Origin of the sequence: Kangiella sediminilitoris (assembly GCF_001708405.1) — a bacterium.
GTDB lineage: Bacteria > Pseudomonadota > Gammaproteobacteria > Enterobacterales > Kangiellaceae > Kangiella > Kangiella sediminilitoris.
This window is the reverse complement of sequence record NZ_CP012418.1, coordinates 115,343-230,685: the sequence shown is the minus strand read 5'-3', so window position 1 is coordinate 230,685 and position 115,343 is coordinate 115,343. Positions and strand designations below refer to the sequence as shown.

Below are 115,343 nucleotides of genomic sequence, written 5' to 3'. Positions count from 1 at the left end.
CACAAAGTATTAACTCACAAAACCCCATTAAAACAATAGGTTGGTTATTTTTTATAGACTAAAAACACTAATATCTGCGGTCATATTTAGCTGTGGATTACAGTATTTTGAGAGATCTCGCACAAGCTTTATGGCGAATCTCTCAAACTCTGACCTCGATTCCTAATCAAAGCTCACAATCCAAGCACATCCTGCATATCGTAGAGACCAGGCTTTTGACTTTTTACCCAATGTGCAGCTGTCACAGCTCCACTGGCAAAGCATTGTCTGGACTGAGCCTCGTGGCGTATTGTGACCATTTCTCCATTGAGGGCGAATACCACATCATGAGTGCCGACAATATCACCTGCTCGCATTACGGAAAAGCCTATATCGCCTTTCTGTCTTGGAGCTTCGCCATACCTTGTCCACTCGGCAACATCTGACAAGTTAACACCCCTCTCTTTAGCAACCGCTTCACCCAAGGCTAAAGCAGTCCCTGATGGCGCATCCTTTTTATGCTTATGGTGCGCTTCAAAAATTTCTACGTCAGCCTTATCGCCGAGTAGCCTCGTCGCCTGCTTTACCAGACCGATTAAACTATTTACACCAACCGAGTAATTTGCTGCAAGAACAATTGGGATATATTTTGAAGCCTTCTCGATCTGGTCTAATTGCTCCTGACTATAACCTGTCGTTCCAATTACCATCGGACTCTTAGCTGGCACAGCCTGATTCAGGCACTCGATTGAATAGTCCGGAAGACTAAAATCAATCACGACACCTTTTTTCGATAAAGCTTTATGAAGATCGTCATCAACTACCACTCCTATCGGTTCGCTGCCAGTTAAAATAGCAATATCCGTTCCAACCAAAGGATGCCCGGCTCTTGCTATCGCCGATATCAACTCAGCTCCTCGATCGTCGATGGCTGCCTTCAGAAGCTCTTTCCCCATACGACCAGTAGCAGCATTAATAATTACTTTTGTTTTACTCATACTTTTTATCTTCTTAACTGCCTATAAAGCACCGTGCTCTTGCAACATTGACCTTATGTGCTCCGCAAGTTTTCTATAACCTATGTTATTTAAATGTATGCTATCAGACTTCATATCTCGAGATTTTAATAAATCTGACATAACCTCACCATCATAGACCAGGTTATACTCATTGGCTAACTCATCATAAAAGTCCGCTGAGTCCGAGAACAAATTTTTTTCAGGGACTCCCAACATCACTACCTGAGCTCCGCTCAATCGTATCATTTGAATCATTTCCGCCAGATTCTCCTTAGCCTGGACATGACTCATGTTTCTAAGGATATCATTCCCACCTTCCATCAAAATGACTAGTTTTGGGTTGTGGGTTTCAAGAACCAAGGGCAGTCTCTGTAAGCCCTCTGCAGTCGTTTCCCCAGAAACACCGGCATTCACCACATCGAGCTTAATCAGCCCTGATAATACTTCCGGGTATGCCTTCCCATCTGCTGCCCCAACCCCCTGAGTAAGACTGTCACCAAATGCGACTACCACGTCGGTGCTTACCAATGGTTCTAATTTTTGGCTATCACTACAGGCAACCAGTGTTACACAGACAAGGCTGATAATAATTCGATATAAGTATCCAGTCATAACTTTGAAGTTCATACAATTATTCGGCTTAGGCCAACCAAGGTACAAGCAGACTTTTACTGTGTCCAAGACTTTTTCCTTGAGATTATAATGATGCCTGACCTTAGTGCTACATACACTTCACTCCCTTTACCATACCCACCAAGTTTCCCCCGCAAAACCCAATCATTTTATTCTTAATGACAATATCCTTAATTGATGCACGTTAGCGTCAAAATCTGCTAAAATGCGCTCCTTTCAGCATCACTAGGTTTAACGTTCTCATTCAACTTTTTGATGGGAATTCCGTATACTACAGCCTAATAAACCAATTTTCCGCTTAGGAGCTTACTATGGCCCAGCCAGTTGTCAGCATTATTATGGGATCTCAGTCTGACTGGAACAGCATGAAAAATGCCACCCAGGTTCTTGATGACCTTTGCATCGAGTATGAAACCAAAATCGTCTCAGCACACCGTACTCCTAAAAGACTTTATGAGCATTGCGAACAGGCACACACACGCGGCGTAAAAGTCATTATCGCAGGTGCCGGTGGTGCAGCCCATCTTGCGGGTATGGCAGCAGCAATGACTCACCTCCCAGTAATTGCAGTTCCAATGGCGAGTAAACAGTTGAAAGGAATGGACAGCCTACTTTCTATGGTACAAATGCCAAAAGGCGTCGCCGTTGCCTGTCAGGCAATTGGCGATGCAGGTGCTTTCAATGCCGGTTTGATGGCGAGTCAGATCCTCGCTCTAAACGACCCTGAGTTAAGCCAGGCACTTCAGCAATGGCGTGAAAATCAGACTGCCTCTGTGACTGAGGAGATCGTAAAATGAAACCTGAGGGCAACTTCAGTAGCCTAACTATTGCCATTATCGGCAGTGGTCAACTAGCAAGAATGATGGCACTTGAGGGTATCTCTATGGGCTACCACTTCACCTTTTTACATGAAGAAGGTGAAGACAAGTCCGCAGTTTTAGATTTGGGTCACATCGTTACAGTAGACGTGAAACAACATAGTGCAGAACAAATATATACCTTACTGGGCAAGCCAGATGTTGTTACCGTTGAGAAAGAGCATGTAGACGCAGGAATGCTTGAAGGCCTTAATCAGTTTTGCCCTGTTTACCCAAGTATTAAAGCTATCCGCATCAGCCAGAACCGTAAATCTGAAAAAGAGTTTATTCAGAGTCAGGGAATTGAAGTCGCACCATGGCACCCTGTTAACGACATCGACTCGCTAACAGAAGCAGGAACCAGATTAGGCTGGCCTGTAATTTTGAAAACCTGCTCGGAAGGTTATGACGGTAAAGGCCAGTGGTTTTTGAATAGCTTGGAAGAAGGCAGCAAAGTACTTGAAGAAGTATCATCGGATATTGAATTTATTGCTGAACAGCCCATTTCTTTTTCAAAAGAAGTCTCTATCGTTTGTGCAAGGGATCAACATGGGAATATCGTCCACTATGACATCAGTGAGAATATTCATAGCAATGGCATCCTCCATTACAGCATAGTCCCAGCGCGTAACATTAAGACTGAAACGCAGAACAAAGCGAAGAAGATAGCAGAAGCTATGTTGACAGGACTTGAGTATATCGGGGTACTTTCCATAGAATTCTTTGTAGTGGGTGATGACCTTATGGTGAATGAGTTTGCGCCAAGGGTACATAATAGCGGACATTGGACTCAGCAAGGAGCTCGAACCTCCCAATTTCTCAACCACGTCAGAGCCATCAGTGGACAGGAAGTTGCCAGTACAGAACGCTTTGGACCGGCTGCCATGATAAACCTTCTTGGCCAGGCACCGCTAAAGAAGCACATGATAGATAGTGCGCTCCATGTTCATTGGTATAATAAAACGATTAAAGCTAACCGGAAGGTTGGCCATATCAATATGTCCCTATCGGACATTGAATCGCTTATGGTTAAATTAGAGCAAACTTTAAAGGACTATCAACAATAGTCTAAAATCCGGGAAGTTATCCTTCTTACAAAAAAGCCCGCACTAAGCGGGCTTTTTTATTTCTTACGGTTACTGCTAACTGGTCATTGCATCCCAGAATTTTTTAACGCCGTCAAACCAGTTTTTCTGCTTTGGGCTATTTTTTCCGCCGGATTCATCGACAGTTTCCTGAAACTCCTGAAGCAACTCTTTCTGTTTTTTGCTTAACTTAACCGGAGTTTCAACAATGACTCGACATAATAGATCTCCCACCATGCTACTGCGAACACCCTTAACACCTTTTCCTTTCATACGGAATAAACGGCCAGTTTGTGTTTCAGCAGGAATGGTCAGAGAAACCTTTCCATCTAGAGTCGGCACATCGAGCTTTCCGCCAAGTGCTGCAGTAACAAAACTTAATGGCATTTCACAGTAAAGATTGACGCCATCACGCTTAAAGATAGGGTGCTCTTTAACATAAACCTGTACATAAAGATCACCCGCCACTGCACCTGGACCGCCGGCTTCACCTTCTCCCGGTAAACGAACACGCATGCCGTCATCAATGCCCGCAGGAATAGTCACCTTCAGTTCTTTAGTCTTATGAACTCGACCCTGACCATTACAGTCACCACATGGGTCTTTTATCATTTGGCCTGTTCCCTGACAATCTGGGCAAGTTTGCTGCACAGAGAAGAAGCCTTGACTCATGCGTACTGCGCCCTGACCGCCACAGGTAGTACACGTAGTTGTACCAGAACCCGGTTTAGCACCGTCACCACCACAGGTATCGCAATCAACATAAGTTGGAACTTTAATGGTCTTTTCTATGCCACGAACCGCTTCTTCCAGGCTTATTTCCAAATTATATTGCAGGTCATTGCCGCGAGCCTGACGACGGCCACCGCCTCGACGGCCACCACCACCAAAGATGTCACCGAAAATATCACCAAAGATATCATTGAAGTCTTCGCCGCCACCAAAGCCACCAGCGCCACCACCCATATTAGGATCGACACCAGCATGACCGTATTGATCATACATTTGGCGCTTTTGCGGATCGCTGAGTACTTCGTAAGCTTCTTTCGCTTCTTTAAAGCGGTGTTCGGCTTCTTTATCATCGGGATTACGATCTGGGTGATTTTTCATTGCAAGACGACGATAAGCCTTTTTTAGTTCGGCTTTATCAGCACCTTTAGAAACACCCAGCACTTCGTAATAATCGCGTTTCGACATAACTTTGCTACTTTTCTTTAACCTTCTTTACGCAAACGCAGGAACTAAATCCTGCGCTTACCATTTCCAAGCTTAGACTGCAGGAGCTCCGTGACTCAGTCAACGAAGCTCGCTACCAAGGACAATCTTACTTTTTATCCTTATCGTCGACTTCTTCAAACTCTGCATCGACAACATCGTCGCCTGCATCGTTATTGTCTGAAGCCTGCTCGCCACCAGCTTGCTGGCCAGCTTCAGCTTGCTGCTGAGCTTGCGCATACATACGCTCAGCCATTTTCGAAGAGGCTTGGCTCAAGGCTTCTGTCTTAGCTTTGATATCTTCTAAGTCATCGCCTTTAATCGCTTCTTCAAGTTCTTTAGCAGCCGCTTCAATCGCTTCTTTCTCACCATCTTCAAACTGCATATTTTCATCGTCTAAAGATTTACGAGTTGCATGAACTAAGCCATCAGCTTGGTTGCGCGCTTCGACCAGCTCTTGGAACTTTTTATCTTCTTCAGCGTGAGCCTCTGCATCTTTAATCATTTGATCGATTTCTTCATCGCTCAAACCAGATGAGGCTTTAATCTGAATTGACTGCTCTTTGCCCGTCGCTTTGTCTTTCGCAGAAACGTGCATGATACCGTTCGCGTCAATGTCAAACGTCACTTCGATTTGTGGCGTACCGCGTGGTGCAGGTGGAATATCCGCCAAGTCGAAACGACCCAGTGACTTATTCTGTGCAGCCATTTTACGCTCACCCTGAAGGACGTGTACCGTTACCGCGGTCTGGTTATCTTCTGCTGTTGAGAAGGTTTGCGATGCCTTGGTTGGAATCGTTGTATTCTTATCAATCAGCGGAGTCATAACCTGACCCATTGTCTCAATACCTAGTGTCAGAGGCGTTACGTCCAATAGAAGTACGTCTTTCACGTCACCACCAAGTACCGCACCTTGAATCGCAGCACCAACTGCTACCGCTTCATCAGGGTTAACGTCTTTACGTGCATCTTTGCCGAAGAAGCCAGAAACTGCTTCCTGAACTTTAGGCATACGGGTTTGACCACCGACTAGAATCACGTCATCAATTTCTGAGTTAGACACGCCAGCATCTTTTAGAGCTTGCTTCACAGGCTCAAGCGTACGCTCAACCAAATCTTCAACCAGTGCTTCCAATTTAGCACGAGTTAGCTTGATATTTAGGTGCTTAGGACCTGTAGCATCAGCCGTGATGTATGGCAGGTTAACTTCTGTCTGGCTGCTTGAAGACAACTCAATCTTCGCTTTCTCACCAGCTTCTTTTAATCGTTGCATCGCTAATGCGTCGCCTTTCAAATCGATACCTGACTCTTTCTTGAACTCTTCAGCCAAGTACTCGATAACGCGCATATCGAAGTCTTCACCACCAAGGAATGTATCACCGTTAGTAGAAAGTACTTCGAAGGTGTGCTCACCATCAACTTCAGCGATTTCGATAATAGAGATATCGAAGGTACCACCACCAAGGTCATAAACCGCGATAGTGCGATCACCACGCTCTTTATCCATACCGTAAGCTAACGCTGCCGCAGTTGGCTCGTTGATGATTCGCTTAACATCTAAACCAGCGATACGGCCAGCATCTTTAGTCGCCTGACGCTGTGAATCGTTGAAGTATGCAGGAACCGTGATAACGGCTTCTTTCACTTCTTCACCCAAGAAATCTTCTGCCGTTTTCTTCATCTTTTTCAAGATTTCAGCAGAAACCTGTGGTGGTGCCATTTTCTTGTCGTTTACCTGCACCCAGGCATCACCATTGTCCGCTTCGATAATTTTGTAAGGCACCATGCCTTTATCTTTTTGAACAACCTTGTCTTTGAATTTACGACCTATTAAACGCTTGATCGCAAATAAGGTATTTTCTGGGTTAGTTACCGCCTGGCGTTTCGCAGACTGACCTACCAACGTCTCACCATCTGTGTAGGCGATGATCGATGGGGTCGTACGTGCGCCTTCCGCATTCTCAATAACGCGAGGCTTGTCACCGTCCATTACGGCAACACATGAGTTTGTCGTACCTAAATCAATTCCGATAATTTTGGCCATGTTTTCACTCCAAAAGGTCTTTAAATCTTGCTTGTAGCTTATGTGGGGGCTGGGTTTAGGAGATCAACCCCTAAAACCTACTTTTTTTGTGGATACTTAACTTTCTAGCAACCCCGTTCCGATGTTCAGCTATATTGGTACAAGCATTTAAATTTCAAGGCACCAACATTATTTTATTTATCCAAACTTTTCTCAGTAGCCTTCTCTAAAGCCAGACCTTGCAGAAGCCAGTCTTGCAGAAAGACCTATTTACCAGAAGCCCTATCCTTCTGTTAAATCCTTTGACAGTATTACCTGGCGCCATCCAATTCTCATGCTAGTTTTGATTTCTTTTGCATACCGGTTCCGATTTTCAGGATGATCTGATTGTGCACTTTTTAACCAAGTTATATACTGAATAATCGTTAAAGATCTTTCAAGGAGTAAGATATGTCTTTAACATCGCGATTTATTACAACTGTGGCATTTTCCATATATCTGCCCCTCATCCCCGTTACGGCTTTTTCCGATACACTAGATCAGCCAGATGGCCCTCTTAGCTGGGGCTCCTTGGTTAATCTCTCCGAACTTGAGTACAACAGAATACTGAAAAACTTCAAAGCCAAAGGTTATCGACCGATTGATATCGAGATAAATGATGACAATAAGCGACCATATTCCCTAATCATGAGACGAGACAAATTGAAGTCTGATTGGGCCATACATATTCGACTTACTCATGAAGGATTCCTTCAGAAAAACCGCTATTACACAAATAATGGTTTTCGCCCAATTGATTTTGAGTCATACCGACAAAAACGGATGCAGTTCTACGCCGGAATTTGGGTGAAGGATTCAGAGACATCCTCAAAAATTCATCTCAATCTTTCCAGTAAGGATCTTAATCGAGTCATGAAAGATAACAAGGATCAAGGGTTTATTCCTATTGATATCGATGGCTACCAACTCTATGGACAGTTAGTATATTCAGCTATTTTTGTATCGAATTCGAGTGACATAAGCTGGTCTGCTCGACACCGAATCAAACAGGAAGATTTCTCAAAACACTTCAATGAAATGACCCGAAAAGGTTATCGTCTGTATGATTCAAACCCTTACAGCGTTGACTCTGAAGTTTTCTTTGCTGCAATCTGGGTTAAAGAAAACCGTCCATTGAAATGGGTCGCATCTAGAGATATGAACAGCAAAACTTTTCATGATTTTTGGGCGAAGTTTCGGGACGCTGGTTACCGCCTGGAAGATGTGGAAGTTTACAGTAGTGAAGGTGGTACCCGTTACTCCGGGATCTGGATTGAGAATGATAAAAGTAAGGCAAGCTGGAAGCATTTACAAACAGCGAATAAGCTTTACGAGGGTTAGCCCGCGGGCCACAAAAAAGGAGGCTTGATGCCCCCTTTTTTGAGTTAGCGATGCTTCAATTATCAAAATTCGGCATTGTGGTAAACATTTTGTACATCATCCTGATCATCCGCCATCTCAAGAAACTTCTTGAATAACTCCAAATCCTCACCTTCAATCTGAGTCATCACTTTTGGTACAAACTGAATCTCATCCACCTCAAACTCTATTCCATCAAAGTGTTCCTGCAAAGATTGCTTTGCCTTAAAGTACTCGGTTTGCGGTGCGAAAACTGTAATTTTACCGTCCTCATGCTCTATATCAGTGACATCCACATCTGCCATCATCAGAGCTTCCAGCGCACCTTCTTCATCATCACTTTTGAAAACAAAAATAGCACTATGATCAAACATATGCATCACACTACCTTCTGTTCCAATTTTCGATTTTGTTTTGACAAAACACTGTCGAACCTCACCAAAAGTACGATTGGGATTATCCGTCAGGCAGTCTACGATAACCATAACATTTCCAGGTGCATAGCCCTCGTAACGAGCTACCGCAAAGTCCTCTCCAGCACCACCTTCTGCTTTATCTATGGCTTTTTGGATAACATGGGCCGGAACCTGATCGCGCTTGGCTCTATCCAACAAGCTTCTCAAAGCAAGGTTACTCTCCGGTTCTGAGCCTCCTTGCTTAGCACAAACATAGATTTCACGGCTGTATTTACTATATACCTTGGCGTTTTGATCTGATGTTTTCGCCATGGACTCTTTACGATTTTGAAAGGCACGACCCATTTTCTTCTCTCTACATGCTGTTTTTAAAGTTGGGATATTGTATTACGAAATGCTTAGAATGTGGTCATTAATAAGCTACGAAAATAAAAAAGCCGTCTGGATCGAACCCAACGGCTTTATTCAGTTGACGATGGCAGCATCTCACGAACTATTGAGCAACGACGACTCTTGCCGGACGAATGACACGACCATTCAACAAATACCCTTTCTGGAATACGTCGATAATCGTGTTTTTCTCATGATCTGGGCTAGGCACCATGGTCATTGCTTCGTGTAATTGAGGGTCAAAGATTTCTTCGATTGGATCCAGTTGCTCCACACCGAATTTGTTTAGGGTAGAAAGTGTCATTTTAAGGGTTAATTCCATACCCTCTTTCAATGCTTTTGACTCTTCGCTTTCCGCTTTTGCCTGTAAACCCTGCTCAATACTGTCAACGACAGCTAGAAGCTCTTCTGCAAACTTTTCAATGGCATACTTACGAGCGTTGGCAACATCATTTTCTGAACGTCGACGAATGTTCTCGGCTTCAGCTTTAGTACGTAATGCTAAATCCATATTTTCAGCGGCCTTCGCTTCTGCTTCTTCCAGCGATTTTTCCAGCTCAAGAATTTTCTTTTCTTCATCAGTTAAGTTCTCAGCAGCTTCAGCCGCGTCTTCCAATGCCTCATCAACAGCATTTTCCACTTCTTTTTCCACCGCTTTCTTCTGCGCTTCGCTTAACTCTTCTTGTTCATTACTGGTTTGATTTTGCTTGTCTTTATCAGACATACTTGCTCTCCAACATCATCAAATAAAACGCCCTGAGTGCTTTTAAGTACCCAGTTAACGTACTAGTTTCTATCTTTGCCTCTGAATATGAGGTTTACTCTTCATTATTCAAGGCCGCCGAAATTAATTTTGCCGTTATATCAACCATCGGTATGACTTTGTCATAGGCCATTCGTGTAGGTCCAACCACAGCCAGCACGCCCACAGCCTGACCGTCCACACTATAAGGTGCGCCGACCACGCTACACTGTGATAAGACGTCGTATCCAGACTCCTCTCCAATAAATAGCTGCACTCCATCGGCACTGAGACACTTGTCCAGCAGTGTTAGCATCTGAGTTTTTTCTGCAAAAGCCTCAAATACTGATTGTAAATCTGAAATATCGCCTGTATTAGCATAGTTGAGTAGTTGTGACTTTCCTGTAACTTGAATTTCATCATCATTAGCCGCAAACCCTTTCTCAGCGACTTTCATCATCGATGCCATCATCTGATCCATCGTTTCACGGTCATCTTTCAACTCCTGTAATAGTTCACGACGAACCGTATCCAGTTCTTTCCCAGCAAAGTGATGGTTTACATAATTAGTCGCCTGCTCTAATTCCGCTCTTGAAACATCACTATCCAGCTGTATAACGCGATTTTGTACTTCACCATCGCTAAGAACCAATACCACCAGCACCTTATTCTGTGTCAGTGGTACGAACTGTACCTGTTTCACGCAGGTCACGTCCCGGCGAGGCACCCGAATGAGCCCTGCCATCCGGGTTACCTGCGATAACATATTACTAACACCCGACAACATTTCTCCTGTTTCAGAAATACTGCCAAGGTGTTTCTGTAGCTGTTTCAGGTAAATATCTTCAACGTCTGAAACGGTAAGCAACTGATCAACAAATAGTCTTACCCCCTGCGAGGTCGGGATGCGACCTGCAGAGGTGTATGGTGCTGTTAAAAGACCCATACTCTCAAGATCCTGCATGACATTACGCACCGTTGCTGGACTAACACTCAGTTGCGAGTTTTCCAGCAAGGTTTTCGAACCCACTGGCTGTCCGCTAGAAATATAGGTTTCTACCAGTGTTTTCATTAATATCTGTGCGCGTTGGTCAAACTTACTCATGTCGTTGTGTTACTCCGATCGTTCATACAGGACCATAACTATTCAGTAAAACCCTTGCCTATTGGCTGTATATATTCTTAAATGTGGGTCAATAATGCAATTACAAGGGAATCAGGCGAGACGTGTCTCCAGCTTTACGATTTAAAACCATCGGAATAATGGGTAAACCGAAGCATCAAGAAGTCGGTGAAACCATTATGTCCCTTTACCACCATATACTCAATTCAGGATATCAAGTCCTGGTCGAAGAGTCTGTTGCTGTTGGTATTGATGTTGCTGATGATCACTCAGCGACCTGGGAAACTATTGGCGACAACGCTGATTTGGTTATTGTCGTCGGCGGTGATGGCTCTATGCTGTATTCAGCCCGCCTAATGGCCAGCTATAATATTCCTCTTTTGGGAGTGAATCGTGGCTATCTCGGTTTCCTGACAGACATACAGCCACAACAGGTTACAGAAAAAGTCAGCGAAGTATTGGCTGGAGAATATAAAGAAGAGCGCCGCTTTCTACTTGAAGCTAATATCGATGGTGAAACCGAAAAAGATCGGTACAGCGATGCATTAAATGATATCGTGCTTTACCCCGGTGAAGTATCTCGTATGATTGAATTTGAGGTCTACATTAATGACTCCTTCGTTTATAGCCTCCGCGGTGACGGCTTGATCATTTCGACGCCGACAGGTTCAACTGCGTATTCGCTTTCTGCTGGCGGACCGATAGTATCTCCATCGATCAACGCCATCTCGCTGGTTCCAATGTTCCCACATACCCTATCCAGCCGACCTATTATGATTGACGCTGACAGTAAAGTTGATATCGTATTCAGCCAGGACAATCAAAATGAGGCTCGCCTCAGCTGTGACGGGCAGGTAAGATTCCCGGTAGCACCGGGTGAAAAAATCTGTATCCGTAAACGCAAAGAAGATTTATGGTTGCTACATCCTGAGGATTATGACTATTTCCGAATATTGCGTACCAAGCTTGGCTGGGGCTCAAAACTATAATCACAAACGACAATCATCATGCTTGCTAGTATCCATATCAAAGATTTTGCCATCATTGACCAGCTAGACCTGGATCTTCAGTCGGGTATGACAGTGATCACTGGGGAAACCGGCGCTGGTAAATCCATTATGGTGGACGCCCTTTCATTTGCCCTTGGTGCACGCGCAGATAGCGGTGTCGTCCGTCATGAAGCTAAACGCGCTGAGATCAGTGCCTTTTTTGATATCACCAAATTACCAGCCGTGCAAGAGTGGCTGGAGGAACAGATGCTTGATGAGGAACAGGACTGCATACTTCGCCGGGTCATTAATCACGATGGTCGCTCCAGAGCATTTATTAATGGCCAACCGGTAAACTTGACCCAGTTAAGTGAACTTGGCGATCTCCTGGTGGATATTCATGGTCAACATGAACACCAGTCACTGTTCAAACCGCAAACACATTTACAGCTTTTGGATCGCTATGCTGAGCTTTCCGCAGAGACTCAGCAGCTCACACAAATTGCCAAGACTATTTCACAGATATCAACAAAATTAACGTCCTACCAGGAAGCACTGAAGGATAAGAATGACCGTAAAGATTTACTAACTTTCCAATTAGAAGAACTAGACAAAGCACCCATTGATCGTTCGGCAGACATTGAAAATGACCACAAACGCGCGGCTAATGCCAGCAAGCTTTTAGAGCAGGGTCAGCAAAGCCTTATGGCTCTGAATGACAATGAAGAAAACCTGGTCAGCCAACTCGGGCGTATTATCCATACTATCAGTGAGATGCAGAATATGGATGGAGACGTCAGCGGAACCCATGATCTGTTACAGTCCGCCTTAGTAGAAATTGAAGAAGCCAGTCATGAACTACGTGACTACCTGGAACGCCTGGATATTGATCCAGCAGAGTTTGAACAACTTGATCAGGAGCTAAGCCTCTTGCATGACTTAGCACGAAAACATCAAGTAACCATCGATGCTCTTCCTGAAACCAAACAAAGTATTGAGCAGGAGCTTGAACAATTATCCGGTGATGAGCAAACCTTCGATGATTTAGAGAAAGAGCTTGAGACACAGCAGGATAATTACCAGAAGCTGGCGGCAAAGATTTCCAAAGAACGTAAAAAGGCCTCCGGAAAACTTGAAAAGCAGGTCATTGAGTTGATGAAGAGCCTGGGGCTTGGCAACGGTGTTTTTGAAGTTGCGCTGACGGCGAGCCCGGAGTCCAGTTTTAAACCGAATGGGCTTGAAACTGTCGAGTTCATGGTTAGCACCAACCCGGGACAAAAAGCACAGCCCCTACGTAAGGTTGCTTCGGGCGGTGAACTATCTCGTATCAGTCTGGCTCTCCAGGTTATCAATGCGCAGACCATTCAGCTACCAACGCTCATATTTGATGAAGTTGACGTTGGCATTGGGGGGGTACCGCCGAAATTGTCGGCAAACTACTCGCTGACCTTGGTAAAAGTGCGCAAATCCTCTGTGTGACGCATCAGGCTCAAGTTGCTGCTCAAGGACACCAGCATCTGATGGTATCCAAAGCACAAGACAAGAAAAGTACACAGACTGAGCTACATCAACTTAACAACAACCAACGTGTCGAAGAACTCGCTCGCATGATTGGTGGTGTGGAAATCACAGAAACAATCCGCAGTCATGCCAGGGAATTATTAAATTAATCATTAAAAGGCGCTATGGCAGCCTTAGCTAATAACGCTACTGTCTTGAAATTTTATTAATAGTATTCCTAAACAACATCAAGGTCATCTATGAGCAAAATCATTATTAACAGAGAACCCATAGAGCTATTCAAGATTCTCAAGTTTGAGGGGATTGTGTCTAGCGGTGGTGAAGCAAAAATGGTGATTAGCCAGGGGATGGTGAAGGTCAACGGCTCTGTTGAGACCCAGAAACGCAAGAAGATCGTTTCGGGTGATATCATTGAGTTTATGGAACAAACGTATGAAGTTACTTTAAACTGACTTCAGAGGCACCTTAATAAACTTGAATGCCCGCGCGGCATTTTTGCCGCGCTTTTATAGGCATTATCCCAGCCTTACTGCTCACGAATCAGTGACAGACCAGGTCTGTATCGCATGATCCTGAAATGCCGACTTTCGACATTGGAGTCAAATCGATCAAATAGGTTTTTATACTTTTCTTCACCTATTTCTTTTATTGCAGCTTCTTCGAAATTAGGATTAGGCGATTCAAATCCAGCAAAGTCCGCACTTGGCATAGCTAAAGTTAGATAGGTACCATCCATATTATTTTCATAACTCCAGCCCCAGGCGCGCTTCCACCCAATTTTTTTAGCAAGGTCAGAAATTTCTTTCACCACAGGCCCCATATCTGAATCTACTTTGAGCTTATAGTGAGCTAACCTTAAAAAGTTACTTTTTGTATCCTTTGGCCAGTGATTGTTTTCACGATCAACCCAAGAGTAAAAGTGCTTTGTCTTTTTCACATATTTAGCAGGTCCGTCATACCAATCCTGAGATAGCTTATCCATCCCTTCCATGTCCACATACTTTTGGTGCTGTCCCCATTTAAAGCAACAGTGGCGTACATAATAGTCCCGTCCTAATACACCCGTGTGTGGCGTGTAAACCCACCAGTCACGTGTATCCCCATTATTTTTCCTGAACTCAACATGCTCTTTAAAAGCTTTTTCAAAAGCCTGACCATCAGCAGGGTCGATGACAAAATGCCACATCTCGGCCATAGCAGCTGGTTTCTCTTCCGCTGAAAATGCTTGTGAGGAGAATAAGAAAATAAGAGAACAGGTTGCCATTAACAGGCAATATTGTTTTATACGTTTGTACATAGTGCTAACTCCTTTTTGTTAACTTGGGACTTTGCCCCGAACAAACGCAAGCGCGCAGAAATCAAAAAAGGATTTCAAACTGCAAAAGAGTATACTCTCAGCTGTACAAAATATAAACAGTCAGTATTTTTTACAGACGGTAAACTGGGGAAGGAATGAGATTGATAACGTTCGCCAATCACTGGCGGACTGGAAACTCACGTACATTCCCAGTCCATTTAGGCAATCAGGGGAGATTATTTTTTCTTGCGAACGTACAGAACTAAGCTATGGTCTACAATCTCAAAGCCATGCTCTTCTGCAATGACGTGCTGCAGGCGCTCGATTTCATCATTCATGAACTCAATAACCGTGCCATCATCCACATCAACCATGTGATCGTGGTGGTCGCCATCATCCAGCTCAAAAACAGAATGTCCGCCTTCGAAGTTATGTCGCGTAATCAGACCAGCAGACTCGAATTGTGTCAGTACCCGATATACCGTCGCCAACCCTACATCATCACCGGCATCAAGCAGCATTTTATAGACATCTTCTGCACTTAGATGACGTTCCTCGGAACTTTCTAATATTTGTAAAATCTTAACTCTAGGCAGAGTTACTTTAAGGCCCGCTTTTTTAAGCTGCTGACTGTCCAAAAATACATCCTCCGATAGATTTGCGCGACAAAATGATTATACTAGTGCCCAGATTGTATATAAAGTGATTGGGAAAGTTAAATTTAGTCACCCTTACTCACAAAATTAATGAATATTAGGTCATACATGAAAAAACTGTTTTTATTAATATTATTAGCTGCATCAGTTTCTGCTTGCGTTTACACGCCTTCTGTTCAACAAGGAAACATCCTACAACAGGAAGAAATCAATAAAATAGAGCTCGGAATGAGCAAATCCCAGATTGCCTACATTTTAGGCAAACCAGCCCTTAACACTAATCTGGACAATAATACCTGGTACTATTTGTATTATCTTGAACCCTCGAGCGGTGAGTCTCGCTCAGACCGTCTGATTCTACATTTTGTTGACGACAAACTGGATAGCCTGGAAGGTACCGTTAAGCCTGAAAAAGAGTAAGAAAATATCCGATAGGCCCCCTCGCTCACGGGGGGAACCTCTTAAGATTGGGCCTTACTCATTTTTTTATACTCTTGCTTTAAATTCTCAAGCTGCTGTTCACCAGGATCATTATAGTGCCCCCTAGACAGCATTATGACAGTACGATGCAGTTGCTTTATATATCGGCGACAGTGAACACAGATAACCAGATGCAATCTCATCTCTAGCTTACGCCAGATACTTAGTTCATTATCTATGTAATCAGAACCCTGCTCTACTACGTGCTTACAACTTAACATTTTCCTGTCCTCTGAAATCTCGCTACCACCTGTTGCATTTTATCTCTAGCCCGGTGTAACAGTACCCGGCCATTAGATGCAGAGATCTCTAAGATGTTACAGATTGTGCCCATATCCATACCACCCACATCTCTTAAATTCAAAATTTGCTGCTGATTTTCGGGTAAGTTACTGATTTGCTTCTTAACACACTCTTGTAGTTCATCGGCTGCCAACAACTCGTCCGGGGATGATATGTCCCATTCAGGATTAGCCTGCGCCCAGTGACCATTTGGTGTAAACCGACTGTCTGTAGACCATTGCTCATCGATAGCCTCAAGCGACACAGACCTTGATTCTTTTCTTAGTCTCGTTTTTGCCTCATTGGCCACAATACGAATTAGCCACGACTTTAAGGCTGAGCGGCCTTCAAACTTTTGAATGCCATTAATGGCAGAAACCCATGCCTCTTGCAACACTTCATCAGCAATGGCCGGCCCTGCAATAGCATGAGCCACAGCGTACATCGAAGAATGGTAAGTTTTCACCACCTGTTCAAACAGAGCAACGTCATTATTCTTTAAACGTTTTACCAGCTCTGCTTCAGGCGGCAGATTTTGGTTTTTCATATTACTCCCTAGCATGGAGGTTTATTTTGACTTGCTAGTAAAACCTCGATTAATCTTAGCATAACGATAGCTTTAGTCTTATAAACTAGTTTAGCGCTATTTCTATCAACAAGTCTTTATAGAAGTGTAAATGAGGGGTTTCTCCATGGAGTCTGGTTTTATGGCATTGGTCAAAACAATACTGAACTGGGTAGGTCTTATTTTTGTGCTGGCCCTGTTGCTACTGTTACTGACCATACTTATCGTTTACGTCATTGACCGTACTCAGAAAAAGCATGCCATTCGCCGTAATTTTCCAGTCATAGGTCATTTGCGCTATTGGTTCGAGCATCTCGGAGAGTTTTTCAGACAGTATTTCTTCACTCTGGATCGTGAGGAAATGCCTTTCAATCGGGCGGAAAGAAGCTGGGTATATCGCGCGGCTAAGAATGTCAGTAGAACACTGGCTTTTGGCTCCACACGCAACCTCACCCCGACAGGGACAGTAATGTTCCTTAATGACCAGTTCCCTACACTTGAAAAAAATGCCGTAGAGTCACCACCGCTTCTGATTGGTCCATATTGCCGCACCCCCTATTTGGCAAAAAGTTTTTTTAATATTTCAGGTATGAGCTATGGCGCACTGTCAAAAGTTGCCGTTGAGGCATTATCTCGCGGTGCTGCAAAAGCCGGATGCTGGATCAATACAGGAGAGGGAGGTCTTTCGCCTTACCACCTTACTGGTGGAGGCGATATTGTTTTTCAAATTGGTACAGCAAAGTATGGCGTAAGAAACGATGATGGTAGCCTCAATGATGACAAACTCAAGGAAGTCAGCTCACACCAACAGGTAAAAATGATTGAGCTCAAGTTGGCCCAAGGTGCGAAACCCGGTAAAGGCGGTTTATTACCCGCCGAAAAGGTCACTGAAGAAATTGCCCAGATCAGAGGCATACCTGCTGGCGAACCGTCCATCAGTCCCAATGGTCATCCTGAAATCCGTAACGTCTGTGACTTGCTAGACATGATCAATCACATCCGAGATATCAGTGGCAAACCCGTTGGGTTTAAAACTGTTATCGGTAACGATACTTTCCTTTACCAGCTATGTGAAGAGATCCATAAACGGGGCATTGAGTCTGCACCCGATTTCATCACCATTGACAGTGCAGATGGCGGTTCAGGTGCGGCGCCTCAGCCACTATTTGATTATGTTGGACTGACTATCAAAGAGAGTTTACCCATGGTACTAAACGTTCTCGAGAACCAGGGCCTGCGTGATCGAATCAAGGTTATCTGTTCAGGTAAAATGATAAACCCATCGGGCGTTGCCTGGGCTTTGGCAATGGGTGCTGACTTCGCTCTTTCGGCCAGGGGCTTTATGTTTGCTTTAGGCTGTATTCAGGCCTTGCAGTGTAATAAAAACACCTGTCCAACGGGCGTCACTACTCACAACACTGACCTGCAAAAAGGGCTTGTCGTACCGAATAAAGCCGAGAGGGTTTACCATTATCACAAAAATATGCTCAAAGCTGTCGGTATGATTGCGCATTCCTGTGGCGTTCCCGAACCTCGAGAATTAAAAAGACATCACGTACGCATTGTAACAGAAACAGGTTTATCGACTCCTTTAGATAAGATACACCCTTATCAAGAGAACAGTATTCCAACCAAAAAACTTTGAGGAGCAAAGTAATGACTCGTTTTATAACCGACCACATCATACCCAGACTTAATTCTGCTGGTGCTTTTTTCGCCTACCTGGGATTAAGGTTAATACTTGCGTGGGAGTTCTGGGAAGCGGGGACAACAAAACTCAAGGGTAATAATTGGTTCAGTAATGTTCAGGACAACTTCCCCTTCCCCTTTAGCATGTTCTCCGCCGATACCAACTGGGTTCTTGCAGCTTATGGAGAAGTGATTTTTGCTCTACTGATATTATTCGGCCTTTTCACACGCTTTGCGGCTCTGTCTCTTATCATTATTACCGCAGTAGCGACCGCAGCGGTTCACTGGCCCGAAAGCTGGGGCTCATTGTCCGAGTTATGGCAGGGTTATGCGATTAGTAATGACGGTAACGGTAATTTCAAACTACCACTGATATTTATCGTCATGGCTTTGCCACTCGTCTTTAACGGTGCTGGCAAAATCAGCCTCGATCACCTTATCAGTAAATATTTAAAACAGCCTGAAAACAAAACAGTATGTGATATTGCTACCATTGGCGCAGCCTTCACCGTTTTCGGCTTGACGCTGGTGTTTGTCATGCCAACCACAGGACTTATTCTGATTGGGCTTGGTTTAGCAGCAATCATTTACCAGTTCTTTGCTTCAAATAAACCCTCGCAGGCAGATTAAACAGCGTTTAAAACACTACTTCATTCCGTTGCCGGCTTTCCTTCAAGGCAAGAAAAGGGGCAACGGAGCCTTGAATAGCTCGTTTAAATTCAATTAGTCCTCATTTTTTATCAAATAGCCCGGTTTTACGGTGCTAATCCGACCACAAATACCTTACAATAAGAGTATCATTAGGTCGCACAAATCCCCGAAATCAAAAATCATGAGTGAATTTTTCAAAAAATCCTTAGACATTCATAAATATCTTCGCGGCAAATGGGGAATTAAAAGCAAAGTTCCTCTTCAAAACCGCGATGATCTTTCTGTGGCATACACCCCTGGTGTAGCTGCTGTCTCTAACCACATCGCAAAAGATAAAAATTCAAGCTATCTCTATACTATGAAGGGCAACTCAGTGGCGATTGTTTCTGATGGCTCTGCCGTGCTTGGTCTTGGTGACATTGGCCCAGAAGCAGCCCTGCCTGTAATGGAAGGTAAGGCTATATTATTCAAAGAGTTTGCAGATATTGATGGTGTCCCTTTGGTCATTGACGCTGAGTCTGTTGAAGAGATTGTTACGACAGTCAAGGCTATTGCTCCAACTTTTGGTGGCATAAATCTAGAGGATATCGCAGCACCTAAATGCTTTGAGATTGAAGAAGCATTACAGGATATTGGTATCCCGGTTTTCCACGATGACCAGCATGGTACTGCAATTGTCCTTCTAGCCGCACTTATTAATGCCTGCAAAGTGACCGGCAAAAATATTCAGGAATTGAAAGTGGTTATTAATGGGGCAGGAGCTGCTGGTACAGCCATTGCGAAGTTACTACGCTGTGTTGGGCATGACGAAGCAGCCTGCATCCCTGTTGCAGACGTACTGGTTTGTGATTCTAAAGGAATCATATCTTCTGATCGCGATAACCTGAACCACGAAAAGAAAAAAGTGCTGGCTTACACCAATCGCCATAGTCGCAATGGAGACTTAAAGGATGCGCTGCGTGATGCCGATGTTTTCATTGGTGTTTCAAAGGGTAATTTACTTAACGGTGATGACATTAAGTTGATGAATAAGGACCCGATCATTCTGGCCATGGCTAACCCAATCCCTGAGATTATGCCAGATGAAGCCAAAGCAGCTGGAGCTTCAGTGGTGGGAACAGGTCGTAGCGATTTCCCGAACCAGGTTAATAACGTGTTGGCTTTCCCTGGTATCTTCCGCGGTGCTCTCGAAGCACGAGCTACCCGTATCACAGAGGCCATGAAGATTGCAGCTGCAAATGCTTTAGCAGAAGCAGTTAACCATATCTCTGCCGACCACGTTCTTCCGGATCCTCTGAACCGAAATGTTGCACAAAAGGTCGCCGAAGCTGTTCGAGAACAAGCAATAAAAGATAACGTTCAGCGGCCACTATAAATAGTATTTACATACAATGTGAACTAAATGGAGCAGGTCAGCAATTTTTCGATGGCCTGCTCTATCACTTCAGGATCTGAAAACATCAACAAGTGTTCCTCAGTCTCAACAGCCCAATAAGTTCCACAGTGGCTTTTTTCAGTCAAACTACGATACCAGGCACTACCCTCTTTTCTCCACTCAGCAACCGAGAGCTTCGCGGCTTCGTCCGTCAACTGCTTCAAATATACGGCCTCAAAGTCTGTATCGATGATGATTAGAGGTATGCTTTGTGGAATCGGCTGTGCCTGAGCGTTGTTTAAATCTTTTAAATAAGCTGTAGTCTCTAAAAATTTATGTATCTGGTATTCACGGGTACTACGAATAGTTTCGATGGCGTCATAATATCCCCAATCCATAAGCTGACGAAACTCCTCAGGAATAATCTCTTTTACATGCTTTAGCTCATCCCTCAGCTTGGCTTTGACTCTCGAGTCATATTTACCAGACTGGATGAAAGCCTCTAATGCATCCCACTCTAGTCTGTACTTTTCAGTTTCACTGGTATAATGCTTAATCGAGAATTCCGTTAAAACATCGGGGTCGATCAGCACTACGCCTCTAACCTTTTGCCTAACAGCTTCTTCCTGAAGCGCTTGCCGTACCGCAAGATTTGCACTGGCAAAAGCCACGATTACTACCTCTTCGCCTGATGAATTTAACGCGTCGGATTTTATTAGCATTGAAAGGTCCGATGCAAAATGGCTGTATGAGGGTAATTTAATCATTTCAGACCAACCTTGACCCGCGCGATCAATTAATACCGTATGATACTTCTGGGCTAAATAATTTTGCGCCAAAACCCACCATGCCGAATCGCTGTGCCAATTATCAGTTGGCCCTGACAATAATACTAAGGTCGGCCCTCGAGTTACTGCAGTCGTTTCTCGTATATGTAACTGATGGTCATGAACCATCTCGAGACGACTGCTATCAGGTAGAGCCGGGAGCTGCTGCTTTGCCAATCCAATGTTCACACTAACAACTAATGGTAATACCACCATTAAGCCCCTCAGAAACTTCTTCATCACTATTATCCCATCTACCATCAACTTATTACTTAATCACTTTTATACCTGAACATCGGGTCTTTTTCATGGAAATGATAATTTTGTTGTTATAGGCTGAATACACTAATTTATCAGGAGCCCACTATGTCCAAACTAGTTTTATCTGGTCTTAAGCTGATAGCCCTATCATTACTGATTCCACTGCAGGCTCATGCTCACAGCGGAGCCCATCCCGTGCGCTACGTAGCCGAGAATGGTGTTAATGAAGGGAATTGTGCTACTCCATCAAAACCCTGCGCCTCCATCAGCTATGCTGTTAACCAGTCCAGTAAAGGTGACAAGATATACGTTGCTTCTGGGACCTACTACGCACAGGAAATGGATATCTTCTACCTGTTAAACGATATGGTTTCGGTTCTGGGTGGCTTTTCCACAGATGATAACTACGCAAACCAGTCTCCTGATGAAAATGTCACCACCATTGTGGGGCTACCTGCAAAATACCGTGATACTCTCACAGATAAAGGCTTTAACCTGCTGCGTGACGAAAAAGGTAACAAGCAGTTTCGTCAGAAACCGGAGTATCTTGAGCTCCTTAATCGGTACCAAAAAGTAAACTCTACTAACAAATCCAGCATCTCATGTGTTAACGGCATGGCAGATGACTTCCCCTGTTATCAGGTTGATTTATTGTCACAACTTGCACTCAATCAACTCAGCAGTAACCCAACTAGCGCTAACGATATCTGGGGATATATCGATTTAAATAACAACAAAGAATACGCTGTTATGGGTGTTTATAATGGTACCTCTGTCATTGATGTGACTGATCCACAAACCCCCGTAGAAGTCGGAACTATTTCCGGTGCCATTAGTACCTGGCGTGATATAAAAGTTTACCAATATCTCGATAATGCCACTGGTCAATATAAGGCTTATGCCTATGTCACTACCGAGGGCCAGGGAGGACTGCAAGTTATCAACCTCAGCAATGCCCCGGACAGTATTGAGTTAGTCAATACCATCGATGTATTCCGTACCGCGCATAACGTTTATCTGGGCAATATTGACTACACTAACGGCACTGCTTTGTCTGGCCAGAAACCATACCTCTATATCGCCGGCTCGAATCTTGGGAATGGTTCATATCGAGTTTTTGATCTTACCGATCCTGAAAGCCCTAGCCTCGTCACAACTCCTGACTCAACAGGTTATGTTCATGATGCTACCAATATGCTGATTACAGATAATCGCACAGGACAGTGTGCTGATGGCCATAATCCCTGTGAACTGTTTATTGATTTTAATGAAAATACTGTAGATATCTGGGATACAACTGATAAATCTACTCCGGTTCGCATCAGCAGCACCCCTTATGACGGTGCCAGCTATACACATTCCGGTTGGTACTCCAAAGACAAAAATTATATTTTCATTCAGGATGAACTGGATGAACGTAATCTTGGTGTCAATACAACACTATACGTTATGGATATTAGCGACCTGACAGCTCCACGAGTTGTTGGTTCCTATGTTGGCCAAACTCCAGCGATTGATCATAACGGTTTTACCCTTGGTGATAAATACTACATGTCTAACTACAAGCGGGGATTGACTATACTGGATGTTTCTACTCCAAGCAGCCCAAAAGAAATTGCTTACTTCGATAGCTACCCGGTTCCAGAAGCAAATGACTCACAATTTGATGGCGCCTGGGGTACTTTTCCTTATTTACCCAGTGGCAATATTCTCGTCAGTGACATATCCAACGGCTTATTTGTTCTTAAAGATAACAGTAATATCGGTGACGAGGGCCCTCCTGCCATAGAGCCGCCTAGGTCAACAAGCTCAGGCGGAGGCTCAGTGCCGCTGATGACACTACTATTGCTGCTGGTATGTTCTATCAGACGCATAACCCCTTAAACATATAACTTTTGCCCGGAATTATCTATCCGGGCAAACAAATAACAGGCTTGCATATCTATGAAACAAATAAATACATGGCTCATCATCATCAGCCTGGCAATAGCCAGCCTGCTGGCAGGCAGCAAAGCTCTGGACTTTCATGGAGAACAATACACCGACCAGGTATTAAAAAGGAGTCTGGTAGCTTTTGCTGTGGCAAGAGGACTCAATGGTTTAATCTCTGTGGCACAAGAAGCTGAGATTGCCATGCAACCAGCAGGGGTTGGGCTTACTCTGTCCCCAGGCGAAATTCTTGATCCTATAAATGACCTGATAGAGCGTTTTTCTGTCGTCATGCTTATCACGGCAAGTGCTATCGGCGTACAAAAACTGATGCTGACTCTAAGCGCCTGGGCATTCTTTAACTATACGCTCATAGCTTTCTGGATCTTTACTATTGTTTATCTTCTTTATTGTCAGTATAAGCACCGCAAGTTCCCGAGTTTTACTCTTAAAGTTGCAGCATTTTTGGTGCTTGTCCGCTTTACCGTTCCAGTGATGGCCTTAACCTCTGAGGGATTATATCAGGCGTTTATGGTCACTGATTACCAACAGGCTAGCCAGGGTTTAGAGCAAACCGAAAATACTATCCGCCAAAATACTCCAGAGGATCAGGAGCTAGCAGAAGAAGACCTTTCTGCATTTGAAAAAACCCAGCGTTGGTTAAGCGATGCGGCAAGCCAGCTAGACGTTAAAAAGCAAATTGCGGCTTACCAACAAGCAGCTGAGCAAGCCAGTCAGAGTGTGATAAAACTTATCACCATCTTTATCGTCCAGACCATCCTCTTCCCGCTTATCTTCTTATGGCTAGCCATCAAAATAGGACGCGGTCTGATCAAAAAAAGGCACCCTGTATAGAGTGCCTTTTTAATCAGTCAGTAAACTACGATTATTAGAAATCTACAGTTACTGTCTCATTGGCGTTAACCGTTACGTTTTGAGTTGTAAAGTTAATCACGTCATCCGTTTCAGGATCGTCATTCGCTGCTTCACAAGTAAAGCCAAGGGTGTATTCGCCTGCAACTACAAAGCCAATTTCATAAACGTAGTCACCGTTGTTATTTACTTCGACTAATCCTGTAGTAATCGGCTCTGGTTCATTAGCATCAACATCATCTGTCTCAGCATCAGCACCATCAAACAGATATACCGCACTTGAGTCAGTACAGCCTTCTGCATCGATCAGGTTTGCATCAACCATACCCGTAATATGACCTACTTCCAGGTTATCAACGACACGTAAAGTTGGGCGTAAGTAGTAATCCTGTGCAGCATCCTGAGGCTCATGAACAGACTTACGCAAATCAAAATCTACGGTCAAGTCAGTGATACCACCAGCAGCGATCACAAACGGACGGTTTAACTTCAATCCAGTTTCGCTGCCGCTTGGGATGAATAGTGAGTAACGCGCGCTATTAATGTCGATATACGAATCTGTAACGCCTCGCTCAGCATTAACCTTCAGGCGCATCCATTGATATTGGCCAGCTGTCAACTCAGTCTCTGGCAAAAGCTCCAGTGACTCATCGCCTGTCAACTGTAATAAATCAATGGTTTTCGCTGTATCGAAATCAAAGCTTTGTTGTCCGCCAGGGCCTTGTATTTCAATGCCTGTAAACTGCACTACTACCGCTTCTGCATCATCTATCGGCGCATCCGTCACAGCTACTGATAATTTACCATTATCAGGGTCGTCATCCCTACAAGCAGTTAAAGCTAAAGCAACACCAGCTACAATCAGGCTTGTTTTCAATATAGTTTTCATTTTGCCTCCAGTTGGTTTTTAATCGTTATGGAAAATACCACATCTATATATTCGACGTTTCAAGTTATTGCTTTATTCCGACACAATTCCATTTTTTTCCTGAAAAATTCGATCTCCTTCACAAATTTCACTGATTTTTTTAATTTTTACATTCGATTTCAATTAATTACAGCGCACGAAAAAGCTTTCATAGGAATCAAGCTTCAGTTTACGTATAATTTGCCCAAAGATTTTACTATCAGCAGCAGCGGGAGTACTTATGCGACCTAGCGGACGAAGCAGTAACCAGTTACGACCTATCACTATTACACGCAATTACACCAAACATGCAGAAGGCTCGGTTCTTGTAGAATTTGGCGAAACCAAAGTACTATGTAACGCCAGTGTGGTCGATAACGTTCCTCGCTTCCTCAAAGGTAAGGGGCAGGGTTGGCTCACCGCTGAGTATGGGATGTTACCGCGCTCTACACACAGTCGCATGGATCGTGAGGCTTCCCGTGGTAAGCAGGGAGGTCGTACACTTGAAATTCAACGTTTAATTGGACGCTCTTTACGTGCTGCTGTGGATTTAAAGCAGCTCGGTGAACACACCATATATCTTGACTGTGATGTTATCCAGGCTGACGGCGGTACCCGAACAGCTTCTATTAGTGGTGCCAGCGTGGCATTGCACGATGCACTTTTTGCCATGCGTCAAAAAGGCGCTCTTAAAACCAATCCCCTAAAGCACATGATTGGCTCTGTATCCGTCGGCATCTACAAAGGAACACCCGTTCTTGATTTGGACTATGATGAAGACTCCAGCGCTGAGACTGACATGAACCTGGTAATGGATGAGAATGGAGGCTTTATTGAAATTCAGGGTACTGCTGAGGGCGAAACATTCAGCGGTGAAGAACTTATGCAAATGCTAGAGCTCGGAAAGCAGGGTATCCGCGAGATATTCGACATCCAGCACAAAGCAATCGGTGCTTAACAGCAGGAGCTGAGGGGCACCGCCCCTCTTCAATAACTATTATGAAGCAACCTAAACTGGTTATGATTCCCGGCCTCAATGGTAATGACCTTCTCTGTCGTGAGTTCCTGGATAGTCTGCCCATGGACGTTAAGTTTATTCCTCTTCCTGAAGACTGTCCCCAGGATCATGAATCTATTGCCGAGTCAGTCACACCGCTATTGCCACAAGAGCCCTTCATACTTTTGCTTGAGTCATTTGCCGGTTCCATTGGCCCCAACTTGCTGAAAAATAATGATATCCCCCTACAGGGTTTGATCTTCTTTGTAAGTTTACTAGCAACACCAAGCAAACCACTACTTGCCCTATCGCAACTAGTTTCTGCTAAAACTATTTTAAAGCTACCTTTTATTGATAGAACCCTGAGCAGAACCTTCCTTAATAACGATGCCAATCCAGAGCAGGTTCAGCATGTAAAACAGGTCATTCACGATATTCCGGATGATATTCTCAAACAGAGAACAAAAGCACTGGCAGAACTGAAATCATTTCCAAGGCAACCTGATATACCCGTTGCTTATGTTGAAGCCAGCAATGATCGGGTGCTAAATCAAAGAGCGTTAGACAGTATTGAAGAGGTTTTCCCACAGGCGGAAAAATATCCGATGCAAGGGAGTCACTTTTTGTTATACACCAAACCACAGGAATCTGCGCAAGTGGTAACAACCATCTATGAGCGAATGATTGAGCAGCTCAAGAAGTGAGCTGCTTTTAACTTAAGAACTACTAGTGCCTATGCTCGCAGGTACCACTCTTGTGGACATGACCATGAGAAATCTCTTCGGCAGTACCCGGGCGAACTGATAAAACCTTCACCTCAACTTTAACCGCCTGTCCAGCCAGAGGGTGATTCGCATCAATCACTACCACGTCATCTCTGACTTCACGCACCATGACCGCATGGACACCATCACTGCTTTCAGCAGCCAGGCGCATACCCTCAGTCAAATTTTCTACATCGGCAAATGCTTCTCTCGGCACTTCTGTTTTCAATTCTTCTTCATAAGGACCATAAGCTTCTTCTGGCCCGAATTCTACCTTGATTTTCTGTCCAATAGATTTTCCAATTAGCTTATCTTCGAGGCCCGGCATCACTTCACCATGACCATGCAGATAAACCCAGGGACCGCCCTCATCAGAACTCTCCCAGACATTCCCATCAAGATCCATTAATTTATAATCCAGTTCTACAACGCTATCTTTTTCAATCTTCATGCTAATACTTTCTTTCAAATCCAAACAATATCTACAATCAATACAACCCACATCGCCAATAGAACAAAGTAGCTGGAGATAAACGCTTTAAAGCGATGAAATACGTTGTTATAGGTGCAGTGGATATAGGCATGAGCAATTCTACATAAAACATAGAGCCATGACAGCCCTAACAACCAATCAGAGGTACTACTGGTAATCAGCGCGATGACTACAGCTAAATAGAACAGAACCGGCATTTCAAACAGATTCATAAAGTGGTCTGGAGCTCGGTTATCTTCCATCAGGCGGCTCATATCCTCTCTCGAGGCTGTTTTCTGAGGGTGCAACCTTTGTTGGCGATAAAACCTAAAACGACGCCGAGCCATGACCACCGCAACAGAAAAAGTTAACAGAACCATTACAAAAACTGGAATTAGAATTGGTTGAAAAGACATATTGACTCCTGTTGGCTAGCCTTGAACTTTATCGACGGCAAGTGCCGCCCATGCCTGTGACGTTGGCATTAGCTCTATACTGTTAATATTTACATGCTGCGGCTGATCTGCGGCCCAAACGACAGCCTCAGCTACGTCTTCTGCTGTCAGAGGGTTGGTTCCCTTATAGACATTCTCAGCCTTCTCCTGATCACCACCAAAACGGACCAAAGAGAATTCTGTCTCAGCAAGTCCTGGCTCAATATTTGTTACGCGTATCTGCGTTCCCAACAAGTCTGCTCGCAGATTACGGGTAAACTGCTTAACGAAAGCCTTGGTCGCGCCGTAGGCATTACCCCCCGGATAAGCGTAGTTTCCCGCTATTGAGCCAATATTTATGATATGGCCACTTTTACGCTCAACCATACCCGGCAGAATCTTTCGTGTCATCAAATACAAACCCTTAATATTGGTATCGACCATTCGGTGCCAGTCCTCAAGGTTTGCTTCCTGTGCCGGCTCCAGTCCCAGTGCAAGGCCGGCATTATTCACCAGAATATCTACCTGTGAAAACTCCTCCGGTAGCTCTCTGAATATTCTGTCAACTTGCTCTTCAGAAGTGACATCCAGCTCCAGCACATGGATTTTCCCTTCTCCGAATTCTTGCTCAAGACTTTGTTTCAACTCGTCCAAACGCTCTTTACGTCTTGCAGCAACGATAACTTTATAACCTTTACCAGCGAAACGCCTCGCAGTTTCCAAACCAAAACCTGAGCTCGCTCCGGTAACCATGACCGTTTTTACAGCTGATGATGTTGTTGATGACATGTAAATACACCAGGGTTCAATCGAAAGTAGCTAAATACTACCACAGGCTTGCGCCTGACACAGTTACATTAGACAATGATCGTTAATTCATAAGACCGACCTAAAGGTAAGCCTTTTATTTATATGTCTGAAGATTATCAGTTTCAAATTAGCGTTAAAACAGAATATATTGAAGAACAGTCAGAGCCTGAAAATGAGCGTTACGTTTTCGCCTATACAGTAACCATAGAAAATACCGGCGAACTAGGTGCCAAACTAGACTCAAGGCACTGGGTTATTACTGATGCTAACGGCGAAGTAACTGAGGTTCAGGGCCAGGGTGTCATTGGCGAGCAACCCTTTATCGAGCCCGGTAAAAGTTATCAATATTCCAGCGGAGCAGTCATCGCTACTCCTATTGGGACAATGGAAGGTGATTACAGCATGATTGGCCAGAACGGTGCTGAGTTCAAAGCACCAATCCCTGTTTTCAGTCTTACCACCCCCGGAGTACTGCACTAACCTATGGCAACATACGCGATTGGAGATATTCAAGGCTGTTACGACGAATTTCGTCTGTTACTCTCAAAAATCAACTTCAATCCTACTCATGACAGACTCTGGCTGGCCGGAGACCTGGTTAATCGAGGCCCCAAATCACTAGAAGTTCTGAATTATGCCTATGACCATCAGGACGTTATGGACATTGTATTGGGAAATCACGATCTCCACCTGTTAGCGGTGTACTATACCGAAGCAAAACTACCGAAAAAAGATGACCTCAACCGTATTCTCAAGGCAGATAATTGTAAAACATTAATGAAATGGCTCCGTCGCCAGAATCTTGCTGTTTATGATAAGTCTCACGACTTCCTGATGACTCATGCGGGCGTCCCCCCTGAGTGGGATCTGAATCTCACTCTTGCCTGTGCCTATGAGTTAGAGGAGGTACTGTCTGCCAAAGATACTGCCAAGGACTTTTTCCAGCATATGTATGGCAACAAGCCTAGCCACTGGGACAAAAAACTCAAAGGAATTGATAGACTTCGTTTTATTACTAACGCACTCACTCGAATGCGATTTTGCCATCAACATGGAGCTCTAGACTTTAAGAGTAAATCCACCCCTGGGAAACAGGATAAGGGGCTTAGTCCTTGGTACGAGTTAAGTAATATCGGACAGGAAACCAGAGTTGTGTTTGGTCATTGGGCTGCTCTTGAAGGTAAGGCCAATGCGAAAAATATCTATGCTATTGATACAGGCTGCGTATGGGGTAACAAACTCACTGCGCTCCGACTGGAAGATCAGAAACGCTTCCATGTTAAAGCATTACGTCGATGGGCATAGGTATAATCTAGAAATATTCCAAGCTTTAAACAAAACCACTTTCAGGCATGATACATTTGCTTTTTTTAGTGCCATGACTCAACTATCGCCAATACCTGCAAATATAGGTACAATCTAGGGCTTTCGGTGTCTATTTTCTTACCGCGAGAAAACCTGACAATATTTCTCGCTAAATCGAAGCAGTTTGGAGCACACTTTACGTATGTTAAAAAGCATGACCGCCTTTGCTCGACAGCAATTCGCTGCAGAATGGGGCAACGTTACCTGGGAAATAAAATCTGTAAACCAACGTTTTCTTGAACCGAACTTCAGAATGCCTGAATCATTCCGTCATCTTGAGTTCGAGCTAAGAAACCTTCTGCGGAAACGACTTAACCGCGGCAAGCTGGATTGCACATTACGTATCGAGATGAATCCAAAACATTCGGGCCGCATGAAGCTCGATCAGGAAATGGCTCAACAGCTACTTACAGCCCACGAGGAACTACAGGTACTTGCGCAGGATAATCAATCGCCCGATCTTGTTCAGATGATGCGATGGCCAGGTTTGTTACAACAGGAAGAAGCTGATACTGACACTATGGAGAAAGATGTTAAACAGGCTTTTTCTCAGGCAGTCGATCAGTTAATCGAGGTTAGACAACGTGAAGGAGAAGCATTAGCCGAAATCATTGAGCAGCGTTTGACAGGCATATCCTCAGAAGTCAGTAAAGTTGAAAAACAGATGCCTGAAGTAATGAAGTGGCAACGAGAACGTCTAATTAACCGTTTTGAAGATGCTCAAGTTGAGCTTGATCCAGATAGACTGGAGCAAGAAATGGTGTTCCTGGCACAAAAACTGGATGTTGCTGAAGAACTGGATCGTTTAAATACTCATGTCACTGAATGCTTACGTCTGCTAAAGGACAAAGGACCTGTCGGCCGTCGACTTGACTTCCTGATGCAAGAATTTAACCGCGAAGCCAATACCTTAGGATCCAAGTCAATAAATGCTGATATCACCAGTAGCTCTGTTGAAATTAAAGTCCTCATAGAGCAGATGCGCGAACAAGTTCAAAATATTGAATAACATCATCAGGACTATGAAGGCTCTGTCTCTACCAGGGCCTTCTGATTTCAACACCACTGCACTCTAAGCCTCTTCAGGATAATTCAATAATGATTTTATTATTGGCAGGTCAAAATGACGCTTTGCCGTAATAGCATAGAAGCTCTCAATGACTGATGAAAAGGTAGTGTATTTCTTCAGGACACCACTGATAATCTCATCTTGAACAACAACCTCCGGCACTACCGACACCCCTCCTGAGTCTCGGGCCAAAAGCCTCATCATCGCCATATCGTCCACTTCCGCATAAGGCGTAACGACAACACCATGCTCTTCACAATACAGATCAAACTGCGTTCGGATCTCGCTATCCGGTCCGGGAACTAATACTTTGACCTTATCCAAATCCTGCGGAAAGGACAGGCTTTCCAAAAATTTATCCTTAGGTCCTACTAAGCATACCCGTTGCTCAGCAATCAATTTACATCGCCAAGGAGTAGCTGAGTCGGAAACCACAGGCCGATTAGATAAAATCAGATCCAGTTTATGTACCTCGAGTTTACTGAGAAGGTCTTCAAGATTTGATGACTTCAGCACCAGCTTAATATCTGTATTTCCAAATACCGGCCGCAGAAAGTTTTCCTGGAAATTACGTGACAGCGTAGCAACAGCACCGACCTTGATACGCTGCACCTTTTGGTGCTCACCATTTTCCATGACTGACAGTAGTTCGCTGCCTAAATTAAAAATACTTTCTGCATACTGAAGGACGATATGCCCAACTTCTGTTAACACCAGACTTCTTCCCTGTCGCAGAAATAGATCATGATCAAGCTGATTCTCTAATTGGCGTATTTGCGAGGATAATGCCGACTGAGAGACATTAAGCTTTTCAGCAGCGCGTGTCAGATGTCCTTCTTTAGCGACTGTCCAGAAATAGTGCAGATGGTGGAAGTTGAGGTTACGCATATAATCGTTCTCTTTTATAGAACATTTAAATCACATCTATATATTTTACAAAACATTAAAACAGATGCAATATGGCGCCTGTCGAGTTAACTAATTAAATAAGAGAGTCTTTATGTATTTTGTGGGCAGCGGTCTGATACTCGCCACGGTGTATTTAGTAGGCTTTGTTCTCAACTTCATGTCAACCAGATACCATTGGCAAATCGCCAAGATTACCGCTCTGTTAGCACTTTTAATTAGTTTTCTTTTCCCTCTGGTGCAATGGATCACCACTGGCTCGATGGGCCCCTTGGCATCTGTCATCATGGGCGCGCTGGTCTCGGTGCTTGGCTGGGTCATCATCAACTATTCAGCCCGATACCTTGAAGGCGAACCGCGGGAGGCTCTTTTTATAAGATCGATGATCTTCACTATCGGTTCAGTTTTAACATTAATATCGACAACCAACGTTCTATTCCTCGCTCTGGCATGGAGCGGTAGCAGTATTAGTCTGCATTATTTATTGACCTACTATAATGAACGTAAAGAAGGACAAGTCGTTGCCCATAAAAAGTTTATAGTCAACCGCTTGGCGGAGCTGTGCTTACTGGTTGCTCTGATTTTACTTTATCGGGACATTGGCAGCCTCTCAATAACTGATATCAACAAAGCTCTTGCCGAAATGGGTAACCTGAATGCCCCGCTTCAATTCGCTGCAGCACTTTTTGCTCTTGCCGCTATTTTAAAGTCAGCGCTACTTCCGTTACATGGCTGGCTTATTCAGGTTATGGAAGCTCCAACCCCAGTCTCGGCTTTGCTCCATGCGGGTGTTGTCAACATGGGAGGGTATATTCTTATCTTCATGGCAACCCTCATCGAGATGTCAGCCCCAGCACAAACACTACTGGTAGTTTTCGGAGCGATAAGTGCCGTACTGGCAGGATGGGTCATGATGACCCGAGTCAGTATTAAAGTCCGACTAGCCTGGTCGACCTGTGCCCAGATGGGTTTTATGTTGATGGAAATTGGCCTTGGGCTTTACGAACTGGCCTTCTTGCATCTGGTCGCTCACTCCCTGTATAAAGCGCACGCCTTTCTGGCAGCCGGTGATGCTGTTAAGCAAGCTCAATCCAAGGACTATACCAATCGAGGGACAGTCCCTAAGGGCATAATCATGTCAGTGCTGGTATCTGCCGTAATCGTATTTGCATCTTTAATACTATGGCAGTTCTGGTTAGACAGTTTCTACCTGGCCAAAGAAGTTATTGTTATTTTAACTCTCGGCCTCGCTCCTTTGGTTTGGTACCAGGGATTTTTCTCTACACCACTCTTCACAGTTGGAGTTTTTAGAATTCTTGCACTTACCAACCTCTATTTCGTCTGGCACACATTGTTCAGCGCAGTAACACCTACTACGGTGACTGATAGTTACCTGCAACTTTTGTGGATCGTGATCTGCTTTGGGTTACTGTACGCAGTCCAGGTAGCCATTGTGAAATATCCAGATGGCCGTTTGCTCAAGCGTATCTACCCCTGGATTTATTATGGCTTTTATCTTGATGAAACCTTTACCCGGTTAACCTTCAAAATCTGGCCTCTTAAATTGAGTCCTGTGCAGGCGGAAACAAAGGTAAATCGTCGCTCTCATACATCAGGAGATACAGCATGAATGCGTTGCACCAACATGATGAAGCCTTACGTATAAAGGTAGATGAAGCGATCCAGAATGCTTCAAGTTGCATAGCACCATCATGGCCAATGGATAAACTGATTGCGGTTAATCCGTACTGGTCGCATATTTCGCAACCATTTACAGACGTTGCACATCATCTGGCTGCCCTCGCAGGCTCCCCTATGACAATGTCGCTATCCTATTATCAGAAACTTTGGGCGGATGGCGAAATAAGCATGGTTGACGTCAAACAATCACTTGATCTTATGGCATCGCAATTAACTCCCGAAGAGGTCGTAGATGCCCTGACTCAAACCGATAAAATTTTAACGCCTGCTCCTCTGTTGAGCGACTGCCTCGACAGCCGCCGCGATCTTCAGCATGAACCTGCATGGTGTGACACCATTACTCACCAGATTTCTCAATTTTGTGCCTCCTATTACGATAAGCATCAGTCTGACTGGAACCCACAACGAATTAACAGTCTTTACCAGAGCTGGCGCAAAACATTAACTAAAGACCATAGCGTGAGCTTATTAATGAATGCTCACGATATTCCTTCTTTAGCCTCTCAGCTTGAACCCACACCTCGACAGCAGATTCTCAAGGCTCTGCTTCACCTTGAAATACCCGAGCACGACTGGCCAGATTATTTGCAGGCCAATATTTACCGAGTTAGCGGCTGGGCTTCATGGTGCTCCTATCTCAAGTGGCAAGCGGATCTTAATAATGACGATGATGAGTCGCTGGTTCATTTGCTGGCAATCCGTCTGAGCTGGGAACTGTTGATTGATGATGCGGATAGAGATAATGGCTCGGCATGGCATGACTGGCGCTCCAGATGGAAAAACCATTTCGAGCAGTATGATAGCCAGCTGATTCAGATAAAGCATATCTGGCAACGAGCGCACGAGCACAGTTATCAAAGACAATTAGCTCAAACTTTAAGTAAGGCCGGTACTTCTACCAAGCCAGGTACCAGTAACGCACGGGTCCAGGCCGCCTTTTGTATTGACGTTCGTTCTGAAGTGTTCCGTCGCCATCTAGAAAACCAATCAGAACAGATTACAACCCTGGGCTTTGCTGGTTTTTTCGGCCTCCCTATTAGCTACACTCCGCTAGGCACTTCGGCTACTCGACCACAACTTCCTGGTTTGCTCGCCCCTATCATGACGGTAACGGATACAACTGGTAAGCCAGCATTAGATCAGGCTGTCATAGAAAAACGTCAGTCAGAACTCAGTAAAGATGCAGACTGGTTTAACTTTAAGTCACTTCCCGGCTCTACCTTTAGCATGGTTGAAACCATGGGGCTAAGTTACCTCGGTAAATTGATTAAACGCTCACTTACCCGCAACACTGGCCGTGATAAAGAAACAAAAGGATTATCCCGACAACAGACTCATGCCTTACGCCCAATATTACAGGCTGGTGTCTCTCAACGTATTGAGCTGGCATTCAGCGTACTTGAAGGAATGAACTTGACTAGCGATATCGCGCCGCTGGTGTTATTGGTCGGCCATGGCAGTCAGACCGAAAATAACCCACAGAAAGCCGGTTTAGATTGTGGTGCCTGTTGCGGTCAAACAGGTGAAGTTAACGCCCGAGCGCTTGCTGATATTCTAAATGATCCCCTGGTAAGAGAAGGACTAGCCGAACGTGGAGTTGTGCTCCCCGAAGCCACCCGATTTGTCGCTGCTCTGCATAATACGACGACTGATCAGGTGACGCTATTTGATATTGATGATTTACAAGGCAAAGCGGCTGAGTTACTTCCTATTATTAACAATGCGTTGAAACAAGCGGGAGAAGCAGCGCGAGCTGAGCGAGCTCCTGCGCTGGGTCTTGAAAAATTAAAGCAACGTCCTGAATCTTTGAAAAAAGCAATTTTTAAAAGAGCTAGTGACTGGGCTCAGACTCGACCAGAGTGGGGCTTGGCAAATAATGCCGCGTTTATCATTGGTTCGCGCTCACTAACAAGAGGTCTCGATTTCGAAGGGCGTGCCTTTTTACATGAGTACGATCACAGCCAGGATCCAGAGGCGACCCAGCTCAGCCAGATTATGACGGCGCCAATGGTGGTCACGAACTGGATTAATATGCAGTACTTCGCTTCAACCGTTGACACTCTGCGCTATGGAAGCGGTAACAAAACACTTCACAATGTAGTTGGGGGTAGAATTGGCGTATTCGAAGGTAATGGTGGTGACTTAAGGATTGGCTTGGCAAAACAGTCTGTCCACGATGGTAAAGAGTGGCAGCACACCCCTTTACGCATAACCGTAGTAATCGATGCACCTGAAGACACCATTGAAAAAGTACTCCAGGAACAGCCGGTCGTATCCTCATTGGTCAATAATCAATGGCTTCACCTTGCTCGCATTGAAAACGGCCAGGTAACTTTCTATCAGCAAGGTGACTGGGTAACCTGCGCGACTTCTTGAGGGTAACACTGGCTTCTACGCCAAATATAAAGCCAGAAACCGAGAGAAATCACGATTTAATGCTTACTTTGTATACCGCGTAAGGTTTTTAATGTGTTATCATTTAAGCTTTACGCTTCTCGGTTGACTCTCCAGGTCCTATTATATTTCAAAGCCTTTGCTATCAAGGCTAGGCTTGGTTGAATTTTGGTTTCTTGATTTAGATATAGCAATATTTGAGACACTATGACGCAGTCTAAAAACACGGCAAAAGGTACTTTATACGTGGTTTCAGCACCTTCGGGAGCTGGCAAGACAAGTTTATTAAAGGCAGTTCTGGAGCGCATGCCAGATTTGAAGCTGTCAATTTCTCATACCACGCGCCAACAACGCCCTGGTGAAGTGGATGGAAGCGACTATCATTTTGTAACAGTTGAAGCTTTTAAACAGATGCTGGATGAGGGTAGTTTTCTCGAGCATGCAGAAGTATTTGGCAACTACTATGGGACCAGTAAGATCTGGCTCGAGCAGCAGTTACAACAGGGTCACGATGTCATTCTTGAAATCGACTGGCAAGGTGCTCGCCAGGTTCGTAAGTTAATGCCCGAATGTCGTAGTATTTTCATCCTGCCGCCATCACAGCAGGAACTACTCAATCGCCTAACTGGACGCGGTCAAGACAGCGAAGAGGTCATTCAATCGAGAATGGCCGCAGCGAATCAAGAAATCACCCATTATGATGAATACGATTATTTAGTCATAAATGATGAATTTGAAGAGGCCAGCCACCAATTGGCATCAATTTTTACAGCGCGTCGCTTACGTTTGCAAAGCCAAAAAATAAGACAGGCAGCGCTGATTAATGATTTATTAGGTTAGTTTTTTTGGATACACTGTTTTTAATGGTGTTATAGAAGATTGTTAAAGCGGATTCTCCGCAAGGTAGTATAGAGGTAAGTTATGGCACGAGTAACAGTTCAAGACGCAGTAGAAGTGGTTGGTAACCGCTTTGATTTAATCATGTTGGCAGCGAAGCGCGCGCGTCAAATCGCTGACGGTACGCACGACCCTAAAGTTGAATGGGATAATGACAAGCCAACGGTAGTTGCTTTACGTGAAATTGAAGAAGGCCTTACCACGGCTGAAACAGTAGCAGCTGATGAACGTGCAGCCGAGCAAGAGCAGGAATCTCGTCCGGTTTTATTCTAAGAAATTTTAGATAGTTAATCGCATGCCTTATTTTGCAGATCTAAAAAATGTTCTTGAGAGCTATCTAGAACCTAAACAGGTCGCGGATGCAGAGCGTGCTTATCAAGTCGCTGAGTGTGCACATGACGGACAAATGCGCTCCAGCGGCGACCCCTACATCACTCATCCCGTTGCAGCAGCAAATATTCTGGCCGAGCTGAAGCTTGATCACCAGACCATTATGGCTGCTCTAATGCATGATGTGATTGAAGACTGCGATGTTACCAAGCAAGACTTGACTGAGCAGTTTGGCGATACGGTTGCAGATCTTGTGGAAGGAGTCAGTAAGCTGACGCAGATTGATTTCCAATCAAAAGAGGAAGCCCAGGCCGAAAACTTTCGCAAGATGATGATGGCCATGACGCAGGATATCCGCGTTATTCTCATTAAGCTTGCTGACAGGCTGCATAACATGCAGACTTTAGGAGCTTTACGTCCCGATAAGCGCCGACGTATAGCCCGTGAAACTCTGGAGATCTATGCCCCGATTGCTAACCGACTGGGTATACACCGCATAAAAGAGCAACTCGAGTTACTGGGGTTTGCTAACCTGTATCCTCTGCGTTACAAAATCTTAAAAAATTCAGTCAAAAAGGTTCGTGGACACCGTAAAGAAGTTGTCGAGCGGATCACTAAACAGTTAAGAGAACGGCTGAATGAAAGTGGCCTGAAGTGTCAGGTCATTGGTCGAGAAAAAAGTCTTTACAGTATCTATAAAAAGATGCGTGATAAAGTCGGTAACTTCCATGAGGTCATGGATATTTACGCCTTTCGAGTCATCACAGATACTGAAGATTCCTGTTACCGGGTCTTAGGCCAAATCCATAATTTATTCAAACCCATTCCTGGACGATTCAAAGATTATATTGCGATCCCAAAAGCTAACGGCTATCAATCTCTGCATACCGTTTTGCGTAGTAAATCCGGAATGCACATTGAGGTCCAAATTCGTACTGAGTTAATGGATCAAATGGCCGAGCATGGTGTGGCCGCTCACTGGTTGTATAAAACTGGAACATCGCACCATCCGGCCGAAACCAAAGCACGAGAATGGCTACAGAGCCTTGTGGAGTTACAGCAGAATGTTGGAGACTCCATCGAATTTATTGAGAACGTAAAAATCGATCTCTACCCGGACGAAGTGTATGTATTTACACCCAAGGGTAAAATTATTGAGCTGCCCAAAGGGGCAACACCGGTTGATTTTGCCTATGCTATACATACGGATATCGGAAATACCTGTATTGCCTGTAAAATTGACAAACAGTTCTCTCCCTTGAGCACACCGCTGGTCAATGGCCGTACTGTAGAGATTATTACAGCTCCCGGTTCCCGACCTAATCCAGCGTGGCTGAGTTATGCAGTTACCGGTAAGGCTCGTACAAATATAAGAAACTTCGTTAAAAACATGCGTCACGACGAAGCAGTGCATCTTGGTAGAAGACTGCTTGAGCAGTCACTTAAAAAGTCTTTAGATGAGTTCCGTGAAGACCAACTGGAACAAATTACCGAAGTCACCCGCTACAGTAGCCTGGATGATCTTCTTGCCGGAATTGGTCTTGGTAAAATTGCCAGTGCACTGGTGGCTCACCGCCTGACTAGTGATGAAGCAGAGATAAAAGAAGTTAAAGACAAGTCCCAACCCTCGGAAGAACGCTCCCCCCTTGCAATCAAAGGTACCGAAGGTCTGGTTATCAAGTATGCAAAATGCTGCCGACCAATTCCCGGGGATCCAATTATGGCTTATGTCAGTCCCGGTCGAGGCTTTAACGTTCACCGAGAGAACTGCCCTAATATTCAGCGTGCTCACAAACAGAACGATCACTATGTTCCGGTACAGTGGGCAGATGAACTGGAAAGTGAATTCGCCACAGAGCTTAGATTGCATGTATTCAACCAGCGGGGAGTGTTGGCCCAGGTAACTAATATTATCGCTAACCAAGACGGTAATATTGTTAACGTTGATATCAACGAGCTGGATGGTGATGTTAATATTATTACGTTCCTGATGGGCGTTAAAAATCGTGTGCATCTTGCCAACATCATAAAAAAATTGCGTGTGATACCTTTCGTTAATAAAGTGTATCGCTACCCTGATATTCAACCGAAAGGACATAAACGTGACGAAGAAAGTCATTAATACCGATAAAGCCCCAGCTGCTATCGGTACTTATTCTCAGGCTGTTAAAGCAGGTAACGTGGTTTACCTTTCAGGACAGATTCCTTTAATCCCTGCAACAATGGAACTTGTTGAGTCTTTTGAAGAGCAGGTTCATCAGGTATTTAAAAATCTTAGCGCTGTTTGTGAAGCCTCTGGCGGCTCTCTGGATGAAATATCCAAATTGAATATTTTTATGCTCGACCTTGGACACTTCGCTACGGTGAATGAAATCATGTCACAATATTTCACCGAGCCCTACCCCGCTCGTGCTGCCATCGGTGTAAAGGAGCTTCCAAAAGGCGCTGACATCGAAATGGATGCTATCATGACTTTAAATGAGGGCTAATCATTGCTAGACCGTAGCCCTACTCGATACCAAAAAATTATCGAGCTTCTTTCTAACCGTCAGCCCGACCTGACTGTTTTTATGGATGAAGTCCATAAGCCACACAATCTCGCTGCCATTGTACGGACCGCCGATGCGGTTGGTATCGGTCATGTTCATGCTGTTTTTCCACCCGAAGTAAGTTATTCAGGTCACCACACTTCCAGCGGTAGTAAGCGTTGGGTAACAACCCATAAGCATCCCGACTTACAGACAGGAATCAAGGAAGTTAAATCACAGGGAATGCAAGTTCTCGCCGCACACTTCTCTGATAAAGCCGTTGATTTTCGAAGCATAGACTACACCAAACCAACTTGTATCCTGGTTGGTTCTGAGCTGGTTGGGGTGTCCGACGAAGCCGCCGAGCTGGCTGATAAGCATGTCATTATTCCAATGGTAGGAATGGTGCAATCACTCAATGTTTCCGTTGCGACTGCTTTAATCCTCTACGAAGCACAGAGCCAACGCGATGAGGCTGGCATGTACGGTGAGATGAAGGTACCACAGGAAGAAGTTGACTATATTTTATTTAATGCGCTTCATCCCACTATTAAAAAGTACTGCGATAAACACCAGATGCGCTACCCTAAGCTTGACGATCAAGGTGAAATCGACGATCCAGAGTGGGATCAACTAAGGCGCAAAATTTAATTGTACTAATGTTCATGACCCATAGAGCAGCCCAAAGAGTTAATAGATCTTAGTCCGGCCTCCTGGCATAAACTGATAAATCTAGCTGGGCATCACTCGTTTACCCTATTTCCTGTTAACTCATGTTGTGTCATTAAGTCCAAACTGGCTATACTGCGAAAAATAATTGCTCAAGGACGTCAATGATCATTACAACAACTCAGTTATCACCCACCACAGGAAATGAACGGTTCCATTCTCTCGACTTGATTAGAGGAATTGCGGTAGCAGGCATTCTAATCATGAATATCTACGCCTTTGCTAATATTTTTGCTTACTACTTGAATCCCTATGCTATTGAAGAGCCTACCACATTGGACTTAGGAACCTGGGCCTTTACTCATATCTTTGCTGACCAAAAATTCTATACATTATTTTCAATGCTATTCGGTGCTGGAATTTTACTGATGGCCGAACGCGCTAGAGACAGCCAGATATCGCCTGCGAAGCTACATTACAAAAGAATGTTCTGGCTACTGGTGTTCGGTGTTATTCATGCTATTTTTATCTGGTATGGTGACATCCTTGTGACTTATGCGATCGCAGGTCTTTGGGTATTTCTGTTTGCCCTGCGCACGGAGGCTAGAACTAAGCTAATAGTCGGCAGTATCTTCATTACAATTATCTTAATACTCATGGCAGGCTTTGCTCTATCCGCCGAGCAGATTCCTGAAAAAGACAAAATCGATATGATCGATATGCTAATTCCTTCACCGGAGTTGATTCAGCGGGAAACCGAGCCCTATATTTCAACCTACGGGGCCCAACTAGAGCATCGTATCCAATTCTTTTTAGCCAACCTGCCGATGGCAGCATTCTTCTTTGGTTTTTTCCGGATCGGTGGTTCCATGCTTATCGGTATGGGTCTTTACCAACTTGGCGTTTTAACCGCTCAACGTTCGCGTTCTTTTTATATAAAACTGACAGCTTTTGGTCTGATTTCTGGGCTATCACTTACCCTGTATGACACCTATGCGCTGCTCACTTCTCAGTTCGACTTTGCTACGGCTATGTTCTCATTTATGGCCCTTAACAGTCTTGCCGCCCTATTCATGGCACTAGGTTATATTGGTCTTTTTTGTTTATGGGTTCAATCAAATGTGTGGCAAGGATTCAGAGCTCGCCTCGAAGCAGTTGGGAAAATGGCTTTTTCGAATTACATTGCGCAGAGCCTGATTTGTACTACACTCTTCTACAGCCACGGTTTCGGTCTATTCGCCCAACTCTCGCGGTTCGAATTATTGATGATTGTATTTATTATTTTTACAGCGCAATTACTGTGGTCTCCCTGGTGGCTTAAACACTTCAAATTCGGTCCACTTGAGTGGCTTTGGAGAAGCTTAAGCTATTTTAAAATCCAACCCTTTAAGCGCTAAGCATGACTCTTATAAAACAATCGCCAATCATCGACCTTCGGTCTCCATCTGACTATATTGCTGGTCACATTATGGGAGCGGTACACCTACCACTCGACCAGCTGGATGGTTTGTGGCATGAACTACCCTCCAAAGGCTCAAAAGTTCAACTCTGCCTTTACGAGGATGACAGGGAGACGGTGATGGCAATGATGGCTGATCGTCAATTTGATGTAGAGACCGTTATTTTGCACTCTCAATTAGGTCAGTTTTCACTGGAAATCGGTAGCACCAATAATCGAGTATGGAAAGGGAATCCTTTGCTGGAGAAATATACTCATCTGCTCTCTCCAGAACTGGGTACAAGTCCTGTAGCCATTGATATTGGTTGTGGCTCAGGTCGAGACGTTATTCTGATGGGATTACTTGGCTATAAGGTTATCGCCCTGGATGTTTTTGATGAAGCGTTGGCTAGAGTAGAACGTTCAGCTCGACGGTGGGCGCTTGATGTCATTACTCTTCAGCTTGATTGTCGACAGCAGCCCGAAGCAATGATTGAATTGTTTGAGGAGCACTCGCCTCAATTGATAATGCAAAGCCGCTTTCTTCACCGCCCCTTGTTTGACCTTTATGAAAACTATTTACCGTCAGGTTGCAAACTAGCCATACATACTTTCCTTGAGGGTGCGGCCAAGTATGGAAAACCTAAAAAAGCAGACTTTTTACTCAAAAACGAAGAACTTCCTGAACGCTTTTCAGACTGGAAGGTCTTACTCAATCAAGAGCACAGGCTGGGGGATGGACGCCCGCTGTCTATGTTCATAGCCCAAAACACTCAGGACGAGTAATCCGACATGACAAAAAGCAGTGATTAAGGATTGACTTATCCCTCTCAGCACTAGATCATAGATAGAGAGAGGCTATCAATTATGACATTAACAGAGTTTAGATATATTGTAGCTGTTGCCCGTGAAAGACATTTTGGGCGAGCAGCTGAGGCATGCTTCGTCAGCCAACCGACACTCAGCGTTGGTGTAAAAAAACTGGAAGAACAACTGGGGATTACCCTCTTTGAGCGGAGTAAGTCCGACGTGAGAACCACACCTCAGGGTGAGGCTGTAGTCGAGCAAGCGCAACGAATTCTAGAGCAGGTCAGTCTACTGAAACAGCTGGCCAAGCAAAATTCTGATCAGCTGGATGGTCCTTTAAAGATAGGGGCTATTTTTACTATCGGTCCCTATTTGCTGCCATCGCTTATCCCCCAGCTTCGTGAGCTGGCACCAAAAATGCCGCTTCATATTGATGAAGACTACACACACAATCTGCGCACTAAGCTCCGTCACGGCGAACTGGATGCAATTATTGTGGCTCTCCCTTTCGATGAGCCAGAAGTTGAGGTCGTTCCTTTATATCAGGAAGACTTTATTGCACTGCTACCAGAAAAACATCCGTGGGTTAAACGCGACAGTTTGCGTATTGTGGACATTGCCGATGAAGTCATGATCATGCTTGGCGCGGGTCACTGTTTCCGCGACCAGGTATTAGAAGCGTGTCCGCAATGCAAAGACAGTAGCCTCAACCCACAAAAAGACTGGATTACGGGAAGCTCAATTGAAACCATTCGTCAGATGGTAGCCAGCGGACTCGGCATCAGTGTGATTCCAAAATCTGCTGCCGATTTCCACAACGAGAAACTCGGCTTGGTCACCCGTGAGTTCGATGAACCTAAACCCAGTCGTCAAGTAGCACTGGCCTATCGCCGCAGCTTCCCGCGTAAGCAGGCTTTGGATCTGATCAAACAGGCTCTCAATACCATCGAGGTTCCCGGTACACCAATTAACAGCTAATGGCTATTTCCAAACTCGCTTCAAACGTCAACCTGGCTAACCTTGACTGTACCAGTCTTAAAGGGGTTGGCCCTAAGCTCGCTGAAAAGCTACAACGCATCCATGTACGGAATGTGCTCGACTTATTGTTACATTTACCGCTGCGTTATGAAGACCGTACCCAGATAAAGCCGATTGCCAGCCTACAGGATGGTGATCGGGCTCTGATAAAGGTTCAGGTTGAACTGGCGCAGGTTCAGTACGGAAAAAGACGTTCGCTTGTATGTCGAGCCAGTGATCAGAGTGCCAGTATTGATTTCAGATTTTTTTACTTTAATAAAAGCCAGCAGCAACGTTTACAAAAAGGTGCCGAATTTTACGCATTCGGTGAAGTTCGTCGATTTGGTTATCAGTGCACCATGGTTCATCCCGAGTTAACGGCGGTGGACTCCAACAATGCGGCACCTCTCCTTGATAGTTTAACGCCTGTCTACCCCACCACCGAAGGACTGCATCAAAATAGTTTGCGCCAGCTGACACGACAGGCAGTAGCTTTACTGGCAAAGCATCCAATTGATAACCTTCTACCCGAACCCATTCAGAAACAGTTCAACTTGCCCGATATCAACCAGGCTCTGACCTGGATTCATACTCCGCCGAAAGATGCCAAACCAGAAGCCTTACAGGAATTCAGTTCACCTTCGGCGAAACGACTGATCTGTGAAGAGTTATTAGCACATCAATTAAGCATGATGCTTCAACGCTATAAACAAAAAGAACAAAATGCTCCTGCCTTCAAGGCGAACGGAGCGCTTCAGCAACAACTTATTTCGCTACTGCCCTTTACTCTGACCCAGGCTCAAACCCGCGTTACCAGTGAGATCATTCACGACCTTCAAACAAGCGAACCCATGCTGCGTTTATTGCAAGGGGATGTTGGTGCCGGTAAGACATTAGTCGCAGCTCTGGCCGCTCTCCAGGCAATAGAATCCGGTTATCAGGTTGCGATTATGGCACCGACTGAAATCCTGGCAGAACAACACTTTATTTCTTTCTCACAATGGATGGATAACCTTGGAATCGAAACTACATTTCTTGTCAGTAAACTACCGGCCAAGGACAAAAAGCTGGCAATGGAAAAAATTGCCAATGGTGAAGCCAAACTAATCGTTGGAACCCACGCGCTTTTTCAAAAAGAAGTGTCCTACCACAAGCTGGGTTTTGCCATCATTGATGAACAGCATCGCTTTGGTGTGAATCAGCGGCTCGCTTTAAAGCAGAAAGCGGCCGAAGGTTTTCAGCTGCATCAATTGATGATGACCGCAACACCGATTCCAAGAACCCTCGCGATGACTGTCTATGCTGATATGAATGTTTCTGTCATTGACGAGCTCCCTCCCGGCCGAACACCAGTACAGACCGTAGCTCTTTCCGATCAGCGGCGCGATCAAGTCATAAGGCGAATTGCCACTGCATGTCAGGATGAAAACCGCCAGGTTTACTGGGTATGTACCCTGATCGATGAATCAGAAGAAGTGCAATGTCAGGCAGCAGAAACGACCGCTAGTCAATTGGCCGAGCAGCTTCCAAATCTTAAAATTGGCCTGGTTCATGGCCGCCTAAAGAGTGAGCAGAAGCAGCTGGTGATGGATCGCTTCAAACAGGGTGAGCTTGATATTCTGGTCGCCACCACGGTAATAGAAGTAGGCGTTGATGTCCCAAATGCCAGCCTGATGGTCATCGAAAATCCAGAACGCCTGGGTTTATCCCAACTGCATCAGCTACGCGGCCGTGTTGGTCGTGGCTCCATAGAAAGTCACTGTGTCCTGCTTTACCAGCAGCCTCTGTCTAATAACGCTAAAGCCAGAATTCAGGTTATGCGTGATACCAACGACGGCTTCGTTATTGCCGAAGAAGACCTTAAACTTAGAGGGCCAGGTGAACTATTGGGCACTCGCCAAACCGGGGATATTGGCCTTCGCTTTGCCGATCTGGTCCGCGATTCCGAGTTAGTTGAGGAATTACAACAGGTTGCCCAAGACTTGGCCGCAGATTCTCCGCAGCTTGCCAAAAGAATCACCAGGCGCTGGCTTGGTTCACGACAGGATTTTGCCGAGGTATAATAATTTAAATGTGCCAAAAAGCCTTTAAAACCCACGCCATGTGGGATTTAAAGCGACTTTATGTTAAAGTTGGCGACCTAAAATTTTAGACACTTCATTAACGATGAGGATTCAGGAATGAAAGAGCCTGTTCGCGTTACGGTAACCGGAGCAGCCGGTCAAATTTGTTATTCTTTACTATTCCGCATTGCCAGCGGCGAAATGCTAGGTAAAGACCAGCCAGTAATTTTAAACCTTCTAGAAATCACACCAGCACTAAAAGTTTGTGAAGCGGTAGCTATGGAGCTAAACGACTGCGCATTCCCATTAGTGAAAGATGTTGTGGTTACAGACGATCCAGCAGTTGCATTTAAAGACTCTAAGATCGGCCTGATGGTTGGTGCTAAACCGCGTGGACCAGGCATGGAACGTAAAGATCTTATCGCTGATAACGGTAAAATCTTCAGCTCGCTGGGCAAAGTGATCGACGAAGTCGCTGATAAAGATATCCGCATCTGTGTGGTTGGTAATCCAGCTAACACTAACGCTTATATCTTAGCTGCAAACGCACCAAGTATTAACCAGCGCAATATCACAGCGCTAACCCGTCTTGACCACAACCGTGCGATTTACCAGTTAGCAGAAAAATCTGGTTCAGATATCGCTAGCGTTAAGAAAATGACTATCTGGGGTAACCACTCTGTTACACAGGTTCCGGATATTACTTTCACTCAAATCGACGGAGCTAACGCTGCAGACAAAGTTGACGCAGCCTGGGCTAAAGAAGAGTTCATTCCTACCGTTGCTAAGCGTGGTGCGGCAGTGATTGCAGCGCGTGGCGCTTCTTCCGCAGCTTCAGCAGCAAATGCTATCCTTGATCACATGCGTGACTGGTGCCTTGGCTCTGAATCCGGTGACTGGGTCTCTATGGCGGTTCCGTCAGATGGCAGCTATGGCATCGAAAAAGGTCTTATCTACTCATACCCAGTAGTATGTAAAGACGGCGATTACGAAATCGTTCAAGACCTGGACGTAACTGATTTCATCAAAGGTAAAATGGTTGAGTCAGAAACAGAACTTAAAGAAGAGCGCGACACAGTATCTGACTTACTGTAAGCGTAACGCTTTAAAAAGAACCAGCGTTCCTTGACAGGCTCGCTGGTTTTTTTATGTCCGCTTGATTTCGATCTATTGTGCCCGGCGGCCATAACGCTTATAACAATAATTAAATCTTCTGAGAGAGCGAACATGATCATCAAAAGCACTCAGCGTCTCCTTTTACGGCATATCAATGCCAACGACGCTAAGTTTCTGTTAAAGCTCTATAACCAACCTGCTTTTTTGCAGCAGATCGGTGATCGTGGAGTAAATACTATCAACAATGCTAAAAATTTTATTCTTCGTACCCAGCAAAACTATAAGCGCTATGGTTTCTGGCTTTACCTTGTTGAGGATAAGGTCTCAGGTGAACCCATCGGGGTTAATGGCCTCATTCAGCGAGATTATCTTGAGGCACCCGACATAGGTTTTGCCATAGATGAAAAGCATTGGCGACAGGGCTTTGCTTTTGAATCATCCCAGGCTGTGGTTGAGCACGCCCGGGAGATTGGACAGAAAGAACTGCTTGCTATCACCAGTCCTGATAACGAAAACTCGATTAAGCTACTTACTAAACTTGGTTTCGATTTTTCAAAATGTGACGACCTTGAAGGTAACGGTGAGGAGATAAATCTATATCACTTCAACCTGTTAGCGTAATTCTCCCCAAATTTCATTGTCACATCTGCTAACAGTTGCGCACCTTTTGTTGCGACTTGTTACTGTCCTTTCATATTTTTCTATTATTAAATAGTAGATAAGCTCCTAATGAAGGAATAACTGAATGTCACTACTCTTGAATATCATATGGCTTATTTTTGGAGGCTTTTTTGTCTCGATGGGCTATATTGCTGGCGGAATTGCGCTTTGCTTTACCATCATTGGCATCCCCTGGGGTTTCCAGTGCTTTAAACTAGCTATCTTTGCTTTGTTCCCATTTGGCCAGGATACCCGCATGAGAGACAGACCGGCTCCACAGGATTTGATTAATATTATTCTGAATATTATCTGGTTAATCTTTGGCGGAATCTGGGTCATGATCAACCATATTTTCTGGGGTGTTGTACTGTGTATTACCATCATCGGTATTCCCTTCGGTATTCAGCACTTCAAAATGGTGAAGCTAGCGCTTTGGCCCTTTGGACGCCAAATATACAGCACTAACGGCGACTCACTATTTTAATTCCATCCCGGTGGCAGTTAATGACTGCCACCGTCTCCGCCCTTTTTTCGTCATAATTTGGCATAGCACACCCCTTTTCAATTAATTTTTTGCCAACTCTCTGCGCTTTAATATCACTATCTAATAAAGCAGTCAGGGAGATACCATGAAAAACCTATTCGCAGTTTTGATGTCTGTGTGTTTGTTAGCGCTAGTCAATGTCGCATCAGCTACAGATTCTTCAATGATCCGTTACCAGTCTATGGAAAGCGATCAAACCTTCGAGCAATTACCACTGTCAACCGATATAGAGATGCACGTTAACAGCGTAGTCTCTCGTGTCAGCGTAAAGCAGACTTTTCAAAATAATTCTTCCGAATGGCTGGAAGGTGTTTACCAGTTTCCCCTGCCAGAAGATGCTGCTGTTGATACCTTAAAAATGTACATTGGCCAGCGCATTATCGAAGGTGAGATTCAGGAAAAGGAACGGGCCGAACGCACTTACCAGCAAGCGAAAAACAAAGGCCAGCGTGCCAGCATCGTTCATCAATCGAGAGCCAACCTGTTCACAACAAAGCTGGCGAATATCGCGCCGGGTGAAAGCATCACGATAGAGATAGAGTTTCAGAGTATGGTTTCCATGGACTCCACCATGTTTTCTCTACGCATGCCGCTTGGTATTACACCACGCTATCAGCCCAGTAGAGACGCCCTACGGAATGACGAAGCACATCATGTCGCCAGCTATAAGAATGCTACTGAAGCAAAGTCAAAAGCCAGTATCAATAATACGGTATTATCTTCAGAAGTAACTGGATTTAATACTGGTAGCCAGCCTAATCGTCCAGTTACCGTTAAAGTATTCCTTAATCCTGGGTTTGATCTGTCGCTCCTCGAAAGCCCTTATCATGAGGTTTATACTCAGCAGCATGGTGATAGCTATGAAATAGAGCTTGAAAATCCCACTCAGGCCAACCGTGACTTTATTCTCAACTGGCAACCACAGTTAGGCCAGGATCCCAAAATAGCTTTGTTCAGTGAATCAAAAGAGGACTACAACTACCACGTACTGATGATGCTTCCACCAACCCACACCCTGGTCGGAGAGCAGGCTCAGCCCCGTGAAATGATTTTCGTGATTGATTCGTCCGGTTCTATGTCCGGCGAATCCATGCAGCAGGCTAAAGCTGGTTTATTATTTGCGCTGGAACAACTTGGATCTGACGATACGTTCAATATTATCGACTTTGATCACGAAGCAACAAAGCTCTTCCCCAATGCCGTTGCTAATACTAGTGAAACCATTCAACTTGCCGAGTATTTTGTGAAGCAGCTGGATGCAGACGGTGGAACCGAAATAGCCAAAGCCGTTGATATGGCGCTAGATAAACCAGAGGCCGAACGCCTCCGCCAAATCGTATTTCTAACCGATGGCAGCATCGGCAACGAAGCTCAGGTGTTCGAGCTCATAGAAAACAAACTGGGTAATAATCGTCTGTTCACCGTTGGCATCGGTTCTGCGCCCAACAGCTATTTTATGAATCGCGCTGCCAACTTCGGACGAGGTACCTATACTTACATTGGTAACATTAACGAAGTACAGGGTCAGTTAGAAACGCTTTTCAAAAAGCTTCGTTACCCAGCATTGACTAATCTTCGGCTAGCGGGCGGTGAACAGCAAACTATTGATATGCAACCCTCCGTCCTAAGGGATCTTTACCTTGGTGAACCCCTCTTTGCTGCATATCGCACATCGAAAAATAGCGCCATCAGTATGAAGGTTACAGGCCAGTCTGATGTTTATCAGTGGTCTAAAAATATTCCGGTCGTAGTTAATGGTAAGGATAAAGGCATCGCCAAACTCTGGGCACGACAGAAAATTGCAGCCATCAACGCTGACTTTGGCTTGGGTTATGATGAAAAACGTCAACAGATCCTTGATACTGCCTTGGAATTTCATCTGATGAGTGATTACACCAGCCTGGTGGCGGTCGATAAAACTCCAGCCAGAATCCGTGAGGCACTCAAGCAGAAGCGCCTTAAAAACCCATTACCCAAGGGTTGGAAAAATCCTCATGGGTATCCTAGAGGTGGCACCGTAGCCAACCTTGCCATGGTCATAGGGTTTATATCCCTGCTACTGGCAATGACCTATCAGTTGACGGTCAATCGTCGCCGTAAAGTTCGTGCCTCTACTAAGCATTAAACGAATGGAGAGACCATCAATGAAAAGTTTCTTACGTAAATACGGTATCTTCTGCGCCCTGCTGACCATTAGCCTCGTTGCTTTTGGTCAGGCAGGTTACATCAAAGCTAAAGCGCTTTTAGCACAGCATCTACTTGATAGCGCCTGGGAACAGACGCTGGAAGATGGACGACCTCATAAGCCGTGGTCATGGGCTGACACCTACCCGGTAGCCAAACTTGAAGCACCGACCCAGGATATTGAGCAGGTTGTCCTCGCGGGAGCTTCAGGGCGTAATCTCGCTTTCGGTCCCGGTCATGTCCTTTCCAGTTCCAAATTAACTGAAAGTGGCCATGTGATACTGGGTGGTCACCGTGATACACATTTTGAATTTCTACAGTACTTAAAAGTTGGCGACCCCATAATACTAACCAATAAGTATGGCGAGAGTGTTACCTATAAAGTCACTGAATTTGAAGTCCACCATATCGAAAAAGATACGCTTTATGATCGCGGACAAAATCAAATCACCCTGATTACCTGCTACCCATTTAACACACTCGAAACCGGTGGGCCGCTTCGATATCTGGTGCATGGAGAGAGAGCTTGAGGTTATAGCTGTCTTCTCTCCTAACCCGGCTTGCCGACGATATATGCCCAGCCAGTCATATAGAAATCCAACATACTGTTGATAAAGAAAGCGCTCATGGCGATAAAGAAAGCAGTGGTCGCCGAAACCCATTCAAACCATCCAGCTATAAACATCAGCCAACCAAACAAACCGAAAACTATATTATTCAACATCCACTTCGATTCTGAGGAGCGTTTCTGACCAGCCGCTTTTAACGTATTAAGCCAGATAGAGTTAATTAGCAGTAAACTCGCATAGACGCGGATAAATTTATACATGTAATCATCTTTTGTTTCGAGTATTGTCTGCTGATCAACTTCCACCAGGATTTGAGCAAGGAAGAAAAATAAAAATGAGTGACACAATAAAATCGGTACATCAAAAGCCATTATCCGCATCCACTGAAAACGCGTAATGCCAACATGCTCCAGGTGACCTCTCAGGTTACCATTATCATCGACCTTTTTATCAAGATTTCGCGGTATCAGCTCCAACACAAAACGGCGGATGTTACCGACACCCCACAAAAAACGGATCGCGAGAAAAAGAAGAATCACCGCGCCAACGATAAACTCTATTGAAACAGATACACCGGGCCGGAAATGTATGAGTAGTTCTCGATAGCCTATGACAAATGATACGGCATAAATAAACCTGAGAACCTTGAAGTTCTCCAGCAAGTTCTTATGAAGCTCCGCTTCAAGTTTCGCAACAACCTTCTGCTTCTTTGCCATGGCTCCCTCAAACATTCCTGTTTATTGATTAAAGGGAAAGACCTATCTCTATTGATATTAGCAAAAGCCTTTGGTTATGGGAATTAATGGTTTTCTACACTATTTATTTTTATCACCGGCCGCAAAGTGAGCAATCTGGTCGTTATGAGCTTTCCTGAACGCAGGTCTATCAGTAGCTCTTTTAACGTAACTGGCGCAGCCGGGATACTCTTTTAATCCTTCGAAACGATCAACAAGCCTTAATACATCTGCCATAGCAATGTCGGCTACAGAGAACTGTTCAGTTAACCACTCCCGTTCCGATAAAATCAATTCCATATGCTTCAACCGATTCTGCAGAAACTGATCGATACTTTTTCGCCCCGGAGTAACCTCAGTATCATCGGTAAAGATGTATAGAGACCAAGGCAGGCTGGCCATTTCAACCGAGTTCAGGGCTGCGAATAACCATTGAATAACGTCACTCCTTCCATGAGCTTCTTTGGGCATCAGCTTTTTACTTCGTTCGGCTAAATGAAGTAATATCGCGCCACTTTCAAAGATCGATAGCTCACCATCGGTTAACCATGGCACCTGACCGAACGGCTGGTTGGTGAAATGCTTAGTACTTCTCTCACGAAATGGAACGCTCTTCACTTCATAATCGAAGCCCGCTTCCTCCAAAGCCCAGCGCACTCGTAGATCACGAACGTATCCCCGAGGCATATCTGGAACCCAGTCAAATGTATTTAAAATTAACTTGCTCACCTTTCTCCCCCGTATCCCTATGCTTATAGCTTCTTTTCTACTCGCCATGGAGGATTCAGTCGATTCTCTCCAGCCCAATACAACTTTATTTTGTTCCCTGAAGGATCCTTTAGGATCGCTTCTTTCCATAGATAGCGTTGCTCAGTTGGCAACTGTTCAAACTCAACTCCTTTTGACTGAAGGCTCGTCACCCACTCATCTAATGCTTCATGCTCGAAGTAAATTGTGGCTCCATTGTTACAATCTCCATCCTCCAATAATAGAGAGAATGTTGAGTTTCCTTCTGGACATTCGAAGCGCGCATAATGAGGTGAATCAACGATCTGAGTGAAGCCGAGCTTTAAATAAAAAGCAACGGCTTGCTCCATGTTCTTTACGGGTAATGTGACTTGATTGAGATTCATCAACTTTCCCTGAATATATGTTATCCCGTTTCAGGTTATCAGAAATCATCATTGATAGTAATAGTGAAGCTTTAGCTGTAAATTACTGCTCAACGTTTTTTAACAACTGCTAACGTTAGTCTTGAGATACAGCTAAGCTTGTTCTTGTCATCATACAGTTTAATTTCCCAGACCTGAGATGTACTGCCGCCATGAATTCGTTGTGCTCTGCCTCGAACCACGCCTGAACGCACTCCTCTGAGATGGTTCCCATTCACTTCCTGGCCAACGCAAATATATTTATCCGGATCAATGGTGAGCATCCCGCCTATCGAACCCAATGTTTCCGCAAGTACGATATTAGCACCACCATGTACTAAACCATAAGGCTGAAAGGTCCGTTGATCTGCGGGCATAGTTCCCTCTAGATAGTCATCGCCGATATCCGTAATTTCGATACCAATGTGTTCCAGCATGGTCCCCTTACTCCAGCTGTTGACCTCGTCCAGGTTAGGTTGCTCAAACCAGATACTCATTATTTCACCTCAAATAATTGTTCAAAATTTCTACATCAACGTTGATGCTTTGACGTCATATTATACGTACTCAATCAACCTCATCATACAAGGAAGAGGGTAAGTGTATTATTTTTGGAATAAAAGCCCAGAGTTAACGTTAAACTATCAGGACAACTACATAGAGATTATTATGAGACGTTTACTACAATTTATTTTATTAATTCTGATGCTAGTGGGGATTGTTATTCTACTACTCAGGTAACGTAACATAACTGTGCCCCAAGTCAGACCGCCATGGGGCATTTAAAGGTTAGAATTTTAAATGCGATGTAACTCAACGAACTGATAGTGATATGGATTTTTTTCATCCGGCTGGTGTGTCTCACGCGATACCTCTTCCCAAAGGTGATGAGTCCAGTCCGGGAATCGTGCGTCGCCATCCGTGTCCAAGTCGATAAAGGTAAGATACAACTTATCCGCCTTATCGAGAAGCTGACCGTATATATTGGCACCACCAATAATCATCACTTCGTCTTCATTCCGCGTCATCTCCAGAGCGGCTTCAATGCTGGTTACCACTTCGCACTGATCGTTATGAAAATCCGAACGGTAATTTGGGTTACGGCTGATGATGATATTCTTTCTCCCGGGAAGAACCATGCCGATCGATTCGTGGGTTTTACGTCCCATCACAACCGGCTTGCCCAGAGTTACCGCTTTGAAATGCTTCAGATCCGCTGGTAAATGCCACGGCATCTGGTTACCTTTCCCAATCACTCGATCATTCGCCATGGCGACGACAAAACTAATAATCGGCTTTTTCTGTGTGGGCATCTTACACCGCCACCGGCGCTTTAATATGAGGGTGGCACTCATAGCCAACAATCTCAAAGTCTTCGAATGTGTAATCAAACAAAGAGTCGGGCTTACGTTTAATCTTTAGCTTTGGTAGCGGCAGAGGATCTCGCGACAGCTGTTCTTTGGCCTGCTCGAAGTGATTGCTGTAGAGATGAGTATCGCCACCCGACCAGATGAATTCTCCCACATCTAGCCCCGCCTGCTCAGCGATCATGTGCGTTAATAATGCGTAAGAAGCAATATTAAAAGGCACGCCCAGAAAAATATCAGCGCTGCGTTGGTACAGCTGACAGGATAGTTTGCCGTTAGCCACATAGAACTGGAATAATGAATGGCACGGTGGTAAAGCCATCTCATCGGCAACTCCCGGATTATAGGCGACTACCATCAGTCGACGACTATTTGGATTGGTTTTAATCTGCTCTAGCACATTGCTGATCTGATCAACCGTCGTGCCATCAGGTCTCTTCCAAGAGCGCCACTGTTCACCGTAGACAGGCCCCAGATTACCATGCTCGTCAGCCCACTCATCCCAGATGGATACCCCATTTTCTTTCAAGTATTTGATATTCGTATCGCCATTCAAAAACCATAGCAATTCATAGATAATCGATCTCAGGTGCAATTTTTTTGTTGTGACAAGCGGAAAACCTTCCTGCAGGTCAAATCGCATCTGATAACCGAAAACACTTCGAGTTCCGGTACCGGTTCTATCACCTTTATCTTCACCATTTTCTAGAACATGGCGCATCATATCTAAATACTGTTTCATAGAATTACTTCGTTGTCTTTTTAGATTACTTGTTCGATTGCTGTTCAGGCTGCTCGTATGCCTTGACCACTAAATATATACCAATCGCGATCATTGGTACACACAAGACCTGGCCCATTGTGAGCCAGGAAATGACCTTACCCAGATGCGCGTCTGGCTCTCTGAAGAACTCAACGCCAAATCGGAATACACCATAACCCACGAGGAAGACCCCAGATACGGCCTTACTGGGTCGAGGTTTTTGCGAGTAAAACCAGACTATTAGGAATAACAGTAAACCTTCGAAGGCGGCCTGATATAGCTGTGACGGATGCCGTAAAAGACCCTCAGGGTCACCCGGGAATCGCATCGCCAACGGGAAATCTGCCGATGCCTGCCGGCCCCACAGTTCACCATTAATAAAATTACCGATACGGCCGAACATCAAACCTAGTGGCACCAGTGGCGCAACAAAGTCCCCCACATCGAAGAATGATTTTTTCGTCTTGCGGGCAAAATACCAGCCAGCCACAATCACGCCTAATAGGCCACCATGGAACGACATACCGCCTTCCCATATTTTAAAGGGGTATAACGGGTCGTCGGCCCAGAACTCAAGTCCGTAGAACAGGACATAGCCAATTCTGCCGCCAAGGATAACCCCGATAAAACCATAAAATAAGAAATCGGATACTTGCTCGACCGTCCAATCCGAGTGTGGCTTTTTCGCACGATAGGTTCCCAGTCCCCACGCCGCCAGAAAACCAAGTAGATACATAAATCCATACCAATGTAGGGCTATGGGGCCAATTTCAAAAATGACCGGGTCTATTTCAGGAAATTCCATAATTGTCTCTTTCGTCGCTCTTTATTGTCTCGTTTTCTTTCTTATGGTTATTGCTTAAAGGTGTTCTGCGATAATTTTCACTGCCACAATGATCAACAGAACAGCAAAAATGCGCTTAATCACTTTTGTCGGCAACTTATGCGCCAGAAATGCTCCAAACGGTGCTGTAATCACCGAACCGATGGCTATTGCGATCATAGCAGGCCAATAGACGTATCCAAAGTGATAGGCAGGCAAACTCGTTACATCCCAACCCATCACAATATACCCAATGGTTGCCATAATCGCTAATGGTAAGCCACAAGCTGCCGCCGTACCAATGGCTGTGACTAATTTTTCCTTGTGGTACAGTAAATACGGAACAACCACACTGCCACCGCCGATACCTACTAATGAGGAAACTGCGCCCATCACAATGCCAGCAGGCAACCGCTGATGACTCATTGCTCTATCGCCCCTGGCCTCTGGCGTCAGACCTGTCAGCATTTTTATTCCCACCAGCATCGCAAAGATACTGAAAATCCACGCCAGCCATTCTGTATTCATAACTTTGGCAATGACCGCTCCGAGTAAACCTCCGATGGCAATCCCCGGAATCAGAATTTTCAGCAAAGGGACACTGACTGAGCCCCTACGGTAATGGGATCGGGCTGAGGAAATCGCTATAAAACAGATAGTTGCCATTGAAGTCCCAAGCGCCACATGCATGACATACTGCTCGGGTACGCCAAGCTGAGGAGCCAGCCAGATCATGGCAGGTACTATGACCATACCACCACCGATTCCAAGTAAACCTGCCAGTACCCCATTGAACAGTCCCAAGGCCACAAACGCCAGTAGCCATAGCAATAGATTATCCACAGTACGATATCGTTGTTGTTCGTTAGGGCGATTATGGCATAAATCGCATTCACTTTTCGCCTTAATTTGATTGCCCCTATTTGCTAGACACGCCCTTTATCGTCATATTCTGCTACGCTATGATGAATCTTATTCATAAATATAATTTCTAATCACTATGAGACGATATAGCGAAGCCTGCGAGCGCAATCAGGGACCAATTCTGGACATCATCAAACCTTACCTCACTCATAGTAAGGAGGTATTGGAGATAGGCTCGGGTACCGGCCAACACGCCGTCTGGTTTGCAGGTGCCATGCCACACCTTACCTGGCATACCACTGATCTTCCTGAAAACCATGGTTCCATCACTGCCTGGATAGAAGCCAGCGAACTGCCTAATATCAGAAAACCTCGCACGCTCAACGTTGGCCAAAAACTCTGGCCTGTGAATCAAGTTGATGCTGTCTTTACTGCTAACACCTGCCATATTATGTCGTGGGATAGAGTCAAAGATATGTTTCATGGGGTTGGTCGTATTTTGAAGCCGGGCGGCTACTTCCTTATTTATGGTCCCTTCAATGTCAATGGCAGCTATACTTCTGAGTCCAATGAAGAGTTCGATAAGTTTCTAAAAGAAAAAAATCCTGAAAGTGGGATTCGCGATTATACCGATATGAATCGAGCCGCCAGGCACAATGGTTTGCAGTTAGTAGAACGGCACCAGATGCCGGCTAATAATATGCTGCTGGCTTATCAGAAAAACTCTTCGTTCTAGCCTAAATATAACAAAAAAAAGAGCAGCTGATTAGCTGCTCTCTGACTCTTTATGCGCGCGGTAAGGATGCCGTGGGCGTCGCCTGCGACCATTATTATTTTGCCGCGGCTGATTGTCGTCGTTTGTCTGCACTCCCTTATCGGTATGCTTAGCCTTATTCTGACGGTGATTATTTTTCTTTTTATGTTTCTTTTCCGGCTTATGGCTTGATTTGCCATGCATTTGGAAACGAAACATAGAACCCATCAGCTCAGAAAGAGCGGCTCGATAGACATCTCGTTTGAAGTTCACTACATTCCTGACAGGGTACCAATAGTTAACCCAGATAAAACCATCAAACTCAGGATGATTCGTTGCTTCAAAATCTATCCTACTCTCATCGCTAACCAGTTGTAACAAAAACCACTTCTGCTTCTGGCCAACGCACAGTGGCTGGGAGTTCTGGCGGATTAGCCGTTGTGGCAACCGGTATTTATACCAGTGCTGCGTACTCCCTAGAATACGGACATCATCTTTTTCCAGGCCGACTTCTTCGTATAGTTCTCGGTACATGGTTTGCTCGGGACTTTCGCCGGGATGTACCCCGCCTTGAGGGAATTGCCATGATGTTTGTCCATAACGGCGCGTCCAGAGTAACTGGCCTTGGTTGTTACAAATGATGATGCCGACGTTGGCTCTAAAGCCTTCTGCGTCGATCATCTATCCATCCAAATAATAACTTTGGTATCATTGTTCCACATACCACTGCGTTCGACAATAATAATTTATGCAATACGACAGCCCACAGGCCCTTTTACAGCACGCGCAAAGCTTTGCCGGTTTCACCCTTGGTGAATTGGCGGAACGATATAAAGAAGAGATCCCGCAGCGATTACTGCATAAAAAGGGCTGGATCGGACAATTCCTTGAACTCATCCTTGGTGCGGAATCAGGTTCATTGGCACAGCCTGATTTTCCTGAACTAGGGGTCGAGCTTAAAACATTGCCGATTGATGAGCTTGGAAACCCTCTTGAGTCGACCTATGTTAGCGTTGTCCCTTTAATTAACATACAAGGGCTCTATTGGGAGAACTCTGTGGTTCGTCATAAGCTGATGCATGTCCTATGGGTTCCAATTGTGTCCAGTAAGCACCTGGCCGTAGAAGATAGGCAAATCGCTATGCCTTTTCTATGGAAGCCTACAGCGGAGGAAGCGAATACTCTTAAACAGGACTTTGAAGATGTGCTCGATCAAGTTTCAATGGGAAATATAGATAATCTTGATGCTCGCTACGGCGATATACTACAAGTTAGGCCTAAAGCCGCTAACTCAAAGGCACTAACTGATGCCATTGGCCCTGAAGGAAGTACCATCCGTACCCTACCAAGAGGTTTTTACTTACGCCCACAGTTCACTAAATCCTGTTTAAAGCGCCAGTTTAATTAATGCCCTTCGTATTCAGCTTCCTGTTCTTTTAAAACTTTTGCGGCAGCTCTTGAATAACTAAGCTTTCGTTGTTTTAAAGAAGTATTATACTCCTGCTCTAACTGAATATATTTTTTATAATACTTTATTGCTTCATCTTCATTGCCAAGCTCAGTCTCGATATTTGCTAAAATTCTCGATGCTTGTTTTTTTCGCTTTAAATCATTGACCTGGTCCGCTCTTTCAAACCCACGCATTGCCATGATTCTTGCCTTCTGATATTGCTCTAATTGGTAATATGTTTCTGCTAGAGATACCTCTACTATGCAAGTAAAAATGCCCCAACCAAATTTCTCAGTAATTGGATAATATTTTTCTAATAATCTTTTGGCCTTGTCTCTTTCATCGCTTAATAACGCTATTCTAGCCTCTATAATTTGAATAGTTAATTGTATTAAATTGGTAGTTCCTTCACTACAAATATCCTTAGTTTCCTCAAGCCTCTCTCTAGCTATGGCAATATCATTCAATTGGATCTCTATTAAAGTTAACTCTACCTTAGCTAGACATACTGCAAATTTATTATCAGTTTTTTCCCCAAATCTTAATAATCTAACAGCGTAGTCCATTGAATAACTTGTCATTTCGAGATCATTATAACTATTCAATGCATTCGATAAGATGGTTACTTTGTAGCGTTCTTTATCCACTTGGTCTAACAATCTAATCGACCAATCTAAGTGGTAGTATGTTTCATCATACTCACCGGTAGCACTATATATCGATGCCATTAGAGAGTGCGCACGAGCTTTATAATTCGCTCCCGCTTTGCTATTTAGGAGATCCTCCAATAGCAACTCTGCTTGTTTAAAGTTACTATTCAATAATTCGATATGGGCTCTTGTTACTTGATAAAGGCTTTTTTCTTCATTCGTAAAGTCTGGCTCTCTACTTTCATACTTTTGGATTTCTTTTGTAGCGAGAGCTATGTCGTTAGGGATACTAGCTTCTAGCCTTTCTAATTCATCAATAAAGTCTGCTCTTAATATAGGCGGTATAAAAACCAATATACATAAAATAACTTTTATAACTATTACCAAAACATTCATTTTATAATAAGCTCTTTCACACGCTCTTCTGCTATCTCAAGGGCCATCTCACATCGCCTTCTCTATCTACCTCCATGTATTTCTTGCAATATCATTTGATGAAAAAATGATCTTCAATTCCTAACTTTAACCTCTATTTTAACCAACACCTGATAGTCTGACACAGACCGTGTAATATTTTTGTTAGACTAGTATAACTCGGTGGCAGCCTTATTCGCTCGTGACTCAAATCAATTAGCTTCCTCGAACTTGGCAACTCGGTCTGCTCTCAAACGTTGTCTTGCTTTATCGAAAGCTAATTTTCGTTGACGATTCGATGAACTGAGCTTTTGCTCCAGTTGCATAAATTTCTGATAGAACTTCAGTGCTTCTTCTTTCTGATCTAAATTAGAGTATATTTTTGCTAAAACCTTGGTGGCATCTTTTGTACGTTTTATATCGCTAATTTCTTCAGCTGATTTAAGTGCTTTAAGCGCTATTTCCTCTGCATTTTTATATTCTTGCTTCAGAAAATGAAGCTCGGCTATCGTATTCTCTGTACTAACTGTTAATATTTTCCAGCCATAATTCTTTACTTTCTGGTAATTAGTTTCTAATAGTTTTTCTGCCCTTTGAATATTTCCTTTATTCATGGCTATTTGTGCCTGCATGTTTGTCAGGTGAAGTAAAATTATTACTTCTTTTGCCTTACTACAAATGTCCTGCGTTTTACCTATTCTACTTTCTGCTAATTCTATTCTGTTAGCCGAGTGTTCTATAACTACCATTTCATAATATGCCTGACATTGATCGGCTAAGCTTCCACCCTCGACACCAAGTCTGAGTAGACGGCGAGCATGCTCCATTGCAAAGTTAAGCATATCGGAATCATTATAGAAGCTGACGGCATTTTGCAGAATATTTGTTTTGTACTTATTATTATGCATCTTTGACAAGTAACTCAAAGACTTATCCATATTGTAAAAGGAGTTGATGTAATCTGCCTGAAGTTGCTGGACCGAGGCTAAAATTGAATAGGCCCTTCCCTTATAATCTGGGCTTGCATTGCTATTTATTATTTTCAGTAACGTCTTTTCCGCGCTAATAAAATCACTATGCATTGCCTGGGAGTGGGCTCTTATTAGGAGGTATAAATTTTTTTCTTCTTCTCTAAACTTATGCTGTTCCTTCGATATGCTATCGAGCTTTAGCTTAGTTAAAGTCAGGTCAGCTAGTCTTTGTTCCTCTATATCTTTTAATTGCTGGTAATAATCAGCTTTGACTAACCAAGCTGTAAGTAGGAATGGAATAAGAACCACACACGAAAGGTTCCTTACATAGACTTTCAATTCAACACCCTGTCTATCAATTCAGGTTGCCTCGTCTTGCAATATCAAACGCTAATTTCCTTTGCCTAACCCTTGTTTTGTTTTCGACATTTAATTCCATATACTCCTTATAAAACTTTATTGCCTCTTTATCATTATCTAATTCGGAGTAGACTTGCGCTAATAGGGCTGATGCCGCTTCAGTTCTTTTCTTATCGCCTATTTTTTTAGCTAGTTCATACGCTTTCAGTCCATGCTTTTCTGCCAAATTTAACTTATTCTTTTCAAGATGGAGTTTCCCATATAACGTATTTGTGGCTGACCTCAATACATCCCATCCGTACTCTTCTACCTTAGGATATAGGTCTTTAGCGATTTCCTCAGCTTTTTTTAAATTTGAAGTTTCTAGGTTTAACTCCATCAGACCATAGTTAACAGCATAAGAAACTATTAAGTTATTACTTTTTTCACAATATGATTTGGCCATCAACAGACGGTTTTCTGCCATTTTAAAGTTTTGCGTTAAGAGCTCAATTGCTCCCAACTCATAAGTTGCTCGGCACATTGCTCGTGAATCTTTAATTTTATTAGCAACTCTTATTGCTCTCCGGCCGTACTCCAATGCAAACTCTAAAAGATCTGCATCTTTATACATACCTACTGCATTTATTAATATTTTCGCCTCAGAGCTGGCATCGCTTAAGGAATCTATTAGTTTTAGGGACTTATCTAATGTTATAAATGCATCAACACTTTCACCTTTATGGTGGTAGATAGACGATAATACTATAAGTCGTTTTGCTTCTTGCTCTGGATCCAACTGACTACTTTCTAATTCTTCTAAATCAGCTTTTGCTTTAGCAATATTATTCGTCATGTAAAGTACATGCGCTTTGAGTAGTTTATGATGTTCCTTTTCTTTATTTGATAATTTTTCTCGTTCATTCCCGATAGCTTCTAATCGTGCAAGGGAAGTAGGCAGATCTACTAAAAGTTCCGCTTCTATTTCTTTCAGTTCCTCAGAATAATTTTTATTGTCCACTGCCTGCACCGTATTTAAATACACCCATGCAACGAGCATTATTATTAATTTAAACATCAATAATCCCTTGTGCTGTGACATTATTTAATTATCCTTTTAAAACTCTTTTTTTTCAAACTTGCTGTTGCTTATCATTCATAAGGAGTTCATCCAAACCTAATTTTTCAACCAACTCCTTGTTTATACTCATTTTTTTAGCTGGCGGCACAACCATCGTTGTATGAAGATTAAGCTTAGCCATTGGCAGGTCTTCCAGATTTAATTCATCCTTTCTGACCTTGTCTAGTGGTAAAAAAGCCGCTTCATAGAGAATGATTTTGTGCTCTTTTGGGTACCACTGTAGCAAATACTCAACAAAAATTTCTAAATTTCTTCTACTTGTCTTAAACGTTCTAGCTGTAGTCTCACCAGCTAAAGCAACTTGCCATAATAAAAGGTAACTGGTGACATTAGGTTGGTGGCCATAGAATAAGAATTGTGACGCTTCATAACTATGAATACCAAAACTACCCGGATCGATTCCCAGGTCAGAATAGAGGCAGGCCTCCGCTGAAATTCCCGGCTCCATATAAGCAGAATATCCTTCTCCCCTAGCCAGCCTAACTGACTCATGAGGTACCCACGCAAATACCCCCGCGTGACCATAAAATACGCCACATACATTTTTTCCCTGCTTCACTTCATCCAGAATACGCTGAATCATTTCGTCATACGATTGTTTTCTGTGCTTCCCTTCCCCGTAATACGATTGCAGGCTAATATGCTTATTACTTATACTCGCCAGCCAGTTCTCCGCAATTGGATGAGGCATCAGTGACAAAACAATATCTGCCTCTTCCACTATTTTTTTCGCCCTAACTGAGATATGCCCCGCCAACAGCATGCCAGCACTAACAGCTACATAAGAACCGTTCTGTTTATTTGTCATCTTTCATTAGTGTGACAATGTGAATACAGACGGCTTTGGTTCCAATCAATTTTTCTACTTCTTTTGTCTCACCTTTCAACACGGCCCTAATTTCATTATCTTCCAATCCAAAGTCTTTCATCACAGCCTCTGGGTTTTCTACATATGATTTATTTAATTGTGAGTCTTCAGATAGCTTAATGACAAACTCTTCAAATTTTTTCTTAGACATAGTAGTTCCTTAACTTTCCCCAAATACAATAAAATATAAGTCAAAAACGCTTTATTTATACATTACAAATACTTAAAAAGCCAGCATAGGCCGGCTTTTTAAGTCAAGTATCAAGTTCTCAAAATAAGCTATTCTGAATAACTTTCCGTGGGGGGACAGCTACACATTAGATTACGATCACCAAAAACATCATCAATACGATTAGTCGTTGGCCAAAACTTGCTTAAAATAGTTGCTTCAGAAGGATAAATAGCTTCCGCAATAGAGTAAGGTTTATCCCAATCACGCAGATCCGCCTGAGTATGCGGTGCGTTGGTTAGAGGATTATTGTCTTTTTCCCATTCGCCACTTGCTACCTTCTCAATCTCTTTTTTGATTCGAATCATCGCATCAATAAAACGATCCAGCTCATACTTAGACTCACTTTCCGTAGGCTCGATCATGAAAGTACCTGCCACAGGGAAACTCATTGTTGGCGCATGGAATCCGTAATCCATCAGTCTTTTAGCCAGATCAACCTCGCTGATATCGGTGTCTGCCTTAATTTGACGCAAGTCAATTATGCATTCGTGAGCCACTTTGTCGTTACGACCGGTATACAAAACAGGGTAATGCTCAGACAGCTTATTTTTCAGGTAGTTGGCATTTAACAAAGCCACTTCCGTGGATCTTCGTAGTCCCACCTGCCCAAGCATTTTGATGTATGCCCAGGAAATCGGCAGAATCATTCCACTACCGTAAGGAGCTGCCGAAACCGCATTATCTCGAGCTTCCACACTGTGTACCTTACGTACTGAGTGGCCAGAGACAAATGGTGCCAAGTGAGATTTCACTCCGATTGGGCCCATGCCGGGACCGCCACCACCATGTGGAATTGCGAACGTCTTATGTAGATTCAGATGTGATACATCGGATCCGATGTCACCTGGACGGGAGATTCCGACCTGCGCGTTCATGTTTGCGCCATCCATGTAAACCTGACCGCCGTTGTCGTGGATAATATCGCAAATATGTTTAATTTCTTCTTCGTAAACCCCATGTGTGGACGGGTATGTCACCATTAATGCTGCCAGGTTATCTTTCATTTCGACAGCTTTTGCTTCTAGGTCGGCTACATCAACGTTACCTTTGTCATCACACTTAACAATAACCACTTTCATTCCAGCCATCTGGGCTGATGCAGGATTAGTGCCGTGCGCGGAACTTGGGATCAAGCAAATGTTACGGTGACCGTCGTTATTGCTCTCATGGTATTTCTTAATCGCAATCAGGCCTGCATATTCACCCTGTGCACCAGAGTTAGGCTGCATAGAGACAAAGTCATAACCGGTAATTTCCACCAAATCAGCTTCCAGCTCTTTGATCATTTTCATGTAACCATAAGTCTGATCTTCTGGCGCAAACGGGTGTATAGTCGCAAACTTCGGCCAGGTAACTGGCAGCATTTCACTGGTTGCGTTCAATTTCATGGTGCACGAACCCAGAGGAATCATACCGTGAACCAATGAAAAATCCTTGCTTTCCAAGCGTTTGATATAACGCAGCATATCCGTCTCAGAATAGTAATCTTTGAATGTAGGATGGGTCAGGAAGTCTGACTGACGAACTAGGCTAGCAGGGATCGAATCTTCTGCTTCATTATCTAGAGCAAATATATCCGCTTCCGTTCCGGTGATGACTTCAATGAGCTGTTCTATATCATCCTGGTTTTTAGCTTCATCGATCGAGAAGCTAACAAGTTCACCATCGTAGCGAAGGTTGACCAAAGCTTCTTTAGCACGGTCCCGAATGGAATCAACGTCTGATGCACGGAAAGTCACTGTATCAAACCAATGGTCATTAACCACTTCCAGGCCGGCATTCACCACCGCCGAAGCAACAATTGATGCATAGCGATTAATCCGCTGAGCAATCGCTGTTAAACCCTTCTTACCATGATACACGGCATAGAAACTTGCGATATTGGCCAGTAACACCTGCGCGGTACAAATGTTAGAAGTCGCTTTCTCTCGGCGAATGTGCTGCTCACGAGTCTGCATCGCCATACGCAGTGCGTTATTACCCCGAGTATCTTTGGATACACCGATAATACGGCCCGGTAAAGAACGTTTATAGGATTCACGCGTACCAAAAAACGCTGCATGAGGACCACCAAAGCCCATTGGAACACCAAAACGCTGTGCCGAGCCAAACACCACATCAGCACCCATCTCGCCTGGTGACTTCAGTAGCACCAGACTCATAATATCCGACGCTACACAGGCAATAGCCTTTTTCTCGTGAAGCTTTTCGATAATAGGCTCAATATCAACGATGTCACCATGCATGTTGGTATAAGACAACAAGGCACCAAATACATCATGCTCAACCGCTTCTTCTACAGGACCAATAATTAAGTCCCAGCCATAATGGTCAGCGCGAGTTTTAATCACATCGATAGTTTGCGGGAAAGTTTTCTCGTCAACAAAGAAGCTATTACATTTTTTGTTTTTCGAAGAACGCTTGGCTAAAGCCATGGCTTCAGCTGCTGCAGTTGCCTCATCTAACAAAGATGCGCTTCCCAGCTCCATTCCAGTCAAATCCATGGTCATTTGCTGGAAGTTCAAAATCGCTTCTAAACGACCCTGAGCAATTTCAGGCTGGTAAGGTGTATAGGCGGTATACCATGCTGGGTTTTCTAATACATTACGCAGAATCACATTGGGCGTAACTGTATCGTAATAACCCATACCTATATATGACTTGGCTACGATATTTTCGTCGGCTAGTGACTGTAGATAACGAAGTGTCTCTTGTTCCGAGCGCGAAGCTTCAATAGCGATGGGCTCTTTGACCTGAATCTTGTGTGGAACCGCTTTCTCCACCAAATCATCCAATGAGGTCAAGCCTAATTCACCGAGCATTTCCTGAATTTCATTCTCGCGCGGACCTAAGTGACGACGGATAAAATCATCCGACTGTTGTAAATCTTTCAAATTCGTTTTTTCAGTCATACCTGTCACGACCTATAACATTTTAGTAATACCAGAACGGTACCAACACAAACCATCTAAACCGAAAAAGCCTCGAATCATATCGAGGCCAATCCTACTTTCCACTAAGTGCTTTTTACCGAAAGCTTTTCGCCTAATCACAAAGACTTAGTCTTTATTGTTCTCAGAGCAAGGCAAATGCGTTTGTAACGAGGCGACGTTTACTTGAGGTTAAACGAGCTGAGTTACTGATGCATTTAACGATGCTATGGGGCAATAAATTATTCGTCAGCTATCTCTTCAGCATAATCTTCCGCCGACAGTAATTTTTCCAGATCACCAGCGTCAGCTAACTTCATTTTGAACATCCAGCCATCGCCATACGGGTCGCTGTTAATGAGTTCAGGAGAATCTTCCAGCTCTTCGTTCACTTCAGTAATAGTACCGGCTAGTGGTGCATAAATATCCGAAGCTGCTTTAACCGACTCGACTACTGCGATTTCGTCTTCCGCATCAACATCTTCATCAACTTCTGGTGCTTCAACGAAAACAACGTCACCAAGCAATTCTTGTGCGTGCTCAGTAATGCCCACTGTTACCATGCCGTCACCTTCATCACGGATCCACTCATGGCTCGATACATATTTTAATTCTGCTGGAATTTGGCTCATTCTCTCTTCCTCTATAGCAGTCTGAAAAATTCAGATAACTACCCGTTCAAAAATTAATCGTATTGTATATCAAACATTTCCTCTGCCCAAGCCTTTAACGCAGGACAGAATGCTGGTTCTAACCTCTAATGGAAGACTAAAACACTAAATCAATGACTTACCTTTGCGTACAAAGCTCGGTTTCACTACTTTCGCCGGAATTTGTTTTTTGCGAACCTGCACCAGAACTTCTTCTGCATCAACCGAACGTTGAACACGAGCCATGGCAATACTCTTACCTGTCGTCGGCGACATAGTGCCCGAGGTCACAACACCCACAACCTCATCGTTTAACACAACGTCCTGACCTTCACGCATGATGCCTTTACCCTCTAGCACCAGACCTATCAGCTTACGTGGGATACCATTAGCTTTTTGCTCAGTCAGAGCTTTACGTCCAACAAAGTCACGACCTTCCGGCTCCCAGGCAATGGTCCAACCCATGTTAGCTTCTAATGGCGAAACAGTCTCGTCCATGTCATGCCCGTACAAATTCATACCTGCTTCAAGACGTAAAGTGTCACGTGCAGCCAAGCCGCATGGCTTCACTCCGGCTTCTTCTAACTGTGCCCACAAATCTGCAGCTTTATTGTCCGGGACCAGGATCTCATAACCATCTTCGCCAGTGTAACCAGTACGCGCGACGAACAGGTCACCGGCATAAGCAGCCATAAATGGAGTTAGCTCTGCTATCGCCTGTTTTTGCTCATCACTGAATACCGACTGCGCCTTTTCAATTGCCTGAGGTCCCTGAACTGCAATAATTGCCAAGTCCGAACGCTCCTCAACGGAAACATCGAACTGCTGGGCAACATTTTCCAGCCAGGCCAGATCTTTTTCGCGGGTTGCAGCGTTAACGACTACACGGTAGTGAGCGTCATTCAGATAATAGACGATAAGATCGTCGATAACGCCGCCACTTTCATTCAACATGCCTGTATATAACGCTTTCCCTTTTACCGCTAATTTTGCAACATCGTTTGCAAGAAGATACTGAAGATAAGGTTTGGCGTCGCTTCCTTTAATTTCAACAATGGTCATATGCGACACATCAAACATACCGGCGGTTTCACGCACCGCTTTGTGCTCATCAATTTGAGAACCATAGTTCAACGGCATATCCCAACCGCCGAAATCAACAATACGTGCTTCTGCATCCACGTGAGCCTGATATAAAGGTGTTTTATTACCCATAACGACACCGTACCTTAATCAAATAAGAGTAGAAATAGTGGCGCCAGATTATACAGGGGATTGACCGACAAAAGAACCCAAAAGACAACTGTCTGACCAGACAATCAACGATATTATATAGTTTTAGTCTATCACAACTCTCTATCGTCTATAGCTCACTCTTCTTGATTAGCAGGATAACCGGAATGATCCCTACGGCTACCAGCATGATAGCGGGTAACGCGGTTAACTCCCATTCACCTTCCGAACTGAGTTCATAAATACGGATTGCCAGCGTATCCCAGCCATAGGTCCTTAGAATCAGGGTTGCTGGCATTTCTTTCATGACTTCCACAAATACCAGTAGCAGTGCAGTCAATACACCGGGGCGAAGTAACGGGATATACACCCTGAACAGTCTTTCCCTCTTACCAGCTCCCAGGATGCCAGCAGTTTCGATGATGCTCGGCTTAATCTGTCCCATTGAACTCGACAACGGCCCAAAGCCAATTCTGAGGAAGCGAATCACATAAGCCAGCAATAGGGCAAACAGTCCCGTGGCTAACCACTGACCTTTCTCATTGACAATATCGGCTATCCATCCGTCGATAATATTCAGTGCCATCATAAGTCCCACTGCCAGTACGGTTCCCGGCATGGCGTAACCAAGCTGTGAAAACTCACCCATGACTGCTCTGGGTTTTGAGTTTTTCTGCCGCTGTGCCCAAACCACGATAGCAGCAATCATCAAGGTTAACAGGGCCGCAAGAACCGCCAGAGTGACTGTATTTACCAATAAATTTAAGGTACCTTCAGTATGTCGCTCAAAACTTGAAACTGACCAGACGATCAACTGAATCACGGGAAGAATAAATCCGAGAGAAAATACTGACCAGGCCAGCACTTGCGCAAAAACACCCCATCCGCCCGTTAGTTTCTGCCGGTATTGCTTAAGGGCAGCTCCCGATTGCTCGTAACGGCCCTGCCCACGTCCCCACTTCTCAGCTAGCACCGCCAGAGTGACAAATAAAAGAAGCAGGCACGCCAGCTGAGCCGCCGTATTTTGGCTATAAAAGCCATACCAGGATTTATACACAGCGGTAGTGAAGGTGTTGAAATTAAAAATACTGACTGCGCCGAAATCTGCCAACGTTTCCATTAGCACCAATGCCAGACCCGCCACCCAGGCTGGTCTAGTCAGCGGCAATACCAACTTCCAGAAGGCAGCTATCTTGCCATATCCCAAAGTCCTGGCGCTCTCATAACTGGAACGTCCTTTGCGCTGTAACGCACTGCGCATTAATAAATAGACATAGGGATATAAAGAAAGGGTAAACACCAATGATACGCCAAATGGGCTGCGCATATCTGGCAGCCATTCGATGCCTAGGCCAATAGTATTCAATGCATGCTGCATTGGACCGCCAAAGTCAGTAAAACCCAGCACCACAAATGCCAGAATATAAGGCGGTATAGCCAGAGGCAACATTAACCCCCACTGCAAAATTCCTCGTCCCGGAAAGTCATACATCACAACCAGCCAGGCAAGCCCGACACCCAATAAAAAGCTAGCCGATCCAACCAGTACGATTAGTAATATTGTATTAGTAAAAAGTTGCGGTAGTTCGGTCTGCCAAAGGTGTTGCCATAGGCCCGCTTCTATATCATTCCAGGATCCTATCAGCGGAAATAATGGCAATATACAAAGAGTAAAAACAAAGAACAGCAAAATGGCCGGTAACCAGCCATTGAAACGCTGACGCCAGCGAGAACCGCTGGCGCCATTTTTATTGGTCGAACTTGATAAATATGTTTGCTGCAATGTATTAATCTTTTATTTGTAACCTGCTCGATCCATCACTTTGACCGCTTGTGGTTGCAGCTCACCTGCTTTTGACAGATTCATATCGTCAGCGGTAAAACTGCCCCAGGCTTCAACTTCTTCTACAGGCTCAACATTAGGGTTCGCCGGATACTCCATGTTCAAACCAGCGTACATTTTTTGCGCTTCCGCGCTGGACAGCCATTCTATCAGCTTTGTTGCGTTTTCGACATTGGAAGAATGCTTTGTGATACCCGCGCCGGAAATGTTGACGTGTACGCCAGAAGTCTCTTGATTTGGCCAGAACAGCGACAAAGGTATTTGAGGATCTTCTTTTTCCAAGCGACCAAAATAGTAAGTGTTTACTATTCCAACATCACAAGCACCAGCCTCAATAGCTTTCATCACTTTAGTGTCATTGGAGAAAGGATCCGTTGCCAGATTGGCTACCCAGCCTTCAACAATTTTTTGAGCTTTCTCTTCGCCATGACGCGCAATCAGCATGGCAACCAGTGACTGGTTATAAACCTTTTTAGAAGTCCTTAGACAGACACGGCCTTTCCATTGCTCATCCCCAAGTGCTTCATAAGTACTAAGCTCATCAGGATTAACACGCTCTTTGCTGTATACGATAGTTCTTGCTCGAACTGTTAAGCCAAACCATTCATTATCTGGATCCTGTAGGCTTTCTGGGATATTCGCTTCCAGGATTTCAGAATCAATAGGCTGTAGAATCTGTTCCTGAGTGGCCTGCCACAGATTACCAGCATCCACTGTCATCAATATATCTGCGGGTGAGCGCTCACCTTCCGACTTCAATCGACTGATCAAAGGCGCGGCTGCGTCGGTGATGTAGATGACAGGAATACCTGTTTCTTCGGTGAACTGCTCAAAAAAAGGTTTGATCAAATGCTCTTTTCTCGAGGAATAGACAACAATCTCTTTAGGAGTAGGTTCTTTTGTTGCTGGCTTGTTATCGCCGACGGCAGTTTCCTGTGCTTCTCCATTTGAGTCAGTTTGAGGCTTTTGCTGTTCTGAGTCATCACAAGCCGTTAAACCTAAAACAGTTCCAAGGCTTAGAGCAAGCAGCCATTTATTGGTAGAAATCATTGACGATACCCGTGGTCTGTAATGTATTAATGCTGACTTAAATGATAATTATTATCATTTATAATTTCAAGCTAAGATTGTTGATCAGAATCAATTAAACCCTAAATTCCCATCGCCTGACGGATCAACTTCTGCTTTAACAATGGATGCTTATTAGTTTGAGCCAAACCGTAACTGCGGGCCATCTGAATAATTGGAATTTCCTGTTCAAACAAACGCTTAAATCCCATCATAGCCAATTGCATATTTTTGGTTTCCGCTTTTCTGGCTCTTTCAAAAGGCCGTAAGCGATATCGTTTTCCTATATCAGCCTTGCGCATAATTGAAGTATGGATGCACTGAGCCAGCTCTTCAGCATCGGCGAAGCCAAGATTTACGCCCTGACCAGCCAGCGGATGAATGGTATGCGCGGCATCACCTATCAGCGCAAGTCGTTCAGCAACCATTTGCTCTGTCGCTCGTTCAAATAAAGGGAATGCAACCAGATCGCTTTCGACACTAATATTACCTAACCGATTTTCAAACCGTTGCTGCAGCAGCTGGTTAAAATTTTCTGCCTGTAGCAGCTGATTAGCACGCTCTTCCTTTACTGACCAGACAATAGAGCAGGTATGTTCATCAGCCAATGGCAAGAATGCTAAGGGGCCATCATGATCGAACCGCTGCCAAGCTGTTGCCTGATGCGACCTTTCGGTCTTAACTGTGCATACAATTGCTTTGTGTCCATACGGCTGTTGCTTTTGTCCTATGCCGCTGGCTTTTCTTAGCCACGAAAAAGCTCCGTCAGCGGCGACTAAGAGACTGCTTTTTAAACGCTCTCCGGAATTAAGTGTCAGCTCTGCGAAATCATCATGATATGCAACCTCCTGACATTTATAAGGGCACATCCAGTTAATGTTTCTGTTCTTCTCTGCAACTTTGAACAGGGATCTCCGTAATACCCGGTTTTCAATAATGTGTCCTAAATTCGGCTCTGCGATTAAGCTGGCATCAAACTCAATTTCCCCTTGAGTCGACTCGCCATCCCACACTATCATTCGTCGATAAGGCGCTTTTTCACTAGCCGATATCTGCTCCCAGGCACCAATAGATTCAAACAACCTTTGGCTGGCCCGGGTGATTGCACTGACGCGCTGATCAACATCTCCTTCAGGCCACTGCATTTCAACAGGCTTTGGTTCTATCACGGCAATGGTCAAATCTTCGGATGCCAGTCGGCAGGCCAGCGCCAGACCAACCATACCACCACCAACAATGGTAATGTCGTAATCAACCTTATTTCGTCTATCACTCGAAGCAGACATTTAATGCATCCTCTGAATCTACTTTATTTTCTAATACATGCTCTAATAACTTTGGCATTGGAGGGTGTTTCATTGGCCCCAAGCCCAGCTCTGCTCTTCGCGACCTAATCCCACCTATTAACTGCTGTGTTCTCTGCTTGATGTTTTTGTCAGTAAACTCGTATTCCAAATCGGCCAGTAAACTGGTAGAAAGTGTTTCTCCGAGTTTATCGTCCAGTTCCGTAGCCACGCCGCGCCATGCTAAAAAATCTAATTCCAGCTCCTTTAATAACTCTTGATTTCGGAGCTGCTCTTCTTTCCGCTGCTCATCATAGATCTGTCGAGCCAGGTTGGATGATTTACAAATTAACAAAGCAGTGTAGCCGTCAACTATTGCTTTGTCGCAATATGGTTGCGCACGCTCCATGCTTTTTCTGTCACCTTTAAGATAGAGCTTATAGGCTAAACGTACATTAGCCATTGAATCCCCAGCCTTAGCCATGTCCTCCAGAGCATCTATCTCATAATAGTCATAATCGGATTTCTTTTTAATTTCGAGTCCGCCCTTTGAATACTCAGTTTCAAAATAGCCCCGGGAGAAAGCCCAGCTTTTCACGTCCCGCATAAAATTGTCTGACTCGTAAATATCACCCTGCTGATACCAGTCATCGTATTCATAAGCTAACTCGCAAAGCACTTTGTTTTTATTTTCTTTTTTTTCTACAGCCTCAGTCAGAGTCTCTTCCGTAGCACTATCAGAGCTCTCAGCAACCTGCTGTTGAGGTTCAGAGGTATCCTTATCTGCAGTTGATTCTAAAGCGTGAGAGTCAACATTACCTTTAACCTTAACCATCGGCTTAGCGTCGCTCTCAACAGGCTCTTCCTGCCACAAGTTATAAGCCACAATGGATAAAGCCACGACCATAGCAGCCAGAGCACCAATGATTTTATTTGTCATTTGCCGCCAGCTCGCTGTTATTAAAATTAAAACCCATCGCCTGCTCCGCAAATACTGATTTTGCCACAGGTGATGTATCGAGGAATTTTAGTAAAAGATTGCGAGTCAAGGATAAGGGAGCCCAGCTATTGGCAAAGAGTCTAGCCAGGGACTCAGTCACGAATAATGTCTGCTCCCTATCTTTCTGACGCATTTCCTGGTATTCGCTCAATACCTCATAAGCCCCATAGTCCGACTTATTTTTCAAAAAGTGTGATAGCACTGAAACATCGCGTAAGCCCAGATTAAACCCCTGACCAGCTATCGGATGTAACGACTGTGCAGCATTACCAATAATCACACACCGACCTCGAAATAGGGTTTCTGCTTTTTGCTGAACCAGTGGAAATGATTTTCGCTCGCCCACCTTGGTAATTCGACCTAGGCGAGCACCAAATGTATCTTCAAGTGATTTAGCAAACTGCTTTTCCGACATGCTCAGGTAGTTGTCTATCTGATCCCGAGGTTTAGACCAGACCAGAGCCATCCGCTTTTGCGTCAAGGGTAATAATGCTAGTGGACCATCTGTAGTGAAGCGCTCAAAGGCAACATTGTCATGTGGCAGCTGCGTCGATAAGTTACATACTATCGCTGATGTATTAAAGTCTTTTACTTCGCTCTCTATATGCAACATCTGTCGTAACGGCGACCGGGCACCATCCGCCAGTACCACCAGCTGTGCTCCAACCTCGGCGGTATCCCCCTCCATCTCTATTGTCAACGTGGCCTGCGATACATCCTGTTGTAATTTCGTGACAGTGGCAGGCGTAATGTAATCGATCGCCTGTTCCAACTCAATTTTCTGATGTAAAGTATTCCCCAGTTGCCAGTTTTCAACAACGGCTCCTAATTGCTCAACCTGAGCTTCTTCCGCACTGAGCCTAGCAAATCCAAAATGCCCCTTATCAGAAACGTGTATGGTTTTTATTGGTTCTGATACCTGTTGGACAGGAACCCCCAGATGATCAAGGATATTCAGCGAAGCCGCTGACAGGGCTACGGTGCGATCATCAAAACTGGGCTGGGACTGATTGTTCGGTTCAAAAGCTTCAAACACAGCACTTTCAATTCCTTGCTGCGCCAACGCCAAAGCCAGACTTGCACCTGCCATACCGCCGCCGACTATCACCACCGGGTAGAATTGTTTTACCGCTACCGTCATCTAACTATGCACCTGCCATTATCTTTTCAATAGCCTCACGTTCTTTTGGAACATCTTTGGATAAAACATCATAGCCATTCGCCGTTACCAACACATCATCTTCAATTCTGATGCCAATCCCTCGCCATTTTTTGGCAATATTATGTCCTTCGACACGAGTCATATCTCGCGGGATATAGACAGCAGGTTCAACCGTTAGCACCATACCCGGCTCCAATACCCGTGGCTCACCATGTAAATGGTAGTCACCCACGTCATGTACATCGAGTCCTAACCAATGGCCTGTCTTGTGCATATAAAATTGGCGATAAACACCTCTTTTTACCAAGTCGCTGACCTGGCCCTTCAGGATGCCAAGCTCAACCAAACCTTTGGTTAGTACCCTCACCGCTTCGTCATGAATATGATCCCAATGATTACCGGGTTTTACTTTTTCAATTGCTGCCAGCTGCGCCTTCAACACCACATCGTAAAGTTCTGCCTGGGTATCACTATAACGCCCATTAACTGGAATGGTGCGACTAATATCCGATGCGTACTGCTCATACTCACCACCGGCGTCAACCAATAACAGCTCACCATCCTTCATGCTGTCTGAATTTTCTATGTAATGTAGGATATTAGCATTATCGCCGGAGGCTATTATCGATGGGTATGCTGGATGGCGACATCCTCCCTTGGCAAAATGGTAATGGAGCTCGGTTTCCATTTCACGTTCAGTTTTTCCTGGCGCACACGCCTTCATCAGAGCTTTGTGGGCTTTCGCAGAAATTTTTGCAGCATGCCTAATTCGCTGTACCTCGGCAGTGGACTTTATCAGCCTCATATCATGCAGGTGATGACCGATATCAATTAACTCTCCCGGCGAATCTGTTCTTTTTCTGGGTGACGTCATCAGTTCACTGCGCCACTCCATAACCTTTTGGTCGAATTCCGAGTTGGCTCCAAGTGCAAAGTAGATCCGCTCACGACCTTCCATTAATCCTGGGAGAATGTCATCTATATCGTCGATGGGGAATGCATCATCAGCACCCAGCTGCTCTATTGCGCCATCCTGCCCCAGCCGTTTGCCATGCCAACGCTCCTGTGAAGGATCTTTTTCACGATTAAATAAAATGAATTCAGCCTGTTTGCGGCCCGGTATTAATACCATAACGGCATCTGGTTCATTGAATCCTGTCAGATACCAGAAATTATTGTCTTGGCGGAATGGGAAGTTGACGTCATGACTTCTTACCTTTTCTTCCGCCGCAGGAAGGATAGCAATCGAATTTGCACCCATCCACTGCATTAATTTTTTTCGCCTGGCGGCAAAATTAATTGCTCTCATAATTTAATTTTTTTAACTAGTGAATGTTCTGCTTGTCTGCCTCAACGTTCGCCTCAGGCTGGTTAGCTTGACATAATAATAAAGCAGACATTTTTATATGCTCACAAACCGTCATAAAGGCCTTTTCCATCTCTTCATCTGGTTCATCCATTTCAAAGTCTATCTGGGCAATTTCACTGATATCTTGTAAGGCCTCTTTTGCTTCGCCCTCTAGCTTCTGCCCGTTTTTTTCAGGTACCAGGCCATATCCCACCAAGTAACCCTGACACCATTCACCAATGGCCTTTGCTCGCTGGGCCAATGGATAATCGTCTTCAGGTCTAATTAAGTCAATCGAAAACGAATCTGGCTGATAATCCTTCTGTGTAAAAGCCATTAATTGTTCCAACCCCTGCAGTGCTGGCTCGGGCAACATATCTCCGGATGCCAGAAACTCACTCATTTGTTGTTGCCAACGACCACTCTCAACCACAAATCCGTGACCAAAGAGTCCGTGAATCATACCCGCTAACTCAGATGGACTGAGATCAGGGAAAAAATTTTCGCACAACTCACTCACTTGCGTGTAGTTCATAATCTAACTTACTAATCATTTACTCATTTTGGCGTTAGTGTACCCCTTGTGAGCCACAAAACCCAGTTTAAGGCGGCTATCTTCTGACAAAAGAAGCTAAACTGTGAGCTTTGGAGCTGATTACTCATTGACCAGCCCTGCTCATAACTTTATAGTATACTTTAATAAAATTAGGTAACTAGCTATAACGGCTCATTATGTTATGACCAACAGTCAATTTGAACAATTAGAAGAAAAAATTGACGCCTTATTGGCGCGCTTTAATGTGATCGATAACGAGAACCAACAACTGCGCCAACAGGTTAATGAGTTACGAGTAGAGCGCGATCGTCTGCAGAGCCGTAATGAATCGGCTCGTAAACAGATAGATCTAATGATTTCTCGTTTAAAATCATTATAACCTTTAAATAAAAAGATTTATTACCAGGGATATTGGTAATTTAATTGGGTATTAACTAAAGAAATTAGAGAACGCTGACATATGGCTAAATCAAATGTCGCTCCAGTGAACATTACGATACTGGGGAAAGAGTTTCAGGTCGCGAGTCCAGAGGACGAGCACCAGACATTACTCCAGGCAGCGAGCTTTCTGGACGAGCGTATGCGTGAAATACGCTCCTCGGGAAAAGTTCTTGGCTTGGAACGCATAGCTGTTATGGCAGCCCTAAATCTGAGTTATGAATTGTTAAATACTCCAAAATTTGACTCGGCCGACGCGTCCGAGATCAAACAACGCATCGAACTCATTGAAACAAAAATTGACGATGCTTTACAACAAAGCGAGCAAATAGGGCTGACGGACAATCCCTGACTTTGTTATACTGGCTCTTGCCTGGACTGTTCGTCAGTAGCGACCGTCCTCGAGCCGATAATTGATACTTAGGGATTCCTCAATGTGGGTGTTGCGCAAGTCCGCTTAGACCGGAAAGCCTGATCCCGCACATGGACTCCCCCCTTGAAACTCCGGGTTTCAGGGCTATTACCTACAACGGCAGTCTGGGTTTTTATGAACGAATTTGTTGCGCAAAAAAACTATATTCGTGCAAGAATAAAACATGAGCGGCAGGCTCTTACCTCGCCGTTTATGCAACGATCAGCTATTGCTCTACTGGGCCACGTATCGCAATCCCAATTGATCGAAGAGCATGACAATATCGCCTTCTACCTACCTACTGGCGGTGAAATCAGCTGCCTTCCCATTATCGAGTACGCCCTGTCACAAGGTAAAAAATGTTTTGTACCAAAGATCGTTTCTACTAAGAAGCGTGAGATGCTGTTTTTGCCTTACAGTGGTAGTGATTCCGTTGAAAAGGGACAATTCGGTATCCCCGAGCCAATTGCTGATCATAGCGAGGCTGTCAAACCAACCGATTTATCTCTGGTCTTTATGCCATTGGTAGCTTTTGATAAAGACGGTAACAGACTGGGTATGGGGGGAGGTTATTACGATACCACCTTTGCCGACGTTAGCCAGAACCAGACAGGTAATCCTCTGCTGGTCGGTTTGGCATATAACCTGCAAAAAGTACCTCAAGTCCCTACAGATAAATGGGATTTACAGATGGACGCCGTGATTACTCCCAATAATTATCACCGATTCCCAAAAGAATAAGCTACACTTCAAAGGCCCCTAACAATTTTAGCCACCTTGTTTTATACTTGGCTCATCAATAACCCAACAGAAATAGTATTATGGCCTATTGGTTAATGAAGTCTGAGCCGGATGTTTTTGGTATAGAACATCTCAAAGCACTACCTAATCAAACCGATCACTGGGATGGTGTTCGCAATTATCAAGCTCGCAATATGATGCGTGATGATATGAAAGTAGGCGACCAGGTATTTTTCTACCATTCAAACTGTAAGCCACCCGCAATAGTGGGAATTATGGAAGTAACTAAAGAAGGCTACCCGGATCATACCGCTTTTGACCCGGACGAAAAGTATTACGATCCTAAAAGCAATCCTGACAATCCACGATGGTATATGGTTGACGTCAAACATGTTCGAGACTTGAAGCGTGAAATTCCATTGGATGAGCTCAAGTCATATCCTGAACTTTCCAATATGCGCCTAGTACAAAAAGGAAACCGTCTATCTATAATGCCCATTGAAAAAAATGAGTGGGATTTTATTTTAAGTATTGAGGATCAGTAATGACTCAGGATGAATTAAAAGCTCTAGTTGGTAAAGCTGCTATCGAGTATGTCGAAGATGGCAGTATCGTAGGTGTAGGAACTGGTTCAACCGTCAACTATTTCATAGATGAACTCGCCAAGATTAAACAAACCATTAAGGGCGCAGTGTCCAGCTCTGAAGCTTCAACCGAACGCCTGAAAAGTCATGGCATCGAGGTTTTTGAACTAAACGAAGTGGACCGTATCCCGGTATATGTCGACGGCGCTGATGAGTCAAATCATTTACTTGAGCTAATTAAGGGCGGAGGGGGAGCTTTAACCCGTGAAAAAATCATTGCCGCAGTAGCCGAACGATTTATTTGTATTGCCGACGAGTCTAAGCTGGTTCGCCGTCTAGGTGAATTCCCTCTTCCGGTAGAAGTTATACCAATGGCGCGCAGTTATGTTGCCCGCGAGATCGTTAAATTAGGTGGTGACCCAGTTTATCGCACTGGATTTGTCACGGATAACGGTAACGTTATTCTTGATGTTCACAGTCTTGAGATAAATGAGCCGATCAAACTAGAACGTATTCTGAATAATATAGTAGGCGTTGTAACAAACGGCCTATTCGCAGAACGTGCTGCCGATGTACTCTTGCTTGGTAAGCAGGATACTGTAGAGACCATTACTCGCTAGCCTCAACCCCAACCCTCTGACTTCCTCCTGATTATGAGGAGGAAGTCCCAACATCTCTATCTTCACAGGCTTTGCCTGGAAACATGATTCCCTTGGCAGTTATCATGGCTTAAAAAGGTTATTATCTGTCTCTTCATATCGCCACTAATGAGACTTTATACAGTATACCCATGTCCCAATCTTTTCAGTTACCGCCAACGCCAATGGGCAAGGGAAAGTTTGCGTTATACCATTTAATTCTTATTTATTTAATCACCATTGGACTATACTGGTGGTTCTTTGTCCCAAAACCCTTTTCATGGGATATGCTTCTGCAACCACATTATTTAAGCTACATCGGAGCAATGCATTTGATTTTTGGCTGCAGTTTGCTGGCATGGCAGGCTTATCGTTTGAAAAATGGTTACGCTAAATTACATGAGTGCTCAGAATACGAGAGCTATCTCAACGGGTTATTCGACAGCCGTGAACGCAACCGGCCAGCTCAAAATGCCAATCGCCTTGAAGTCGTCAGAAAGATGCGCCAACAGAACACTAAAGCACGAAGCACTACTGAACATTATCAGCAGGCAAACTACAGAATGTTAATGTTTAGTATATTCGTAGTCTGCCTCGGCAGTTTATTCCAGCTGACCAGTCAGTTGCTCAGTTAGGAGTGGATGCTGTACTTGTCCATCAAGCTATACAGCGTAGGACGTGTTAACCCTAGCAACTTAGCTGCTTGTGAAATATTCCCATCCGATAAAACGATTGCTCGCTGAATTGCACGAGTTTCCGCTGCTTCTCTTACCTGCCTCAAGTTCAGAGGCATTTCACGCAGTTGTGATTCGTCTATCTGTAATTCTTCTGCACCAATTTGACTGCTCTCAGACATCACCACAGCGCTTTTAATTTTATTTTCCAGCTCTCTGACATTGCCAGGCCACGAATAAGCCTCCATTGCCTGCACCGCCTCTTTAGTGAAGCCTCGAATATTTCGTCCAAACTGTTGGTTAAATTTATTTAGTAGGGTTCGCGCAATTAATACAACATCCCCATCACGTTCTGCCAAAACCGGAACTTTAATATTAATCTCGTCCAGTTTATAAAATAAATCCTCTCGGAACTTCCCTTCCTGCACTTTTTGATTTAAGTCTTCATGTGTTGAACAAATTACTCGGATATCGACTTTTTTCTCTTCACGACTACCTACACGAGCGACAACACCATCATTCAATACTCGCATTAATTTTGCCTGTACTGACATTGGCATTTTCCCGACTTCATCGAGGAATAACACGCCTGTATTAGCTTCTTCAATCTTACCCTTGCTGGTAGATTTATTCTCGCTAAAGCCAGTAGCATCATAACCAAACAATTCCGTTTCTAACAGATTTTCAGGGATAGCCGCACAGTTAAGGTGAACGAATGGTTTTTCTTGTCGTGGACTAATGCTATGGATTGCTCGTGCTAAGACTTCTTTGCCCGTACCACTGTCACCTTCAAGCAAAACATTCAGATCGGTTGGGGCTACTTTTTCTATTTTTTGACAAACACTCAGCATTAATGGACTGGTAGCCACCACCCCATGGAAACGCATATTTTCATTGCGCCTGTATACTCGGCTTTCTTCTTCTAAACTGGCAAGCTCAAATGCTCGTTTTATGATCAGCTTTAATTCTTCTGGCTGAATTGGTTTTTGATAATAATCATACGCTCCCATTTCTACCGACTTCATTGCCACTTCTCGCTGATCATTACCAGTGACAACAATAATTTTACTGGAAGGAGATAACTTTAAAATTTCATCCAATAACTCAAGACCGACCGAGGCATTAGCCGGATCGGGTGGAAGTCCCAAATCTAGCGTAATAACTTTCGGTTGAAAGCGGCGTAGCTCTACCAAAGAGGTATCCTTATCTTCAGCCAATACTACGTGATATTCATCCAGCGACCATTTAAGTTGCTTCTGTAACCCTTTGTCGTCTTCAATGACTAATAGTTCAGGCTTGTTCTGTGTCATATTCCCTACTCCTCTAATCTCCTTCAGGAGACCTTAAAATCGCAATACAGTGTGTCCCTTGATTGACTTCACTATGGATAATTAAATCACCGCCAAAGCTTTGTAGCAAATAGCGGCATTGATAAACACCAATTCCAATACCAGCATTCCCTTTGGTGGTCGCAAACGGCTTAAATAATTGTTTTCTCATGAAATCACTATCCATGCCAGTCCCTTTATCATGGATATGCCAATGAACCTGTCCTTCTTTCAGCTCAATTCGGTGCGTCACCTCAGCATCCGCTTCACTGGCCTCCAAACCATTTTGATGCAAATGTTGAATAATGTTTAGCAATGCATCTTTGTCCCCAACAACATCAACATCCGGAATATCACCAGTTAGCCTGGCCCGTTCTGCTGTCTCCATGAATGCCTCAACAATTAATTTCAGATTGCAGAATTTCTTTAATTCTGAGCCTGCACGCCCTCTTTTCAGTTGAGATAACATCTTATTAAGTCTGTTTGTCGCACTTGCCACTGTTTCAAATGCATCGTCAATGAATTCCTGATTATCCCGGTAACGCTCAGCGTTATGTGTAATCAACTCAAGCTGGGCCGTTACATTCTTTATGTCATGCACCACAAAAGCAGAAATACGGTTGAAAGCATCAAAATGTCTCTGCTCATAAATTTGCGTTGTCGCTTCAAACATCGCTAGATAGCTAGCCATCTGAAGACCTGCAGCTTTTAGTAAATCATGATCCTCCCAGTTCAGAATCGGTTTACTATGACTTGCTGCCAGTCCAACAATCCCTATCAGCTCATCGTTCCGCCTCAGTGGTATGAAAATTCGATGATAGCGGAATACCGCTTCGCTCATATCGATATCCAAACCCTGATAAATCGTTTTATCCTTTTGGTACTCCTGAGTATCGATTACCCAGTTTGTGTTCTCTATAAATTGCGTTAGGGATGTCGGCAGCTGGTAGCTCATATCGTCTGATAGTGGTGACTCCCAGTGATCCACAAACGCAAATTTATCATTTCGTAAGCTCCATAACTTCCCAGCCGGACTGTCAATGATGTTACCGATTGCTTTAATCGACAGCTGGTAATAATTGCCAGTGACATTAGCTTCATCGAGTGCCCGGTTAAAGCGGATCCAGCTTTCACGATAATCATATTTATAGGATGAGAAGATTTTTCTGTAAAGGATTTTCAGCTGCCCAAAGAAGCGCTTCTTATAGGCCAATATTACGAAGCCAACGCCCCCAGTCAGTAAAAACGCAAGAGCCAGCTCTGAATTTCGAGTGGTTATTTCAATCAAAATATAGCCAACTACGGCTATCCAGCAATAAATAGCGAAGATGTTTAGACCGCTCTCAGGACGATACCTAGGCAAGCTTTCATTTAGCTGGAAACGGCTATGCTCAATCCCTTGTAAATGAATAATACTGAAGGTCACTGCCAATGCTGTGACAATCGAGCGAGAAATATCCAGAACTTCAGGCGTGCGGGTTGTATCCAGCATGAAGATCAGCATGCATAACAGGTCCCAGACCAGAATAAAGCCTATCGCACCCGCCAGACTAGCTATCTCCTTACGATAGGTTTCGGCAAACTGATTTCCAGCAATCTCGACAATATGCAGAAGTAACAAAAGCACCAGACCGGCAAATCCTGGATTAATCAGGTCGGATAGCTCTCCTAATTCAACCCATTGCAAGCCCAGCCATGCCATTAAAACACCGGAGGCCGCGACATTGACCCATATGTTTGGTCTGGCAAACTTCCACACGAATAGAGCCAGAGTAACAAAGAAACCAAATAGCCGTACCCATTCGACCATCCAGAATGATAACTGATGAGAATCTTCCAGTAGCTTTGCGCCACTCCAGATAGCTAAGGTTACAGCAATTATCATCAATGGCCAGAACAGCCCAATACGACGCCACCGCATCAGGGTCAAGATGAATAAGTATGCTGCCAGGACAATACTGGCGATGAAACCTGCCATGGTATATTCTTTTTTTGAGTGAATCTTTGTTATAAAAGAATTAGCGCTAAAGATCCACTATTAACGCCTTACAAATCAATAGTATAGTTGCTATCAAATAGCAATGGGGAAAGGATTAGATGGCAGTTGCTGCCTGTTGTATTTCGACAAACTCTGTTAAAGACTGTACGGTCTCAAATACTTCGCCTGACAGCTCATCATCAGGTATCTCAATACCAAAAGTTTCTTCAATCTGCATTAGTATCGAAACAATAGCCATGGAATCAAATTCAGGCAAATTACCAATAAGCTGAGTCTCAGCTGTTAGCTCGTCCTCTGACAGCGATAGAGTATCACTCAGTAACTCAATCATTTTATTGATATTTACGTCATATGCCATATGGCAATCTCCTCAACAAACCCCCGGACTCGGGTCTTAAGAACAACAAACCCAGCTTTTCAGAGCTGGGGGCGGCAAATTGTAGCAAAAACTCTCGATACAAACACCTTTTTTGTCATACCGGTAGAATAATTCGTATCAACCCTTCCACTCCCTTTTTGGTTTTGCTTAAATAGAATTCTTTACTGGTATAACCACAAGACCCAAGGTGCAACGACGGACGGCCATGCAAACCAATAACTCTTTTGATAAAGACAACTTAAAAGTGCTGCTACTGGAAGGTGTTCACCCAATAGCTGAAACCATATTTCAGAAAGATGGCTATAGGAATGTTACCTACCACAAAACTGCCCTATCACAGGATGAGTTGATATCTACAATTGGTGATTACCACTTTATTGGGATTCGCTCGCGTAGTCAGCTTAATGCCAACGTGTTAGAACATGCTAAAAAGCTAGTTGCCATTGGCTGCTTCTGTATCGGTACTAACCAGGTGGACCTAGAAGCGGCACAAAACAAAGGAATACCCGTTTTCAATGCTCCTTATTCTAATACTCGCAGTGTTGCTGAGCTGGTTCTGGGTGAAATGATTATGCTGCTACGCGGTATTCCTGCAAAAAATGCTGCGGCTCATCGGGGCGAATGGTTAAAAACAGCAACTCAGTCCAATGAGGCTCGTGGAAAAACCCTCGGTATAATAGGTTATGGCCATATCGGAACCCAGCTCAGTGTCCTAGCTGAAGGCATTGGCATGAAAGTCCGTTTTTTCGATATCGAAAATAAGCTGGTATTAGGTAATGCCGAGCCGGTTGCAGAGCTTAATGAATTGCTATCTACTTCTGATGTCATCAGTTTGCATGTTCCAGAAACTCCGGAAACAAAGGGCATGATAGGTGCTGAGCAAATTGCCCAAATGAAGCAGGACAGCATTTTGATTAACGCTTCACGCGGCACCGTGGTTGATATTGATGCACTGGCTAAGGCCTTGGAAGATAAGCATCTGGCAGGCGCTGCTATTGATGTTTTCCCGACCGAACCAAAGTCTAATACCGAAGAGTTTGTCTCACCACTACGACAGTTCGATAACGTCATCCTAACACCGCATATTGGTGGCAGCACACAGGAAGCTCAGGAAAATATCGCCATCGAAGTCGCCGACAAGTTGGTCAAGTACAGTAATAATGGCTCTACTATGTCCGCTGTTAACTTCCCGCAGGTGTCTTTGCCGGAGCATGACAATCGCCATCGCATACTTCATATCCACCAGAACCGTCCGGGTGTCCTTACTCAGATAAACCAAATCCTCTCTGAAAATAACGTTAATATTTCCGGCCAATATTTACAGACCCAAGGTGAACTGGGTTATGTGGTGACAGATATCGAGGAAGGCTCGAGTCAGACAGCGTTGGATAAAATGCGTCAGATTGAAGGCACCATTCGAGCTAGGATTTTGTATTAATTACTCATAAAAAAAGCCAGCTGAAATGCTGGCTTTTTTTGATCCAGGATAAAGATTATTTAACGCGAGGATCTAACTTTCCCGCTTTATAATCTAATGCCATCTGTTCCATGTTGATTGGTTTGATCTTGCTAGCATTACCAGCCGTACCAAACGCTTCATAACGAGATTTACAGATCGCCTGCATCGCATCTTGCGCTGCACGGTTGTATTTACGTGGGTCAAACTCTTTTGGGTTGTGCTTCAAGAATTTTCGCACCGCACCCGTCGCCGCTAAACGCAGATCAGTATCGATGTTTACCTTACGAACACCGTGCTTGATACCTTCCTGAATTTCTTCAACTGGCACACCATACGTCTCACCCAGGTCACCGCCGTACTCATTAATCACTGATAACCAGTCCTGTGGTACTGACGAAGAACCATGCATCACAAGATGAGTATCAGGAATACGCTCATGGATCTCTTTGATGCGCTTAATTGATAACACATCACCTGTTGGTGGACGTGTAAATTTATAAGCACCATGCGACGTACCGATAGCAATAGCCAAGGCATCGACACCCGTATCCTTTACGAACTGTGCTGCTTCTTCCGGATCTGTCAGCAACTGATCCATACTTAATTTACCTTCTGCGCCAGAGCCGTCTTCTTCGCCAGCCATACCTGTTTCCAGCGAACCTAGGCAGCCAAGCTCACCCTCTACTGAAACACCGCAGGCGTGGGCCATATCCACTGCTAGTTTAGTTACTCGAGCATTATACTCGTAGCTTGCTGGAGTTTTCATGTCTTCTTCAAGCGAGCCGTCCATCATCACTGATGAAAAGCCTAGTTGAATTGATTGCTGACAAACTGCCGGAGACGCACCGTGATCCTGGTGCATACATACTGGAATATGCGGGAATTCTTCAGTTGCAGCCAAGATCAAGTGACGTAAGAAATTTGAACCTGCATATTTACGAGCACCAGCTGATGCTTGAACGATAACAGGACTATCAGTTTCATCTGCAGCCTGCATGACCGCACGCATCTGCTCCAGGTTATTCACGTTAAATGCCGGAATACCGTAATCGTGCTCTGCCGCATGATCCAGTAACTGGCGTAATGTAATTAATGCCATGTTGTTATCCTCTTAAACTGTTGACCTGTTTAATCTATTAATTATTTGCTCTTTCAACGAGTATCGCAACTGCTGGTAATTCTTTCCCTTCAAGAAACTCAAGGAAAGCACCACCACCCGTTGAAATATAAGATACCTTGTCTTTAATACCGTATTTATCTACAGCTGCCAGCGTATCGCCACCACCAGCGATGGAGAACGCATCACTTTCAGCAATTGCTTTAGAAATCGCTTCTGTACCAGCTCCAAATTGATCGAACTCAAAAACACCCACTGGACCATTCCAGACGATAGTTTTTGCTTCTTTTAAAATTTCCGCTAAGTGCTCTGCTGACTTAGGGCCAATATCAAAGATCATATCATCTTCTGTGACCTCATCGACCGACTTAGTCTCAGCTGTCGCGCTTTCAGAAAACTCTTTACCCGTTACCACATCTACCGGTACAGGAATCTCGCCACCTTTAGCCTGCGCCTGCTCAATCAAACGCTTTGCTTCAGGAATCAAGTCTTCCTCGCACAGCGACTTACCTACTGGTTTACCAGTCGCCGCTATGAAGGTATTAGCAATACCGCCACCAACGATTAGCTGATCAACGACTGTTGAAAGCGAGTCCAGGACCGTTAACTTAGTAGACACTTTCGAACCACCGACAATGGCCACCATTGGGCGCGCCGGATTATCCAATGCTTTGCCTAATGCTTCCAGCTCACCAGCCAATAAAGGTCCGGCACACGCGACTGGTGCAAACTTAGCGACGCCATGAGTCGAAGCCTGTGCACGGTGCGCTGTACCAAATGCATCATTTACGAACACATCACAAAGGCTGGCATACATTTTAGATAAACGTTCATCGTTTGCTTTCTCACCAACGTTACAACGAACGTTTTCAAAGATGACGACCTCGCCCTGCTCAACGTCAACACCTTTCAGGTATTCGCTAACCAATCGCACAGGTACGTCTAGCAAATTATCCAGATAATCGGCGATGATTTTCATTGAGTCTTTTTCGGTCAAGACACCTTCTGTCGGACGACCTCGGTGTGACATCACCATCACTTTAGCGCCTTTCTCCAACGCTAATTTAATGGTCGGAAGCGATGCCTGGATTCGAACATCACTGGTAATTTTGCCATCTTTCACTGGCACATTCAGATCCTCACGAATAAGAACTCGCTTACCCTCAAGATCCAAATCAGACATTCTTAAAACGTTCATGTTTTCAGAACCTTTATCAGTAAATTATTAAATCTTTAAATAACAAAAAAGACTTTCCGAAAAAAGCCTTTTTATTTTAATTATTCAGGTGCGTAAAACACACCCGACTAGTAACAATCTAACAAGCTATTTTGGTATTTAGGCGCGGCGCAAGTATTTTGAACAAGCGGAGTGTGCTAATTGACACATGAGCATTGGGCAAAATACTTGCAACAAAGCATAAATTCAAAATAGGACGTTAGACGCTCATCATCTTGATGGCAACATCTAACATACGGTTGCTGAAACCCCACTCATTATCATACCAGGTCACAACTTTTATCAGGTTGCCACCCATGACACGAGTTTGGCCTTCATCAAACGTTGACGATGCTGGGCTGTGGTTGAAGTCTATAGAAACTAATGGTTCATCGTTGTAGCAAAGGACGTGACCGTCTGCTGCTTTCTTAACGATTTCGTTAATTTCTTCAACGCTTGTGTCACGGCCAGCTTTGAATGTCAGGTCAACGCACGATACGTTGATAGTCGGTACACGCATAGCGAAACCGTCCATTTTGCCGTTCAGTTCTGGTAGAACTAATCCTACAGCTTTGGCAGCACCCGTCTTTGTTGGGATGATGCTTTGCGCTGCTGCTCGAGCACGACGCAAATCTTTGTGCTGATTATCGATCAATTTCTGGTCGTTAGTGTAAGCGTGGATCGTGTTTACCAGACCCGACTCAATCCCTACACTATCGTTTAAAACTTTCGCTAGTGGTGCAAGGCAGTTAGTAGTACAAGATGCATTTGAAACCACACGGTGCTCTGGTTTTAAGATGTCATCGTTAACACCGAATACCACGGTTGCATCAACGTCTTCTGCGCCTGGTGCTGATATAAGAACTTTCTTTGCACCGCCTTTGAAGTGTTTCGAAGCACCTGCCTGATCTTTAAATACGCCTGTACATTCAAATACAACGTCTACGTCCTGATCGCCCCAAGGGATCAATTCCGGGTTACGCTCAGCGTACAACTTAATTTTGTCACCATTAACGATCAGGTATTCACCGTCCGTAGAAACGTCCGCGTTAAAACGACCGTGAGTTGTATCGTATTTGGTTAAGTGCTTAGTTGTTTCAGCTGGATGTGAAGAGTTTATTGCAACTACTTCAATGCGATCACGATAACCGTGTTCATAAATTGCACGTAACGCTGTACGACCGATACGACCATAACCATTAATTGCTACTTTAACTGTCATTTGCTTCTCCAAAATTTGCAGTCTGGGCTTAGTATTAAAATCACTCTAAGCAGGTCAGCTCCATGATTCAGTATTCTTTCATGGGTGCTTCCCGACTCGTTGTAATTAATCCAGTAAGCCACCTTCTTCTAACATGTCTTCAGCTACAGAAAGAATGTTCTCAACTGTAAAACCGAAATGCTCAAATAAATCTCCTGCTGGTGCTGACTCGCCAAAGCTTGTCATACCAACAATTTGCCCTTCCAGGCCAACATACTTGTACCAGTAGTCTGCGATTCCCGCTTCAATAGCGATTCGAGCAGGCACATCTGCTGGCAATACGCTTTCTTTATAGGCCGCATCCTGAGCATCGAACTTATCCGTTGATGGCATAGACACAACGCGAACCTGCTTACCTTTTTTCTTAAGCTCCGCTGCGACGTCTACTGCCAGCCCAACCTCTGAGCCCGTTGCTATCAAAATCAACTCTGGCTCATCGTCACTGTCGATAAGCACATAGGCACCTTTTGCGATATTCGCCAGTTGTTCATCAGTACGCGTCTGATGCGGTAATCCCTGGCGACTTAAACTTAATGCCGTTGGTCCATCGCGACGTTCGATCGCTGATTTCCAGGCCACTGCAGTTTCCACTGCGTCACAAGGACGCCATACCGAACAGTTAGGCGTAGTACGCAGGTTAGCTAGCTGCTCAACTGGCTGGTGAGTTGGACCATCTTCCCCCAGACCAATAGAGTCATGAGTGAACACGTAAATTGACTGTTGCTTCATTAATGCAGCCATTCGGACCGCGTTACGCGCATACTCCATGAAAATCAGGAAAGTGCCGCCGTACGGCATTAGCCCGCCGTGCAGTGCCATACCATTCATTATGGCGCACATACCAAACTCACGAACCCCGTAATACAGGTAGTTACCGCTGGCGTCTTTTGCTGTGATGGCTTTTGATTGCTCATTGATGGTCAGGTTTGAACCTGCAAGATCCGCTGAGCCACCCAACATCTCTGGTAACAATGGCGCGTAAGCATTCAGCGCCATCTGTGATGCTTTACGGCTAGCAACGACAGGACCTTCCTCCTGCAATTGCTTAATATATTTTTCCGCTTCTTGGTCGAAGTTATTTGGTAGACGCTTATCCATGCGACGCTTCAACTCATCAGCCAGCTCAGGATGAGCTTCGCGGTAAGCAATAAACTTCTGATCCCAGTCACTTTCAAGTTTTTGGCCAACATCACGCTTATCCCATGCCTTAGCTACATCGGCAGGGACTTCAAATGGACCATGTGTCCAGTTTAATTCTTTACGAGCCAGCTCAATTTCATCATCGCCCAGCGGCGCACCATGACAGGATTCTTTACCCTGTTTATTCGGCGAACCAAAACCAATCACTGTTCTACAACAGATCAAGGTTGGACGCTCACTATCAGCACGGGCTTCTTCAATCGCCTGTTTGATCGCATCAGGATCATGGCCATCAACATCTGCAATAACATGCCAGCCATAAGACTCGAAACGCTTAGGTGTATCGTCAGAGAACCAACCGTCCACTTCTCCGTCTATCGAAATACCATTGTCATCCCAGAAAGCGATGAGCTTACCCAGTCCCAAGGTTCCGGCTAATGAACATACTTCATGCGAAATACCTTCCATCATGCAGCCATCACCCATAAACGCATACGTATAGTGATCGATGATATTGTGGCCGGGTCGATTAAATTGCGCAGCTAAAGTTTTTTCAGCAATTGCAAAACCCACGGCATTCGCAATGCCCTGACCCAGTGGTCCAGTGGTCGTTTCAACACCAGGCGTATAACCATATTCAGGATGGCCCGGTGTTTTTGAATGAAGTTGTCTAAAATTTTTAAGATCTTCAATACCGATATTGTAACCTGTGAGGTGTAATAGCGAATAAACCAGCATTGAGCCATGGCCGTTAGACATCACGAAACGATCACGATTCATCCAATGAGGATTAGTTGGATTATGCTTTAGGTAGTCGCCCCATAGAACCTGAGCGATATCTGCCATCCCCATGGGAGCGCCAGGGTGACCTGACTTGGCTTTTTGGACAGCGTCCATGCTCAGTGCACGGATAACATTAGCTAATTGAAAACGACTTGGCGTGTCATTACCAGAAGTGGGCATCGAATCTCCTAATGATGTGATAGGGCCGCAATTTTTAGGGCGCTTATTGTCTCAAACCGTGCACAGCCAATCAAATAAATTGGCTGTTTTTTATTCAAAATCCTGTTTTTTTACTGGCCTTGGCAGCAAAAGCTGAAGCTTAACCCTATTCTTCCTCTTCCATCTCGTATAAAACGGTCTCTAAATTGGTATTTTCATCGCTCAACATAGCTTCCATTTCCCAAGGTGGGACCGGCTTACTGAAAATGTACCCCTGAATTTCTTCACAGCCCATTTTACGAAGGACATCTACCTGTAAAACGGTTTCAACACCTTCTGCTACAACTTTAATACCCAGGTTATGTGCCAACGTGACAATAGAAGCAACCAATTTCTGATCCCGTTCCGAATCTTCCAGATCCCAGACGAAGGAGCGGTCAATTTTCAGGGTATCAATTGGGAAGTCCTTTAAATTTCCTAATGACGAATAGCCTACACCAAAGTCATCTAAAGCAAGGCTAATGCCCATTTCCTTGAGATTCCGCATCTGTTGTATAGAGTGGGCTAAATCTTGCATCACCATGCCTTCGGTAATTTCAAACTCCAGGGCCGAGGCGTCCATTTTTGCAATGTGCAGCGCGTTTTTGACTGTCTCCCAAAGGTTCTCGCTGTAGAACTGAACAGCTGACAGGTTAACGGCAATTTTACCGTCATAAATCCCACGATTCTTCCAGTCTTTCAGCTGTAAGCAGGTTTTTTCAATGACCTTCTGGCTGATAGGAATAATAAATCCCGCCTCCTCAGCCAGAGGGATAAACTCTCCAGGCATCACCAGTCCCCGATTGGGGTTACGCCATCGAACCAAGGCTTCCATACTGGTTATCTTACCCGTTTCCAAGCTAACCTTGGGCTGGTAGAAAACGACAAACTCATCTTTCTCAATCGCTTGACGTAGCTCACTTTCCAAATTTATTCTAAGCTGCGCCTGCTCGTTCATCTGTCGGGTATAGAATTGGTAGGTATTTTTGCCTTTCTTTTTGGCGTAATACATCGCCATATCGGCATTTTTAAGCAGCTCTTCGGCACTTTCTCCGTTTTCAGGATACATCACAATACCGATACTAGGCGATACCACGACCTCGGCGTTCGTGAGCTTCAGTGGTTTTGAGAAGAACTCCAGAATAGCCTGGGCGTATTTCGCAGGCTGACTCCAGGTGTCTACATCGGTTAGAACCACAGTGAATTCATCGCCTCCCAGACGGGCCACGACACCATTATTATCAGATGTGATTTCAAGCAGTGCTCTTGCAACCAAGGTTAATAACTCGTCACCTACACCATGCCCCAACGAATCGTTAATTCTCTTGAAGTTATCCAGATCAATAAATAGCAGTGCATGCTGATCGGTTTCAGAGGATAAGGCTAAAATTTCTTCAAAACGTTGTTTAAAGCTACTCCGATTACGCAAACCTGTCAGCTGATCAACGGTTGCAAGTCTTCGCAACTCCTTTTCTGCCTTTTTACGGAAGGTAATATCCGAAAAAACACCTACATAGTTAATGATATTACCGTCGCTGTCTCGAACCACATCAATATTTATCTCAATTGGGTAAACCTGCCCATTCTTACGAAACGCTTCTAACTCTCCACTCCAGCTTCCTTCCTGTTCAAGGACTTCTCTCAGATCCTCAACGAATTGTTCCGGAGCATCCACAATTGAAGTATCTTTAATCGGTAGACCGATAACCTCTTCTGCTTCGTAGCCAGTAATCTTGGTATAGGCTTTATTTACAGCTATGTATACGTAATCTTCGTCCAGAATCCAGACAGCATCCGAAATGTTATCGAATGATTTAACAACCATGCTCAACTGTTGCTCAGTGTCTTTTAAATCACTGATATTTTTCAATGTCCCGGCCATCCGTAGCGGTTTATTTTCACTATCGCGGGATACCACTTTTCCCCGATCGAGTACCCAAATCCATCCACCTTGTTCATTACTGATGCGGTACGTACTCTCGAAGTGTAATGATTTGCCAGCCAGGTGGGCGTTTAACGCCTGTTTAACATAAGGCAGATCATTCGGGTGGATATTGGAGTTAGCCATCGAATAACCGCTTCGAATACCATCTCTTGGAAAATCATATGGCCACTCATTCGACAGGTGCAAAGCTCCGGTATTCACCTGCCAATCCCATAATTCATCACCGCTACCCCAAAGCGACAGCTTTAATCGTTCCTCACTTTCAGCAAGTTGCTGGGCTGCAAACTGACGCTCTCTCATGCGCGCCCAGATCAGGTATGAAAACGCCAGAATGATCAGACCTAGCATAAAACCATAGATGGTGTAGGCAAATGGTGACAGCCAGGCAAGGTTTTTGACTTCAACATCTATCTCGGCTGGCTGCTCACTCCAAAGCCCATCTTTATTAGCCGCATTGACCATGAAGCGATACTGGCCAGGCTTCAGGTTTGTGTAGGTAACACGTCGGCTTTTAGCATCGGTTTCTGTCCAGTTATCGTCATAGCCTTCCAATTTATATCTGAAGCGATTATTCCAGGGATCGGTGAAATTGAAACCTGAGAAATCGAAGCTGACAGCCGTATCCTCTGGATAAATTACAACTTGGTCAGCAATATTTGCAGGCTTCGAGAGTCGCTTCCTATACTGCTCGCCAACAACAATGGAATTGTTGTTCACTAATATGTCAGTTATAACGGGGGTTGGAGCTTTGTCATCACGACTATATGCCTGCGGGTTAAAGTAAACCACTCCATTCATGCCACCAAAATATAAATTTCCCTGCCGATCTTTAGCAGTTGCTCCGGTATTAAACTCAATGATCGGCTGATCTTCCGTCACCGAAAAATGGGAAAGGCTAAAGTCATTGGGATCGATTCTGAATAAGCCGCCACCCGTTCCAGCCCAGATGCTTCCACCTTCATCTTTGACCAGCGAATAGATCGTCTCATGGATATTACTGACAGCATTATTCAAAACGGTGTACTTCTGACTGATCAGATCCACAACGATCAGACCACCTCCGAAAGTACCAATCCACAAGCGGGATGCATCGTCCATCGCCAAGCTGAACACTATGTCTTCAGCCTGTGTCGGCAGGTCCGCAAAAAGATTATTTAAAGATATATATATTTCATTACTTTTACTGAATCGATAAACGCCGCTATCCGATCCAATCCACAAATAATCGTCATTGTTTTTATCAGGAAGAAGTACATTAATACGATTATCTCTGTGAAAATCGATATCTACTAAACGAAACTTCTTTAAGGAGTTGTCTTTATTGAGCCGCCATAGTCCCCTTTTTGTACCTAACCATAGAAAACGACCATCGTAGTGTCCCGTTATGAAGTAATCCTGGGCATCTGCAGCTTGGAAAACCAGTTCAAACTCAAGCTGCAATTCATCAAAAATCCAAATAGAACGTTCGGCTATTAACCAATGCCGCCCCGCACCGATAGGAAGCAGTCGATTAATATTTTTTCCCTTCAGCTGCTGTGGAAGTTCAAAGTCAAGAGGCTGAGATTCGCTTCCTTGCCTTGGTAGAACCGTTAAACCACCAGTATCACTACCAACCAATAAATGGTCATAATCTGTAGCTAAAATTGAATAGGTAACCTCTCCTTTAAGCCTTCCCTGTTCACTCTCGCGGTGATCAATATGCGTAAAATTAATAGCATTGGGATTGATCTTATTAAGATAAGTCGAAGACCCTATCCATAATATGTCACTGCTGTCCTGATAAAGAACGTTGATATTGTTGCTGCCAACCGAACCAGGTTTACCATAAATATGATGGTCGACGACCTTTCCTTCTTTTATTGTATATAGCCCATTAGACTCCGTACCTACCCATAGCCGTTGCTTACGATCGAAGTAGAGACGATTCAAAGTCATGTCATTATGTGTGAGCCCTAAGTCTGTCAGATTCTTCGGCTGATATGTCTGCTCTACAGGGTCAAACTCAATCAAGCCTAGATTTGATGAAAGAAGCCATAACTTTCCATCAGGGGTCTCAACCACAGAATCTACAGTCCCCATACCTGCGACAAAGTTATTCTCTATGATGTCAAAATGCTCCAAACTTCGATTATAACGAGCCAGATGACCAGCTGTAGTTACCAGCCATACTCGTTGCTGACTATCGACCATCATGTCACTGACTTCAATCAGGGGAGCAGGAACCCGACGACTTTTCATGATTGGAAGGGTCTTAAAACCTTTTATCTTTGGATCATAGTATGAGGGACCGCTGTAGGTTCCGACCCACATGCCACCGGTTTCATCCATCGCCAGACTGGTTACGAAATTGTCAGCGATAGAAAAAGGCTCTTGGGCATTGTGATAAAAATTAATGATTTTACCAGTGTTTTGCTCAAACAAAGCCACGCCATTTTGTGTTGCAATCCATAGGTCTCCGTTCTGATCAATTTCCAGATCACGAATACTTGTATTGGGTAGTTGGCTATTTTGCTTATTAAAAATCTTAACAGCGTAACCATCAAAACGGTTGAGCCCGTCGGCTGTTCCTATCCATAGAAAACCATAGCGGTCTTCGACAATAGAGGTAACCGTGCTTTGTGAGAGATCTCCTTCAAGCAAAGCATTGGGCGCATAGTCTGCACGTACTGAAGCAGTGCCAGCTAACGAGAGTGACACACAGATAATAACCCAATATAACAACTGACCTAACTTTGCTGTTGGCATTTACGTTCCTTGAGGGTAGAAAATCTACCTCTAAATTCTGGCCATTAGTTTCAACTAAATAGCATTAAAAATCAAAACCCTCAGCCTTAAATTATTATGATATCTATATTATCATCTATAGTAACACTCATGATAAGGAGTTCTCCCATGAAAAAATTTGCTGTAGTGCTATCTGGATGCGGTGTCTTCGACGGCGCAGAAATCTACGAAAGTGTTCTTACGCTGCAAGCTCTCGAGCGCAATAATATAGAATATCAGTGTTTCGCTCCGAATATCGAGCAAATGCACGTTATTAATCACCTTACGGGAGAAGTGGCCGAAGGTGAAAGCCGTAACGTTTTAGTTGAAGCTGCTCGGATTGCCCGTGGCGAAATCAAAGACCTGGCCGAGGCAAAAGCGGATGAGTTCGATGCAGTAATCTTACCCGGAGGTTTTGGAGCGGCCAAAAACCTATCTGACTTTGCTGTGAAAGGGAGTGACTGTGCAGTTAACCCAGAGCTAGTTCGTTTCATTCAGGGCTTTGCTGATGCCAAGAAACCTGTTGGCTTTGTCTGTATCGCACCTGCAATGCTGCCCTTAATTTTTGGCAAGGGCACCAAACTTACTATCGGTAACGATGAAGAGACAGCTAAAGCAATTGAGGCAATGGGCGGTGTTCACGTTGCCTGTCAGGTCGATGATATTGTGGTTGACGAAGACAAGCAACTGGTTACCACCCCGGCCTATATGCTGGCGGGCAGCATATCTGAAGCTGCTAAAGGCATAAACAAACTAGTAGACAAAATGGTTAGCATGTTAGGCTAATCCTCATCCCCGCTGGACAAGGCCTTCAACGACTCGAAGTCCCTTACAGCGGGAAAACATTGATGTTCTCGGCAGCAATATCCAACCATGACATCTGCTGCTGGGAACTTCACTTCCAGTAATTTATCGTTCACTCCTGCCTCTATTGCAAAAACATAACGGTATGGATTAAGGCCTGTTTTAAGATATCTTTGCCACGACACCATTTCCGCGGATTCTCCCCGCAGCACCCACATTTCCAATCCTTGTTGCCACTGCTCTATTAAATGAATCACCGAAGAATGTTGAAGTGGTGACTGCTTTGCTTCAGTCGCAGCCTGTTTTAAGCTCTTTTCGACAAACTCTAGCCGCTTGGTATCGCCCGTCATCTCCGCGACCACCCACACCGCTTCCAATGCCTGGCAGGCACTGTTCGGCATAGCGTCATCGCTCCAAGTTTTATGACGGGCAATCACCGTCTCATGATTATCAGAAGTAAAATAAAAGCCTCCCTGGTTCTGATCTGCGAATTGCTGCCATAATTCATCACAGAGCTGCTTTAACCAAACCCAGTCCGCCTGAATAAAGTTATCTGATAATGACAACACCAATGCTTTTGCGAGATAAGCATAATCATCCAGAAACCCTTCCTGATAGGCAGCCCCATTCTTGTAACAGGCAAAAAGCTCATTTCCTCGCCATACACAGTTTCTAAAAAACCCTTTTATCGACTGAATGGATTCATCAATGTCTGTTCTTACTCCTGCCCGCTTTGCCTGCAATAACCCTTGCATCACCAGTGCGTTCCACGAGGTTAGTATTTTATCGTCACGGAAAGGTAAAGGGCGCTTATCACGGATCATTTTTAGCTGCTGCCGTGCCGACTCCATCAATATTGGCGCCTGCTTTTCATGAAATCCTCTATCTTCAGCAACCTGCCGCCAGTGATTTTTAGTTTGTAAATGCCAGTCGCCTTCAAAATTCGCCGGCTTATCCAGTCCGTAGTAAGCTTTTGCAAAATCCTGCTCTTCATTGCCGAGCACATCAAAGTCCCCATCACTCCAGCAGTAATAAGCGCCTTCACGGCTTCGACCTTGCTGGTCTTCGCTGTCGGCATCCAATGCGGAGTAATACCCACCTTCCGGCGATAGCATCTGTTCTTTCAGCCATAATAGAGTCAGCTCTACACTTTGCATTAAATCTCCATCAGCAAAATAATGCCCTGCCTGTGAAATCAGACTCAACAGTTGCCCATTGTCATATAACATTTTTTCAAAATGCGGGATTTCCCAGCGCTCATCAACACAGTAACGAAAGAAACCTCCTCCAAGATGATCAAAAAGGCCATAGCGTGTAAAGCCTGTCAACGTCTCGCGTAAAATTTCAGCCGCTTCATCACTCTGTTCAGAGCTGAACGAGTTGCTCGGTATCAGTTTTAACATGGCCTCCCAAATAGCAGCCTGCGGGAATTTGGGCGCTCCCTCCATACCGCCAAACTTCTTATCAGCTCTATCCGCTGTAGCCGAAAGAAAGTTCGTTGCCTGGCTACTAATTTCATCATCAGAATGTGATGCGCCCTTAGCGATTGTTTTTATTGCCTCGTTTAACCGGTCATTTTGTTCAACGATGTCATCTCTTTTGTCATCGAAAACCTGTTTTATCCTGTTAAGTAGATCAGTGAATGCAGGCAAGCCAAACTTTGCTTCTTTCGGAAAATAGGTTCCACTAAAGAACGGGATCAGGGTTTGTGGATCCAATACTGCTGTTAGAGGCCAGCCACCTGCCTGTCGATTCAGTAGCTGATGCGCCAGCTGAAACGTCTTATCAATATCAGGGCGTTCTTCGCGGTCCACCTTAATATTAATAAAGTGCTCATTCATTACGGCAGCTACCGAATCGTCCTCAAACGATTCATGCGCCATAACATGGCACCAGTGGCAGGACGAATATCCTATAGATAACAGTATCGGCTTATCCTGCTCCTTCGCTATTGCTATAACCTCATCTGTCCATTGTTGCCAATGAACGGGGTTATCCTGATGTTGCAGTAAATAAGGACTGCTGGCCTGACTTAACGTATTTCGCATACTTGTCCTAATACCAGTTATCAATAATATTCGCTTGTATTGGATGTTAAAGCATGGCACTTTTAATCCAAACAATGCAACCTTAGCGCGAAATTATCTCTAACATGACCTTATCGTTTATGCCGTTCTTAGACTGGATAGCTTTTATCTGGTTTTTGGCCTGTTGGATTGGGTATACCTACTTCGCTCGCTTTAAACAAAAAAGCACTTCCACCATAGCAAATCAACTTGAGGCTAATCGGGTTGAGTGGTTAGAGCGAATGATTTCCCGTGAAATGCGCATGGCTGATATTAGCAGTATTGGCATCCTGCAGCGAAACGTAACCTTTTTTGCTTCCACCACTATCTTTATCATAGCTGGTTTACTGACAGTCCTTGGCTCAACAGACAAAGCCATACCCCTGCTGGAAGCATTGCCCTGGATAGAAATTGACTCGCGCGCTGCATGGGAGTTGAAGATTCTGATTCTGGTGGTGAGTTTCGCTTATGCTTTTTTTAAATTTACCTGGTCCATGCGGCAATATAACTTTGCTATTGTTCTCTTTGGTGCCGCCCCCAGTGAAAGCGATTCGAGCAAGGACAAGAGTATTTATATCAAACAAACTAATTGGCTATTAAGTAGAGCCTCAAACTCTTTTAACTATGGGCTTCGAGCCTATACTTTTGCCTTGGCGACACTGGGGTGGTTCTTTAATCCTATCGTTTTTATGGTTTCTGCAAGCATTGTTGTCGCTGTTTTATACCGCCGAGAGTTCTACTCGGCTACCCTTGCAGCGCTTTATAACGCCAGTCACCATAGCAATGAAAAGCAACTCAGCGATAACGGCTAGCGCTACAGAGTCTTAAGGTACTCAAGCACTTCACCGAACTTTTTGACGGTCATTGTGTGTCTTGCATCGGTAGCAAAACGCCCTTTGACCACCACTGTCGGTACGTATTGAATATTATAATTTTCTGCCAGCGCAACGGCTTGATCGATTCGACCATATAGATCTCTATCCTCCAGTAACTCAGCCACCTGCTCCTTGTCATAGCCCAGCTCAATTACTGCATCAAATAATGCTTTTTGATCTTTAGGGTCCAAAGTACCTTCTTCTATACGCTGCTTTATGACATCTTCTGCATTTGGATTACCTTCTAGCATCTTCATCACATAAAATGCTTTTGCCGCAGGCCGCCATTCCTGACGAGCAATCAAAGGCACCACTTCAAAACCTTCGAGCTGCTGTGATAATTCTTCCTCAATCTGGCGACATGAGTCACAACCCCACCAGGTAAAAAATAAATTGTCCCCCTCAGCTACGGCCACACTATCACCACTTCTGACCTGCCAATAATCCTCCCCGGACTTGAATTCAGCTGATTTCCCCAAAGAAGCCCAGGTTAATATAACTATGAGTAAGAACTTATACATCTGTTTGTATTCCTAACCTAATGATCTGTTTTACCTATCCAATGAATTCTGGCACAAAAAAGGCGACTCTACGTCGCCTTTTTACATTGAACCCTGCTTTTATTGCAAGTCAATTAGTGCAAGCCTAGTACAAAATGAGCAACAGCTTCAATTTGCTGATCCGACATGCGAATCGCAATATCTCGCATTACACCATTCGCGTCATTATTACGCTCACCATGTGAGAACGCTTTTAATTGACTAATAGTATATTCAGGGTGCTGTCCTGACAAACCAGGGTAGCCAGCCAAGTTCAGCCCTTGGCCTGTTGCACCGTGACATGCACTACATGCTGGAACCTTACGCTCAGCATCACCCTGGAAGTAAATCTTCTTGCCAAGGTCCAAGAATTCTTTTTTCACTGCGCCCATCTGAGTTTCCTGTTCTGAGAAATATGCTGCTAAATCAGCAATATCTTCATCACTCAAATCAGAAATCATCGGCGTTGCCATAGAAGCGTTATAACGACCTTGTGACTGATCTTTAATACCAGCCTGGAAGTCATGAAGCTGTTTCTCTAGGTATTTCTCGCTTTGTCCCGCAAGCTTAGGCCACATAGGGTTGCTGCTATTACCATCCTGACCATGGCAAGCCGCACACGTTGCTGCTAATTCAGCACCCTTAGCTGCATCACCAGCAATACCAGGAGCACTCCACGCTACAAAAACAAAAGCAAAAATAGCTAACTTTCTCATTCGGTTACCTACTAAAATAATAAAATAGCCGCGATTTTTTAACCGCTGACAAAATAAATCGAAAAGCTCGGTGAATTATAGGGAACTAACCGTTAAAATGCCAATACCCTAAGGCAAAAAATCCACATTTATGCATTATCAACAGGCCAAATACCTGCTCGGAGCGGCCAAACTCGACCAGCTACCCTCTGATGAAGGCATCGAAGTCGCGTTCGCAGGGCGCTCTAATGCCGGTAAATCGAGTGCACTGAATGCTCTCACACGACAAAAAAGTCTGGCTCGAACCAGCAAAACCCCTGGCCGCACCCAGCTCATTAATGTCTTTACCCTGACCGATGATGCCAGGCTTGTTGATCTGCCAGGATATGGTTACGCCAAGGTCTCGGAGTCGACTAAAAAAATATGGCAGGAAGAGCTTTCTCGTTACCTCCAGGAACGCCGCTGTTTACGCGGGCTTGTTCTATTGATGGATATTCGACATTTCCTCAAGGATACTGATCAGCAGATCCTGGCCTGGGCGCACGATGTTGGCCTGCCAGTTCATTGCCTTCTCAGTAAATCTGACAAGCTGAAGCAGGGAGCTAAATCAAAGGCATTGCTACAATGCAAAAAGCAGCTTAATGCTATTCACCCAGAGGCGACCGTCCAGGCATTTTCAGCCACAAAAAAACATGGCCTTGATCAGCTTTTCGCAAAACTTGATGCATGGTACGCTAACCCAGAGATACGCACCGAGCCAGAGGACTAACGGCTATGATCAAAAAATTCGTGAACATTCTGCTGGTAGTATTTACTACTCTTTATGCTGCAGCCTCGATAGCCGCGGAGCAGCAACAACCAGAAAAACAAAAACCTGCTGTTGAGAAAACCAGTAACTACCAACCCCTGATTGAACGTTACATTCTCGATGAACTGAAAGCGGTGCGCCAGGATCAGCAAGCGTTGAGAGCTGACGTTGAAGAGAAAGTGGCTCACGCTCGACTCGATGCTTCTGACCGTGCCATCCGCTATACGGCCGATACCCTAAATAACATGTTCATCATTATTACCACGGCAGCCTCTATTTTAGTCTTAATGGGCTGGCGTTCGATGCGCGATGTTAAAAGTAAACTGAACGAAGTGGTAGAAACTAAAATCAACGAGCTAACCAGCGAGTATGAAGAAAGGCTATTAGAGCTTGAGAATAAAGTAAAACGGCGTTCTCAGGAAATCATTACAGCGCAGGAAGAGATATCCAAGGCCAATGAAGTTCACTCAATCTGGATGCGAGCTGGCCTTGAAAGTAACATGCACCAGAAAATTAAACTGTACGATGAAATCCTGGCCCTTAATCCCGAGGATATTGAGGCACTTATTTATAAAGCTGATGCCGCCTTTGAGCTTGGTGAAAATGAGTGGGCATTCAGTCTAGCCAACCGCGCCATCGAGCAGGACGAAGATTATGGTCTGGCTTATTGGCAGCGAGCCTGTGCTAACGCTGCTAATGGTGCTACTCAGGAAGCTATAAATGATATTAAGATAGCCATTGAAAAAGCACCTAAACTGGTTGATGAACTGGATAGAGAGCCCGCCTTTAGAGATCTCCATAAACTTGAAGAGTTCCAGGAACTATTGCCACAAAATTAATATTAAATAAACAATATACTCTTCATACAAATAGCCTGCTTTAAGCAGGCTTTTTATTAATTACTACGGGGCTCCACAATTCTTTCAGGCATAAAAAAAGGGGTGGCCTGAGGGAACATAGGAACCACCCCAAATACGCAATTCAGCTTGGGGAGGCCAAATTGCAAAGTCCCGCTGAAAGGAGGGAGTCGCGGGGAGCACTTCAATGTGCTCATTAAAATAGACCCCCTTTCAGGTGGTTTGTTTCAGGATTTTTTGTAAGGTTGTGTAAAGATATATTCAAAGTGTGAAGTTAACCGATGTTCACTACAAAAAACGGCATTATGTCACATGAAAAACGATAAATAGCGCACCTTAATTTAATGCGCTTCTTCCCAGTTATCTCCCACACCGACTTCTGCGATTAATGGAACTGATAGTTCCGCTACGCCTGCCATGAGCTCTGGAACCTTTTCCTTGGCCTCATCCAAATACTTTTCTTCTACTTCAAACACCAGTTCATCGTGCACCTGCATGATCATTTTGATTCCAGGCTGGTCCTGCAGCCACTGGTCGACTTCAATCATCGCCAATTTAATGATATCTGCAGCACTGCCCTGCATCGGAGCATTAATCGCAGTCCGTTCAGCAGCCTTACGACGCATGCCATTTTTCGAGTGAATTTCTGGTAGGTACAGGCGACGACCGTACAGCGTTTCTACGTACCCTTTATCCGCTGCTTTTTCCCGAGTGTTATCCATATAGGCTTCCACTCCCGGGTAACGAGCAAAATAGGTGTTGATATAGTCCTGCGCCGTGTTTCTATCTGTGCCAATCTGTTTGGCCAGACCAAATGCTGACATGCCGTAAATCAATCCAAAGTTAATTGCCTTCGCATCTCGACGCTGATTATCTGACACCTCTTCCAAGGCCACATCAAAGACTTCAGCGGCGGTAGCTGCATGCACATCCAACCCCTCTTCAAACGCCTTTAAAAGCCCTTTGTCCTGTGACAGGTGCGCCATAATTCGTAACTCAATCTGCGAATAATCCGCAGCCATAATTTTACAACCCTCGGACGCAATGAACGCAGTTCTAATGCTTCTACCCTCAGCTGAACGAATTGGAATATTCTGCAAGTTCGGCTCTGTTGATGATAAACGACCCGTTGCTGCGATAGCCTGATGATACGATGTATGCACCCGCTTTGTTTCCGGGTTGATCATCTGTGGCAACTTATCTGTATAGGTGGACTTTAGCTTACTTAAACTACGGTGCTCCAAAATCATTTTTGGCAAGGGGTAATCAAGAGCCAGCTCCTGCAACACTTCCTCGGCAGTCGATGGTTGCCCCTTTGGTGTTTTCTTGATTACCGGTAGCTCCAGCTCTTCAAATAAAATCGCCTGTAACTGTTTAGGCGATCCTAAATTAAACTCTTTCCCGGCCAGGTCGAACGCTTCTGATTCAATTTCCTTCAGTCGCTTTTCAAACTGCTGGCTCTTGTCCAAGAGTAGCTTGCCATCTACTAAAACGCCATTGCGTTCAACCTTGGAGAGGATTGGCACTAGCGGCATTTCTATATGCTGAAAGACCTGTGTCGGGCCTTCTTCTTTTTTTAATTCATCCCACAGCTTCTGGTGTAGCTTCATGGTGATGTCGGCATCCTCTGCCGCGTAAGGAGCAGCTTTTTCGAGCTCAATTTGATCAAATGTTAACTGATTCTTCCCCTTACCCGCTATTTCTTCAAACTTTATATTGGCATGGTTCAAATGCTTCAGCGCCAGCGAATCCATATCGTGGCGACTGGCAACAGAATTTAAGCAATAGGATTCCAGCATTGTGTCATACTCAACACCACCGAGCTTAATATCATATCGAGCTAACACACTCATATCGTATTTTAAATTCTGTCCTACCTTTTTGACCTCATCGCTTTCCAGTAATGGCTTCATTGTTTTTAGCACTTCGTCGCGATCGAGCTGCTTTGGCGCACCCATGTAGCTGTGTGCTAAAGGCAGGTAGGCCGCCTCACCATTTTCCAATGCGAAGGACATACCAACCAACTGTGCTTCCATGTAATTCAAGCTAGTGGTTTCTGTATCAAAAGCAAACAAGTCAGCTTTCCCTAGTTTCTCCATCCATTTGTCGAAGTCCTTCTGTTCTAAAATCGTTTCGTACTTACTTCGATCAATGGCGGACTCCTGATCTTCTTCTTCGCTAATTTCTTCACCGCCTTCTTTTAACACTTCAGTCAACCATCGACGAAACTCCATTTCTCCGTAGAGTTCTTTTAATTCAACCAAGTCTGGCTCATTTAAAGTCAAGTCTTCAGGCTTGTATTCTAAATCGCAATCTAATTTGATGGTGGCCAGCTCATAGGACAAAGGAAGCTGAGGCAGTGCTTCGCGCAAGTTTTCGCCAATTTTTCCACCAACCTTATCCGCATTTTCCATCACACCTTCCAGCGAACCATACTCATTCAGCCACTTAACAGCTGTTTTAGGTCCACACTTATTGACCCCGGGGATATTGTCGACTTTATCTCCGACCAATGCTAAATAGTCGATGATTTGTTCTGGCTTTACTCCAAACTTTTCGATAACCCGATCATAATCTGTGATTGGGTTATTTTTATCCATTGTATTAATCAGGGTCACATGCTGGCTTACCAGCTGTGCCATATCTTTATCTCCCGTTGAAATCAACGTTTCACGCCCTTCGGCACAAGCCTGCTTAGCCAGGGTTCCGATGACATCATCCGCCTCTACTCCTTCTATGACCAGAAGAGGCAAACCCATGGCTTTCACTATCTCATGGATGGGTTTAATCTGCTGTCTTAAGTCTTCAGGCATTGGCGGACGGTTAGCTTTATATTCCGGATACAGATCATTGCGGAAGGTTTTACCCTTAGCATCAAAAATCACCGCCATGTGACTAGGGTCATACTCCTTAATCAGGCTTTTCAGCATATTAATCACACCAAAAACGGCGCCAGTCATCATCCCTTCAGAATTCGTCATCCGCTGTAACTGCGGCACGTGATAAGCACGGAAAAGATACGAGGAACCATCCACGAGAATAAAAGGAGTTTGCTGTTTTGACATGTTTGTTGGGTGTTTTTTGAAGTTGAATTAAGTGTAACGCAACTTCAGCATCAATCCTATATACCCATAAAAAAAGCCTCCGAAACGGAGGCTTTTGCTGGTTTACTTTTTGTACATATCCCTTGGCATACCGCGTTGCGTGATGGTTAATTCTGACTGCTCTGGCCTGAATTCAATCACGATACTGGCCATATCAAACTTAAACTTATATTGACTTACCGCTGTCAGGGGGAATGCTGGCTGCCCTGTTGCCTGAGCATGCAAATAACCATCCTTGATCATAACTTCCAGATCCAGAGGAAATGATTCAGACTGATAGATGCCCACATACTGTTTCAAGGTTTCTATTGGAACTTCAACACTTTCCTGCTCAACAGTATCTTCCACCTTGTTAAAAATATCTGCCCGTCCGCCCTGCTTGATCTCGAACTGGTTATTATTGTCGTCAAAGCGTATTTCAATTCCCGCTTTGGCAAACTCGAACCTTCCCTCCCCCAAAGGCGTCAGAGGAAAGCCTCCCTGTCCAGTAGCCTGGCCATACAATTTATTCCCTAACAAACTTACAGTGATATCCAGTGGATGAGTCTTGCTTTCATACTTTCCAGTATATTTCTCCAATTCGCTTACCGGTACTTCGACCGCTTTCCCAAACTCCGGCGTATCAAAGTCTTGTTCAAAGTACGCGTCCAGCATGACATTATAAATGGCCCGGATATCGTAATTGAGTCCATTACTTAATACCACAATGGTTAAATCCTCATCTGGATAGTATGCAAGATGGGAAATAAAGCCTTCGATTCCACCGTTGTGCCAATAGCCCTGCAGCTCTTTATCATCCCATTCGTATTTAGTTTCGAATATTCCCTTGCCGAAACCATTTTCAATATTAATCATCTTCTTCAGACTAGAATCAGATATTAATTTTCCTTTGAATAGCGCTGAAATAAAACGGTCAAGCTCCTCCGGAGTAGACACAATGGCTCCGGCAGAAAATGCCACAGACATATCCCACTCGGGAATTTCATTCCATTTCTCGGCCAGCTGGTAGGAATATGCTTCTTCATTCTCGGGGTCAATGGCCTCGCCAACAAAAGTGTCATCCAATCCCAGCGGCTCAATGATCCGCTCAAGAAGTACATCTTGGTATGACTTACCTTCAATATCTTCAATGATGTACCCCAACAGCAAGTAGTTACTATTACTGTACTGAGCTTTTTCTCCTGGATTAAAGTCAGGCTTAAAGCTTTCAATTTTATCTAATAGAAACGTCTTACTTTGTGGCTTCTCGTGGTAGGTCAGGAAGTCAGCATCAGCAGTATAGTTATGTATGCCTGAGTGATGAGTTAATAATTGCTCAACCGTAATCGCCCCAGCATTTGCTACGTTAGGATAGTATTCTGACAGCTTGGTATCCAGACTAAGTCGGTTTTCCTCGATTAACTGTAATATAACGGTAGCGGTGTAGGTTTTCGTTATTGAACCTACTTTGTATTTATAGTGCTTGTCCGTAAGGATGGACTGTTCGCCATCCGGCTCTATAGTTGTATGGTATAACTCATTGCCGGATTGGTAAATTGCAGCTTCCCCGATAAACCGATTGCTCTTGGCAAGTGTTTCAAAATAAGGATCAAGCTCCGTTTGCAGCATCTGTGCTTTCTTGGGTCCTTTTTCCCGGGCCTCCGCCAGAGAAATGTTAGCCAGCCCTATGAGGCAGAGCACCACCACTAGTGCATTAGTTGCTTTTATTATTTTATTCCACATGCTTTTATACTCCTTCTATCTTATATCCCTACCCTCTTTACAACTAAAGTAGGCTTTAATTCATTGAGGTAAATACCCCTCTTTCTATGTTGCTTAACGCCTTAAGGCCCATAATATTCCCTATAACTTTACGGCATTTAAATCTTATCCAACAGATTGGATCTTTTCTATTAATTACAGTATCTTTGCTTTTCGGTATTTGTTTCTTTTTTCCACAAGCACCCACTTTCTGTGGATAACTTTGTGAAAAAGTTTCTGTGAATATGACAAATACTGAAATATAAAGTCTTTTTTAACTTTGGGGAGTTAAATCTGCCTGCAAAACATAACAATATCATCAGGTTACATGTGTAAATGAAAGCGACACTTTAAACAAGTTCTGCTTCACACTATTATTTTCCTGTGGATAACTTTGATAACAACAATGCCTAAGCACAATATAAGAGTAATTAATGCTTAAAATAGCGACCCTTAAAACACTTTCTTTATTCGATATGATCACCGAGTGGATCGGGCGATTAATTTCATGGCTAACCTTATTCATGGTATTAACTGTGATTTTGGTATTGGCGTTACGTAATTGGTTCGATTTAAGCGCTATCGCACTGCAAGAGTCTGTCAACTACATGCACGCAACAGTGTTTATGCTCGGCGCCGCTTTCGCACTCAAATACAACGATCATGTCCGTGTCGATGTTTTCTACCAGAATTTCTCGCCTCGTAAGAAAGCTATCGTCAATATGCTTGGCTTTTTATTGCTATTACTTCCTGTATGCCTCTTTATCTTTATTTACTGCAAAGACTATGTTTTATTCAGCTGGGCACTGAGGGAAGACTCTAACCAGCCCGGCGGCATACCTTTCATGTATATATTCAAAAGCCTATTGCTGGCGATGCCAGTGGCTTTAATAATCCAAGGTTTTTCAGACTTTTTGAAATGCCTGGCTTATCTATGTGGCTGGACAGAGACGCCACCGTTGCTGGAGTCATCCCAGCATGAGGAGGCAAATCATGCTTGAGTTAATGCCTCTACTTTTATTTTTGGCTGTTTGTGCAGTACTGCTATGGGGCTATCCGGTAGCCTTTTCCCTGGCCGGTACCTCTCTGGTGTTTGCCGCAATTGGTGCCTTGACCGGAATGATCGAGCCAGTACAACTTAACTTTATGGCCGGCCGTTTATTTAAGATCATGGACCGAAGTACTCTCATAGCAGTCCCGCTGTTTATTTTTATGGGCCTGATGCTGGAGCGCACAAAAATCGCCGAAGATTTGCTGGAATCCATGGCTACTCTTTTTGGCAAGCTTCGGGGTGGCATGGGCTTTGCAGTAACCATAGTAGGAATGTTACTCGCTGCAAGTACGGGCATCGTAGGTGCAACTGTCGTTACCATGGGCCTGCTTTCACTGCCTGCAATGCTAAAGCGTGGATATAAGCCTGAGCTCGCCACTGGTGTTATCTGCGCCTCGGGTACCCTCGGTCAAATTATCCCTCCTTCAATTGTACTGGTCCTTCTGGGAGACGTTCTGGCCAACGCCATGACCGAAGCAAAGAGCCAGGGTCTACAAACGGACCAGGTGGCTTCGATAGGCGATCTGTTTATGGGCGCCGTTATTCCAGGAATGTTACTGGTCATTGGCTACATGATGTATATCGCCTTTGTAGCCTGGCGTAAACCACAGGCTGCCCCAGCCATGGATATTGAACGCTCTGAGCTGAATCAGGCTATGTGGCGCGCCCTCAAAAGTTTGTCGCTGCCATTGATTCTTATAGTCGCAGTATTAGGCTCAATTCTTTATGGTATTGCTACGCCGACAGAGGCCGCCGCCATTGGTGCCTTTGGTGCCATGCTTTTAGCTGCTATGCGAAAACAAGTCACTCTTGAACGCCTAAGAGATGTTATGCAGTCAACGGTAAAAACCACCAGCATGGTTTTCCTGATTTTAATTGGTGCTTCGATTTTCTCACTGGTGTTCCGGATGTACGGTGGTGACGAAATGATTCGCCACTTCTTTACTGACCTGCCAGGCGGACTCTTTACAGCATTACTGATCATCATGATTGTGATGTTCCTGCTTGGTTTTATTCTCGACTTTATCGAGATTACCTTTGTTGTGGTTCCAATCGTAGGTCCTGTACTATTGATGATGGGTGCCGATCCAATCTGGCTTGGTGTATTAATAGCTATCAATTTACAAACGTCTTTCCTAACACCTCCGTTTGGCTTTGCCTTATTCTATTTGCGAGGCGTTGCACCCAAACAGATTCGCACCGCTCAAATATATCGAGGCGTCATTCCTTTTATTGGGATTCAGGCTACTGTCCTTGCCTTAATTGCTTTTTGGCCTGAACTATCTACCTGGCTACCTTCAGTAGTGGGTTGAGGAATCTTTCATTTATGAATCGTAACCCAATAGGTATTTTCGACTCTGGTGTTGGTGGTCTGTCCATCTATCAATCTATTCGAAAACACTTGCCTAAGGAAAATTGCGCCTATTTTGCAGATTCCGCTTTTGCCCCCTATGGGAAACTTCCGAAAGAGGAACTGCATAAACGCTGCCAGCATATCGCTGATTTTTTTATAGAGCGGAATGTAAAGGCCATGGTTATTGCCTGCAACACCGCGACAGCTATCATGGCTGACTGGCTTAGAACAGAATACGATCTTCCAATTGTCGCGTTAGAGCCTGCAATAAAACCTGCCGCATCATTAACTCGCACAGGTCATATTGGTGTATTCGCAACTGAAAATACACTCCATAGTCAACGCTATCAGCGCCTTGTCGTCGAGTATGCACGCGATAAATCCATACATCAGGTTGCCTGTCACGGTTTTGTTGAACAAGTTGAGAAAGGTGAGCTTGACAGCCCTGAAACTATTGAGCTAATCAAACAGTACCTGAATCCTCTATTAAACTATAAGGTAGATACCCTTGTACTTGGTTGCACCCACTATCCATTTCTAGCGCCAAGCATCAAAAAAGTTGCCGGTAACTCCCCTCTTAAACTTCTCGACACTGCCGATGCAGTGTCACTTCAGTTAACCCGTGTGCTTGCGCAACATGAAATATTTAATGAAAGCCCTCATCAACAGGATCTTTTCTTCACCAGCGCATCAGAAGACAAAGCGCAAATAATATTTAGCAAATTACTGAAGCGTCCGGTTAAGGTACAAAAGGGCTAAAAAGCCCTTTTGTATAATATAAAACCAAAAAAATGCTAAACCTTCTAACTTCTTGCCTGGTAGTAGCTTAACTCTGATACCCGATGCCACTCTTTGGCCTGCTGCTTAAACTCAACAAAGGATTTGAGAATCCGTTCATCAAGCTCAGTTTCGGTCTGCTCCTGGAGCATTCCTTCTGAAATTTCCTCTAACGTTGTTAATACATCCTGAGGTAATGCTCTTAGTTTAACCCCATGTTTATTAACCAAGGTTTGTAACGCTTCATTATTTTTCGCAGTAAAATCCGCCAACAAATCTGCATTTGCTGTTCGACAAGCCATAGTGACGATCTCCTGCAAGTCTTTAGGTAATTCTTCGTAAGCTTTTTTATTGATTAAAGCCTCCAAAGTTGTGCCAGGTTCATGCCATCCCGGATAGTAGTAATATTGCGCAGCTTTAAATAACCCAAAAGCAAGGTCGTTGTATGGCCCCACCCACTCCGCAGCATCAATTGCTCCAGTTTCTAAAGAAGTGAATACTTCACTTCCCGGCATCAATACCGGAATTCCGCCAGCTCGGCGCCAAACTTCGCCGCCAAGGCCGGGTATACGCATTTTTAAGCCTTTGATATCTTCCAGCGAGTTAATTTCTTTATTAAACCAACCCGCCATTTGTACCCCTGTGTTTCCGCAGGGTTCTGGTATCAGTCCTAATGGTTCATACAACTCTCGCCACAGTTCCAGTCCGCCACCATGTAATAACCAGCCATTCATTTCCTGCGCGTTCAGACCGAATGGGACTGCTGCAAAAAATGGTGTCATTGGCAATTTCCCTTTCCAATAATAGGAAGCACCGTGACCAATCTGGGCAGCACCACTGGCAACAGACTCAAAAACCTGAAGTGCTGGTACCAATTCTCCCGAGCCGTAAACGGTGACGTCCATCCGACCGCCACTGAGCCTATTGATCAATTTCGCCAGATATTCGGCCCCTTCGCCCAGCCCGGCAAAGTTTTTTGGCCAGGTTGTAATCATGGTCCACTTGATAACTTCCCCATCCCACTTTTCCACTGGAGCCGTTTTCGGACTTTTTTCTCCCCCCGAACAAGCACTTAAACCGGCTACAGCGGCCCCGGCGCCTAATGCGCTGATAAATTTTCTTCTTTTCATTTAATTCACCTGTATGACTTGTAGCTTACCACTGATTTCTTAGCTCTTTTTCTCTTTACAGCTACGTAAACCTCGGTAAAAACACTGGCAACAATGTACCGACTATAATAGGCTAAGGCAACTTTGATTATAAATAGTATTGGGGGATTACTATGTCGAGCTTTATTAATATTTATGAACAGGCACTCGACCCTGAATTTTGTCAGCAATGTATTGACAAGTTTGAACAGAGTCCTAACAAACGTCCCGGTGAAACTGGTCATGGTATCGATAAAATAAAAAAAAATAGTACGGATATCACTATCAACCGCTATCCTGACGAATGGAAGGACGAATTACAGCATTTACAGAATATAGTGCTCCGTGGAATGATTCATTATGTCCGCCAATATCCTTTCCTGTTGGCTGGAGCAGTTTCTTTAATGTTTCAGAATCAGGAAGGTGAAATGGAACAGTTGAGCTATGTTGATGTTGAAAAGATGGACGATCAAACTCTGGCTCGTTTTATCCAGGCTGTGTACCGCCTAGGTCCTGTTAATATCCAGAAGTACAATAAAGGTGAGGGTGGATATTTCCACTGGCATTCAGAGCACTACCCACATCCAAACGACCCACATCAAGATTCCCTTCACCGCACATTACTGTGGATGTTCTACTTAAATGATGTTGAGGAAGGTGGCGAAACTGAGTTCTTCTATCAGCAGGTTAAGAGTAAGCCAAAACAGGGTTCATTAGTTATAGCCCCTGCTGGATTTACTCATACTCACCGCGGTCTTAAACCAGTCTCAAACGATAAATACATATTTACCAGCTGGGTGCAGTATCAGCGTGCTGCTGATATGTATGGTCAAAATCAGCAGCAGCAAAATAATGGGTAGTCAAATAACTAAAAAGCGCCCTTGTGGGCGCTTTTTTTTGCCTTACTTAATTAATGTTCCGGGTCGTGAACAATATCATCGTGGCCTTCAGCCAAAGTAATATGGTGTACCCATATAGTTCCATCTGGCCCTTGTGACACTCGGATTTGGGCACGCCCTTTCTGCCATACTTTAATTCCTAAGCCACCGTTAAACTGACTTCCACATTTTTTAGGACCTCCACGACATGGTTCTTCGCTGCCACCTGCATCAGCGGTTTCATAACCATCGTTATGACTGTACATTTCCGTTAGTAGTTGACGATCATGCGAGTTCGGCCATTGACTATTATTATCGTTCGAATAGTCCATACAAGTCTGCTGACTTGATCCATCCTCTGATGTATGACCCAGACCATAAACGTGCCCGATTTCCTGACACATTACATGGTTTCGGTAAGCAGTTGAGGATGTTGCCAGATAGCTATCGTTCATTTTTGCTACACCTTGAACGATGTGCCCATTTGAATCCAGGTTGATTGAAGCCAGTCCTGCCCAACCATTATAACCGTAGCTATCGTTACAGACTCTCATTTTACCCGATTCTGCTTTACATCTTTTTCTTGTTCTTTTGCCGTCATCAGCACTAATTTCAGTATGTACGATTGGCGTTCCTTGCTCCCATTGGGACAATGACTCTGTGTAAGACGTTTGCCAATCCGGTGTAACGCTATCAATAACCGGTAAGTTTAATCCATTACCTAGCGTTGCCCAATGATAATCTGCCCAGCGGTGATCAGCAGATGCAATGGTAGAAATGCTGAGTAGTGTTGCTCCTAACGTTCCTAAAATTACCTTTTTCATATATACCCCTTAGAAATGTTGTTATCTCGTTTCCTTTCGGAATCCATATAATTACTATCAATTGCTTAAAAAGTAATCATGCGGTTCACACTTCTACAAATTGATATATTTCTAACAGACATAAAAAAAGCGCTCCGAAGAGCGCTTTACCAACTATCGTTAATTTCGATAATTATAGGTGTACGATTGGATCCGGATTACCATCTGGATCATTTCCGGCCGTACCGTCTGTGCTTGGGTTACCGTTTTTCAACATGATAACTGCGCAAGCTGCTGGTGATGCCATAGATGTACCTGACATCGTGGTCGTACCGCCACCTTTTCTCAGAGACAAAATGCTTACGCCAGGCGCAGCATAATCAACTGGTGGGTTACCATAGTTTGACCATGAAGGCATGTTGTCATTTGAGTCTGTCGCAGAGATTGTATAGACGTTGTTACCATTAGCGCGTGCCGGAGAGTGGTTGCTTGCATGATCTCCGTCATTACCCGCTGCCAATACGAAGTATGCACCTGAGCTCTGGGCAGCTGCTTTAACCGCATCATCAAGTTCGGTACTTACCGGGCCACCAAGACTCATATTTGCGCAGTCGCCTGCTGAAGCGTTAGCCGCAACAAAATCAACACCAGCGATAACGCCAGAGTATGAACCAGATCCACGAGAGTCTAGTACCTTTACAGGAACTACAGTAGCACCAGCAGCAATACCAACAACGTCTTGAGTGTTGTCGATCGCGGCGATTGTACCTGCAACGTGCGTGCCATGACCATGTCCGTCATCAGTATCAGCATCACGACCTGAAGTAAACGCTGTGAAACCACGACTAGCATCTACGTTCAAGTCACCGTGATCGGTGTCGATACCAGTATCCAGTACCCAGGCTGTGTATCCCGTGCCATCTTGTGCACCGCCCACTCTAGTGACGCTCCATGGTGTTGTTTGGCCATTACTTCCACCGCCGCCGCCTGGCTTACCTTTAAAGCTAATCTGAACTACGCCGTCCGGTGACATGCGCTTAACGTTCATATCGCCACCAAAAGCTTTCTCCGCTGCATGACATGGTGCGTTCACAGTGAAGCCTTTAATCGAGTTAGTGTAGACGTGACGAACCGAAGACTCTGCACGTTGAGCCATACCTTTTGCCAGACCCTTAACTTCAGAAGCGTTCAGGTGATCCTGTAACGTCACGATACAACGGTTCTGAACGTTAAGTTCATCACTTGATGAGTTAGTTGGTTGAACAGCTATAGACTGGGCTGAAACAAATACCATACCTACGGCACTTGCGATTAACGTTTTTTTCATTATTAATTACCCCTCATTATTGGTTTTTTGCCTAAGCTTCATAGGGTTTCATTAAACCTTTGTTGATACTATGAAACTTGAAGACAGCAACTTTATAGCAGTTGGTCATTTAATGTTCAAGGATTATTAAAAATAATGCTTACTGGTTGAACCAATTAACGTGTCTTTTAGCAGAAGCACCCCATTAGCAAGTCAAATATGACTTGTATACTAGTATTAAACTAATTTTATCCATAAAAAAAGCCCCGCAAACGCGGGGCTTTTTATTATTACTTCTTCTAATCTATATTACAGATCAAAAGATGGTGCACAAGTCGTAGTACCTGCTTCACAGATGTTTACTGTGTAAGTAGTACGCTTGTCTGCGCCAGAGTACGATACTGAACCGTCGTTAGCCTGAGTATCGTCTAAGACCGTAGTACCACCAGCCGTGATAGTAATATCAACGTTAGAGCTTGAGAAACCGCTCCATACTAGGTCTAACTGGCTACCGCCTTTAGAGCGAGTACCGCTTGCAGTTAGGTCGCCTGCTGGAGGATCCGTTGGATCTTCACCACCAGTACCGCCACCTGAGCAACCATTCGCCGTTAGATAATCGCTAGCAGCTTTCGCTTTAACGATACCATAACCGAAGTAGTCATCACGGCCCGCTGTACCCTGGTCTTCCGCAGTAGCTTTCATAGCGTTACGGATTTCAGTACCAGTACACGTTGGGTGATTCGACCATACTAGCGCGGCAACACCCGCTGCTGCTGGAGTAGCCATCGAAGTACCACTCATGTAACCATAGTCGCTAGCGCCTGCGTTAATTGTCGCCGAAGTAGAGTTTACTAACGCGTCACGATCTTCGTACGCAGTGCCCACTGCTGGGATACTTGTAGTAGTACCAGTGATATCCATATAGATAACACCTTCGCCAGCTACGTTATTGA

Annotated in this window: 109 protein-coding genes and 1 other RNA gene (1 of these 110 cut by a window edge); 52 read left to right on the top strand and 58 right to left on the bottom strand. The window is 44.4% G+C overall.

Annotation, left to right across the window (positions count from 1 at the left end):
- Positions 1-173 precede the first annotated feature (173 nt).
- Both dapB and KS2013_RS01130 read right to left on the bottom strand, forming a co-directional pair.
- Positions 174-977 (bottom strand): 4-hydroxy-tetrahydrodipicolinate reductase, encoded by an 804-nt coding sequence (gene dapB / locus KS2013_RS01135; RefSeq protein ID WP_068988586.1) that lies wholly within the window; start codon positions 975-977, stop codon positions 174-176.
- A 21-nt stretch (positions 978-998) separates the two neighbouring features.
- Entirely contained in the window at positions 999-1,625 is a 627-nt protein-coding gene (locus tag KS2013_RS01130) for a GDSL-type esterase/lipase family protein (RefSeq protein ID WP_083217748.1), read from the bottom strand.
- Between the two features lie 317 nt (positions 1,626-1,942).
- Between KS2013_RS01130 and purE the strand changes: the two genes are divergently transcribed.
- Together purE and KS2013_RS01120 are read left to right on the top strand one after the other, a co-directional pair.
- A complete protein-coding gene (gene purE / locus KS2013_RS01125) occupies positions 1,943-2,428 on the top strand; it encodes a 5-(carboxyamino)imidazole ribonucleotide mutase (RefSeq protein ID WP_068988584.1) in 486 nt (161 codons plus the stop codon).
- Positions 2,425-3,555: a 5-(carboxyamino)imidazole ribonucleotide synthase gene (locus KS2013_RS01120; protein WP_068988581.1), complete on the top strand. Its 1,131-nt coding sequence runs from the start codon at positions 2,425-2,427 to the stop codon at positions 3,553-3,555. Before purE ends, KS2013_RS01120 begins: the two co-directional genes overlap by 4 nt.
- A gap of 75 nt (positions 3,556-3,630) precedes the next feature.
- Here KS2013_RS01120 and dnaJ read toward each other — a convergent pair whose 3' ends face one another.
- On the bottom strand, positions 3,631-4,770 hold the full coding sequence (dnaJ, locus tag KS2013_RS01115) for a molecular chaperone DnaJ (protein ID WP_068988580.1): 1,140 nt from the start codon (positions 4,768-4,770) through the stop codon (positions 3,631-3,633).
- 127 nt (positions 4,771-4,897) lie between these two features.
- Positions 4,898-6,832, bottom strand: a complete 1,935-nt coding sequence (dnaK, locus tag KS2013_RS01110; protein WP_068988578.1) for a molecular chaperone DnaK — start codon at positions 6,830-6,832, stop codon at positions 4,898-4,900.
- A 429-nt stretch (positions 6,833-7,261) separates the two neighbouring features.
- Between dnaK and KS2013_RS01105 the strand changes: the two genes are divergently transcribed.
- Positions 7,262-8,191, top strand: a complete 930-nt coding sequence (locus KS2013_RS01105; RefSeq protein WP_068988576.1) for a hypothetical protein — start codon at positions 7,262-7,264, stop codon at positions 8,189-8,191.
- Between the two features lie 62 nt (positions 8,192-8,253).
- On the opposite strand, the gene KS2013_RS01100 is transcribed toward KS2013_RS01105, so the two are convergent.
- From KS2013_RS01100 to hrcA, 3 genes are all read right to left on the bottom strand, one after another.
- Entirely contained in the window at positions 8,254-8,970 is a 717-nt protein-coding gene (locus tag KS2013_RS01100) for a YebC/PmpR family DNA-binding transcriptional regulator (RefSeq protein WP_068988574.1), read from the bottom strand.
- A gap of 148 nt (positions 8,971-9,118) precedes the next feature.
- A complete protein-coding gene (grpE, locus tag KS2013_RS01095; protein WP_068988572.1) occupies positions 9,119-9,739 on the bottom strand; it encodes a nucleotide exchange factor GrpE in 621 nt (206 codons plus the stop codon).
- Between the two features lie 94 nt (positions 9,740-9,833).
- Positions 9,834-10,862, bottom strand: coding sequence for a heat-inducible transcriptional repressor HrcA (hrcA, locus tag KS2013_RS01090; RefSeq protein ID WP_068988569.1), 1,029 nt, complete (start codon positions 10,860-10,862; stop codon positions 9,834-9,836).
- 122 nt (positions 10,863-10,984) lie between these two features.
- Here hrcA and nadK point away from each other — a divergent pair, with 122 nt between their 5' ends.
- From nadK to KS2013_RS01075, 4 genes are all read left to right on the top strand, one after another.
- Positions 10,985-11,869 (top strand): NAD(+) kinase, encoded by an 885-nt coding sequence (nadK, locus tag KS2013_RS01085; protein WP_156768945.1) that lies wholly within the window; start codon positions 10,985-10,987, stop codon positions 11,867-11,869.
- 18 nt (positions 11,870-11,887) lie between these two features.
- Positions 11,888-13,348, top strand: a complete 1,461-nt coding sequence (gene recN / locus KS2013_RS01080) for a DNA repair protein RecN (RefSeq protein ID WP_228703689.1) — start codon at positions 11,888-11,890, stop codon at positions 13,346-13,348.
- Positions 13,345-13,539 carry a hypothetical protein gene (locus tag KS2013_RS12025; RefSeq protein WP_228703688.1) on the top strand — a complete coding sequence of 65 codons (195 nt, stop codon included), beginning with the start codon at positions 13,345-13,347 and terminating at the stop codon, positions 13,537-13,539. Before recN ends, KS2013_RS12025 begins: the two co-directional genes overlap by 4 nt.
- A gap of 90 nt (positions 13,540-13,629) precedes the next feature.
- Positions 13,630-13,842 carry an RNA-binding S4 domain-containing protein gene (locus KS2013_RS01075; protein WP_068988568.1) on the top strand — a complete coding sequence of 71 codons (213 nt, stop codon included), beginning with the start codon at positions 13,630-13,632 and terminating at the stop codon, positions 13,840-13,842.
- Positions 13,843-13,916: 74 nt separating this feature from the next.
- Here KS2013_RS01075 and KS2013_RS01070 read toward each other — a convergent pair whose 3' ends face one another.
- Positions 13,917-14,687 carry a hypothetical protein gene (locus KS2013_RS01070; RefSeq protein WP_068988567.1) on the bottom strand — a complete coding sequence of 257 codons (771 nt, stop codon included), beginning with the start codon at positions 14,685-14,687 and terminating at the stop codon, positions 13,917-13,919.
- Between the two features lie 236 nt (positions 14,688-14,923).
- A complete protein-coding gene (gene fur, locus KS2013_RS01065; protein ID WP_068988563.1) occupies positions 14,924-15,325 on the bottom strand; it encodes a ferric iron uptake transcriptional regulator in 402 nt (133 codons plus the stop codon).
- Between the two features lie 126 nt (positions 15,326-15,451).
- Here fur and KS2013_RS01060 point away from each other — a divergent pair, with 126 nt between their 5' ends.
- A complete protein-coding gene (locus KS2013_RS01060; protein WP_068988561.1) occupies positions 15,452-15,763 on the top strand; it encodes an outer membrane protein assembly factor BamE in 312 nt (103 codons plus the stop codon).
- Between the two features lie 41 nt (positions 15,764-15,804).
- Here KS2013_RS01060 and KS2013_RS01055 read toward each other — a convergent pair whose 3' ends face one another.
- Both KS2013_RS01055 and KS2013_RS01050 read right to left on the bottom strand, forming a co-directional pair.
- Positions 15,805-16,044: a zf-HC2 domain-containing protein gene (locus KS2013_RS01055; protein WP_068988559.1), complete on the bottom strand. Its 240-nt coding sequence runs from the start codon at positions 16,042-16,044 to the stop codon at positions 15,805-15,807.
- On the bottom strand, positions 16,038-16,652 hold the full coding sequence (locus KS2013_RS01050) for an RNA polymerase sigma factor (RefSeq protein WP_068988557.1): 615 nt from the start codon (positions 16,650-16,652) through the stop codon (positions 16,038-16,040). Before KS2013_RS01050 ends, KS2013_RS01055 begins: the two co-directional genes overlap by 7 nt.
- A 145-nt stretch (positions 16,653-16,797) precedes the next feature.
- Between KS2013_RS01050 and KS2013_RS01045 the strand changes: the two genes are divergently transcribed.
- From KS2013_RS01045 to KS2013_RS01035, 3 genes are all read left to right on the top strand, one after another.
- Entirely contained in the window at positions 16,798-18,315 is a 1,518-nt protein-coding gene (locus KS2013_RS01045; protein ID WP_068988555.1) for an FMN-binding glutamate synthase family protein, read from the top strand.
- A gap of 11 nt (positions 18,316-18,326) precedes the next feature.
- Positions 18,327-18,989 carry an HvfX family Cu-binding RiPP maturation protein gene (locus KS2013_RS01040; RefSeq protein WP_068988551.1) on the top strand — a complete coding sequence of 221 codons (663 nt, stop codon included), beginning with the start codon at positions 18,327-18,329 and terminating at the stop codon, positions 18,987-18,989.
- A 202-nt stretch (positions 18,990-19,191) separates the two neighbouring features.
- The gene (locus tag KS2013_RS01035) at positions 19,192-20,385 is read left to right on the top strand and encodes an NAD(P)-dependent malic enzyme (RefSeq protein WP_068988549.1); all 1,194 of its coding nucleotides are present in this window, start codon (positions 19,192-19,194) and stop codon (positions 20,383-20,385) included.
- Positions 20,386-20,408: 23 nt separating this feature from the next.
- Here the strand turns inward: KS2013_RS01035 and KS2013_RS01030 are convergent, their stop codons facing one another.
- Entirely contained in the window at positions 20,409-21,452 is a 1,044-nt protein-coding gene (locus tag KS2013_RS01030; protein WP_228703687.1) for an alpha/beta fold hydrolase, read from the bottom strand.
- Positions 21,453-21,578: 126 nt separating this feature from the next.
- Here KS2013_RS01030 and KS2013_RS01025 point away from each other — a divergent pair, with 126 nt between their 5' ends.
- Complete coding sequence (locus KS2013_RS01025; protein ID WP_068988547.1) at positions 21,579-23,357, top strand: choice-of-anchor B family protein; 1,779 nt, start codon at positions 21,579-21,581, stop codon at positions 23,355-23,357.
- A 60-nt stretch (positions 23,358-23,417) separates the two neighbouring features.
- Positions 23,418-24,257: a hypothetical protein gene (locus tag KS2013_RS01020; RefSeq protein WP_068988546.1), complete on the top strand. Its 840-nt coding sequence runs from the start codon at positions 23,418-23,420 to the stop codon at positions 24,255-24,257.
- Positions 24,258-24,291: 34 nt separating this feature from the next.
- Here the strand turns inward: KS2013_RS01020 and KS2013_RS01015 are convergent, their stop codons facing one another.
- Entirely contained in the window at positions 24,292-25,164 is an 873-nt protein-coding gene (locus tag KS2013_RS01015; protein ID WP_068988544.1) for a DUF4382 domain-containing protein, read from the bottom strand.
- Between the two features lie 259 nt (positions 25,165-25,423).
- On the opposite strand from KS2013_RS01015, the gene rph reads away from it, so the two are divergent.
- Together rph and KS2013_RS01005 are read left to right on the top strand one after the other, a co-directional pair.
- The gene (gene rph / locus KS2013_RS01010) at positions 25,424-26,140 is read left to right on the top strand and encodes a ribonuclease PH (protein ID WP_068988543.1); all 717 of its coding nucleotides are present in this window, start codon (positions 25,424-25,426) and stop codon (positions 26,138-26,140) included.
- 41 nt (positions 26,141-26,181) lie between these two features.
- The gene (locus KS2013_RS01005) at positions 26,182-26,883 is read left to right on the top strand and encodes an alpha/beta hydrolase family protein (protein ID WP_068988542.1); all 702 of its coding nucleotides are present in this window, start codon (positions 26,182-26,184) and stop codon (positions 26,881-26,883) included.
- A 22-nt stretch (positions 26,884-26,905) separates the two neighbouring features.
- Here the strand turns inward: KS2013_RS01005 and KS2013_RS01000 are convergent, their stop codons facing one another.
- The 3 genes from KS2013_RS01000 to KS2013_RS00990 are packed head-to-tail and all read right to left on the bottom strand — an operon-like array spanning position 26,906 to position 28,638.
- Entirely contained in the window at positions 26,906-27,394 is a 489-nt protein-coding gene (locus KS2013_RS01000) for an FKBP-type peptidyl-prolyl cis-trans isomerase (RefSeq protein ID WP_068988541.1), read from the bottom strand.
- A gap of 14 nt (positions 27,395-27,408) precedes the next feature.
- Positions 27,409-27,831 (bottom strand): MAPEG family protein, encoded by a 423-nt coding sequence (locus KS2013_RS00995; RefSeq protein WP_068988539.1) that lies wholly within the window; start codon positions 27,829-27,831, stop codon positions 27,409-27,411.
- Between the two features lie 15 nt (positions 27,832-27,846).
- A complete protein-coding gene (locus KS2013_RS00990; protein ID WP_068988537.1) occupies positions 27,847-28,638 on the bottom strand; it encodes an SDR family oxidoreductase in 792 nt (263 codons plus the stop codon).
- Positions 28,639-28,761: 123 nt separating this feature from the next.
- Between KS2013_RS00990 and apaG the strand changes: the two genes are divergently transcribed.
- The 3 genes from apaG (at position 28,762) to KS2013_RS00975 (ending at position 31,033) form a co-directional block, all read left to right on the top strand.
- The gene (gene apaG / locus KS2013_RS00985; protein WP_068988534.1) at positions 28,762-29,139 is read left to right on the top strand and encodes a Co2+/Mg2+ efflux protein ApaG; all 378 of its coding nucleotides are present in this window, start codon (positions 28,762-28,764) and stop codon (positions 29,137-29,139) included.
- 3 nt (positions 29,140-29,142) lie between these two features.
- The gene (locus KS2013_RS00980; protein ID WP_068988532.1) at positions 29,143-29,964 is read left to right on the top strand and encodes a symmetrical bis(5'-nucleosyl)-tetraphosphatase; all 822 of its coding nucleotides are present in this window, start codon (positions 29,143-29,145) and stop codon (positions 29,962-29,964) included.
- A 202-nt stretch (positions 29,965-30,166) separates the two neighbouring features.
- Entirely contained in the window at positions 30,167-31,033 is an 867-nt protein-coding gene (locus KS2013_RS00975) for a YicC/YloC family endoribonuclease (RefSeq protein WP_068988529.1), read from the top strand.
- A 63-nt stretch (positions 31,034-31,096) separates the two neighbouring features.
- On the opposite strand, the gene KS2013_RS00970 is transcribed toward KS2013_RS00975, so the two are convergent.
- The gene (locus tag KS2013_RS00970) at positions 31,097-31,981 is read right to left on the bottom strand and encodes a LysR family transcriptional regulator (protein WP_068988527.1); all 885 of its coding nucleotides are present in this window, start codon (positions 31,979-31,981) and stop codon (positions 31,097-31,099) included.
- Positions 31,982-32,159: 178 nt separating this feature from the next.
- Here KS2013_RS00970 and KS2013_RS00965 point away from each other — a divergent pair, with 178 nt between their 5' ends.
- The 16 genes from KS2013_RS00965 to KS2013_RS00890 all read left to right on the top strand — a co-directional run bounded on the left by KS2013_RS00965 (position 32,160) and on the right by KS2013_RS00890 (position 50,877).
- Positions 32,160-33,629: an NADH-quinone oxidoreductase subunit L gene (locus KS2013_RS00965; protein WP_456077565.1), complete on the top strand. Its 1,470-nt coding sequence runs from the start codon at positions 32,160-32,162 to the stop codon at positions 33,627-33,629.
- Positions 33,626-36,076, top strand: coding sequence for a YbcC family protein (locus tag KS2013_RS00960; protein WP_068988524.1), 2,451 nt, complete (start codon positions 33,626-33,628; stop codon positions 36,074-36,076). Before KS2013_RS00965 ends, KS2013_RS00960 begins: the two co-directional genes overlap by 4 nt.
- A 225-nt stretch (positions 36,077-36,301) precedes the next feature.
- Entirely contained in the window at positions 36,302-36,934 is a 633-nt protein-coding gene (gene gmk / locus KS2013_RS00955; RefSeq protein ID WP_068988523.1) for a guanylate kinase, read from the top strand.
- 81 nt (positions 36,935-37,015) lie between these two features.
- A complete protein-coding gene (rpoZ, locus tag KS2013_RS00950; RefSeq protein WP_046560375.1) occupies positions 37,016-37,264 on the top strand; it encodes a DNA-directed RNA polymerase subunit omega in 249 nt (82 codons plus the stop codon).
- A gap of 22 nt (positions 37,265-37,286) precedes the next feature.
- Positions 37,287-39,443: a bifunctional GTP diphosphokinase/guanosine-3',5'-bis pyrophosphate 3'-pyrophosphohydrolase gene (gene spoT, locus KS2013_RS00945; RefSeq protein ID WP_068988519.1), complete on the top strand. Its 2,157-nt coding sequence runs from the start codon at positions 37,287-37,289 to the stop codon at positions 39,441-39,443.
- Positions 39,424-39,810, top strand: a complete 387-nt coding sequence (locus KS2013_RS00940; protein WP_068988517.1) for a RidA family protein — start codon at positions 39,424-39,426, stop codon at positions 39,808-39,810. Before spoT ends, KS2013_RS00940 begins: the two co-directional genes overlap by 20 nt.
- A gap of 3 nt (positions 39,811-39,813) precedes the next feature.
- Positions 39,814-40,500, top strand: coding sequence for a tRNA (guanosine(18)-2'-O)-methyltransferase TrmH (gene trmH / locus KS2013_RS00935; RefSeq protein WP_068988515.1), 687 nt, complete (start codon positions 39,814-39,816; stop codon positions 40,498-40,500).
- A 182-nt stretch (positions 40,501-40,682) separates the two neighbouring features.
- Positions 40,683-41,915 carry a DUF418 domain-containing protein gene (locus KS2013_RS00930; protein ID WP_068988514.1) on the top strand — a complete coding sequence of 411 codons (1,233 nt, stop codon included), beginning with the start codon at positions 40,683-40,685 and terminating at the stop codon, positions 41,913-41,915.
- 2 nt (positions 41,916-41,917) lie between these two features.
- On the top strand, positions 41,918-42,742 hold the full coding sequence (locus tag KS2013_RS00925; protein WP_068988512.1) for a rhodanese-like domain-containing protein: 825 nt from the start codon (positions 41,918-41,920) through the stop codon (positions 42,740-42,742).
- Between the two features lie 81 nt (positions 42,743-42,823).
- Complete coding sequence (locus KS2013_RS00920; RefSeq protein ID WP_068988510.1) at positions 42,824-43,741, top strand: hydrogen peroxide-inducible genes activator; 918 nt, start codon at positions 42,824-42,826, stop codon at positions 43,739-43,741.
- Complete coding sequence (gene recG / locus KS2013_RS00915) at positions 43,741-45,843, top strand: ATP-dependent DNA helicase RecG (protein ID WP_068988508.1); 2,103 nt, start codon at positions 43,741-43,743, stop codon at positions 45,841-45,843. The genes KS2013_RS00920 and recG overlap by 1 nt, the downstream gene beginning before the upstream one ends.
- Positions 45,844-45,960: 117 nt before the next feature.
- Entirely contained in the window at positions 45,961-46,938 is a 978-nt protein-coding gene (locus KS2013_RS00910; RefSeq protein ID WP_068988506.1) for a malate dehydrogenase, read from the top strand.
- 132 nt (positions 46,939-47,070) lie between these two features.
- A complete protein-coding gene (locus KS2013_RS00905) occupies positions 47,071-47,580 on the top strand; it encodes a GNAT family N-acetyltransferase (RefSeq protein WP_068988504.1) in 510 nt (169 codons plus the stop codon).
- Positions 47,581-47,704: 124 nt separating this feature from the next.
- Entirely contained in the window at positions 47,705-48,103 is a 399-nt protein-coding gene (locus KS2013_RS00900) for a YccF domain-containing protein (RefSeq protein ID WP_068988503.1), read from the top strand.
- A 145-nt stretch (positions 48,104-48,248) separates the two neighbouring features.
- Entirely contained in the window at positions 48,249-50,288 is a 2,040-nt protein-coding gene (locus KS2013_RS00895; protein WP_068988502.1) for a marine proteobacterial sortase target protein, read from the top strand.
- A 19-nt stretch (positions 50,289-50,307) separates the two neighbouring features.
- The gene (locus KS2013_RS00890) at positions 50,308-50,877 is read left to right on the top strand and encodes a class GN sortase (RefSeq protein WP_068988501.1); all 570 of its coding nucleotides are present in this window, start codon (positions 50,308-50,310) and stop codon (positions 50,875-50,877) included.
- A gap of 20 nt (positions 50,878-50,897) precedes the next feature.
- On the opposite strand, the gene KS2013_RS00885 is transcribed toward KS2013_RS00890, so the two are convergent.
- From KS2013_RS00885 to KS2013_RS00850, 8 genes are all read right to left on the bottom strand, one after another.
- Positions 50,898-51,632 (bottom strand): hypothetical protein, encoded by a 735-nt coding sequence (locus tag KS2013_RS00885; RefSeq protein WP_156768944.1) that lies wholly within the window; start codon positions 51,630-51,632, stop codon positions 50,898-50,900.
- Between the two features lie 99 nt (positions 51,633-51,731).
- Positions 51,732-52,379 (bottom strand): glutathione S-transferase family protein, encoded by a 648-nt coding sequence (locus tag KS2013_RS00880; RefSeq protein WP_156768943.1) that lies wholly within the window; start codon positions 52,377-52,379, stop codon positions 51,732-51,734.
- Positions 52,380-52,402: 23 nt separating this feature from the next.
- On the bottom strand, positions 52,403-52,783 hold the full coding sequence (locus tag KS2013_RS00875) for a VOC family protein (protein WP_068988494.1): 381 nt from the start codon (positions 52,781-52,783) through the stop codon (positions 52,403-52,405).
- A gap of 89 nt (positions 52,784-52,872) precedes the next feature.
- On the bottom strand, positions 52,873-53,298 hold the full coding sequence (locus KS2013_RS00870) for a hotdog fold thioesterase (protein ID WP_068988492.1): 426 nt from the start codon (positions 53,296-53,298) through the stop codon (positions 52,873-52,875).
- Between the two features lie 300 nt (positions 53,299-53,598).
- A complete protein-coding gene (gene folA, locus KS2013_RS00865; protein ID WP_068988491.1) occupies positions 53,599-54,114 on the bottom strand; it encodes a type 3 dihydrofolate reductase in 516 nt (171 codons plus the stop codon).
- Between the two features lies 1 nt (position 54,115).
- Positions 54,116-54,910: a thymidylate synthase gene (locus tag KS2013_RS00860; RefSeq protein ID WP_068988490.1), complete on the bottom strand. Its 795-nt coding sequence runs from the start codon at positions 54,908-54,910 to the stop codon at positions 54,116-54,118.
- Between the two features lie 25 nt (positions 54,911-54,935).
- The gene (gene lgt / locus KS2013_RS00855) at positions 54,936-55,736 is read right to left on the bottom strand and encodes a prolipoprotein diacylglyceryl transferase (protein WP_068988488.1); all 801 of its coding nucleotides are present in this window, start codon (positions 55,734-55,736) and stop codon (positions 54,936-54,938) included.
- A 54-nt stretch (positions 55,737-55,790) separates the two neighbouring features.
- The gene (locus KS2013_RS00850; RefSeq protein ID WP_083217746.1) at positions 55,791-56,597 is read right to left on the bottom strand and encodes a sulfite exporter TauE/SafE family protein; all 807 of its coding nucleotides are present in this window, start codon (positions 56,595-56,597) and stop codon (positions 55,791-55,793) included.
- Positions 56,598-56,754: 157 nt separating this feature from the next.
- On the opposite strand from KS2013_RS00850, the gene KS2013_RS00845 reads away from it, so the two are divergent.
- Positions 56,755-57,354, top strand: a complete 600-nt coding sequence (locus KS2013_RS00845; protein WP_068988483.1) for a DUF938 domain-containing protein — start codon at positions 56,755-56,757, stop codon at positions 57,352-57,354.
- 30 nt (positions 57,355-57,384) lie between these two features.
- Here the strand turns inward: KS2013_RS00845 and rppH are convergent, their stop codons facing one another.
- Positions 57,385-58,053 (bottom strand): RNA pyrophosphohydrolase, encoded by a 669-nt coding sequence (gene rppH / locus KS2013_RS00840; protein ID WP_068988481.1) that lies wholly within the window; start codon positions 58,051-58,053, stop codon positions 57,385-57,387.
- Between the two features lie 67 nt (positions 58,054-58,120).
- Here rppH and mutH point away from each other — a divergent pair, with 67 nt between their 5' ends.
- On the top strand, positions 58,121-58,780 hold the full coding sequence (mutH, locus tag KS2013_RS00835; protein WP_068988479.1) for a DNA mismatch repair endonuclease MutH: 660 nt from the start codon (positions 58,121-58,123) through the stop codon (positions 58,778-58,780).
- Here mutH and KS2013_RS00830 read toward each other — a convergent pair.
- The 15 genes from KS2013_RS00830 to KS2013_RS00760 form a co-directional block, all read right to left on the bottom strand.
- Complete coding sequence (locus tag KS2013_RS00830; protein ID WP_068988477.1) at positions 58,777-59,868, bottom strand: tetratricopeptide repeat protein; 1,092 nt, start codon at positions 59,866-59,868, stop codon at positions 58,777-58,779. The two genes, mutH and KS2013_RS00830, sit on opposite strands and share 4 nt — an antisense overlap.
- 230 nt (positions 59,869-60,098) lie before the next feature.
- The gene (locus KS2013_RS00825) at positions 60,099-61,166 is read right to left on the bottom strand and encodes a hypothetical protein (protein WP_068988475.1); all 1,068 of its coding nucleotides are present in this window, start codon (positions 61,164-61,166) and stop codon (positions 60,099-60,101) included.
- Between the two features lie 46 nt (positions 61,167-61,212).
- Positions 61,213-62,274, bottom strand: a complete 1,062-nt coding sequence (locus tag KS2013_RS00820) for a tetratricopeptide repeat protein (RefSeq protein WP_156768942.1) — start codon at positions 62,272-62,274, stop codon at positions 61,213-61,215.
- A gap of 55 nt (positions 62,275-62,329) precedes the next feature.
- Positions 62,330-63,145 carry an SAM-dependent methyltransferase gene (locus KS2013_RS00815; protein WP_068988470.1) on the bottom strand — a complete coding sequence of 272 codons (816 nt, stop codon included), beginning with the start codon at positions 63,143-63,145 and terminating at the stop codon, positions 62,330-62,332.
- Complete coding sequence (locus KS2013_RS00810) at positions 63,135-63,356, bottom strand: hypothetical protein (RefSeq protein ID WP_068988468.1); 222 nt, start codon at positions 63,354-63,356, stop codon at positions 63,135-63,137. Before KS2013_RS00810 ends, KS2013_RS00815 begins: the two co-directional genes overlap by 11 nt.
- Positions 63,357-63,484: 128 nt before the next feature.
- Complete coding sequence (gcvP, locus tag KS2013_RS00805) at positions 63,485-66,349, bottom strand: aminomethyl-transferring glycine dehydrogenase (RefSeq protein ID WP_068988466.1); 2,865 nt, start codon at positions 66,347-66,349, stop codon at positions 63,485-63,487.
- 260 nt (positions 66,350-66,609) lie between these two features.
- Positions 66,610-66,999 carry a glycine cleavage system protein GcvH gene (gene gcvH, locus KS2013_RS00800; protein WP_068988462.1) on the bottom strand — a complete coding sequence of 130 codons (390 nt, stop codon included), beginning with the start codon at positions 66,997-66,999 and terminating at the stop codon, positions 66,610-66,612.
- A 144-nt stretch (positions 67,000-67,143) separates the two neighbouring features.
- A complete protein-coding gene (gene gcvT / locus KS2013_RS00795) occupies positions 67,144-68,232 on the bottom strand; it encodes a glycine cleavage system aminomethyltransferase GcvT (RefSeq protein WP_068988460.1) in 1,089 nt (362 codons plus the stop codon).
- Positions 68,233-68,380: 148 nt separating this feature from the next.
- Positions 68,381-70,033 carry an ABC transporter permease gene (locus tag KS2013_RS00790; RefSeq protein ID WP_068988458.1) on the bottom strand — a complete coding sequence of 551 codons (1,653 nt, stop codon included), beginning with the start codon at positions 70,031-70,033 and terminating at the stop codon, positions 68,381-68,383.
- 12 nt (positions 70,034-70,045) lie between these two features.
- The gene (locus tag KS2013_RS00785) at positions 70,046-71,143 is read right to left on the bottom strand and encodes a Fe(3+) ABC transporter substrate-binding protein (RefSeq protein ID WP_068988456.1); all 1,098 of its coding nucleotides are present in this window, start codon (positions 71,141-71,143) and stop codon (positions 70,046-70,048) included.
- Positions 71,144-71,244: 101 nt separating this feature from the next.
- The gene (locus KS2013_RS00780) at positions 71,245-72,447 is read right to left on the bottom strand and encodes a UbiH/UbiF/VisC/COQ6 family ubiquinone biosynthesis hydroxylase (RefSeq protein ID WP_068988454.1); all 1,203 of its coding nucleotides are present in this window, start codon (positions 72,445-72,447) and stop codon (positions 71,245-71,247) included.
- Positions 72,431-73,384 carry a hypothetical protein gene (locus KS2013_RS00775; RefSeq protein WP_068988452.1) on the bottom strand — a complete coding sequence of 318 codons (954 nt, stop codon included), beginning with the start codon at positions 73,382-73,384 and terminating at the stop codon, positions 72,431-72,433. Before KS2013_RS00775 ends, KS2013_RS00780 begins: the two co-directional genes overlap by 17 nt.
- Positions 73,374-74,585 carry a 2-octaprenyl-6-methoxyphenyl hydroxylase gene (gene ubiH, locus KS2013_RS00770; RefSeq protein ID WP_068988451.1) on the bottom strand — a complete coding sequence of 404 codons (1,212 nt, stop codon included), beginning with the start codon at positions 74,583-74,585 and terminating at the stop codon, positions 73,374-73,376. The genes KS2013_RS00775 and ubiH overlap by 11 nt, the downstream gene beginning before the upstream one ends.
- 4 nt (positions 74,586-74,589) lie before the next feature.
- Entirely contained in the window at positions 74,590-75,915 is a 1,326-nt protein-coding gene (gene pepP, locus KS2013_RS00765; protein ID WP_068988450.1) for a Xaa-Pro aminopeptidase, read from the bottom strand.
- A gap of 16 nt (positions 75,916-75,931) precedes the next feature.
- Positions 75,932-76,489 (bottom strand): UPF0149 family protein, encoded by a 558-nt coding sequence (locus tag KS2013_RS00760; protein WP_068988448.1) that lies wholly within the window; start codon positions 76,487-76,489, stop codon positions 75,932-75,934.
- 202 nt (positions 76,490-76,691) lie between these two features.
- Here KS2013_RS00760 and zapB point away from each other — a divergent pair, with 202 nt between their 5' ends.
- The 7 genes from zapB to KS2013_RS00725 all read left to right on the top strand — a co-directional run bounded on the left by zapB (position 76,692) and on the right by KS2013_RS00725 (position 79,958).
- Positions 76,692-76,889 carry a cell division protein ZapB gene (gene zapB / locus KS2013_RS00755; protein ID WP_068988446.1) on the top strand — a complete coding sequence of 66 codons (198 nt, stop codon included), beginning with the start codon at positions 76,692-76,694 and terminating at the stop codon, positions 76,887-76,889.
- Between the two features lie 81 nt (positions 76,890-76,970).
- On the top strand, positions 76,971-77,300 hold the full coding sequence (locus tag KS2013_RS00750; RefSeq protein WP_068988443.1) for a cell division protein ZapA: 330 nt from the start codon (positions 76,971-76,973) through the stop codon (positions 77,298-77,300).
- Positions 77,301-77,315: 15 nt separating this feature from the next.
- Positions 77,316-77,496: non-coding RNA, 6S RNA (gene ssrS / locus KS2013_RS00745), on the top strand.
- Entirely contained in the window at positions 77,496-78,101 is a 606-nt protein-coding gene (locus KS2013_RS00740; protein WP_068994251.1) for a 5-formyltetrahydrofolate cyclo-ligase, read from the top strand. Before ssrS ends, KS2013_RS00740 begins: the two co-directional genes overlap by 1 nt.
- Positions 78,102-78,181: 80 nt before the next feature.
- A complete protein-coding gene (locus KS2013_RS00735; RefSeq protein WP_068988441.1) occupies positions 78,182-78,646 on the top strand; it encodes an EVE domain-containing protein in 465 nt (154 codons plus the stop codon).
- Complete coding sequence (rpiA, locus tag KS2013_RS00730) at positions 78,646-79,305, top strand: ribose-5-phosphate isomerase RpiA (RefSeq protein WP_068988440.1); 660 nt, start codon at positions 78,646-78,648, stop codon at positions 79,303-79,305. Before KS2013_RS00735 ends, rpiA begins: the two co-directional genes overlap by 1 nt.
- Before the next feature lie 170 nt (positions 79,306-79,475).
- Complete coding sequence (locus KS2013_RS00725; protein ID WP_068988439.1) at positions 79,476-79,958, top strand: hypothetical protein; 483 nt, start codon at positions 79,476-79,478, stop codon at positions 79,956-79,958.
- Here the strand turns inward: KS2013_RS00725 and prsR are convergent.
- The 3 genes from prsR to KS2013_RS00710 all read right to left on the bottom strand — a co-directional run bounded on the left by prsR (position 79,955) and on the right by KS2013_RS00710 (position 83,682).
- Entirely contained in the window at positions 79,955-81,307 is a 1,353-nt protein-coding gene (prsR, locus tag KS2013_RS00720; protein ID WP_068988437.1) for a PEP-CTERM-box response regulator transcription factor, read from the bottom strand. The two genes, KS2013_RS00725 and prsR, sit on opposite strands and share 4 nt — an antisense overlap.
- A gap of 13 nt (positions 81,308-81,320) precedes the next feature.
- A complete protein-coding gene (gene prsK / locus KS2013_RS00715; RefSeq protein WP_068988435.1) occupies positions 81,321-83,303 on the bottom strand; it encodes an XrtA/PEP-CTERM system histidine kinase PrsK in 1,983 nt (660 codons plus the stop codon).
- A 115-nt stretch (positions 83,304-83,418) separates the two neighbouring features.
- The gene (locus KS2013_RS00710; RefSeq protein WP_068988433.1) at positions 83,419-83,682 is read right to left on the bottom strand and encodes an acyl carrier protein; all 264 of its coding nucleotides are present in this window, start codon (positions 83,680-83,682) and stop codon (positions 83,419-83,421) included.
- 226 nt (positions 83,683-83,908) lie between these two features.
- Here KS2013_RS00710 and serA point away from each other — a divergent pair, with 226 nt between their 5' ends.
- On the top strand, positions 83,909-85,141 hold the full coding sequence (serA, locus tag KS2013_RS00705) for a phosphoglycerate dehydrogenase (protein WP_068988431.1): 1,233 nt from the start codon (positions 83,909-83,911) through the stop codon (positions 85,139-85,141).
- 55 nt (positions 85,142-85,196) lie between these two features.
- On the opposite strand, the gene fba is transcribed toward serA, so the two are convergent.
- The 5 genes from fba to KS2013_RS00680 all read right to left on the bottom strand — a co-directional run bounded on the left by fba (position 85,197) and on the right by KS2013_RS00680 (position 95,567).
- Positions 85,197-86,261, bottom strand: coding sequence for a class II fructose-bisphosphate aldolase (gene fba / locus KS2013_RS00700; protein ID WP_068988427.1), 1,065 nt, complete (start codon positions 86,259-86,261; stop codon positions 85,197-85,199).
- 37 nt (positions 86,262-86,298) lie between these two features.
- Positions 86,299-87,477, bottom strand: coding sequence for a phosphoglycerate kinase (locus tag KS2013_RS00695; RefSeq protein WP_068988426.1), 1,179 nt, complete (start codon positions 87,475-87,477; stop codon positions 86,299-86,301).
- A gap of 238 nt (positions 87,478-87,715) precedes the next feature.
- Entirely contained in the window at positions 87,716-88,717 is a 1,002-nt protein-coding gene (gene gap, locus KS2013_RS00690; RefSeq protein WP_068988425.1) for a type I glyceraldehyde-3-phosphate dehydrogenase, read from the bottom strand.
- Positions 88,718-88,822: 105 nt separating this feature from the next.
- Complete coding sequence (gene tkt, locus KS2013_RS00685; RefSeq protein WP_068988421.1) at positions 88,823-90,859, bottom strand: transketolase; 2,037 nt, start codon at positions 90,857-90,859, stop codon at positions 88,823-88,825.
- 145 nt (positions 90,860-91,004) lie between these two features.
- A complete protein-coding gene (locus KS2013_RS00680) occupies positions 91,005-95,567 on the bottom strand; it encodes an EAL domain-containing protein (protein WP_068988419.1) in 4,563 nt (1,520 codons plus the stop codon).
- Between the two features lie 147 nt (positions 95,568-95,714).
- On the opposite strand from KS2013_RS00680, the gene elbB reads away from it, so the two are divergent.
- Positions 95,715-96,371 carry an isoprenoid biosynthesis glyoxalase ElbB gene (elbB, locus tag KS2013_RS00675; RefSeq protein ID WP_068988417.1) on the top strand — a complete coding sequence of 219 codons (657 nt, stop codon included), beginning with the start codon at positions 95,715-95,717 and terminating at the stop codon, positions 96,369-96,371.
- Here elbB and KS2013_RS00670 read toward each other — a convergent pair.
- A complete protein-coding gene (locus tag KS2013_RS00670; RefSeq protein ID WP_068988415.1) occupies positions 96,368-98,437 on the bottom strand; it encodes a thioredoxin domain-containing protein in 2,070 nt (689 codons plus the stop codon). The two genes, elbB and KS2013_RS00670, sit on opposite strands and share 4 nt — an antisense overlap.
- Positions 98,438-98,541: 104 nt before the next feature.
- On the opposite strand from KS2013_RS00670, the gene KS2013_RS00665 reads away from it, so the two are divergent.
- Complete coding sequence (locus tag KS2013_RS00665) at positions 98,542-99,267, top strand: DUF599 domain-containing protein (RefSeq protein WP_068988413.1); 726 nt, start codon at positions 98,542-98,544, stop codon at positions 99,265-99,267.
- Positions 99,268-99,269: 2 nt separating this feature from the next.
- Here KS2013_RS00665 and KS2013_RS00660 read toward each other — a convergent pair whose 3' ends face one another.
- Positions 99,270-99,851 carry a DsbA family protein gene (locus KS2013_RS00660; protein ID WP_068988410.1) on the bottom strand — a complete coding sequence of 194 codons (582 nt, stop codon included), beginning with the start codon at positions 99,849-99,851 and terminating at the stop codon, positions 99,270-99,272.
- 113 nt (positions 99,852-99,964) lie between these two features.
- A complete protein-coding gene (locus KS2013_RS00655) occupies positions 99,965-100,585 on the bottom strand; it encodes a c-type cytochrome (protein ID WP_068988408.1) in 621 nt (206 codons plus the stop codon).
- Positions 100,586-100,715: 130 nt separating this feature from the next.
- On the opposite strand from KS2013_RS00655, the gene yihA reads away from it, so the two are divergent.
- Positions 100,716-101,333: a ribosome biogenesis GTP-binding protein YihA/YsxC gene (yihA, locus tag KS2013_RS00650; RefSeq protein WP_068988407.1), complete on the top strand. Its 618-nt coding sequence runs from the start codon at positions 100,716-100,718 to the stop codon at positions 101,331-101,333.
- Positions 101,334-101,338: 5 nt separating this feature from the next.
- Entirely contained in the window at positions 101,339-102,211 is an 873-nt protein-coding gene (locus KS2013_RS00645; protein ID WP_068988404.1) for a TPR end-of-group domain-containing protein, read from the top strand.
- A gap of 359 nt (positions 102,212-102,570) precedes the next feature.
- On the opposite strand, the gene polA is transcribed toward KS2013_RS00645, so the two are convergent.
- Together polA and KS2013_RS00635 are read right to left on the bottom strand one after the other, a co-directional pair.
- The gene (gene polA, locus KS2013_RS00640) at positions 102,571-105,294 is read right to left on the bottom strand and encodes a DNA polymerase I (protein WP_068988402.1); all 2,724 of its coding nucleotides are present in this window, start codon (positions 105,292-105,294) and stop codon (positions 102,571-102,573) included.
- Positions 105,295-105,396: 102 nt separating this feature from the next.
- Positions 105,397-107,055: a serine hydrolase gene (locus KS2013_RS00635; protein WP_068988399.1), complete on the bottom strand. Its 1,659-nt coding sequence runs from the start codon at positions 107,053-107,055 to the stop codon at positions 105,397-105,399.
- Between the two features lie 452 nt (positions 107,056-107,507).
- On the opposite strand from KS2013_RS00635, the gene KS2013_RS00630 reads away from it, so the two are divergent.
- Genes KS2013_RS00630 through murI form a run of 3 tightly spaced genes read left to right on the top strand, consistent with a single transcriptional unit; the run spans position 107,508 to position 110,237 of the window.
- Positions 107,508-108,074, top strand: a complete 567-nt coding sequence (locus KS2013_RS00630) for a TRAP transporter small permease subunit (protein WP_068988397.1) — start codon at positions 107,508-107,510, stop codon at positions 108,072-108,074.
- A complete protein-coding gene (locus KS2013_RS00625; RefSeq protein WP_211267775.1) occupies positions 108,067-109,437 on the top strand; it encodes a TRAP transporter large permease in 1,371 nt (456 codons plus the stop codon). Before KS2013_RS00630 ends, KS2013_RS00625 begins: the two co-directional genes overlap by 8 nt.
- A 14-nt stretch (positions 109,438-109,451) precedes the next feature.
- Positions 109,452-110,237 carry a glutamate racemase gene (murI, locus tag KS2013_RS00620; protein ID WP_068988396.1) on the top strand — a complete coding sequence of 262 codons (786 nt, stop codon included), beginning with the start codon at positions 109,452-109,454 and terminating at the stop codon, positions 110,235-110,237.
- Between the two features lie 44 nt (positions 110,238-110,281).
- Here the strand turns inward: murI and KS2013_RS00615 are convergent, their stop codons facing one another.
- Positions 110,282-111,385, bottom strand: coding sequence for a TRAP transporter substrate-binding protein (locus tag KS2013_RS00615; RefSeq protein WP_068988393.1), 1,104 nt, complete (start codon positions 111,383-111,385; stop codon positions 110,282-110,284).
- 152 nt (positions 111,386-111,537) lie between these two features.
- Between KS2013_RS00615 and KS2013_RS00610 the strand changes: the two genes are divergently transcribed.
- On the top strand, positions 111,538-112,263 hold the full coding sequence (locus KS2013_RS00610; RefSeq protein ID WP_068988392.1) for a 2OG-Fe(II) oxygenase: 726 nt from the start codon (positions 111,538-111,540) through the stop codon (positions 112,261-112,263).
- Positions 112,264-112,313: 50 nt separating this feature from the next.
- On the opposite strand, the gene KS2013_RS00605 is transcribed toward KS2013_RS00610, so the two are convergent.
- The 3 genes from KS2013_RS00605 to KS2013_RS00595 all read right to left on the bottom strand — a co-directional run.
- Positions 112,314-113,105, bottom strand: coding sequence for a hypothetical protein (locus KS2013_RS00605; protein WP_068988390.1), 792 nt, complete (start codon positions 113,103-113,105; stop codon positions 112,314-112,316).
- A gap of 172 nt (positions 113,106-113,277) precedes the next feature.
- The gene (locus KS2013_RS00600) at positions 113,278-114,411 is read right to left on the bottom strand and encodes a S8 family serine peptidase (RefSeq protein ID WP_068988389.1); all 1,134 of its coding nucleotides are present in this window, start codon (positions 114,409-114,411) and stop codon (positions 113,278-113,280) included.
- A 288-nt stretch (positions 114,412-114,699) separates the two neighbouring features.
- Positions 114,700-115,343, bottom strand: the 3' end of a protein-coding gene (locus KS2013_RS00595) for a S8 family serine peptidase (protein WP_068988387.1). Its footprint extends 1,168 nt past the window's final position; only the last 644 of its 1,812 coding nucleotides appear in the window; its start codon lies beyond the right edge, outside the window; it ends in the stop codon at positions 114,700-114,702.

Coding starts and splice junctions, on each gene's coding strand:
- KS2013_RS01030 (WP_228703687.1), bottom strand. CDS start 21,452: ATGAAGAAGTTTCTGAGGGGCTTAATGGTGGTATTACCATTAGTTGTT.
- KS2013_RS01120 (WP_068988581.1), top strand. CDS start 2,425: ATGAAACCTGAGGGCAACTTCAGTAGCCTAACTATTGCCATTATCGGC.
- dnaJ (WP_068988580.1), bottom strand. CDS start 4,770: ATGTCGAAACGCGATTATTACGAAGTGCTGGGTGTTTCTAAAGGTGCT.
- KS2013_RS00680 (WP_068988419.1), bottom strand. CDS start 95,567: ATGCCAACAGCAAAGTTAGGTCAGTTGTTATATTGGGTTATTATCTGT.
- KS2013_RS00815 (WP_068988470.1), bottom strand. CDS start 63,145: ATGACAAATAAACAGAACGGTTCTTATGTAGCTGTTAGTGCTGGCATG.
- KS2013_RS01100 (WP_068988574.1), bottom strand. CDS start 8,970: ATGGGTCGTGCCTTTCAAAATCGTAAAGAGTCCATGGCGAAAACATCA.
- spoT (WP_068988519.1), top strand. CDS start 37,287: ATGCCTTATTTTGCAGATCTAAAAAATGTTCTTGAGAGCTATCTAGAA.
- zapB (WP_068988446.1), top strand. CDS start 76,692: ATGACCAACAGTCAATTTGAACAATTAGAAGAAAAAATTGACGCCTTA.
- KS2013_RS00910 (WP_068988506.1), top strand. CDS start 45,961: ATGAAAGAGCCTGTTCGCGTTACGGTAACCGGAGCAGCCGGTCAAATT.
- KS2013_RS00660 (WP_068988410.1), bottom strand. CDS start 99,851: ATGTATAAGTTCTTACTCATAGTTATATTAACCTGGGCTTCTTTGGGG.
- KS2013_RS01105 (WP_068988576.1), top strand. CDS start 7,262: ATGTCTTTAACATCGCGATTTATTACAACTGTGGCATTTTCCATATAT.
- KS2013_RS00870 (WP_068988492.1), bottom strand. CDS start 53,298: ATGAGTATCTGGTTTGAGCAACCTAACCTGGACGAGGTCAACAGCTGG.
- recG (WP_068988508.1), top strand. CDS start 43,741: ATGGCTATTTCCAAACTCGCTTCAAACGTCAACCTGGCTAACCTTGAC.
- KS2013_RS00970 (WP_068988527.1), bottom strand. CDS start 31,981: ATGCGTAACCTCAACTTCCACCATCTGCACTATTTCTGGACAGTCGCT.
- rph (WP_068988543.1), top strand. CDS start 25,424: ATGCGACCTAGCGGACGAAGCAGTAACCAGTTACGACCTATCACTATT.
- serA (WP_068988431.1), top strand. CDS start 83,909: ATGCAAACCAATAACTCTTTTGATAAAGACAACTTAAAAGTGCTGCTA.
- KS2013_RS01055 (WP_068988559.1), bottom strand. CDS start 16,044: ATGTTAAGTTGTAAGCACGTAGTAGAGCAGGGTTCTGATTACATAGAT.
- KS2013_RS01070 (WP_068988567.1), bottom strand. CDS start 14,687: ATGTACAAACGTATAAAACAATATTGCCTGTTAATGGCAACCTGTTCT.
- KS2013_RS00750 (WP_068988443.1), top strand. CDS start 76,971: ATGGCTAAATCAAATGTCGCTCCAGTGAACATTACGATACTGGGGAAA.
- KS2013_RS00710 (WP_068988433.1), bottom strand. CDS start 83,682: ATGGCATATGACGTAAATATCAATAAAATGATTGAGTTACTGAGTGAT.
- KS2013_RS00965 (WP_456077565.1), top strand. CDS start 32,160: ATGTCAACCAGATACCATTGGCAAATCGCCAAGATTACCGCTCTGTTA.
- KS2013_RS00645 (WP_068988404.1), top strand. CDS start 101,339: ATGATCAAAAAATTCGTGAACATTCTGCTGGTAGTATTTACTACTCTT.
- KS2013_RS00665 (WP_068988413.1), top strand. CDS start 98,542: ATGACCTTATCGTTTATGCCGTTCTTAGACTGGATAGCTTTTATCTGG.
- KS2013_RS00670 (WP_068988415.1), bottom strand. CDS start 98,437: ATGCGAAATACGTTAAGTCAGGCCAGCAGTCCTTATTTACTGCAACAT.
- KS2013_RS01005 (WP_068988542.1), top strand. CDS start 26,182: ATGAAGCAACCTAAACTGGTTATGATTCCCGGCCTCAATGGTAATGAC.
- KS2013_RS00820 (WP_156768942.1), bottom strand. CDS start 62,274: ATGTTTAAATTAATAATAATGCTCGTTGCATGGGTGTATTTAAATACG.
- KS2013_RS01015 (WP_068988544.1), bottom strand. CDS start 25,164: ATGAAAACTATATTGAAAACAAGCCTGATTGTAGCTGGTGTTGCTTTA.
- gmk (WP_068988523.1), top strand. CDS start 36,302: ATGACGCAGTCTAAAAACACGGCAAAAGGTACTTTATACGTGGTTTCA.
- dapB (WP_068988586.1), bottom strand. CDS start 977: ATGAGTAAAACAAAAGTAATTATTAATGCTGCTACTGGTCGTATGGGG.
- KS2013_RS00630 (WP_068988397.1), top strand. CDS start 107,508: ATGCTTAAAATAGCGACCCTTAAAACACTTTCTTTATTCGATATGATC.
- rppH (WP_068988481.1), bottom strand. CDS start 58,053: ATGATCGACGCAGAAGGCTTTAGAGCCAACGTCGGCATCATCATTTGT.
- KS2013_RS00655 (WP_068988408.1), bottom strand. CDS start 100,585: ATGAGAAAGTTAGCTATTTTTGCTTTTGTTTTTGTAGCGTGGAGTGCT.
- mutH (WP_068988479.1), top strand. CDS start 58,121: ATGCAATACGACAGCCCACAGGCCCTTTTACAGCACGCGCAAAGCTTT.
- grpE (WP_068988572.1), bottom strand. CDS start 9,739: ATGTCTGATAAAGACAAGCAAAATCAAACCAGTAATGAACAAGAAGAG.
- prsK (WP_068988435.1), bottom strand. CDS start 83,303: ATGGCAGGTTTCATCGCCAGTATTGTCCTGGCAGCATACTTATTCATC.
- KS2013_RS00885 (WP_156768944.1), bottom strand. CDS start 51,632: ATGGCAAAGAAGCAGAAGGTTGTTGCGAAACTTGAAGCGGAGCTTCAT.
- KS2013_RS00875 (WP_068988494.1), bottom strand. CDS start 52,783: ATGAATCTCAATCAAGTCACATTACCCGTAAAGAACATGGAGCAAGCC.
- KS2013_RS00830 (WP_068988477.1), bottom strand. CDS start 59,868: ATGAATGTTTTGGTAATAGTTATAAAAGTTATTTTATGTATATTGGTT.
- KS2013_RS00775 (WP_068988452.1), bottom strand. CDS start 73,384: ATGACAAATAAAATCATTGGTGCTCTGGCTGCTATGGTCGTGGCTTTA.
- recN (WP_228703689.1), top strand. CDS start 11,888: ATGCTTGCTAGTATCCATATCAAAGATTTTGCCATCATTGACCAGCTA.
- KS2013_RS00735 (WP_068988441.1), top strand. CDS start 78,182: ATGGCCTATTGGTTAATGAAGTCTGAGCCGGATGTTTTTGGTATAGAA.
- KS2013_RS00600 (WP_068988389.1), bottom strand. CDS start 114,411: ATGAAAAAAACGTTAATCGCAAGTGCCGTAGGTATGGTATTTGTTTCA.
- elbB (WP_068988417.1), top strand. CDS start 95,715: ATGAAAAAATTTGCTGTAGTGCTATCTGGATGCGGTGTCTTCGACGGC.
- prsR (WP_068988437.1), bottom strand. CDS start 81,307: ATGACACAGAACAAGCCTGAACTATTAGTCATTGAAGACGACAAAGGG.
- KS2013_RS01040 (WP_068988551.1), top strand. CDS start 18,327: ATGACTCGTTTTATAACCGACCACATCATACCCAGACTTAATTCTGCT.
- KS2013_RS00605 (WP_068988390.1), bottom strand. CDS start 113,105: ATGAAAAAGGTAATTTTAGGAACGTTAGGAGCAACACTACTCAGCATT.
- yihA (WP_068988407.1), top strand. CDS start 100,716: ATGCATTATCAACAGGCCAAATACCTGCTCGGAGCGGCCAAACTCGAC.
- KS2013_RS00610 (WP_068988392.1), top strand. CDS start 111,538: ATGTCGAGCTTTATTAATATTTATGAACAGGCACTCGACCCTGAATTT.
- ubiH (WP_068988451.1), bottom strand. CDS start 74,585: ATGACGGTAGCGGTAAAACAATTCTACCCGGTGGTGATAGTCGGCGGC.
- hrcA (WP_068988569.1), bottom strand. CDS start 10,862: ATGAGTAAGTTTGACCAACGCGCACAGATATTAATGAAAACACTGGTA.
- gcvT (WP_068988460.1), bottom strand. CDS start 68,232: ATGGGTAATAAAACACCTTTATATCAGGCTCACGTGGATGCAGAAGCA.
- KS2013_RS00845 (WP_068988483.1), top strand. CDS start 56,755: ATGAGACGATATAGCGAAGCCTGCGAGCGCAATCAGGGACCAATTCTG.
- KS2013_RS00995 (WP_068988539.1), bottom strand. CDS start 27,831: ATGTCTTTTCAACCAATTCTAATTCCAGTTTTTGTAATGGTTCTGTTA.
- KS2013_RS00760 (WP_068988448.1), bottom strand. CDS start 76,489: ATGAACTACACGCAAGTGAGTGAGTTGTGCGAAAATTTTTTCCCTGAT.
- tkt (WP_068988421.1), bottom strand. CDS start 90,859: ATGCCCACTTCTGGTAATGACACGCCAAGTCGTTTTCAATTAGCTAAT.
- KS2013_RS00990 (WP_068988537.1), bottom strand. CDS start 28,638: ATGTCATCAACAACATCATCAGCTGTAAAAACGGTCATGGTTACCGGA.
- polA (WP_068988402.1), bottom strand. CDS start 105,294: ATGTCAAAACAGCAAACTCCTTTTATTCTCGTGGATGGTTCCTCGTAT.
- KS2013_RS00925 (WP_068988512.1), top strand. CDS start 41,918: ATGACTCTTATAAAACAATCGCCAATCATCGACCTTCGGTCTCCATCT.
- KS2013_RS00810 (WP_068988468.1), bottom strand. CDS start 63,356: ATGTCTAAGAAAAAATTTGAAGAGTTTGTCATTAAGCTATCTGAAGAC.
- KS2013_RS00725 (WP_068988439.1), top strand. CDS start 79,476: ATGTCCCAATCTTTTCAGTTACCGCCAACGCCAATGGGCAAGGGAAAG.
- KS2013_RS00905 (WP_068988504.1), top strand. CDS start 47,071: ATGATCATCAAAAGCACTCAGCGTCTCCTTTTACGGCATATCAATGCC.
- pepP (WP_068988450.1), bottom strand. CDS start 75,915: ATGAGAGCAATTAATTTTGCCGCCAGGCGAAAAAAATTAATGCAGTGG.
- KS2013_RS00980 (WP_068988532.1), top strand. CDS start 29,143: ATGGCAACATACGCGATTGGAGATATTCAAGGCTGTTACGACGAATTT.
- folA (WP_068988491.1), bottom strand. CDS start 54,114: ATGCCCACACAGAAAAAGCCGATTATTAGTTTTGTCGTCGCCATGGCG.
- KS2013_RS01130 (WP_083217748.1), bottom strand. CDS start 1,625: ATGAACTTCAAAGTTATGACTGGATACTTATATCGAATTATTATCAGC.
- gap (WP_068988425.1), bottom strand. CDS start 88,717: ATGACAGTTAAAGTAGCAATTAATGGTTATGGTCGTATCGGTCGTACA.
- KS2013_RS00930 (WP_068988514.1), top strand. CDS start 40,683: ATGATCATTACAACAACTCAGTTATCACCCACCACAGGAAATGAACGG.
- KS2013_RS01075 (WP_068988568.1), top strand. CDS start 13,630: ATGAGCAAAATCATTATTAACAGAGAACCCATAGAGCTATTCAAGATT.
- lgt (WP_068988488.1), bottom strand. CDS start 55,736: ATGGAATTTCCTGAAATAGACCCGGTCATTTTTGAAATTGGCCCCATA.
- gcvP (WP_068988466.1), bottom strand. CDS start 66,349: ATGACTGAAAAAACGAATTTGAAAGATTTACAACAGTCGGATGATTTT.
- KS2013_RS01060 (WP_068988561.1), top strand. CDS start 15,452: ATGAAAAAACTGTTTTTATTAATATTATTAGCTGCATCAGTTTCTGCT.
- KS2013_RS00615 (WP_068988393.1), bottom strand. CDS start 111,385: ATGAAAAGAAGAAAATTTATCAGCGCATTAGGCGCCGGGGCCGCTGTA.
- KS2013_RS01020 (WP_068988546.1), top strand. CDS start 23,418: ATGAAACAAATAAATACATGGCTCATCATCATCAGCCTGGCAATAGCC.
- KS2013_RS00625 (WP_211267775.1), top strand. CDS start 108,067: ATGCTTGAGTTAATGCCTCTACTTTTATTTTTGGCTGTTTGTGCAGTA.
- KS2013_RS01045 (WP_068988555.1), top strand. CDS start 16,798: ATGGAGTCTGGTTTTATGGCATTGGTCAAAACAATACTGAACTGGGTA.
- purE (WP_068988584.1), top strand. CDS start 1,943: ATGGCCCAGCCAGTTGTCAGCATTATTATGGGATCTCAGTCTGACTGG.
- KS2013_RS00860 (WP_068988490.1), bottom strand. CDS start 54,910: ATGAAACAGTATTTAGATATGATGCGCCATGTTCTAGAAAATGGTGAA.
- apaG (WP_068988534.1), top strand. CDS start 28,762: ATGTCTGAAGATTATCAGTTTCAAATTAGCGTTAAAACAGAATATATT.
- murI (WP_068988396.1), top strand. CDS start 109,452: ATGAATCGTAACCCAATAGGTATTTTCGACTCTGGTGTTGGTGGTCTG.
- KS2013_RS01050 (WP_068988557.1), bottom strand. CDS start 16,652: ATGAAAAACCAAAATCTGCCGCCTGAAGCAGAGCTGGTAAAACGTTTA.
- KS2013_RS00635 (WP_068988399.1), bottom strand. CDS start 107,055: ATGTGGAATAAAATAATAAAAGCAACTAATGCACTAGTGGTGGTGCTC.
- KS2013_RS00785 (WP_068988456.1), bottom strand. CDS start 71,143: ATGATTTCTACCAATAAATGGCTGCTTGCTCTAAGCCTTGGAACTGTT.
- KS2013_RS01025 (WP_068988547.1), top strand. CDS start 21,579: ATGTCCAAACTAGTTTTATCTGGTCTTAAGCTGATAGCCCTATCATTA.
- KS2013_RS01000 (WP_068988541.1), bottom strand. CDS start 27,394: ATGAAGATTGAAAAAGATAGCGTTGTAGAACTGGATTATAAATTAATG.
- KS2013_RS00780 (WP_068988454.1), bottom strand. CDS start 72,447: ATGTCTGCTTCGAGTGATAGACGAAATAAGGTTGATTACGACATTACC.
- dnaK (WP_068988578.1), bottom strand. CDS start 6,832: ATGGCCAAAATTATCGGAATTGATTTAGGTACGACAAACTCATGTGTT.
- KS2013_RS00895 (WP_068988502.1), top strand. CDS start 48,249: ATGAAAAACCTATTCGCAGTTTTGATGTCTGTGTGTTTGTTAGCGCTA.
- rpiA (WP_068988440.1), top strand. CDS start 78,646: ATGACTCAGGATGAATTAAAAGCTCTAGTTGGTAAAGCTGCTATCGAG.
- KS2013_RS00890 (WP_068988501.1), top strand. CDS start 50,308: ATGAAAAGTTTCTTACGTAAATACGGTATCTTCTGCGCCCTGCTGACC.
- KS2013_RS00975 (WP_068988529.1), top strand. CDS start 30,167: ATGTTAAAAAGCATGACCGCCTTTGCTCGACAGCAATTCGCTGCAGAA.
- gcvH (WP_068988462.1), bottom strand. CDS start 66,999: ATGAGCCAAATTCCAGCAGAATTAAAATATGTATCGAGCCATGAGTGG.
- KS2013_RS00695 (WP_068988426.1), bottom strand. CDS start 87,477: ATGAACGTTTTAAGAATGTCTGATTTGGATCTTGAGGGTAAGCGAGTT.
- rpoZ (WP_046560375.1), top strand. CDS start 37,016: ATGGCACGAGTAACAGTTCAAGACGCAGTAGAAGTGGTTGGTAACCGC.
- KS2013_RS00740 (WP_068994251.1), top strand. CDS start 77,496: ATGAACGAATTTGTTGCGCAAAAAAACTATATTCGTGCAAGAATAAAA.
- KS2013_RS00960 (WP_068988524.1), top strand. CDS start 33,626: ATGAATGCGTTGCACCAACATGATGAAGCCTTACGTATAAAGGTAGAT.
- fba (WP_068988427.1), bottom strand. CDS start 86,261: ATGGCATTAATTACATTACGCCAGTTACTGGATCATGCGGCAGAGCAC.
- KS2013_RS00920 (WP_068988510.1), top strand. CDS start 42,824: ATGACATTAACAGAGTTTAGATATATTGTAGCTGTTGCCCGTGAAAGA.
- KS2013_RS01035 (WP_068988549.1), top strand. CDS start 19,192: ATGAGTGAATTTTTCAAAAAATCCTTAGACATTCATAAATATCTTCGC.
- KS2013_RS00900 (WP_068988503.1), top strand. CDS start 47,705: ATGTCACTACTCTTGAATATCATATGGCTTATTTTTGGAGGCTTTTTT.